The following is a 114,241-nucleotide window of genomic DNA, read 5'->3' on the forward strand; positions in this document are numbered from 1 at the left end:
GGCGGGTGGGTGCGTCCCGCCGCGCGGCCCCCCGGGGCCGGCCGGGGGCGGCCGCGCGGAAGCCGGGCGCAGCAGCCCACCCCCATCCCTTCCCGCGCGCACCAGGAGTACATGTGACGCCCATCCCCGCCCCGGCGATCTGGCGTTTCGCCGACCACGACACCGTCCGCGACGGCGGCGGGCGCCTCTGGTACCGGGGCCTGCGGCACACGCGGCGGTGGGCCGTCCCCGGCGACGACGCCCCGGCCGGGGGCGATCTGGACGACGAGGCCGTGCGCGGCCTGCTGGCCGCCGACCCCCGCGCCGTCTTCGCACCCGCCTGGCTGGACGCGTACACGCCCCTGCCCGGCCGCGAGTTGACCGGTCCCGGCGCGCTGCGCCTGCTGGACATCCGCCCGGCCACCGGCGCCACCCTCCACCGCTGCGCCCTCGGCCGCACCGGCGCCTTCCTCGGCAGCGCCACCGGCAGCCCCCGGCCTCCCGCCCAGGGCCTCCGCCCGGCCGACGTGCGCGCTTCTCTCCAGGGCACCGCGGAGCGCCACCGTGCCGCCCGCATCACCCTGGACCGCGTCCACGGCCGCATCCACGCCCGCTACGCCATCGCCCACACCCTCCACACCCACACCTATGTCCTCACCACCTCCTGACCACGGCCGCCCCGGAGCCCGGGGCGGCCGGCCACCTCATCCGAAGGAGCACTCCCGTTCACCTGAGTTTCGCCGCCCTGGCCCTCTACCTGTCGGCGCACGCGACCGGCACGCTCGTCACCCCGTACGAGGTCCAGGAGATCCGCGCGCGGGCCGTCGGGCGGTACGGCTTCGACGGCCTGCGCGCCGAGGCGCTCAAACAGGGCGCGTTCCTCTCCGCCACCGATCCCGATGCGCACTGCGACCGCTTCGCGTGGGCCGGGGCGGCCGCCGCGTTCGTCGAAGAGCCCTACCACCACCCCTGACCCGGCCCGGCCACCCCCCATTGACTCTTAAGGCTTGCCTTATGACGCACACTTCTGTATAGTCTTAAGAGTCAACAGGGGGTGGCCGCCCCCTCACCGCCGACCGGCGCACCGCCGGAGACACTCCGACCGCAAGGAGCACCCGATGGCCCGCACCAAGCCCCACGGCCCGATCGACATCAACGAGCTCGTGGAGAAGCTGGACTCGGCGCGCAACTCCCTCGCCCACGAGGCCAACAAGGACTACTACCTGCGCCACCACGACGAGCGCAGCGGGATCGACAGCGCCTTCGACGACCTCGTCGACTGGGTCCGCGCGCACCAGAGCGCGGGCGAGCTGGCCGAGCTGGTCAAGCCCGTCTCCGACCCGGACCTCCAGCCCGGTGACCTCGTCCTCCTCGACGGCGCCCCCGCCACGGTCCGGGAGATCAGCATCCACAAGGCCCACACCCACCACCAGGACTCCAGGCTCCCTCAGCACCAGCCCGCCATGGAGATCGTCACCGGCAGGGGCAGCCAGTGGTACGCCCTCGCGCCGGTGATCCCCCGGGCCACCTGACCCGACCCCGGCCCCGCCCGCACCCGCACCCGCACCCGCACCCGCACCCGCACCGGAGGTTACCCATGGACAACATGAGCTTCGCCGCCCTCGCCCTCCACCTCTCGGCGCACGAGACCGGCGATCTCGTCACTCCGTACGAGGTGCAGGAGATCCGCGCCCGGGCCGTCGAGCGGTACGGCTTCGAGGGCCTGCGCGCCGAAGCCGTCAAGCGCGCGTTCTTCTCGTGCGTCGAGCCGGATGTCTACTCCGCCCGGCGCGACTGGGCACGGGCGGCCGCCGACTTCGTCGAGAAGTCGTAGAGCGGGGCCGTACGGACCCGGGCGCGGCACGGCCCCGGGTGCTGGCCGGGTGGCGCAGCACCCGGGCGGGGCGGCGGCTCCCGGCCCGCGACCGCGCCCGCCGGGGCCCCTCATCCCGGCCGTCTGCAAGCCATAAGAGACAGTGGAGCCATGGACACCCCTACCCCCGGCATCGACCTGACCCGGCGCACCGAGCCGCTCAGCCTCAGCGACATCAGCCGCGCCTTCGGGCTCAGCCGCAGCGCCGCCCAGAAGTGGCACAAGCCCCCCGCCCAGGCCGCCACCGGCAACAGGCCCCCCGCCCACCGGCCCGCCCTGCACGCCGTCGCCGAAGCCATCGGCGTCCCGCTCGGCCCGGACGTCCTCGACAGCACCCGGCCCCGGTATCCGGCGGACGTCGTCATCGCCCTGGGCAAGGCCCTCGGATACCTCGACCTCCGGGGCCGTCTCATCCAGGAGAACCAGGACAAGGGCAGGGGACGCTGGCTCCCCACGGACCCCACCATCGACCCCGCCACCCGGCACAACCGCTACTACACCAACCACGTGGCCGCCGCGCTCGGCGTCACCAACGAAGCCGTCGAGATGGGCCTGACCCGCGAGCAGCCCGGCTACCCCAGGCCCGACGGCACCGATGAGATGGGGCGCAGCTTCTGGTGGTCGCTCCCCGCGAAACCCGCCGCCGAGGAGGCCCGCCCCGACCCCCGGGCGCTGCTCGCCGGGATCCGGGCCTGGCTCGCCGGCAGGGACGACGTCGCCCGCGCCTGGGCCGTCCCCGGCACCACCGCCGTGGGCATCGAACTCACCGACGGCACCGCGCACACCCTCACCCTGGGCCCCGGAACCTGAAACCGGGCCCGCCGGCGAAACGGACCTCCCCCCGACGCCGTGCAGGGCAGCCGGGCAGCGCGCCGCGGCTGAAGCCCGCCGTGCGCGCCGTACGGCGCGCACGGCGGACGTCCCTCCCCGGGCCGCGTCAGGCGTCCGCGGCCCCGCCGGGCGCGCTCATGGCCTCCAGCCGGCGCACCAGCACGACCGCCGTCGCCAGGGATTCGTCCAGGTCCGCCACCGCCGCCGGATCACCGAGGTCGTCCCCGGCATGCAGGGCCGCGAGTTCCTCCAGGCCGCCGGCGGCCTCCCGCGCCGCGGCCACCACGGGTCCGGGGCCCTCGTACACACGCCCGTCGCCGAGGCGGACGAGTTCCCCGGTCCTCTCCTCCACATCCACCAGCAGCCCGGCCCGCCAGGAGAGTTGCCGCAGGCGTACGCGCGGGTCCGGATCGGTGCAGCCGGTGACGGCGTCGGCGCTCATGCCGGGCACTGTAGTACCGCCCCGGGAGCGGGTCCGGGCCGGACCCGCTTCCGGCGGGGACGGAGGAACGGGCCACGGCACACGGCCGGCGCCGGCGGGCCACGGAGCCCGGGAGCGCCGTACGGCAAGGGCGACCGGCCATACCGGACGCCGGCCCCGCCGGCCCGGGGGCGGGTTGCGGACGTTCCGCCCCGGGCGCCCCGGGCCGGGGCTACGATACGAAGGCACCACGGGCAACCGCGCCGCGCCCGGTCCACCACCACCTCGACGCCCACACCGTCGCCAGGGGACCAAGACGTCCGAGACTCGCGCGAACAGCTCCGTCATGCCCTCCTCCGAGGCGGCCGGCGCGTGTGGGGCACCAGGCCGGACAAGGACAGGACGACATGACCAACCCCCGCAACCGGGAACACGACCGCGCCGTACGCGCCTACCAGCGGGCACACCCCGGCACCACCCTGGAGCAGGCCCGGCGCGCCGTCGCCGACCGCTCCGGCCGGCAGTCCTCCCTCCCGGACCGGATGCCCGGCGCTCCCCTGCCCCGCCCCGCCGAGCGGCTCGCCGACTACGTCCAGCGCGTCGCCACGGCCGCCGGCGTCCAGCGGCACCGCGCGATGGAACTCCTCGGCCTCGAACCCGGAACCTCCGCCAGCCAGCGCCTGGACCACCTCGCCGACGGCCTGGACGACCACACCGTCCGGGCCCTCACCGCGGCCACCGGCATGACCCCCGCACAGGCCCACGCCCTCACCGCCCCGCACACCGCCGCCGACCGGATCCCGGACCTCGAAACCATGGCGCGGCAGATGGCAGTGACCAGGCGCATCGGGCGCGGGGGCGCGGGCAAGACCCGTACGGACGCGCGTGACCTCACCCGGCTCCTCGACGAGGCGTACGGATCACGAGTCCTTCCCGTCGACCTGCCCGTCCACGAACTCCTCCCGCCCCCCTACCGCCCGATCATCGTCGATCTGGACTGGCCCTTCGACGCCCCCAGGCCCGTCGACCCCGAGGTCTACGACGAAGTCGCCAAAGCCCTCGGCATCGGACAGGACACCGGCACCGACACGCCGCAGCCCGAGTAGCGGCCCGCGCGGCCCGCGGGCGGGGGCGGCGGCGGTTCAGCCGGCTGCGGTCTCCTCCGCGCGGGCGGCGGCGCACTGCTCCACGGCGGGCGCCGCGTGCTCGGCCACCACCTGCTCCAGCACCTCGCAGAGCGCGCGGGCCCGCTGGCTGCGCGGGCTGCCGAAGTCCTCCCGCCGGGCGGTCAGCAACATCAGCCACTGCGGACCGGTCACCCGCATCCGGGCGGCCGCCCGTACCGCGCTCAGCAGGCGCCGGTTCCCGGAGTTCTTCAGCGTCCCCTGCACCGGCGTCACCAGCTGGTGCGCGAGTACCCGCAGCCGCTGGCGCAGATGCAGCGGGACCTCCTCCCACGACGGGTCGTCCGCCCCGGGCTCCGGTCGGGCGGTCCGGACAGCTGCCGCTCGCCGGCGGTGGCGCAGGAGCCGGCACGGGTGTGGGAGGCCAGGTTGGCCGGCGTGCCGACGTACGCACACCCCGCACAGCGCACCCAGCCCGCCTCCCCGACCGCCGCCTGGACCACCGACCGCTCCGGGCCGAACCCCAGCGACACCAGCCGCCGAGGCAGCTTCATCCCCTCCAGCGCCCGCAGCGCCGCGGCCGCCGTGATGTCGTGCCCCCGCACGAACCACCGGCCGATCTCCGCCTCCCCGCCGCACCCGCAGAAACAGTCCCCCGTCGGCACCAGCCGAACTTTCCTCGTATCCGTCACGCCCCGGGACCCTACGGGCTCCGCCAGGCCCAGGTCAGGCGATCCACACCCTTGACCACAACCGGCCGGAAGCGACCACCAGACGAGCGCGACCGAACGGCACGTACCCGGTGCACGCCAGGCTGGCGTGATAGGTGGGCGCGTTGAAACAGTGCACTGTTCGAACGCGCTATGGCTGCTTGACCAGCTAGTTAGCTGCCTTGATGAGCTGCAACAGCGCGCAGTGGCAGCGGGCCGTGTTGACGCGCCCGGAGTCCGGGACCATCTGCGCGCCAAGGTGTCCCGCCGCTCCATCGAGCCATGCCCTCACGGCATGACAGGGGCTCGCACAGTGAGGAAGAACCCCGCGGTCGGCGCGGCAAGCCGGGCGGTCCGGCCAGCCCCAGCCCCGCAGCACCAGGACGATCGAGCCGCTCCGGCAGCCCGGCGGCGGCGCCCGGCTCCAGGCCCTCGTCACCGGCGGCGGGCCCGGCCGTCCCCACCGCCCGGCGGCGCGGCTACCCCTCGTAGACGTGACGCAGGACGACGGTGCGGCGCACTCCGGCCTCCAGCAGGGCCTGGCCCCGGTGCTGGCCGTTGATGTAGCCGCCCTCGCTGTCGGGCTGAATCGCATCCGCGACGCTGAACAGGCCGGCCAGCGCCTCGGTCTCCCAGCCGGTGGCGCCCGCCGCGGCCGCGTGGGCCACGGCGGACTCCTGCATGTCCTCGGCCTCCACCCCCTGCGCGCGGGCCCGCCTCAGGACGTCGAGCGCCATCACGCTGACCGCCCGCCAGCCACCGCCGTGGTACCAGCAGCACGACCAGGCGGCCCGGCGCGGCCGCATCTGCCGGGCCCAGCGGCGCCACCACCGCACCCCCGCCGGCATACAGCCGGGCTCGCGGAACGGCTCCGGCCGCCCGAGGCGGACCACCGCGAACTCCTCGAACACCATCCGCGGTTCCACCTCGGCAGGGCGCGGCACGTGGCCGGCGCCGCGGCCGGCGGCGACCTCGGCGCCGACCAGGTCCTCCAGTTCCTCGTGCGTGAGCGCCGTCCAGCACGGGCCGTACGGACGGTGGCCGTCCGCGCCGGTGAACACCACCCGCCGGTAGCGGGTTTCCTGTCGTGATCCTTCCGGCCACAGCTGCCGCTCCACCCACACCGGCGGCGCCTCCTCCTGCGGGCAGTGCCGCTCCCACACCGCGCCCGCGTACCGCTCCGCCCCGTTCATCAGCCCCGTCCCCTCGCTCGCGGCCTGGATGGCCACCGCGACCGGGCGCGCACCGGGCGCGGTGAACAGCTGCAGCCGGAACGTCCCCGGCAGGCCCGGGGCGGTGAACACGGGCTCGTCCACGACGAGCCGGCGCACAGCCCGCAGCGCGTGCAGCCTGTCCCGGCCGGCAGGGAGGTCATCGGGGCACGGCACCGGCCCGGGGGCCGGCACAGCGGGGAAGTCATTGCTCATCCCCCGATACATCCCCCGACCCGGACGGCGTCCGGGCGAGGTCAGCGGCGGGCAGCATGCCCCGGCCCGGCCGGCGACGACGCCCGGGCCGGACGAGCTGGGGCGCGGCGGCGGGCACGGCAGAACGTCCCCCCGGCCGCGGCCGGGCGCGGCGCCCCGACGGTGCGGCCATCGCCACCGCGCTACGCCGTCCGGATGGCGAAGCGGTCATCAGATGCCGTACAGGCGTGGATGAACTGCGGCGGGGGCGCCAGCCGTTCAACGGGGCCGTGCTCCCCGGAATCTATTACCGTGCGATTTCCAGATCCGCCCATGGACAGCCGCCCGCCCCCCTGGGAAATTGAGATGGAAAGCCGCCCGGCACTGGCCGGGTTTCCGGTTTCGATCACGCGAAATTCCATCACTGGAGGGATGTCGTGAAGATCCGCAAACGTTTCGGTGTAGGGGTGATCTCCGCCGTTCTCCTCGGTGGTTCCCCGCTCTTCGCTCCCGCGTCCCATGCGGACGACGTCGCGCCCATGTCGTGCTACGGCAGCGCGACCACCTACTCCAAGCCCGCGCCGGACGAGTACCTTCCGGCGGGTCGGACGTTCACGGCCACCAGCAACTGTTCCGGCATCAACATCAGGCCCCGGTCGGACCGTTACATCAAGGTGTGCGTCGAAAGGAACGGCGCCCCGGTTTGCGCATCCGATTTCACGTACGTCCCGGCGAACACATGGAAGGAACTCAGGGCGAATGTCGCTGATGGCACGCAGTTCTCCTTCCTGTTCCGCTCAAGTGCGCTTTCCAATGGGTCCTGGGCTGCCTGACACTGACGTCCGGCCGGGTCCTTCCTGTCTTCCGGCAGGAGATCAGGCCGACAGGGCGTAACCCCCGGCCCGGAGAGCGTCGGTGGCGGACCCGCGCTCCCCAGCCGGCTCCGTGGACGGCGGCGACCGGTACGCCGACCAGGTCCCGCAGCGTCTCGTGGGTGACCGCCGGGAACCCCGGGCCCCGGACCGGTACCGGCCCGCCGGCACGAACCGCGCACTCAAGACCCACGGGGCCCGGCCTTCCGCCGGGCGTGATCCTCACACGGACCCACACCAGCGGACGTTCCCCGCCCGGGCAGTACCGCTCCCCCACGGCGCCGGCCAGCAGTCCGGCAGCCGGCCCCACACCGACGCTCTCGCCGGGACCGGCCGCTGCCCCCGGACCGCCCAGGACACCGGCAGCGCTCCGGACGCGGTGAACAGCCCCGGACGGCACCGCCGCGGTGAACACGTGCCCGTCACCACGAGCCGGCGCCGCACAGCCAGCAGGCGCAGCCCGTCCCGGCCGGGCGGGCCGGGCCGGATGCCGGGCCGACAGGCAGGTCACCGGTCATCCCCCCGATCACCACCGACCTGGCCGTCGACGGCGGCGCCCGGGCGCCGTCCACCTCGCCCGGCCTCCACCGCCCGGGCGCCCCGGGGCGGGCGGGTGAGCAGGCGCGCGGCCAGGAACAGGACGCCGGGCTCCCGGGGCGGGCGGCGTCGCCGCCGGCCCCGGGACGGGAAGGCGGGGGGGCGCAGCCGCACGACGGCGCCGGTCAGGCCGCCCGGCGGCGACCTCCTGGGAGCGGTTCGCCGCGCAGCAGCCGGAGCCGCCGGGTGAGGAGCCGCGATCCTCGGCCAGCGCCGCGAGCGCCGCGTCGGCCCGCTGCATGAGCAGGTCCGGCAGACGCGACGCACGCCGTGCATCCGCCTGCGCGTAGCAGCCGGCCTGAGCCAGCAGGCCCCTGGCCAGCCACGGCGCCACAACCCTCCACAACGACGTCCCGTCCCGGTCAAGGACTTCCTCGTCGACGCCGTCCGGTACGACGTTGTGCAGATTCCCGGGATCGTCGTCGATCAGCCACTCCAGGAACTCGTGGCGGTACCACCAGCGGGCCAGATCCCTGTCCCTGCCAGGTTCCCTCTCCAACCTGCGGTCAGCAGCGGTCATCCGAGTCATGCGCCGAGCCTGGGAGCACCGCCCTGTGGACAGCAGCCCCGGGGCGGCCACACCCCGTCCCCGAGCCCGGCGTCCGCAACGGCACAGGCCGACACCGGCGGTACCACGGCCGGCGTCGTACGTCCCGCCTCCCCGGGCGCCGCATGTCCTCTGACACGGAAGCTGGATCCCTTGCAGGACGGAAGCAGGACCCGGAGCGGCATGGTGTGCCGAGCCACGACAGTGGTCACCTGGCCTCGATACCTGTCACTGCACAGGGCGCAGAGCAAAGGGCGGCGAACCGCGAAGATGAACACATGTCTGCCGTGCCCTTCGAACCTCGTCCGCTGAACGCCTCCGAGCATGCCGTGCTGGAACACATCCTCTCGGCCGGCTTCGTCGGCGCCGCGGCGCTGCGCGGCCAGCTGGACCGGACCGAGGTGGTAGCCACCTGGGGAGCCGGGTCGGCGAGCGTCGATCTCCGGGTGCGCGGGCTGGTACGGCATCCCGCCCCGGCGTCCGTACCCCTGCCGGTCGACGCCCTCGTCCACGACCGCGCCGGCGAGTACATCGGCGAGCTGCTGGTGTGGGCCGAGGGCGGCACGACCCTGTCGGCACTGGAGTACGCCTGGGTCACCGACGAGATGCCGGGCTCCCTGCCGTCCGTCGACCAGATCCAGCGCACGGCCCAATGACCAGCCCGCAAAGGCCGGGACGACCGGCCGGACTGAGACAGCTACCGATGCTGCCCGCAGTGCCGACGTACCGCCCACAGCACGGGTTGGTGACAAGCAGCCCGTCCCACTGGTGACAACGACCACGGCCCACGTCCCGGTGGACACCAGGTCGTACCCACCCGTCAGTGACACCTACCGCGTCCCGGCACACATAGGCCCGGGCGGCGGCCCGGGCCGGAGACCGACGGCGGGCCGACGAGGCGGGCGGGCCGGGCCTACGCGGCTCCCCCGGCGGCGGGCGCCCCGGGAGGCGTCCGTACCACCCCAGGGGCTCCTCGCGGACACAGCACAGGACAGCGGGCCCGGCCCGGCACCACCCCCGGCCGCGCACAGCCCCCGCACACCGGGAGACGTCCGGGCCGGCGGAGTGCAGCATCTGTCCGGGCGCGAGACCGGCGGGCAAGTCACCAGTCATCCCCCGATCACTCCCGACCCGCCCGGCGCCCGGGCCGCTCGCACCCTCGACTCCCACCAACCAGCCCCGGTCTTCTCCCCACGGCTGCGACCGGTTTCAGGTCGCCTTGCCGGCCAGCAGACCACTCAGCACTCCGGCCCCGTACGACACCCCCGGCATGAGAGCACGCACCAGGTGCCGCATCGACGCGTCCGCCGGGTAACGGAGCCGGCCGACGGACAGCTGCAGATCGAGCGGAGCCCCGGGCGGCAGAACACGGAAGCCGCCGGCCTCGTAGTAGGGGGCGAGGTACGGCTTATGGGTGTGGATGCCGCCGAGCACCGCCTCATAGCCCTGCCGGGTGTACGAGCGGACCAGGTGGTCGACGAGCCGGTGGCCCAGCCCTTGGCCGCGGGCACTGCCGGCCACGGACACCGCCTCCAGCTCGACCAGCGCCCGGGCCAGCCTCAGGCACAGCGGCCGGCCCAGGCCGGTTTCCATCAGCCACTGCACCGGCGGCATCGCGTGGGCCAGGCCGACGATCTCTCCCGTCGCGTGTTCCTCGGCGAGCAGCAGGGTCGCAGTGCCGTACTGCGGCGGCAGCCGCCAGCCCGTCCGCATCCGGTCGATGATCTCCTCCGGCATCGCCGGATCCATGAAGTCCACCGGCTCCAGCAGAGCGCGCACCGCCCCGGGATCGTCGCCGGGAGCGGCCGGGCGGATCACGTACCGCCCGTGCACCTGCGGTGCTCCGGTGCCCGCCGGCCGGGGCCGCTGCGGCGCGTTACGGCGCTCTGCCCGGCGCCGGGAAGCTCGTCCCATACCCCTCATCCTCCCCCAACCCCGGCCGGGACAACCAGTGATGACCATCCCCTGCGGCCTGACGGGCAGCGGACCAGGGCGCGGGCGCAGCCGCATCCACCGGCGGCCGACGCGACCGCCACGACCCCAGCCGTTCAGCAGTCACCGCCGCACGGCGGGGGCACGCGGCCGCCAGCACCCGGTGACCGGCACACCACACGGCCGGGGCCACGGCGTCTCGCCCTGCTCCCCGGCTTCCCGGGTCGGGGAGGCGGGGGCGCGGGCAGCCGGTTCCCCGCCGACAGGCCCCCCGGAGGCCCTCGGTCCGTACTACCGCAGGGGCTCCTCGCGGACACAGCGCGGGACAGCGGGCCCGGCCCGGCGCGCCCCGGCCACGCACGGCCCCGGCGCACCGGCCGGGGGCGAGGGCCGGAGGCGGACAACACACACACCCGGATCCGAACAGGTGTGGGGCAGGCACACGTCGAGCGCGCACCGGGAGACGTCCGGGCCGGCAGGGGGACACCACGGCAGCACAGCAGCATGCCCCGGGGCATACCGCGGGCCGCGGCCAGGACGCGAACCGAGGACCCGCGGACCTCCAGCAGCACGACGAGAACACCGGCCGGGAACCCGGCGCCGCCAGCGCGCAATTCGTCCCGGCCGCCGACACCCGGGCCGGTCAGCCGGCCGCCGGCGGCACCCGGCCCAGGTCCACCTCGCCGGCTTCGAGCAGGGCCCGGCGCAGCCGCGCGGTCCCGGCCGGCCGGACGGGCGCGGGCAGGACCTCGGCGGCCCGGAGCAAGGCCCGGGCATGGCGCCGTACGTCGCCGTCGCCGTACGCGCCTGCGGGGGCGGGGCGGGTGAGCAGGTACGCGGCCAGGAACAGGGCATCGGGGCTGCCCGGGTGGGCGGCGGCACGTCCCGGCCCCGGATCCACGGCGCGGCGTCGGACAACATCGGACAGCCAGTCCGCGGGGCTGGGAGGCGCGGACCGCCGAATTCGGCCGAACAACGCCGAACATCCCCGACCAACCCCACGACCAGCAGCAAGACGCGGCACGCCGGCCGGGAGCTGCGGCCGGCGCGCGGAGCAGGGCGGGGGCCGGACCCGGAACGGCACGGGCCCGGGCGGCGGACCGGCAGGCACAGCGGACGAGACCGGCGCCCGGCCCGAGACAGCGGACGATGCCGGGCAGTGTGCCCGGCGGCCCGGGCCTACGCGGCTCCCCCGGCGGCGGCCGCGTACGCGGTGGCGTACGACAGCTCCCCCGGGTTGTCGACCCACGCCAGGACACGGCGCGAGCGCTCGCGCCAGCCCGGTCCGGCGCTCTCCCGGGCGCCCCACCGGCTGCGGCCCTCCGCGCAAACCGTGCACTTCAGCCGGCCGCTGATCTCCCACACCTCCGGGTCGGCGGTGAAACAGGTCGGGCAGCACCCCTCGGACCAGGCCGGAGGGTGGCACGGCTCGGTCGCCCAGGCCGTGATGATGATGTGGCCGCCGTACGCGCACTCGATGCCGTAGAGGGTGTTGCGGTCACAGCGGGGGCAGTACTCGCCGACCGGGGTCTCCGCCGGGGCTCCGGCGTCCCCGGACTTCGCCGACGGGACGTCACCGGCGCCCTCGGCGGGCCGTGGACGGGGCGGCGGCGGGGGCGTTGCGGGTGGAGTCGCACGAGGTGGCCCGGCTCCGCCGCGGCTTGACCCGGTCAGCCCCCGACCCTGCCCGCCCTGCGACGCTGGCGTCTTCCCCGGCGGCCGGGCTGGTCCCGCCGCCACCACGAGGAAGCGTACCGACGGCCCTGCAGCGAAGCCGGCAGATGGCCGCCGGTCAGGTCACCGAGGCCGGCGCACGGTACGGCCCAGCGCGGTGGATGCCGCGAGTCCCCCCGCAGGCTGGCCGTCACCCGGCCGGGTCCGGGCCGCCTTGCGCTTCTCGTGGGTCCGGTCGAGGTACTTCCGGCCGTACGGCAGGGCCGGCGGCGCGTTCAGGTACTCCGCCCACTCACAGCCCGCTGGGTGCGGGCAGGAGTCGATGTGGGTGTTGCAGTACACACACAGGAAGCCCCTGACCAGACCGGTCGCGTGATCATGGTCGATCGACACACCGGGCGAGCGGCCACAGCCGTGACAGCCCGGACCGATCAGAGGCGTCAGGTAGTTGCGGATCCTCCCCTTCCACTGCTTCGGGTCGGCATACGAACCCCAGTCGCCGTAATAGGCGTTGACCGGGCAGCGCATCCGCGGCGCTATGAGCTCTGGCCGCGACTCCTCGCCGGTCAGCTCCACCTCCCACACTCCTACGCCCTCCAGATACTTCCACGCGTCCGGGTCCCCCACCGCCCCTCGCAGGTCGATCCGGAAGTTCACACCGTCGGTGAAGGCGTGGTACTCCCGCCGGTGCGCGATCGCCGACCCCTGAGGCGCTGGGGCGGGTGCGCCGGAGCGGCCCCAGTCCCGGTGGCCCGTGCACAGCATCCGGTCGCCGAGCCGCAGGTGCCACCGCCCGTCGTCGCCCTCCCAGGCCACAGCGTCCACACCGCGGGCGGGCCACGTCACCGAGCAACTCGCCCCTATCCGCCCACGCGCCTCGTTGAGACCGGCTTCGATCTCCCTGATCTCGGCCCCGGAGGGAGAACGCCCCACCAGCGCGGCACGACGGTGCCCGGGAAAATCCTGAAGAGTGATCAGTTCCTGTTCCATAACCGCAGCCTGGAACCGGATACCTGTGGACAGCGGACAGCCTCACACCCACCACCTCACCACCAGGCGCCGTCCGATACCGGTGCTGGCGGGCCTCCCGGGCCCTGGGCACCGCAGCGCCCTCCGTCACCGGCAGGAGGCGCAGCAGCCGGAGCCGAACCGGGCGTCGTCTTCTCGTCCGGCACGGCTGCCGGAGCGCCACTGGCCGGCCTCGCGTCTCGCACCCGTTCCCTCAGTCGGCCAGGCGCGCCGGAGCCCGCCGGGCGGATCGACCGTTCACCGGGTCAGTCGCTGCACACCGGACACAGGTCGGGCACGCCTTCCCCAGGCTGCTTGCCGCACCCCACGATGCCCTCGTCCTCTCCTTGGCGCCGGACCGCCGGGCCACGGAACCCCGCCCCCTCCGCGGCCCCGCCCGGGCGGAATCGGCCTACGCGGAGCCGCCCGGGACGGTCCGGCCGGTCCGGCCGTGACCTCACGGCCGGACCGTCGTTGAGCGTGCGCAGCCCTGCCCGCCCGCACCGCCGGAGTCACCCGTGCCAGCTTTCACAGCCCCGCCCGCGAACACACGGCCCGGCCTCACGCCCACCGGGGACCGCCGCCCGAGCGAACGGACCGTAGTGGACGGCGCCCGACGCCGGCCCCGGGACCCCGGTGCGCAGCGGCAGACGGCAGTATGGCGGCCCGGGGAGCCTGTACGCGGCGGCGGCCGACCACCCGGCCCACCCCCGCGACCGCGTCGCGCTCGCGCGCGGGCCGGACACCTGGTCCCGAACCGGGACCCTCACGCACCGCGCCCGCACCACCCACCGCGGCCGGACCGGAGTGCGCTCCCCCCTTCGGCGTCCTCGCCGGCGCCGGACAGGGCTGCCGCGGCAGCGGGGAGCACCGGGCCGACTGAGAAAAGAACCAGGGAAAGAGGAACGCGGTGCCCACGACGTTCACAACCATGACCCCCGGCGATCCGGCGAGCGAGGCGTACTCCCGGCTCATGCACGGCGCCGCCCTGGCCGACGCGGACCGGCTCGCACGAGAGGACGAGCAGCGCCGCCAGGAGAAGTTCTCGCCGGTCTGGGAGCGGCTGCTGCACAACGCCGGGGTGACGGCGTGGCTGGCCCCGGGGCAGGACCTGAGTTGGAGTGGCGGGACACCGCGGCGGTCCGTCCGCGCGAGGGGCGGCCGTACCTCGGATCTGGTCCGGCTCATCCCGTGGGTGCTGAGGGAGAAGGTCGCAGGGGACGTGGTCTACGAGGACGCGGCCCGGCATGAGGACCAGGTCACCCGCGGGCACGGCCTGGAACCGGGCGACGCCGCCAGCATCCGCTTCCGGAGCACGAACCCGGCCACCACCGACGGGCAGCCGCTACCGCCGGGCGGTGAGCGGGAGGCGGAACGGTTCCTGGAGCTGCAGGCGATACTGGCCGTCTACACCGCCGCGCCGTACTTCATGCCCGCCTGCGAGGCATTCGACGCCGTCACCGGCCTGCCGCCCGAGCCCGGGGCGTCGCTGCGGCTGACAGCCGAGGCCGTCCTGGTCTTCCACGACGGCGTCCCGCTGCCGGCCGTTATCGCCGACGACGAGGCCCTCCACGCGCACGCCGCCGGCCGCTTCGGCGCCGGCCACGACACGCTCTTCGAGGGCCACCCCCTCATCATGGGCGGCGTGCTGCTGGCCCACCCGGACGACGACACCGGCACCGCGCTGCTGCTCAACCCGGCCCTGGGCTGGCTGATCATCGCCAACCGCATGCACGACGGGCGGTACGCGTGGGCGATGCACGCGGTCCACCGGCTCGACACCAACCCGGGCCCCGCCGCTCGCGTCCTGCGCAACTACGCCGCCCTGAACGCACTGGAGAACTGGGACACACCCCCGCCGGTCCCCGGCCGGGCCCGCACCAGCGGCAAGAGCAGGAAGACGAAGTCCCAGGCCCCGGCTGCGCAGCGGCGCCAGCAGCAGCTGGAACAGGCCGCCCGAACCCCGCAGGCCCGCGCCGGCGCGCTCCTCGGCGTCCGCGTGCTCTCCTTCACCGCCCCGCCCCACCAGGCCGCTACCCCTCCCCTACGGGACGGCAACGCGGGCAGGGCGCCCGCGCAGTACCGCGACTGGCGGCGCGCGCACTGGACCCGCAACACGAGAGTGCACCTCCTCGACGAACAGGGCCGTCCGTCCGGACCCGTCTACGGCCCCGACGCCGTCGAAGGCGTGACATTCACCCGGCGCCGGACCCGGGTGAAAGGCGCCTGGATCAACGAACACCTCCCCCGCGGCCCGGCCGAGAGACGGTGTACGCGGTGGACCCGCAGCTGACCCGGACCACCACAGAGGTCTCCGCCCGCAACTGCCCCTGACCGCCCCCGGCCGGTGCCGGCGCCCGGCTGTTCACGCCCAGCTGCCCGGCACACCGGCCGGCCTCCCCCGCGGACTCGCAGGGCTGGCCGTCTTCACCACGGCTGCCAGCAGCCCGGGCGGACAGGGAGCAGCGGTACGCAACCGGCGCGACCGACAGCAGCGGGAGACGAGCGGCGGCGCATCCCGCCGCCGGCGCCGTGCGGCCCGGTCCCGGCCAGCGGTTCAGCCAGCACTCGTCTCCCCGGGCGCTGCGGGCGCGTGCTGCTGGCCTAGGGCCAGCGGCGGGTGCCCGGCGAGGATCTGCATGAGCACCCGGCAGAACGCGTCGGCCCGCGCGCTGCGCGGACTCCCCAATGCCTCCCGCTCGGTGGTCAGCAGCAGCAGCCAGTGTGCGCCGGTCATCCGCATCCGTACGGCGGCCCGTACCGCCGACAGCACACGGCGCTGCTCCCTCGCCTTCAACGGCCCAGCCACCGGCGTCACCAGATGGTGCGCGGCGCCCCGCAGCGCCTGGCGCAGGTGCAGCGGCACTCCCTCCCACGATGGATCGTCCTCCCCGGGCAGCAGCAGCCCCCGGGCGGCCCCCGCCTCCGCCCTCACCGGCGGTACGGACCCAGCCGCCGGGGACCCCGCTTCCCCGGGCGGTAGTCCCCGCGCGGCCGCGGGTTGCGGCATCACGGCGCCGGCGCCCTCGCCGCCCCGGGCCGAGGGGGACTTCCCCGCGGTACAGGAGCCGGTACGGGTATGGGCGGCCAGTCCTGCCGGCGTCCCGGCGTACACGCACCCCCCACAGCGCACCCAGCCCGCTTCGTTGACCGCATGGTCGACCACCGAACGCTCCGGCCCGAACCCCGCCTCGACCAGCCGCTGCGGCAGGCTCAGCCCTCCCTCGACGGCGCGCAGCGCACCGGCGGCCGTGATGTCGTGCCCGAGCACGAACCACCGGCCGATCCCCGCCTCCCCGCCACAACCGCAGAAACAGTCGCCCGTCGGCACCAGCCGCTTTTCCCTCGTCACCGTCACAGTCCCAGGACCCTACTGCCCCCGCAAACAGCCGGTCAGCACAGCCACGCCCCCGGACCGGAACCGGCCGAAAGTGACCGGACTACCGGCAGGTGTGACCCGCCGGGCATCGTTTGCCCGCTGGTTCCGCGCGTGGTGCGAGCGCGCCGGAGCAGCGCGCGGGCGGTGAAAGCTGGCAGGGCGTGCAGGACGTACACGGAGAACCCGGACACAGGTTGCCGCGAGGGAACAGCGCGCTATGGCAGCGTGCGCGGCACGCACGGCGGTGGGCCGTCCCTGGCCGCAAACACGGTCGGGGACGGGCTGAACGACGACGTGGTGCGCGGCCTGCTGGCCGCCGACCCTCGCGCCGCCTTCCCACCCGCCCGGCCCGGCGCCGCGAAGCCGAATGGAACGGTGCCGGGTCCCGGGCGGGGACGTACGACAGCGTGAGCGCGGCGGCCTCCGGCCGGGCCCGCGTACGGCGGTGCCGGGACTGCGACGGAACCGGCAGACGGCCGGCGGACACGGGCATTCAGGCGCGGGCGGCACTGACCTCTCCGACCTCGGCCAGTGCCCGGCACAGCCCTTCCGTCCGGCCGGGCCGCCGCCCAGACTCCGGCGGGACGGGGCGCGACGCGGCGTGACGTAGCGGCGGTTGCCGCGGCTGACCCGGACCGGTCATGCGGCGGAGCGATCGAGCGGGAGTCCGCGTGTCACAGAGCAACCGGCCGGTGGGTGTTGTCTGACTGGTCCAGCAGGATCGGCGACGGCGCCGGGCCAGGAGCGTCGAGGGCCCGGTGGGAACGGGAATCGACCAAGATTCCTCGCTCCCGATGCATCGAGCATTGTCTCCGTGCGCTCACCCGGGCAGGAGCGCCATGTCCAGATCCTCCCGGCACGCCGGAGGGTATTGACTGATGCGCGCGGGCGCCGGGAGGCGGGCCGCCGTCTGCCTTCAGTAGCGGTGGGCGTCCTTGGCGTCGGCCATCTGCACGACCATGCACGCCTTGCCGTCTACCTTCACCCCTTCCTGCACACCGACCACCACCCATTCGGCGCCACGCGGCATGAGGCGCTCACGCTCGGCGTTATCGAAAATCGACACTTCTGCGAGAGCAGCGCCCCGCCGGGTGACCGACTCGAAGACCACGCCGTAGTCTGCCCAGCCGGAGTCCGAAGTGTCGTCGGTGAATTCTGCTGCCACACGCGGACAATGAGTCACCGACATGTAGGAGTCGTCCCGGTAGCGGGAGCCTACCGCGAAGTTCTCCCGCACCCACGATGCCACCCGGCGTTCCCTGCGAACCTCCATGGGAGGTGTGAAGCCGCGGAAGACGTGGTGCTGGGTGTCGGAGACGCCTGCGGAGGCGATGGCGGAGTCCAAGTGGCCTGTTACCTCACGCATGGGCGTGGGGATTCCGCCGGCGCCTTCGTCAAGGCTTCTGCCCTCGTAGAGATGCTTGTTGATCGCGTGGTAGGACATGCCCGTGTAGGACTTCACCCACTTGCGCTGCTCCAGGGTGAGGCCGGCTGCCCACTCTTGTGATTCGGGGACAAGCCGGTCGGCCTGCTCTCCGTGCAGAACGTTCCGGTTCGGATTGTCGGTAAACCCGTGCCGCTCCCAGGGCTTCGCGGGACGGCAGGACCTCGCGGCGCGGATAATCTGCTCGGCGTGGTCAGCGGGTACGCGGTCGTAGATGACCTGGCCGTTCTCGACCCGGTACGGCCAGGGTGAGTCGGCCAGCGCTTGGTAGCGATCACGGTCGAGGCGGTGGAAGACGACCCTCGCGTGCGGAGCATCGTCGCCTGTTCCCGGGTAGACGGTGGCCGCCCCGCCGAAGTCCTTGTCGTTCCACGCAGCGGTCCGTCCTCCGTCCTCTCGGGGCGGCATGACCCGGGCGCGCCCGCCGATGCCGGCAGCGCCGGCGAGGGCGCGGGCCGTGCGGTCCTCCTCCGGCGGGGGTACGGGAACGGGCGCGTGCAGAAGAGTGTCGTCGGACGCGTCCGGGTACCGGTCTTTCGGGCGCTTGCCCCGCAGCAGGGAGCGGGTCGCCCTCGCGCACCGCTTGGCGTTGTCCGCGAACATCGCGGCCTTGCCGTCGTCGCCGGCCTCGATGGCCTCCTTGGTCCGGGCGGCCCATTCCTGGGCGTTACTGAAGGCGTTCTGGGCCGGGTGCCCTTCCCCGGCAGCGGCTACGGTTTCGCCGAGTTGCTTAGACGCGGCTCTCTTGGCCGACCGCATGGCCGGGTGGGAGGACGTACACCGCCTACCGCCCCTGGACTTGGACCTGCACACCTTGCTGGCTCCTCTCCCGCCGCTGCTCGCACGCGCGAGCAAGCCCCGAGCCTGGAGCGGGCAGCCTGTGGACAGCGGCCAGGGGAACGTCGGAGGGGCGGGGCGCCCCCCGGCGGGGGCGCCCCCCCCCCCCGCCCGGGGGGGGGGGGGGGGCGCCCCGGGGGGGGGGCCCCCCGCCCCTCCGACGGGAGAGAGGAGATCAGCCGAGGTAGTCGGCGACCCTCTCGGCGAACTGCTCCTCGTTGAGGACCGTGATGCCCAGCTCGTTCGCCTTGGCCAGCTTGGAGCCGGCGTTCGCTCCCGCGACGAGGATCGTGGTCTTCTTCGACACGCTGCCCGAGGAGGTCCCACCCGCGTTCTCGATGAGTTCTCTCATGGCGTTGCGGTTGGTGAACTTGGCCAGTGCTTCGCGCATGCCGCCGGTGACGACGACGATCTGTCCGGTGAGCGGTCCGGTGGCGGCGTCTTCGGTGACGGGCTCTCTCATGTTGACCCCGGCGGCGGCCAGCTTGTCGATGACCTCGCCCATCGCGGCGATGTGGGCCGCGATCTTGGGGGCGTTGGCTGCGGGGAGCTTCGGGACGGCGGCCAGTGCGTCGACATCGGCTGCGCGGATCGCGTCCATCGTGCGGAAGTGCCGGGCGATCTCGCGGGAGAGGGTCCGGCCGGTGCGCACGATGCCCAGCGCGCAGAAGACGCGGTTGAGGGGCTTCTCCTTGGCCGCGGCTATCTGCTCCAGCAGGGTGTCCGCGCGCTTCACGCTGCGGGCCGCCGCCACCAGCTGCTCGCGGGTGAGGGTGAACAGGTCCGCGACATCGCTGACCGCACCGTTCTCGACGAGGGCTTCCAGGAAGGTGACGCCCAGGCCGTCGATGTCGAGCTGGTCCCGGCTGACGGCGTACGTGAGGGCGGCCAGCAGGCCGCAGCCGCCTCCGGTGCCGTTGGCACACTCCCAGCGCTTGCCGGACTTGTCGATGTCCCCACCGCACTTGGGGCAGGTATCGGGGAGGATGATCGGCGTCGCGTCGGCACCGCGCAGGTTCACGACCGGGGCTTCGATGCGCGGGATGACGTCCCCGGCCTTCCACACCATCACGATGTCGTTGAGCATCATGCCGCTCTGGGCGATGAACGACGGGTTGTGCAGAGTGGCGTATCGCACGGTGCTGCCGTCCACCTCGACAGGCTCCAGCACGGCCCTCGGAGCGATGACGCCCGTGCGCCCGACGTTCCACTCCACGCCGATCAGCTTGGTCTGGGCCTCGGACGCGGGCAGCTTGTAGGCGATGGCCCAGTGCGGGTGCCGGGTGGCGAAACCGGCCGTCTGCTGCTCGTCGAACCTGTTGGCCTTGATGACCACACCGTCGATACCGAAGGGCAGCTCGGCGCGCAGGGCGTTGATCTCCTCGACGCGGGAGTGGGCTTCGGCCAGCGTCTCGTACACCCGCAGTCCCGCCTCGGTCGCGGCCGTGGTCTGAATGCCGAGCGCATCGACCTGGGCCATCACGGCCTCATGCGTCTCGCCTCGCAGGATGTCGACCCCGTCGAAGGTGACCGCTCCGTAGGCGAAGAACGTCGTCTCGATGGTGTAGTCGCGGGACTTCGCCCCGCGCAGGGTTCCCGCCGTCCCGTTGCGCGCGTTGGAGAACACCTTCGAGCCGTGCTCCCGGCGCTGCTCATTGGCGGCCTCGAACTGTGCCCGGGTCAGCAGGGCTTCACCGCGGACCTCGACGGTCGTGTCGACGGACAGCCGCTCGGGCAGGCCGACGATGCTGCCGATGGCGTGGGAGAGGTCCTCGCCGTGGATGCCGTCTCCGCGGCCGACGAGCTGGACCAGGCGGCCGTTGCGGTAACGGGCGGCGATCGCTGCGCCGTCGAGCTTGGGCTCGACGGCGTAGCCGCCGTGCACCGGGCCGGTGAGGCGGCGTGCCAGGGAGGCGCCCCACTTCGTCAGCCCTTCGGCATCGAAGACGTTGTCGAGGGACAGCATCGGGACGGTGTGGGCGACGTCGCCGGTCGGGGCTGCGCCCCCGCCGACCTTTCCGACCGGGGAGTCGGATCGGATGTGCTCGGGGTGGTGGTCTTCGTAGTCCTGGAGCTGGCGGATCAGCGCGTCGTAGGAGGGGTCGTCGAGGGCGCTGGTTCCGTCGGTGTAGTAGGCCGCGTTGGCGGACAGGGCGGCCTCCACCGCGGCGTTGTAGTCATCGGTGCTGGTCAGGGGTGCGGTGGGTGCGGTTGTCATGAGGTGATCCTTGCGTAGGGGTCTGACATTGCTGGCGAAGCCGGGCCAGGCGCGGACGGTGAGCGGAGTGTTCTGTGGGCGCTCGTCCCTGCTGGCGGGCGGTGGTCCGGCGTGGCGGGTGGAGGGGGTCCCGTAGAGCGTTTGGGTGGGTCTCCGGGGCGGGCAGGGCGGGCTACGCCGTGCGGAGGGCGGCGATGAGGGCTGTGCTCAGCGCGGTGGGGATCTCGGAGACTGCGGCGATGTCGATGCGGTGGGCACCGGGGAGTACGGCGGAGTTCGGGTCGAGGCAGAACCAGAGGACGTGGGCGCCTGCTTCGGTCAGGCGGTGGACTGCACGGGCACCGGTCTGCCGCTCGGCTGGCTCCCAGTGGCCGTCGGACACGATGACCAGGAGCCGGGCTCCGGGTCGGGTGGCCAGGCCCAGAGCGCCGTCGAGTGCGCGGGCTGCCTCCGTGAAGCGGTGCCGTCCGTCGTTGGCCTGGAACTCTGTGACCTTGGCGGGGGCCTGGCCCGGGCGGACGATGGGGGTGACGTCCGAGCCGAACGCGACCGTGGCCGATGTGCCGGCCACGGTGCGGGTGGCGTGCGCGAACGTCCACGCGGTCGAGGCGATCATCCTTGTGTAGGCGTCCATGGAACCGGATACGTCCACCGCGACGCCCACGAAGACCGGAGGGTTGTCGTGGGGCTTGCGCACCATCGTGCGGAAGGGACGTGCGGTGATGGGTAGTCCCATGGAGCGCTGGGCGGCTCCGAGCATCGCGTCGCGGCCGGAGAGCTGTCCCGGCGGGAGTGTGGAGGGTACGCGCAGGCGGGTCGGTTCGCGGAACTGGGCCTTGCGCAGTGCCTCGCCGAGCCGGCGGGCGGCGGCGCGCTCGGGCGCGGTGGGGGCGCGGCGGCCGCTGATCGGGCTCCGGGGCGGGATGCCCGCTGCCGATGGAGCGGGGGCGAACACGCGAAGGGCGGACTTCTGAGCGTCGTCGCGTGCTGTCGACTCGGCCTTGCGGTGTGCGGCCCGGCGCGCGGACGCCCGCTCGTTGCGGTGCTCCTTCTCCGGGTCGATGAGTGCCCCGGTCGAGATCTGGGCGGCTGTGGAGGCTGCTTCGACGACGGCGGTCACGAGGATGGCGAGCGTGTCGGAGGTGTTCGGGTCGTGCGGGGGCCGGTTGTCGGTATCGGCCGGGTCTCCGGCTGCGCAACCGGTTCCGGGGAGGTCCTGGTCCTCGTCGGCTCCGATCACTTCGACCCAGCGGCGGGCGATGTCCAGCAGTGCGTCCTGATCGCCGTCGGTGAGTTCCAGTGTCTCCTGGAGCAGGTTGGTGAGTGCTGCGAGATCGGAGGTGCCGAGGACGTTCTCCGCGGCCTCCCGGACCGGTTCGGCCTCTTCTCGGGTGAGGACGCCGGCCGCGACTCGTCCGAGGATCAGGGCTGTCGCTGTGGCGGCCTGCCAGCGGTTCCCGACCGGGGTGTGGTTGGACTGGACGGGCATCAGGATGTGGCGTGCCATGGCTCGCAGGAAGACCCGGTCACGGGGGCGTTCCTGGATGTGTCGTGCTTCGATGCGTGGTTCTTCCAGGAGGACGGCCGCCTTCATGAGGGCGCGTCCCGTCGTGTTGGGCCAGGTGTTCCAGCGAGTGCTGCGCGCGTGGCCAGCTTCGTGCGCGGTCATACCGATGATGACCGGGTGGTGGCGGCGGCCGGAGATGGTGAGCGGGTCGACGTCGTCGGGGTGGGTGTCGTCGTCGAGTGCGATCGATCCGTTGACGGTGACCCGGATCATCTGGGGGTTGAACCATGCGGCTTCGGCGGTCTCGGAGCGGTCCCAGACCATGTCCAGCAGGACGTCGTTGCGGTCGGACATCTCGTTGATGATGCTGCCGAGACGGCGTGCCAGGGCTTTGCGCGCGGCGGTGAGGTCGGTGTCGATGTCCTGCGGGGCGGACTGGTTGTCCGCGGTGGTGATCACTGGCGGACCTGCGGGACGCGGGCGCCGAGCGACAGTGCTGTGACGTTTGCGAACTTCGTGTCGAGTGCTTCGGTGACGTCGGCGCGGTCGGGTGCCGGGCACTTGCGCAGGAGGCTGGCGACGGCGAAGGCGGTGCCGTAGCGGGCGGCGGTGGTCGTGAAAGCCAGGGCGTCGCGCATCTGCGGGATCCATCCCTCGTACGTGGGTGGATCGAGGATCTTGCGGTCCTCCAGGTTGTTCACGACGGTGATCAGCTCCTCCGGCACGCCGAGGTCGGCCGCCAGATCCCAGTCGGTCGTCACTTCGAAGTGGTGGTGGAAGCGGCTCAGCAGCGCGTCGCTCATGTGCGCGCCGGGGACGTCAGGGTTGTATGCGCCGATGATGAACCATCCGGGGCCGATCTTGATCGGGGGGACGGCGGGGTTCATCGGAATGCGGAGTTCCCCGCGGCCGTCCATGAGGGGGTAGAGCACGCTCAGGACGCGGGGGTCGATGAGGGCCACTTCGTCGACCAGGAGCGGGACGTCGTTGAGGACGCTGCGCATCAGGGGGCCGGGAAGCCATTCGAACGTGCTGGTGGTGGGGTTCTGGACGAACGTGCCGAGGAGGTCCGCCTCGGTGGTGTCGGCTGTGCCGACGATCGTTTCGAGGCCGGGACTCATAGGTGAGGCATCCATCGCGAACGCCGCTTCGGCCATGGCGGTCTTGCCGGTTCCCGGGGGGCCGACCATGAGGGTGTGTTCACGGTGGGATCGGGCGTCGCGCAGGAACGCGAGGTCTTCCAGTCCACCCAGGAGGCGGGGGTGGTACGTCTCGCCGTTGGGCCTGGTCTGGGTACCGATCGGGGGCAGCAGCGGAGCGGCCGCACGGGGGGCGGAGGCGGTGCGGCGGCGCGGCGGGGTGGTAGTGCGCTTCAGCTCAGCGTAGAGGTTCTGCTTCATCTGTTCGGCGAGCGCGGCCAAGGGGCTCCTGACGTCGGGGCAGAGGCGTGGGCTGTGGTGGCGTCCGGCTACGCGACGGGTACGGCGTTGGGGAGGGACGTGCCGTCCATGTCGGACTGCTGTCCGAAGAGGAGGGCGATGCGGTGGGCGTTCTCCTTGCGGCTGCTTGGGCTCGCGTAGTCGGCAGGCACGGAGAAGACGGTGAAGTCGCGGCTCAGCTCGTACTTGCGCTGTTTGGTGCGGGTCTTGCCGACGGCCTCGGCAATGGCTGCCTCAGCGGTTGCCGTGGGCTTCACGTCGACGACTCCCAGGCTGCCGCGACCCCCGTAGAAGTAGATGACACCGGGGTCCGGGCTGAGGAAGACGATGATTCTGTAGAACTTGTCACTGTTGCCTTCGTCGCTGTGCATTTCCCAGCCGTAGGCACGGGTATCGACAGAGTCAGCCAATCGGATCTCCTCGTGGGGCATGGGCCCATGCAATTGCACGGGTGGGGTTCCTGCGTAGCTCGACGCAGCACGGCCGCCGAGGGGGGATCCCTTCAAGAACAGATCCTAGTTTACCAAATTAGGAGCCTTATGTCAATTCTTATGTGTCCATCTGGCGTCATGCGCTCCTCTGCGGGATGCACTCGGCCTCGTCGGCGTGGATAGGCGCTGGCGTGCTCTAGCTGAGGTCGCGCGCCTCGCGGCGCGCGTCCACGCACCCCCGAGATCATGCGAGTGCTGTTGTCGCGCAGGCCGCTCGCAGAGGAGGTCCCGGCACCAGCAGCGGCTCGCCGGGGTCGCGGTGGACGGCCTCGGCACGGACTCAAGCGGCACGCCACGCAGTGTGCCGGGAATGGCATCCCACGGGGCCAAACAGCCTGCGGCCCGCCTTGGCCATCTCGCCGGCACCGTTCACCACGGCGCTTCCACAGCCATGAGACATCGGCGCTCAACGACTGGCTCGCACGCCGAGGGTCAGGCCGTTCGACGACGACGGAGCTCGAAGACCGACGCCCAGCCCGGGTGATGTTCGATCAGCTTTCGCGCATACAAAGAGGTGAAGTTGTTGTTGAGACCGGAGATCCCGTGCGGCAGCTGCCAGCGGAGCGCCTCAAAGAGAGCCTTGACACCGATACGTGAGGCACCTGTGGCGAGACGTTCGCTCACCAGTCTCTCCAGAGTGGAGTACACCCAGGGATTCTCCTGGTCGAAGGCCACGAACTGCTCGGTGATCGTCAGGCGCGTGTCCGTCGAGGTACGCACCGGCGTCACCAGGCTGGTGTCGGACAGAAGTTCCAGCTGCTGTGAGTCGGCTATCTGAGTGAGCATCGGGTTCCTCTCCGGGATCCGTGGTGTATAGGCTGCGGACGACGGTCGCGGAAAGGGCACGGCCGTCGTGCGGCCCGGCCTCTCCCGCCTTCGTGGTTCTCTGCGATCGCCCATGATCGGATTCTGCTTTCGCCGGCCTGTGGACAGAGGCGGCCGTCAGCCAAACGCTTCCGCAGTGCCTTGCGGCGGTCTCATGCCATGGCGGCGAGCGGCACACCGAAACGGCTGGCCCATACGACGACAGAGTTCGGCATTGCCCGCGCGAGCCTCGGTGGAAAACCAGGTCAAGGGGCCCTTCACCTGGCGGCGACAGCGGCGAACCCCCGGAAGCCGAGGGGTGACACGTCCGGTCACGAACGAGATCTAACAGCCGAAACGCCTTCCGGGCATGGCGGCGACCACGCCGGACAGCAGCACAAGTCGGTTTGCGGAAGCAGACAGCGAGCTGCGGGATTTCACCGCCTCGACTACGCGCGACCACATCCGCGAAGGAGGCACAAGCCCCGCCTTCGACACTTAAGATTATACACGCATTGGCGTGGCGCGGCACGATCATCTGCTGGGTGCCGGGAGTCGCCCGGTGCTTGAGTGTTCCGCCCGAAACTTCAGCGGCTCACCGTTTCTCGGGCCGGAGCGGCGTACGGCGCGCGCAGCCCTATCCCCGTGGGTGCCTCTGGCACCGAAGGGCCGGACGAGATGACGATGCTGCGGGCCGGCCCTCCCGGAACCGGGAGAAGTTCCGTCCGCGGTGCCCGAGCAGCCCTATGGCCGCTGGACCTCCTGCGCTGGGTGATCCCGCCTCAAAGCGTGATGCCGCCGCACGCGAGGGGGAGCGGCCTCTTCCTGCACAGCGGTCGGCGGCGGGCTCTCGCGCTGCCCGCGGGCATGGCGGTGTGCTGCTCTTCGTGTGGCTGAACTTCGGCCGGAAGAGCTGGAGGGCCGGGCTGTTGCAGGGGATCGTGGTCCATGGGGACGCCGAGCCGGCGGCCCTGCTCCAGCGGCGATCACACGGGCGGCTCAGCTACTGCTGTTCGGCCTGGGCGGCCTCTTCCGCAGCGGTGGCCGTCGGCCTCTTGCCCGCCTGCACCTGCTGCAGACGCTTCAGCGTCGCGGAGAGCATGTCGTGGGCGTCGGTGACGTCACCGCTGGCGTCCTCGATCTTCACCTCGATGTTGACCGTTCCGGAGCGGGCATAGGCGTACGCGCTGCCGCTCTTCCTGTTGAGGAGGAAGGCGGTCTCGTCGCCGGCCTTCGCTTTCAACTCGTGTGCGGTGAGGCCATCGCGGTGTGTCCATGCGGAGTAGGCACTCTTCGCGTTCGCCGCAGTGTCGAACTGGCAGATGTTCAGGTCCATCATCCGGGAGCTCGTGGACCCCTGGTAGTGGTAATCGGTGTCGCCGCCCCTCGTCCAGCCGGCCGGCTTCTCACCTTCTGTGTGGGTGCAGTCGTCGGCCGTCCCGGGGAGACCCTTGTCTCGGTTGCCGAGGTCGTAACCTGCAGGCGCCTCGCCGCCTTCCGGGATGGCCTGCGTGATCTCCCCTTGCGTGAACTGCTTCGTGAGGGCCAGTTCCGTGGCGTCCTTCGCCGCCTTGCCGTTCCCGTCGTCGGATGATGAGCAGGAGGTCAGCGCCAGGGCCGTCACGAGAGCTGCGGGGAGGGCGAAACGGCTGCGTGTCATGGGCACACCTTAACGTCCTGGGGACCATGTTCGTGGGGGTATGTCGAGGCAGGTGATTGCCCGTTGCTGGCTCGGGCGCGGGCGGCCTGTGCGTCTGATCTCCTCGGGCGAGTGTCCGGAGTCGGCACACCGGAAGGAGGGGGCAGCGCGGTGCTGCTGTGCCTCCGGTGCTGTGAGCTCACAGGTGTGGCTACCCGAGTGAAGTGGCGATGTCGGACGCCGTCATCAGCCGTACGTGGGCTGTGTCGAGGCCGGCCGGGTGCAGGGCGAACACTTCGCTGTTGCCCGGGAGTGTGATGTCGCCGCGCAGCAGGAAGGTGAGCGTGGCCTGGGTGATGTCCAGGTCCGGAGCGTCGTCGGTTGCCGGGGTGCCGAGGCGGCTGGCGAAGGCGGTGGTCGTCTCGCCGGTGCGCCGTCGGTAGGTGCTGTGGGATCCGTCGGTGTGGCGCACGATCACGGCGTCGGCCCGGGCTGCGGCCTGCCAGGTGGCGAGCTCGCCGAGTCCGACGCGTGCGCCGGAGGTGAAGAGGTTGGTCAGGCCCTGGCCGAGGGTGGCGAGGTCGTCAGCGTAGCGGTGCACCGCGTGGTGGGTCCCGGTGACTCCTTGGGCGACGTCGAGCCACCGCATGGTTCGGGCCGCTACGTCGATGACCATCGGGACGCTCGCCCTGGCCTGGCCGGTGAGGTCGAAGCGCTGCTCGACCTGTCGGGCGTCGAAGACCTCTCCGGTGGTTCCCGGCTCATCGCGGAGCATGAGTCCGGCGAAGGCTTCGCCGAGGTCGTCGAAGGCGACGTTGTTGAAGGAGTAGACGCTGGCCACGAGGTAGCGGACGCCCGCGGCAGCCAGCTGTTCCAGATCGAGGTCGACGAACTCGCTTGCGCCCTGCGGGGCGGGGGCGCTCGTCAGGTCGCCCGAGTGCACGGCGGCGGCGCGGGCGAAGCGAAGGTTGGTGTAGTCGCAGGTTCCGACGTGCTGCCAGTTGGCGTTGTACAGGGCGGTGGACAGGTCGAGGTCGGTGCGGCCGGAGGTGTCGCTCTCCATCCAGTGCAGGAAGAGGCGGATCGTCCGTCCGGCGGGAACCGGCAGTTCGCTGCCACGGGGCAGCGTGACCAGAGCGCGGGAGGCGGTGCGCTCCGCGAACGGGGCGATCACTCCGTCGAGTGCGGCGTCAACGACGGCGAGTTCGACGTGTTCCAGCTTGCCCGCCCGGTTGAGGATTTCTCCGGTCAGGATGGCCTCGGCGCGCTCGACGACGTTGGCGGTCAGTGGGGCCCGCTGGTCGGCGACGATGTGGGCCTTCGCGTTGCCTCCCTTCGGGAAGAACACGCGCTCGGTGCCCTTGCGGGTACGGCTCCGGATCTCGCCGAGCGCGGAGAGCAGGACGGCCGGGGCCACGCGGGGCGCGGCTTGTACGAGCGCGCTGAACACCATGTCGGCGTCGTCGGCCGTGCGCAGCAGGTGGTCCAGCCGGCGCAGCAGTTCACCCGGGCGCTGCGCGAGCAGCGTGAGGGCCCGCAGGATGTCGGAGCGGGTAAGGGCCCCCTCTACTTCCGCCGCCCACGAGGTGATGAGGACCTTGGAGCCGGCTGCCGTCGCGGCCGGGATGCCGCTCGCGGTGTTGCTCAGCCGCGTGGAGAGGGTGTCTCCGGTGAGGCGGAAACCGCGGAGGGCGGCGAAGGCGAGGGCAGCCTTCGGGAAGCGGTTCGTGTGTTCGAAGGGGTGCAGGCGCTCCGCGGCCTGCTTCCACGGCTTGCTGTGCCGGCGCATGTCCTCGGCGACGAGCGAGGTGTCGAGGTTGTCGAGGATCGAGAGCAGCGCGCGGCGCAGGGGCCGGGGAACGGCGGTGAACGGGATGGCGATCAGTCCGGCGTCGCCTCCGGAGCGGACGGCCAGCAGGCGCAGGACGTCGGTCGCCGTGTTGATCCTTGCCGCGGCTGCCGGGAGTGTCACGTCGTACGCGGTCGGGTCGGCGAGGAGCCAGGACAGGGTGCGCGCCTTCGTCTCGCGGCCGGGGATCGTTTCGGGGAGCCAGGAGAGGTCTCTGCGGTTTCGGGCCTCCAGGAGGAGGCTGAGATGGTCCGTGTCCTGTGGGCTCAGCGCTGTCGGGCGGGAGAGCAGGGTGGTCAGTTCGTGTCCGGCGTCGGCGGTGCGGGCGGTGTGATCGCCGCCGTGGGAGAGGACGCGGAGGCGGTGCGGCAGCCCTCGGTCGGTGCCGGATGCGCGCCGGGGCCGCTGAGGACGGAGGAACGGGTCGTTGGCGTCGATGCTGCGGTGGCAGATCGGGCAGGCCGAGATGTCCGATCCGTCGAAGCACGCGTGGCATATGAGGTGCGCGCACGGGGAGATCGCGTGCACGGTGCTGTCGCTGCCGCACAGGACACACGGTTGTTCCGGCGCCTGGAGGAGGACCGCCAGGACCCGGTCGGTGTAGAAGGCCAGCGTGTCGCAGGGCGTGCTCTGCGGAAAGTTGCGGAACAGCGGGACGTGTGGCCGGTCGGCTCCCAGTGCGTGGTCGATGTCCGCCAGCAGGGCGCGGCCCTGGGCGGTGAGTGTCGTCACGTCGAGCGCGGCCATGGCCTGGCGGAGCTCTGCCGACATCAGGTAGCCGCGGTCCAGGAGATCCGCATCGAGAAGGGCCACACCCGCGAGGGTGTCCACCGTGGGCTGACCGGCATGGGTGGGGAGGTACACGGTGCCGCGACGCGCCAGGAGGGCCGCTGCGATGCTGCGGTGACTAGACGTGGTCGTCGGGGTAGTCGTGGTCGTCATGGCCGTTCCTCTCCTGCCCGGTGTTGGCCGGGGGCCGCGGCGTAGTCGCCGACCGGTTCGGCCGGGGACTACGCGGGTTCTTATGGTGCCGTGGGGGTCAGGTTCGAGGGGCCCCGTCCGGGTGGCAGAGGGGCGCGGCGGGATTGTCTGGTGGAGCGCGGTGCGCTTGCGACCTTCGGGTGCGGGGCGGGAAGTGAGCGCGCTGAATCCATATCCAAGGGGTGAGAAGGAAGCACGCTGGGGAGCCGCCCCGCAGCCCGACACTACAAGCTGCGTTTCGCGAATCGCACGGATTTTCGGCTCGCTGCCTGATCTCCGGTGTTCTGGCATCAGGCTTTGCAAGGAGTTGGCGGTGCACCGCCGCGTCCAACAACAGCAATCAATTTACTTACCATCAGGCATTTTGTCAATTTTTATGTGTCGCATGGGTTGGCGATCCGTTCTCGATGCAGGAGACATGGCCCCACCCGGAAGGGTCCTTGGTGATCGGCTCGCCCTTTCTGTACGGCCTTCCGCAGCGGCACTCTCCGCCGAACCTCGCCCTGACGTTCCGGCTGCCGCGCCGGGTGCGGGCATGGTCCGGACGGTTCTGCCGTGGCTCGTCGGCCGTCTGCGGTAGCTGGGCAGTTGGCGGAGCGGACCCGAGGGACGTTCCTGCTGAACGCTGCGTTCGGGCCGCCCGGCTCGCGGCTTGGTCGGCGACCGCGTTGTAGGGATCTCCGTCGATCTGGTGGGCTCGCACGTGGACAAATTCGACGACGCGGCGGGTCAGTAGCCGGTCGATCTGAATCACCAGGTCCCGGTTGGCGACGGGTGTGCCTGCGGCGGTCTTCCAGCCTCTGCGGCGCCAGCCGGCAAGCCAGGTGGTGGCGGCTTTCATGGCGTATTGCGAGTCCATGCGCACTTCGAGCGGCACGGCCGGGTCGGTGGCTTCCAGAAGCTTGAGCAGGGCCGTGAGCTCGGCCACGTTGTTGGTGGCCGTTCCCAGCGGCCCGGCCTCCCAGCGTGCGACGGATCCATCGGCCGCTGAAGCCACCCAGGCCCAGGCCGCAGGCCCGGGGTTGCCCTTGGACGCGCCGTCGCAGGCGGCAATGATCTTTCTGGTCATATCTGCTTTCCTCCTCGGCCGATCAGTTCAACCAGGTGCTGCGGCTGTCCACGCGATACGGCGTGAGTACAGACGGACTCTGGTGAAGGTGGACGTCGATCCGGGGCTCCGGAAGGTGAATCTCGCCAGCCGGCCGTCGCAGCCTCAGGCCGCGCCACGCGACTGTCGCTGCTGCGGACCAGGCGAAGACCGCGATTCCGGCGGCGGCCGCACGACCCGTTTCGGGGGTTCCCATCCACACCATGGCCACGGAGGCGGCGCCCCACAGGCCCCAGATGGCGCGTCCGGAGCCGCGTCGGCAGGCGGCGAGCAGGAAGGCGGCGCAGCCCGAGAACTGCCAGGCCCTGTAGGCGGTTTCGCCAGAGATCGGGAGAGCGGCCGCTTGGCCGTCGAGGTACGTTCGCACGGGCTCGGTGAGGACGGCGAGCAGGCCCGTGCGGTCCGGGGTTGCCGTTGCTGCTTCGACCCACGCGAGAAGCAGCGTCATCGTGACGTACAGCGCCGCGAACGGCGCGATCACGACGACGGCCGTCCGCATGAGAGCGATTGCCGAGGGCGCGGACTCGTAGAGGGTGTCCACGATGTCGTCCCAGCGGCTTCGGAGCCGACTGTCGGCCCACCAGCCGCGGACTCGACTCCAGCGGCTGTTCGGGGCGTCGGGGCGTTCGGATGATGCTGTCGGCGGGGATGCGGAGTTCATCGGGCTCCTTCTGCTGTGGGGCTGGTTCCGGGAGCCTAGGAAGTCGGCCCTGTGGACAGAGCCGGGCACGGGGACACCCCGGCTTCCGTACAGCGGGTGTGACGCCGCAGCACCGGCGGAGATGAACGATCACGGGATGCCTTCGGCGGCGCGGCTGAGTGGCCATGACGGCGGTCCGGTTCGGCAACCAGGCTGGCTGCACCTGCCATTACGAAGCGTCACAGTCCTCCGGCCGGGCAGTCCGGCGCACCTCCGTTCGCCGGCTACGGCGCGCTGTCCCCTCAGGGTGGTTCCGTCGGCGGAGGGCCCAATGCCGCCGAGGCCCCCTCGGCTCGGTTCCGTGGCGCTGTCCGGTTCGGGCCCGGACGGAGCAGTGACGCCGGGGCGATCCTGGCCAGAAAAGAGCTCCTCGGCCCTGCATCGGGATCCGTCGCGGTAGTGCGGGACGGGCCGGGACTCTCCTCGCCTCCGTGCCACGCCAGCTCTCTCACGGCCACCAGCGCGATCAACTCGGACTGCCTCGGAACGCCCGTCATCCCCGCCGGCGGGCTGGCCTGGTCAGGGGCCACCCCACTCAGCGACACTTAGCTTTTGATTCTAGGTTCCCTGGTTGATAAATTAGCGTTCCGTCAGTTGAGCATGCTCCTCAGGCAGGCCCGACTGACCGCCGAGCGTCGGGTACGGGACCGGGGCGCACCGGGTGCATGACCGAGTGCCAGCTGACGATCAGTCTCCTGGACGCGTCCGCGCACCGGCCCGCACCTTGCGCGACACTCTCCAGGGCGACGCGCACGAGTGGATGAACTTCCCTCGGGTCGAACTGCTGCCCCTCGTCGAACAGGCCCGGGACCTTCTCGGTGTAACCACGGCCTCCGCACGAGCTCCTCTGCCCGGCGGATTCGCCGGGCGACTCTCCGCGCACCAGGAGGGTGACGAAGCCGTGGCGGCACTCCGCCGTGCCCACGAGCGGCTCTCCGGCGCGGTCACCGCATTGCTGGCGCTGTCGAGGCCGCTGCGTGCTGCCGCGATGGCGGTCGAAGCGGCGCTCTCGGAGCTGGCCGACCGTAGCCCTGGCCGGTCGGCCGCGCACTGCTGGGCAACGGCGACGTAGCTCGGTTCGGTAATCCGTTCCGTACGTGACCTCGGCGGCGGGGGCAGGTGACCGCGGCCGACGTGTGCGGCCGCCATGGTCTCATGCTTGACCTGGCACTTGAACTGCGGACGCGGCCGATGACGGCAGCTGGACTGCTGCCTGCCTCGACGCACCCTTCCGCTCGTCGGAAGGAGCTGTCGCGTCGCTAGTCCGCGAGCACGGCGCAGAGCTCCCGGCCACCCCGCGGCCCCTCGCGGTCGACTTCGCGCAGGGCAGTTCGGCGCCTGCGGCGGCTCGGGGCGCGACACCGGCTGTGCTGTGCAGTGGTGTTGCTCCTGCTGTTGTGTCAGGTGAGCCGGAAGTCCTCGGGTGCCCAGTCGAAGTCGTCCCAGTGGAACCCAGCGTATCCCCCACCGGCATTGAAGTACCTGGCGATCGCCTCGCCGATGATCTGTTGCGCTCCGGCGTCCGAGTCGGACCGCGTGAGAGCGGCCACTTCGTTGGCCGACAGCCGCAGCGGAACGTAGCCGGATCGGACGGCGCTGGAGCCGCGGATGTCGAACGTCGTGGCCCGGCTGACCTCCGCGTTGGCCCCAGCTTGGGCCTTCTCGATCTGGCGTGCCCTGCGTTCCCGTCCGCGCTCCGTGGTCTGGACCTCGGCCGCTTCCGCGCGGAGCCGCTCGGCGTGGTCACCCTGTGGGGTGCGGGTGCCCTGCAGCCACCGGCCCACGGTCCTCGGGGTGACCCCGTATGCGGCAGCTATGGCCTGTCGGTTGCCTCCGTACTTCCGCTCCAGAACGTGGGCGGTCTGGGTGGTGGTGCGCACGGGAGTTCTTCCGCGGAACAGACATTCCCGGAACCGGGCGATCGTGCCCTTCTTCGATTCGTCGGCGGTCATGACGGCGTCTCCTCCGGGTCCTCCTGGCCGTCCTCGCCCACGGCCTGCCCGTCGGTGGCAAAGTCGTGTGCGAGGCGGGAGGGATGGTCTCCGGCGTCCATCGCAGCGATGACTGCTTCCATGGGGATGCTCGACTCGTGCTTGGACGACCCGGGCGCGATGCCGAGCCTGAGCGTTCCGGGGACGGGTTTCCCGGTCTCCGCGAAGGCGAGCAGCTCATGCGGGGTGGGTTCGGTGGCCGCGTAGAAGCAGGCGTCGACGTTGACCGCGAACGGGGCTCGGCCGGTCAGCTTGCAGGTCTTGCGCATGCGCCGGTGTGCCGCGATGCGGGCGGCGGCGATGATGTGGAAGCGCAGTTCTGGCCGGTAGTGCCACGTGGCGGCGACTTTCTGCAGCCACACCTCGTCGTCTTCGATGGACCTGCGGGCGCTGTCGGTCCATTTGCCGATGCCACCCTTGTAGATCTCCTTGTAGAGAGTGGCGAGCAGCAGGGCGTCCGTCGCGTCCGGGTCACCGGTGGTCTTCTTGTGGGCGGCGTAGGCGTCGAGGAAGTCCTGCGAGTCCTGTCCGTCGATGAGTCCGAGCTCGGCGTAGGTCCGCTTGTAGCCGCCGCGCAGGCGTCCGGTCCACTCCTTGAGGAGGGGCACGGTGTGCGTGGACAGGTAGGCGTCGGTGATCCCGGCGGGGTCGTACTTGTACTCAGTGACCATGTAGGCGACGGTGGGTGTCGCGTACCAGCTGGGGCCCTGGGGCGTTTGGCCGTGGAAGGTTGCCGGGTGCGGCAGGAGTTCGTCGACGGCGACCTGGCTGAAATCGCACCACCACAGGCCGGCGGTCTTGGGGTCCCAACGCGGTTCGGTGTGGTATTCGAGCGGGCCGACGGGCAGGCTCAGGGTTCCCGTCACGGACAGGTAGGAGGCGCAGGTGTCGACGACAACCGCGTACGGCATCGCCTTCTCGTCCTCTGTCAGGGGGCGGGCCCAGAACTTGAAGTCCTCCTCCTGGCACACCGCCTCGTTCTTCTCGACGAGGGCACGGGTGAGGGGGTGACGGGCACCTGCGGCCGGGGCGATGGTGATATCGCCCGAGGGCAGAGAACCGTCGCGCGGCTGCGGCTCCCATTCGCCGGTGTCCTCGTTCTGGATCCACTGCTTCCGTGGGCGCACCGCGTCGAGGAGCAGCATGCCCGTTGTTGCCGGGGTGGAGCCGGGCGCAACGCCGAGGTCGGAGACGAAGGTGCGGATGCGGCGTGCGAGCGTCGCTGCGTCGGGCTGTCCGGAGAGGGAAGCGAGTCGGGCTGCTTGTTCGTTGGTGGCCTTCTGCTTATCCGAGCCCTGGCCCAGCCATGGTGTGATGACGATGCGGACCGAGGTCTTCGGTCCGCCCGGTGCTCCCTTGCGGCGGAAGACGTGTATGGTCGGGCCGATTTCGTCCGAGAGCTCCATGCCGGCACTGGCCGCGACGGTGGCGAGCTTCTTGTGGAGCTGGGCGCGGGCTTTGTCCGTGCTGGGAAGGGCTGCGGGCAGTCCGAGCGCCTTCAGGGTGGCTGCGGAGAGGCAGATGCTGCCGTCCCCGTTGCGGCCAGCGTCGTGGATGCGGTTGACCCGTACGGGCAGGCCGGTGCCCAGCCAGGCGAACCAGTCGGTCAGCTTCTTGCCCGCAGGGGGCGGGAACTGGGCGATGTCCAGCTTCCAGCCGTCCGGTCCCATGTCCAGGGCGACGGCCGGCCAACGGCTCGGCGCCGGGGCTGCTGTCTCTGCAGGGACGGCCGTTCTCATTCGCGATGGGGTGGTCGCGCGGTGGGGAGCTGCCGGGCGGTCGCGGTACGGGGCTTCGGGCCGGGGAGCGGCCTCGTGGCGCGGAACCTGCGGGGCCGGGGCCGTCGAGGGTGCGGGCTCTGCGGGTGTTGCGGCCTCACGCTGGTCGCGGAGGTTCTGCTGGCGTTGGATCTCCGCAGCGCGTGACTGCACGGTGCACTTCCTGGGGCAGCGCTTCCAGAACGATGTCCACTGGCCGGCCTGCTCTTCGTGTACGAAGTTGTAGCCGGGCCGGGTGGTGCCCGCGCATCCCCCGCAGCCTCCCAGGCGTACTGCCGTCATCGTTTCGCCTTTCCTTCCTGCTCAGTTCAACTCGGCTGCGGGAGGTCAGTCACGGGGGGCTCCGAAGATCTGCTGGAACGGGTTGAGCTCACGCCGGGCGACTTGTGCCGCGGCGGTCCGCCGGGCCTGGTCGTCGGGGGCGATGGTGCGCAGCTCGGTCTCCGCTGTCTGCATGAGGTCCGCCGTGATCGAGGCGGACTCGTTCGCTGTGGTGCCAGGGATCTCGTCTGCCAGGCGTTGTAGGAGTGCGCGTACGGAGGCGGTCGCGCTCTGCTCGTGCGCAGCGATCCTCATGATCATGGTGAGGAAGTCCGCCCGCGCTGAGAGGGGCGTTCGCAGGCGCTGTTCGAGGGGCCATTCGCTCAGTGCGTAGAGACCGCGCAGGGGGGTGAAGGTGTCCGCGCCCAGTGCCGGGCAGATGTAGCTGGCGGACTCCGTGTTGGTGGCGTGCCGTCGCTCCTCGTCGCGCCGGACGCTCGCCAGGCGTGACCACGGAAGGTCGTTGCCGGTGAAGGCCAGGCTGACGGCGCGGATGACCTTCGGCGCTGCGGGTGCGCCGATCAGTCTCAGGGTCTGCCGCATCTCCTCCTTGCCCCCGCGTGGTGGCAGGGCGGGGGTGGCGGGCGCCGGCTGTCCGATTCGGGCGTACCAGGCGCTCTCCGCGAGGCGAAGCTGATCGCAGGCGTCCTGGATGTCCCGCTCGCTCCGCTCGGCGAGCGCGGTACGTGCGGCTCGGCGGAGTTGCTCCATTTCCCGCTCAAGCGTGTCGAGTGCTTCGTCCATGGCGTCCCCTTTCGCGGCCGCGCCATGATACCAATCTTCACCATGCTTTTCCCAAACTCTGGCACGCTGTCCGGAGACCCCTGACAGTTGCCGCCAGCGGCCTGGAAACACTGCTGGGGCGGTCTCAGCGACCGCCCCTGCAGAGCGAAACCGGCCGTTTGCTACGGCCGAACCGTCACGGACTACTTGCCCTTGGCGGCCTCCTTGAGCCTGGATCCCGCGGAGACCTTCACCCCGTAGCCGGCCGGGATCTGGAGGGGCTCACCGGTCTGCGGGTTGCGGGCCGTACGGGCGGCGCGGTGGGTGCGCTCGAAGGACACGAAGCCCGGGATGATGATCTTCTCGTCGCCCTTCGCCACAATGTCGCCGACGGTCCCGGCGAGGGCGGACAGAACAGCGTCGGCGTCCTTGCGGGTCACGCTGGCGCGGTCGGCGAGCGCGGCCACCAGTTCACTGCGATTCATGAGATAACTCCTAAGCCTTGTCGGGCATCTTGAGAATGGATGATGCCGTCAGCGCGCGTCGGCGCCCGCACCTAACGGCAGCGGGGCCTGCCCTGCGAGGGGGGGGCTGACCGGATCACCGGCTACGGCGGCTGCGAGTGTGCCACGCGTCGCGGGCGAGCCACACCGTGATGGTGAGCGTCACCGCCACACAGGCGCCGAAGACGACCGCATGGCCCGCACTAGCCGCGACGGATGCGGCCACGAATGCGATTGCACCGGCCGCGACGAGGCCGGAAGCCCCCGCCGTACCGCGCTCCCCTGCTCGCTTCACAACGCTCACACCCCTCGAACTGGTTCCGGCGAGCCGGGGGGATCCCATGCGGCCCCACGGCGCACGGATGGGGCCCCAGGCCCTCGGGGCGTCACCCTGTGCGGCTGACAGTTAAGACTGTACCAGTATTCTGCTTTTTTGTAAAACTATACGTGCAATGCGAGCACCTGGGGCGGCATCGGTGCGCCACGCACTCCCACCTCATCCACCTCACCGGAAGAACGCAAAGATGCGCAGCTCATGTCACTTAAGAGGAGTCACTCACGCCTTGGCGCCAGCGGCATCCACAGAGTTTTCCGGCCGCCAGGAGTTGACTTCGAACCCACTTTGACGTAATATTTTAGGTGTCACCAAAGTCTTCGTCCCCGGCTGCCGGATCTCACAGGAGGTCCGTGCATGGTCTGTCACAAGACGCTCTTCCGGCACGCCCGCAGCAGGGATTCCCCCGCTGCCGCGCAGGGTCCGGCCCGCTTGTACACCACCGGGCTGGTCTCCCGCCCAGAGGTACAAAGCCTTCGACCACAGGGAGGCGTAGGGCCCGGAGCTTCTCCAGGTGCTCCGGCGGCTGTGGTCTCCAGCCGTCCACCTGCCCGGCCACCCTCCTCCGGCTGCCCGGCCCCGGCTCACCCCACCTGGGCCGGGCAGCACCCTTGAGTCAGATGGCTCGAAAGCCATGAGCGGGGAGAGACCTCTCAGATCAGGCGCCATCGAGCGTCCCGATCATGACGACGGGCACAAGCCCGGGTTCGGCGGCGGGTATGCGACAAGCCGATGCACACCGCCAGGTCCGGCACAGCGAACGCACCGATTCCGCCCGTCCCAAGCTCCGTGCGCAGTCACCTGTATCGGCACGCCGGCCTGTCCCTGAGCCCGCGGCCGACAGAACTCCGTACCCCCACGATCCCATCAGAGGAGAAGCCGACCGCCCCTTCCCACACACGTGCTGACCCTGCCATCACGGCCATACGCATCACACTGGAACTGGCCGGACACGACCTCACCGAAATCCTGCTGTCGCGAGTCGCCCAGGAGCACGGTTCCCCATACCTCACCGTGCGCTACAACCCGGACGACTCAGAGGACTTCCGGCGCAAGGAGAAAGTGACCGCCGCCTACGCCCGAGCTCTGCAGGACGCGGGCTGGCACGGGGCACTGGACATGGGGGCCCTGGTCCTCATCCCCGGCGTCCCGCCGCAGGACACCGCTGCGGACAGTTTCGTCGCGGCCTGGAGCATCGGCGTCGAGTACGCCATCGAAGCCCAGGGCGCTGCTGACCAGGCCCGCGAACGACAGCTCGACGCTGGCATCACCGAGGCCCTCTGGGAAGTGACCGACGCCGCAGGACGCATCAAGCAGGTACTCACTCAGGACCCGGACCTGTCCTGATCTGCCGCCGGGCCCGCTCCGGCGCGCGAACCCCAATCCTGCTCGAACCCCTCGCGGGCGCGGTCACGCAGGCCCTCGTGCACCTTGCCAGCATGTCAGCGCGCCGCACCCGACTTCATCTCCGAAGGGAGAGGCATGGCCCCGGATTCTCCCAGCTCACCGGCCGAGTTGCCCCTGCGCGGTTTCGGCACCCTGCACGTCCAGGCGGATGTCCTCGACCACGGACGGACCAGGTACACCTTCCGTACCCGGCACGCCCGGGGAACGCTGGTGATCGTTCCCGAGACGCCCCACGGCGGCGCCGTCGTTCCGAGAACGGTGCGTGTCCAGTTCGGCGATGGCGTGGACAATGTTGGCTGGTATACCGCCCGGACGGATGAGCCGGTCATACGCAATGTGCGCATCCACGGGTTCACCGATTCCATCAACCCTCGCACGGTTTCCCGGCGCGACTACTTCCTGACCTCCCAGGCCGTCGTCCTGCGCGACAATGGGGTCACCCGCCGGATCCCCGACGGTGCCCGGACCCTGACCGAAGCGATCGTCGTCGCGGTGGTCCGCGAGTGGAACCGGCGCAGCGACCGCGCCGAGCTGGTCCGTGCCGCTGCTTGTCACGCGGCCCCCGAGCAGGTCAGGCACGAGCAGAGCGTCATCGACAAGGCCGAGGCCGAGCTGCGGGCTGTGCGCAGCGAGCGGGCTGCCGTCCGGCTTCTCATCAGGCAGGTGGCCGGCCTGGTCCGGCGCCGCCGACCGGACGTCCTGGCGGCGTCGGCCGCCGCCGTGCGCCTTCCCTTCGTCGGCCAGGAGGGTATTCCGATGGGCGTTCTGACTGTCCGGGAGAAGGAGGTCAACGTCCTGCCGGGCCGGGTGGTCTACGAAGTCGAGGGGGGCAGGGTCCGAGGTATGTTCACCGTGGGTCCCGACATCTACGGTCATTCACAGGCCGTGCCGCGGGGCGTCTACATCTCCTACAGTCGGCCGACGGACGCGTCCTGGTTCCGGGACTGCACCGGGGAGCCGTCCGTCAACGGCGTCCGCCTCAGTGGGGGGTGGAGTCACGGAGGTCGGTCCGGCGATATCACCCCCGTCTCGCCTGAGCGTCTTCCCGCTCAAGTCCGTCTCGGCCCGCGGAGGTCGATAACAGCGCCGGAGGCCACTGCCCGCCGGGCCTCAGCGGTACTGCGTGCCCTCGCCCTGCACTACCTGTCCCGGCCGGACGAAGAGGCCCTGCGCGTCGCTGCGGGAAAGCATCGTGCCGGAATGACTCGCGCGGCCGCACGCGAGAAGCTCAGCCGTCTCCGGAAGCACGAGTCCGCGCTCACGTCCAGGCTGCGTCGGCACCGGGGCCGCAAGCAGCAGTACCTCGACCTGTTCCAAGGGGGCGGTGCGCGCCGGCCCGTACCGGTGGTCGAGCGGCGCCCGCCTCACCGCGCACTGAGCCAGGCGGCCTGACCACCCTCGCCGGTCGGCCGGGGGAAAGGGGCCCGGCGCCTAGGAACAGCTGCGAACCGGAAGGAGCCCCGGGCCGTCGATCTCGTGAGAGGAGGGGGCCCGGGGGCTCACCGCGCTGCCCTGGGCAGCGCGAGGGCAGTGGCTGCTACCCGGGCCTGCCGGATGACTCTGTCGGCGCTCCCGTGGCTGCCGTCGGCTGCTCCCGCCGGTGGGGTACCCGTCGAGGATGGCGGTGCTCATCGTTCGCTCCCCGTGTGCGGAACGTCGGTTTCGACGTTCGAGGGCTTGGAGAGGCCCGTCGAGCGGTCGTCCGGGCCGGCCGGATTCGGCTGCGGAATGGCCGGTCCGGGGCGACGGTGGGTGCTGGCACGAAGCCAAGGTGCAGCGGAGGAAGAGAGCGTGCGCAGACCGCAGGGCTGTGCGGGCGGGTCATGCGGCGGGGCGCAGTTGCTGATCGGCGAGAAGGGCGGCTTGGCGGACGCGGATTCGGGTCCAGCCGGGCTCCTTGGGCAGGGATCGCAGATGGCGGCGCAGCTCGGTGGCCTGGATGATGGTGACGCTGGCGCTGACTAGTCCGCCCGGGGGTATGGCGGCATAGTGGACGGCGATGATGGGACGCACCGGGTGGCCGAGTACTTCTGCGGCGCGCTGTGCCTCCCAGATCACGGTCTCGACGGCACGCTGCTGCGAGTAGCGCCCGTACCAGAGTTCTCCGCGGGCATCGATGCGCACCTTGGAGGTCTTCGACTTCCAGGTCTTCGTGTCAACATATACAACACCACAGCACCCAATGACCAGCTGATCAAGATTTGCCCTTGAATGGGGTATTTGACGGTCATGGAGTACGGCCCACCGGCCGAGTCCGCACCAGACGAGCGGGGCGAGGATGCGTCGGGTGCGCCGCTCGCCGGCGGCGCCGGTGGCCCAGGAGCTCACCTTGCTGCGGTAGACACGGCGGAGGGTCAGGGCCGTGACGACGGCGAACAGTGCGGACGCCACATACCAGTTCGTGGCAGCCGCCATGATGTAGGCGACGCCGGCCGTCGGGATCAAGGAGGCAGGGAGCGCCCAGGCGGCGGTGCGGTGCTGGGAGTGCCGTTCGTCGGCGCGGATGGCGTCGGCCATGGCCTGGGCGCTCGCACCGGCGCCACTTCGGCGCTTGAAGAGTTTCCTGGGCATCGTGGATCTCCTTCGGATTCGGTCGACGAGCTGTGGTCGTGATGCTGCGGAGCCGGGCCTGTGGACAGCGGCCACGGCCGGACCGGCCATCGCTGCTGGCCTCCGTGTCAGGTGGAGGAAGTGGTGCGCGGGGCCGGGTAGGCGGTGCAGGCAAGGCGTGTCCGGTGCCTGCCGATGCTTCGGGCGAACCGGTGGTTGCCGGGGTGGTGGACTGTCGTGGCGCCGATCGCTTCAAGCGCTCGGGCGAGCCAGCGTGTGCCATCCTCCCCGGGCTGGCGGGGCGGTGCCCCGAGGTTCGTCAATCGTCTCGCCGCCCCTCTGTGGCCCACCTCGTCGCGCCGGATCTTCGCCGCGGCCCTGTCGGAGAGCACGGTGGCGTCCGGCAGGACGGTGAGCCGGCGTGGGCGGGTGCGTCCCAGGTAGAGGAAGTCCTGGGCGACGTAGACATGGCCGATGTGTCCGGGGCTGATCAGCTCGGGCCCGTCGGGAGTCTGGCGCGTACGGGGTTGCGGATCGGAGTGGGCGACGACCCCGCGTATGCCCTGGAGGGCGGCTGCCTTGAACGCCCTGGAGCAGAGCCAGGATTCGGCGTTGGACTCGGCCCGGTCGAGCAGTACGAGCCTGTTGAGCTCAAGGGTCTCCGTGTACCTGCCGGTTCCTTCGAAGATGTCGAGGACGGCGCCGTTCATCGGAATGCCGAGTGACAGCACACCCAGGAGCCGTCCGCCTTCGGGCTCGTCGGGGCCGGCCGGCTCGTCGATACGCTGCAGTCCGTAAGCGAACCGGACTGCCGGCCTTATCTTCACGATGATCTTTCAAGCAGCCACGTCAGGCACGTACCGGCCGACGTGGCTCAGTCATCGGTATCCATGGGGTGTTCAGGATTACAGGCACATACGTCACGTCCTTCCGTGCTGAGCGGGCGGAGGTGACTAGGGACCGGGTCGCGTGGGTCGTCGTCGGAGCGGACGACTACGCCCTGCACCACGAGGGGTCGCTCTTCCTCGTCGGACTGCGCAACGCCGGCCGGGCGTACAACACCGAGCGCACGTACGCGGGCCGTACGGCCTTGTACCTCTCGTACTGTGCTCACCAGCGGCTCGACTGGGCGGCGGTGACGGTCTGGCAGCTGTCGCGGTTCCTGCACTGGCTGGTCGAGGAACCGCTGGCGTCGCGGAGCCGGCGGGGTGGCGCGCCGGAACGGTTCCGCGGGGACAACACCGCGAACGCGATCGTCGGCACGGTCTGCGAGTTCCTGGCCTTCGGCGTCCGGATGGGCTGGGTGGCCAAGGAGTTGCTGGGGCAGCTGACGGAGCCCAAGTACCTGCGCTACCTGCCTCCGGGCTTCGACCCGGGCGAGGACGGCCAGCACCGGACGGTCCGGGCCCGGCTGATCAAGCTGGCCTCGCTGGACGCGGGGATCGAGTGGCTGACCATCGAGCAGATCGCGCGCCTGGTGGAGGTCGCCCGGCACGCGCGGGACCGCTTCCTGGTGCTGCTGTTGTGGAGCACGGGGATGCGGATCGGTGAGGCGCTGGGCCTTCGCCGCGAGGACATGCACCTGCTCCCCGACTCCCAGGCGTTCGGCTGCCAGGTGAAGGGCCCGCACGTTCACGTGCGGCGGCGGCTGAACAGCAACGGCGCCTGGGCGAAGTCGCGGCGGCCGCAGGTCATACCAGTGACCACCGAGCTGGTCGCGGGCTACGCCGACTACCTCTACGAGCGGGCCGCGGTGCCGGAGGCCGAGTTCACCGAGCAGGTCCTGGTGAACCTCTTCCGGGCCCCGCTGGGCCGGGCGATGACCTACTCCAACGCCAAGGACCTCTTCGACCGCCTCGCCCGCGCGGCTGACCTGATCGCCCGCCCACACATGGTCCGGCACGGCGCGGCGACGCACTGGATCCGCGGCGGCACCGACCGCTCCGTCGTCTCCGACCTGCTGGGACACCTGTCGGACTCGTCGATGAGCGTGTACGTCCATGCCTCCGACGAGGACAAGCGGGCCGCCGTCGAGCGGGCGGACGCCCGGCGTCTGGAGATCGCGCGATGAGCCTGCAGACCGTGGCCTCCCCGGCGGCTGATCCGGCCGTGGTGCCGCTTCCCTTCGACCGCCCGCGGTGGCAGGCGTGGCTGGACGAGAACATCGACCCGTTGTGGCGGCCCGACGAATGGGTCGGTGAGCACTGGCTGTTCACCGGCGACCCGGACGAGTCGACGACGGCGATCTGGCGCTGCAACAGTGCCGGCTGCCACGTCGCGGTCCGCGCGAGCCGGCACCTGTGCCGGTCCTGCTACGAGCAGTTCGTGGAGAGCGGGCTCAGCCGGGAGGAGTTCGCGACGGTGGGCCGCCGGGCGACGGTCCGGGCGTTGCCCGGGTCGCGGCCGCCGTGCTCGGCGGAGCGCGAGGGGGTCCGCTGCGCGCTGGAGGCGGCGAGCCGTGGCAGCTGCATGCCGCACTACGTGAAATGGCGGTACCAGTACAAGAGCGGGCATACCCAGCTGGACCTCGCCGACTGGCTCGCGACCGTGGCCCATCCCCTTCCGCCCGGCCGCCCGTGCCTGGTGGGAGCCTGCGACGGCACGGCGCACGGCCGCCGGACGGAGCTGTGCACCTACCACCGCGAGCGCTGGCGCCTGCACCGCAAGGCGCTCGGCATGAAGGGCCCGACCGGCGAGGACCTGGCCGTCTGGGCGGCGGTGCAGAGTCCGCACCTGAACGGCTTCCAGTTCACCCTGCTGCCGCTGAACCCGCTGCTGCGCCGCGAGGTCCTCTACGCCCTGGTCCAGCGCGATACCCAGCGGCCGACGCTCAGCCCCGTCGCGGTGCGGCTCCTGGTCCCCGGCCTGGAAGGCGTCGACAGCATCGCCGCCCTGCCGCCCAAGCAGCTCGCCGACCTCGGGTACATCGACCGCAACTGCGAGGCCCACTGGAACGACGTGCTGCGCCTGGTGCGCGCGGCCTTCGACCGGTTCCGGGGGATCGATCCGCTCGACAAACCGGTGTGGGAGCTCGCCGACCTGGGTCTGCGCTCGCGCACCCGGTCCGGGGTCCGTACGGTCCCGCGGCAGTTGGACACCTCGGTGATCCGGCAGGACTGGCTGCGCCGGCTGCTGGCGGACTGGGTGAAGGAGACCACCCCCGAGAACACCGACTTCCGGCCCAGGTGGCCTTGGCAGTGAACTTTCCTGCCGCGTCCAGTCGGTGGGTGAGAGCGGAGAGCTGGGCGGGGGTCAGGACGGCCAGACGTCCAGCCGTGGTGATGCGCCACGGAGTGGGCGACTCGTACGTGAACGCATCCTCGTCGTCGAGGCGGTAGCCGTCGGTGTTCTCGCGGTAGATGCATCCGGCGTTGAACATCGAGCGCAGCAGTTTGGTGGAGACGTTGGTCGGCAGATGCCCGTTGGGGTGGCTGCCCGCGGTCTTGAGGTGGGTGCGCTCGGACGGGGTGAGTACGGTCGGCTCGGCGGATGGCATGGGGGCCTCCAGGACGGACGTGCCGCAGGGGCGGCGGACGGCTGGGCCTCGCTCGGGGTGGGGTCCTGATCGGGGGCTTGGAGGTCGTGGAGGACTCCGCTTTGTCGAGGCGGGTCAAGCGCTCGGGGGCCGCCGGGGTGGCCGGCGGCCCCCGGAAGCGCTATGCGGCCCGGACGGGGACCAGGAGCACCGGGATTCCCAGGGCGAGGAGGCCGGTCAACTGTTCGGGGGCGAGCGTCGCGGCGGGGTTGGTCCGCACCGGGGCCGCGGCGTGCGAGAGGGGGTCCGGCTGCGGCGGCAGGTCGGCGAGCTTGCGCAGTTCGGCGCGGATCAGCCGTCGGGTTTCGGTACCGCCCGGGACCTTCACCCCGGCGCACTGAGCGGCGTGCGCCATCTCCGTGTCGGTGAGCGCAACGACGTCCGCCTCGGTCAGGTTTCCGCCGTGCTCGCGGAAGAGCTCCATCGCGGTGATGAACGACTTGCGGCGACGGTTGAAGTCCTCGCAGACGGGCTTGGGCGTTCCCGGGGGGAAGACTTCGCGGGCGGTGGGCATCGTGATCATAGGACTCCCGGTGAAGTGAGGTACAGCGGACACATAGGGGAAGAGAGCGGGGCGGACGACTTTGACCTGCGACGGAGGGTCAGGCGTGATGATCACCCCACTCTCTAAGTGTATGTTGCCACAACATACACGTCAAGGTTCGGGCTCCGGTCGCGCACGAACGGGCGCGGTGTCAGGACGCCCCGGACCCAAATGAATCTCGCGCGCGACGGGATCGCGGCGGGGGCCGGGGTCTCCACCTCGCGGGGTGTATGTGTCCGGCCCATACACTGTCGGGATGGCTCTGTTCCGCTCCTCCTACCGCATCGCGGCCGACGTCCTGCTCGATTCCACCGAAGCCGCCGGCGACGACCGGCTGTCCCTTCCCAGCCTCGCGACGTTCCTGCTCCGCGGGTACGTCGACGGCACCATCGCCGTGAAACGGACCGCGCAAGAAGTGGGCGCCGGGCATCCACGCACGGGCAAGGACCTTGCGCTCGACCGGGACCTGCTCACGCAAGCCGACGCCAAGCGCGCCTCGGAAGAAGTGGCGCAGAGCCTCGCCCATCTGCTGGAGATCCTCTTCCGTGCGTACGCGCGGGGACAGATCTCCCTCTCGGCCTCGGGCCGCGCGGGCGGGCGGGAGTCCGCTCCGCCTTCTGGCAGTTGACCGGCCACGCGGCCGGAGCCGGGCGCGCTGGTCGCTCGCCCGGCTCCGCAGGGGACTGCGGCGGGTCAGTCGGCCCGCGGCCGCCGGGAAGCCGGCCCGACCCGCTTCTCGCGGCGCTCCCGCTTCTGCTCGTTGGCCGCTCGCTGGAGCGCGCGGAAGGTGCTGGCGCCCTGCCTCCTTTTCAGATGGACGATGTTGTTCGCAGGGATGCCCAGAGTTTCGGGGCCGTAGGCTCCGCGCAGGTCGGACGGAGCCTGTGATGTGTAGCCGGCCTCGGCCAGCGATTCCTCGTCCGGGAACACATCGACGTGGTTGTGGCCGGGGGCTATGAGCTCGTCCTGTGTTCCGCCGTAGGAGTAGCGCCAGTGGAAGTTGGCCGGCGGACTGGGGCGCACTCGCTCTTCGAAAAGTTGCACCTCCTTGGTGTACGAGTAGAAGACAACTCCCGGTGTGCTCCGCATGATCCGAAGCCACGCGTCCAGGTATCCCTCCCCGAAATAGTCCCCACTGTCATGTACACGTACGTGAGCCGGAGATCCTGCCGGGTGGTACCGGGAGTGCTTGAGCTCTTCGGTCATCTGCTCCTCCCATGCCTCCGGCTCGTCGAGGATGTACTGCAGGTTGCTCTGGTGCGAGCGCAGCACGGTCGAGAATCGGAATGTCCCGGAGCGGGCGTAGCAGAGGTCTTTGCAGATGCCGGCGGACGGGCACGTGTTGTACGTACGTCCGTCGGGGAGCCGCCCGGCGAAGGCCGGCAAACTCCACTTCCATATGCGCTGGGTTGCGCAGCTTGAGCGCATCTCGCGCAGGAGGAACCGGGGTCGTGTCGGTGTGTCCGGAGCAGCTGAGATCTCCGTGCCTGCTTGCGATGTGTCGTTCACAGATGTCCTCCGGTCATCGGATCGTCATGGCTGGGGGCAGGTTGCCCGCCCGCTGGACGGAAGCGTCCGCCGCGCGGGCCGGCCGCTGTGTTCTGGTCCGAGGGGCTCTCCCTGTGTGAGTGGGACGGGGTGGTGGACTCCGGGCCGGTCGGCCGGGGGTGACGGGCCCGTTTCGCGTGGCAGGTGGCGGGCGGGCGCGTTCGGGGCAGTTGGGCGTTGCTGTCCTCGGCCTCGGGTGCAGGTGGTCTTCGGGCATGGCGGCTTCGTCTAGCCGGTGGTCAAGGTCGCCTCGCGGCGTACCTCTTGCAGTGCCTGGCCCTGGTTCCAGGCGAAGGTCCGGGCGTCGTACTCGGCCTTGTCCCGGTACCGGAACTGCTTGGTCCACTGCCCGCCGTGGTGGCGGTAGTGGTAGGTGATGTCCGGCAGGAGCTCGCCGGCGGTGTTGCCGGTGACCGACATGACGTACACGTAGTCCTCCCCCTTGGTCAGCCCACCGTGCCCTGCGTAGGCGCGGGCGATGGCCGTCCGGGTGAGGAGCATGGTGTGGCCCATGGGCGGCTTGCCGCTCTGGGGAGAGGGCCAGTACGTCCACACGTCGCCGGGGTCGTGGAGCCCCACCGGGGTGGCGCAGTCCCACAGAGCGAGGTCGCCGTTCCTCATCAGGTCGGCGGACATTCCCGCGACCCAGCCGAGGCCGGACTCCACCGCGCGCTGGTGGCGGGCCGCGAGGGAGTGGGGCGGCAGAATGTCGTCGTCGTCCGCGTAGCAGACGTAGGGCGCGCTCACGTAGTTGAGTGAGGTGTTGCGGGCCGGAGCGGCTCCCGGGTCGGGCCGGGCGCAGATCCTCACCCGCGGGTCCGCGGCGATCGCGGGCGGGATCGTGCGGAGGTCGGCGTGTCGTCCGTTGGGGGCGAGGATCCACTCCCAGTCGGTTTCCTGGGCGAGGAGGCTGTCGTAGAGCTCGCCGAGGTATCTGCGGCGCTTCGGGCGCAGCGCGGTGGGGGTGATAACGGCGATCTGCGGCTGGTTGGGCATGTCGGCCTTCCGGGGTGTCAGGGGTGGTGGGTGGCGCGGCCCGGGCGTTCGCCCCATGGGCCCAGGAGTGCGCTGGGTCTCAGTGCGATCAGGCGGAGGCCGGCTGGTGGGCGGGCCGCGAAGGCGGCCAGTGCGGTGTCCGGGTCGTGGTGGGCTGCGCGGCGGAGAGTGTCCACGGCTTCGTCGTCGGCGTCGTCCGGTCCGCTCCAGCGCAGGGCCAGGAGTTCACGGCCCTGAGGGTGCCGTTCGGGCGGGGTGCTGGTGGACGGCTGGTGCCAGACGGGCCGGGCGTCGATGACGACGACCGGGAAGATCGCGCCGAGGCCGTAGTGCGCTGCCTGCGGGGTGGGGTTCACGGGTGCCTGGTTCCTTCTTCCGGCAGGGGGGTGGGTTGTTCGGCATCGGGGTCGCGGCCGGGAGTGCGCAGGTTGAAGCGGGTGATGGCGAAGCGGAACAGGGCGTAGTAGAGGGCGCCGTAGGCCATCCCGATGGGGAGCAGCAGCAGGGGGCGGGTGGCGAGGGGGAAGTTGAAGACGTAGTCGACGGTGCCGGCGGAGAAGAGGAAGCCCGCGTGGATGTCGAGGGCGTTGACCAGGGCGAGACTCACGCCGGTCAGCACGGCGTGTGCCAGGTAGAGCACGGGGGCCGTGTAGGCGAAGGCGAGCTCGATCGGTTCGGTGATGCCGGTGAGGGCGGACATCGCGGCGGCGGGCAGCATGACGGCCGCGACACGGGGGCGTTGCGAGGGCAGGGCGCTGCGCCAGATGGCCAGGGCGGCTGCGGGCAGGGCGAACATCGCGATGGGGAAGAAGCCGGTCATGAAGATTCCGGCGTCGGGGTCGTGTTCGGTGAAGAAGCACGGAACGTCGCCCTTGACGCCGTTGCCGCAGTCTCCGGTGATGTACCAGACGATGGCCGACGGTACGTGGTGGAGGCCCAGGGGCAGGAGGATCCGGTTGAGGAATCCGAACGCGCCCCCTCCGGCTACGGCGTGGTCGGCTACGGCGGCGGCGGCCGAGCTCAGTGCCCGGTCGACGGTCGGGTAGGCCAGGCCGAGGATTGTTCCGGCGAAGAGCGCGGCCAGGGCGATGACCGCGTAGACGACGAGCAGCGGCAGAGGTCGTCTGCGGCGGTCCATCGCCTTCCAGATGGCCATGGCCAGCAGGGCGCCGAGGATGCCGAGGAGGGCTCCGTAGGGCCAGCGTGCGGGTGCGATGTCCGGCTGGCCGGCCGGGAGCGGGTTCAGGGTGAGGACCGCGCGGGACATGATCAGGTAGGCGATGGCGCAGCCCAGTACGCGGCCGGCGACGTCGGTGGACCTGCTGAGGCCGAGGGCTATGCCGAGTGCGAAGAGCAGGGGCAGGTTGTCGAGTACGGCCGATCCCGCTCCGGAGATGACCGCGGCGGGTTCGCGGAGGCCGGGGTGGCGGCCGAGCAGGTCGTCCTGTCCCAGCCGCAGGAGCAGGCCGGCGGTGGGCATGGCGGCGATCGGGAGGGCCAGGCCCTGCCCGAGGTGCCGGAGGCGGGCGACGTACGGCCGGTGGCGCTTCGGTTCCTTGTGGTTGTCCTGCGGCGGGGGCGGGGCCGGGGGGAGAAGGGAGGTGAGGGGGGTCATCGGAGCTCCGGGCCGTGGGGCGGCCGTGGCGCGGTGAGCGCCCGGCCGCCTGGTGCGGATGCCACGGTGCGCGGCCTCCGTTTCGGATGTTCGGGGATGCTGCGGAGGGGATCAGTTGAGGTTCATGGGGATGTCGATGTAGTAGGCGCTGATCCATCCGGATTTGCCGGAGTTGGCGCCGCTGCGGACCTTGATGTGGGCCCAGGTGCTGCTCTTGGCGTAGCAGTGCACCGTGATCTTCGTTCTGGGCTGCAGGAGTCCGAGGGAGGTGTGACTGATGCCCGGGCCCTTGCGGAGGTTCACGGTGGTGTAGGCCCAGCCGTTGTAGTCGGGGACGTTCTTGGTGCAGGAGCCGGTGCCGGCTGCGGAGGCGGGTGAGGCGAGGGCGGTGACTCCGCCGAGGGTCAGGGCGGTTGCGGCGGTGGCGGTGATGGCCTTGCGGATCAGAGGTCGCACGGTTCGGTCCTTCTGTGGTGGTGGGTCACGGCGCTGTCGGGGTGTGGTCGGGGCCCGGCGGCGGGCCGCGGGCCGGGAAGGCGGTCGGCATCAGAAGTCCTTGTGCGGAGGGCCGGGTGTCCTTCTGGTGATCGCGGCCAGGGGCCAGCACAGCGTCGCGCCGAGGACTCCGGCGGCCAGGGTGGTGGCCGCCGCGAGGTAGGGGCCGCCGTGGGTGAGTGACCAGGACGCGAGTACCGGGGCGATGACGACGGCGCCGGCGAGGGTGGTGCCCCAGATGCCGGCGTACAGGCCGTAGGCGCCGGGGGGTGAGATGCGGGTGAGGATGTCGCCGGCCGCGACGAAGGCGATGATTTCTCCCGGGACGGCGAGCGCGGCGGGGAGGCTGAAGCCGATGACGGTCGTGGCGAGTGCGGCGGCTCCCATGCTGGTGCCGAGGATGAGGGCGCTCGCGGCGAGCAGGCCGGTCATGGGCTTGCCGCGGTGGGCTCGTTGGCTGAGCCAGCGGTTCAGGAGCGGGGATAGAAGAAGGACGGCGACGGCGTTGGCGGTCTGGGTCCAGCCGTAGTCGGCGGCGGAGAGGCCGGCCCGGGACATCAGCATGCGCAGGCTGGAGAAGAGGCTGGCCGCGGCGGTGAGGGTGGCGAGGCTCGCCAGCAGCAGGAGGCCGAGGCGTGCGTCCTTCAGGGCTGCGGCTGGCCGGGGCCGGGTGAGCTGGTCCGGCTGGGCGGTGGTGCGGTCGCTGAGGGTGAAGCAGACGAGGGTGCCGAAGATCGCGCAGGCGGCCGCGTTCGCCCACAGGAGGGCGGGCATTCCGGCGCGGTCCGCGAGCAGTCCCCCGCTGGTGCCGGCCGCGGCGGCGGCGACGTTGATGGCGAAGTTCCGCGTCGCGTTGAGCGAGGCTCTGCTCCTGTCGTCCCCGAAGTGTTCGGCGATGGCCGCGGACAGGACCGGGCGGGGGGCGTCGTAGGTCACGCCGGCCACGAAGGCACCGGCTGCCACGGCAGTCGTGGCCTGGGCCTGGGCCAGGAGGGGAAGCGCGAGTGCGGCCAGGGCCATGGCGCCGGCCAGTGCGGCGCGTCGGCCGATCCGGTCGGCGAGCCAGCCCCAGAGGAGCGAACCGGCAAGCCATTCCGCTCCGAAGGTCGCGAGGAGCCGGCCCACGGTCTGGGTGGACAACTGGAGGGCTTCCAGGTGGTACGGCAGGAAGGGGTAGCAGAATCCTGCTGCGCGCACGGCGCAGGTGCCGGCCATGAGAGTGCGGATCTCCGCGGGCCAGGGTCGGGGGTGGTGGCCTGCCGGGTGTCCGGTGGGCGCGATGGTCGTGGTCACATCTCTCCAGCAGGCAGCAGGGGTCCGGGCCGCGTGGGGGCGCCGCCATCTGGCGGCGCCCCCGCTGTGCCGGCCGGTCCGCGGTCGCTCCGGAGGGGGAGGAACAACGGCGGACCGGCCGCGGGTCCGGCCGGAGGAAGGGGGGTCCTCCGGCCGGTGGCTCAAGGGACCGGCCGGACTCTGCGGCGGGCCACGGCGGGCGAGGTCGCGTTGACGGGTCCGTGTGCGGAGCTGTTGTTGTGCGTCACGTCGTCCTCCCCGGGTAGTGGTCTGCTCGTGGTGTGTGCTTCTGCGGGCAGGCGCCGGTGTATGGCTGCCCGACGGCTGAAGCACACGTCAGAGACGCTACGAGTGAGGGCCTGTGGATAACTTCCGGCCCGGGCGCACTGAGTGTCCGGCCATGACCACCAGCCGCCCGAAAGGAGTCGCATTGACCTGTGTTGCGCGGGAATGCCGAAGGGCGGCCGCGTCGCGCGGCCGCCCTTCGGTTCGGTCTGTCTCAGCGCAGCCGGGTGTCGTCGTGGAGGGATACCCGGCCGAGTTCGATCGTGCCGTCGGTGAGCTTCCACCACGTCATCCGGGGTGCGGCCGGGCTGTTGGTCTTGATGTTGCACCGCCACGCCGTGGCTCCGTCGCTGCGGACGAGCTGAGGAGCTCCGCCAGCCGCGTGGGTCTTGTGCGGACGCACCTGGCGCCCCAGCACTTCTGCGGCCCGCCCGGTGAGGACGTCGGTGACGATGTCGATGATGTCCCGGCGCTGGGCGGCCGGGGCGTCAGGGAGGGACTCGTGCCAGTCAGGGCCGAACCGGTGGGGCTTCAAAGGCCAGTTGTCCCGCTCGGCCTCGCTGTAGCGCCAGAGCCAGACCTGCTCAATCTCGTAGCGGTTCTGCCGGTCGGGGTCGGCGTACACGGGCGGCGGCAGGAGCGGTGAGACACCGTCGTTGGCAAGCCTGAGCGCGCGGACCCTCCCCTGGAGTTCGCGCTTCTCCCGGCGGGCGGCGGCCAGCTTCCTCTTGGCGTCGTCGAGCTTGGCCAGAAGCTGCTGGTTCTCCTCGCCGACCGGTAGTGCGAGGAGCGGCCCGGTGCGGGGCTGGACGGTCCATACGGAGGTCACGCTGTGGACCCGGCCCACGATATGCCGCAGAGCATCGGAGCTGCGTTCGGGAGAGACGTAGATCAAGGGGTGACGCTCGGCGGGGTCGCCCTCGCTCGCGTCAGCCAGGAAGATGCGGACGTACCCGCCATAGGTGCGCCACTTCTCGGGGATGGCCGCGTCCAGGGCCCAGGAGGCCGACTGGTCGGCGAGCAGGGCGACATCAGCTCGGCCGAGGAGACGCTCGGAGAGCTCGGTGAGGTTGACCAGCGGCTTGTCACCGTGGCGCTGCGACGTCGTGACGAGGATCAGCGGAAGAATCCGCGACGGGTCGAAGATCTCGGCCACGAGGTCGGGAACCCTCTCGGCAACCACGCAGCGCACACCGTCGCGACGCGCCTTGGCCACAGCGGAAGTATGACCGCTCGACTCCGGGAGGCAGGGTCGCTGATGTGAGCGGGTGGTGGAACGGGGCATGGGCTCTCCTTGCCATCCAAAGGCTAATGACACTTAAGATATTACAAGACGCGTGGGATCTTGGTCAACCCCCTTCAGATCGCCGCACCTCGGCCATGTATTTGACAACACGTCAAGTCGTTGCTTGGTAGGGGATGCTGGAGACAGTGGATGCCGTCAGAGCCTGCGCCGAGGCAAGGAGATGACGGCTGGGAGCTCCCGGTAGGCGGGATCTTCCGGCCCTCACGGACGGACCGGCAAGGGCGAGGAACTCCCCGCCTGGAGGGGGTACGGGCGTGGCCCCGCTGGACTTCGCGCGCGCTATGCGGCAGGCCCGGTCCTGCCTCCGTCGTGAGCCCGTGGGCCCTGAGGGGCACACCGGTGGCGTGACTGGGAGTCGTCGACAACGTGCCGGAGGACTTCCGCCCGTACGACCGAGCCCGCCTTCTGCGACGAGCAGGGCGTGCCCACCATGGCCCGCGGCCTGTGGCTCCTGGCGGGGGTGAACTGGCACACCAACACCACCGCCTTCCGAACACAACGGCGGCGATCCGAACCGTTCGGACACCCTCTTCGAGCCTCTCGCCGACCACTCACCGAGGGCCTGGGCTGCTCGCTGCGTCGAGAGGCCGTCGGCATTGAGGCCGTCCGCACCGTCCTGCCCCGGCGCCCGGTGACGCCGGAGACCGTCGCCGCGCTCAACCCCGATACCAGTCCCGCCGGCCTGGCCAGGGACATCGCGGAGATCGGCTACCCGCTCACTGAAGACCACCGCCCCGCACCATGCAGGCCACTGGCCGTCCCGGGGCCGCCGTGATCCCCTTCACCCGGAGGAGGGATGGAACCCACAGGACCACGGGGCCGGTGAACCTCTGCCACCACCCCCTGTCGGGCACCGGCCTCAGCGGGCGCGAGGATGTTGCCGGAGGGTCGGCAGCACGCCACGACGATATGGCAGCGGGGACCGCGTGCTCCAGGCGGCCCTGCTCCGGAGCGACCGGTCACACCGCCTGGGTGTGACCGCCCTGCGGGCGCAGTGGGTGTTGGCCTGGTGGTTCAGAGGGTGGCTGACCAGCGTCCGCGGGTGAGGGTGGTTGTGCCGTCGGGGGTGATGGTGACGGTGGCGCCGTGTACGGGCAGTTCGCCCGTGCGGTTGAGGCGGTCGCGGATGGATTCCAGGGCGTCCCACAGGCGCCGGGTCCCGCCCTGGTGCACGAGTGGCGAGGCGTTGCGGTCGGGTGCTGACGCGCGAGCCCAGGAGCCGTCGGGGTGCGCCATCAGCATGGTGCGCGGTCCCTCGGGGGACCTCCGGAAGCGGTGCTCGATCCCCGGGGCCTCCAGCTCCAGCATCGAGCGGATGTCCCAGGTGTTCTGGACGTCCAGGACCGGATACCGGCTGGTGGTCACGGTCTCGCCGTCATCGTCCGCCGCCGCCCACACCTCGGGCCCCGGGGAGACGGTGTCGTAGTCGTCGCTCTGGCGGGTTCGCATGAAGGATGCCCGGTCACCGGTGATGTACCCCTGGGCGCCGCCGTCCTCGGACTTGTCGGCCACGAGAAGGAGGCCCGTGTCGGCGACGGTGGTGACCAGCCGCCCGCCCGGGCGCAGCGCGGTGAGCCAGCTTGCGGGGATGGGGCGTACGGAGACGGTGGAGATGATGCGGTCGTACTGGCCGGGGAGGGGGCCGGTGATGTCGCGGGTTTCGGTGCGGGGGTTCAGGCCGATGGTGTCGAGGCGTTCGGTGGCGGCCTGGACGAGGTAGGGGTCGATGTCGATGCTGGTGACGAGTTGTGGGTCGCCGAGGCGGCGGCAGAGGAGGGCGGTGCCGTATCCGGTGCCGGTGGTCACCAGGGTGCGGCTGGTCTCGCCGAGCATGGCGTGCCGGTACAGGATCACGAGGAGGGCGGGCAGAGTCGAGGACGATGTCGGCCACAGTCCGGACGGCAGCGGGGTGCCGGAGGCGGCGTGGTCGGCGTGCCGGGCGCCCATGCGGGTCACCAGCGTGGTGTCCTCGTAGACGGTCTTCATCCACGCCTCGGGGTCGGCGGCGCCGTCACGGGTCTCCCGGCCGTCGGTGCCCCGTTCCCACCAGCGCGGGACGAACACGTGCCGGGGTGTGGAGGCCAGGGGGTCCCACCAGCGTGACTCCCGGCGGTGTAGTACGGCGTCGGCCATGCGGCGCGCGTACGGCTTCCAGTCCACGTCCATGCTGTGTGCTCCTTCTTCTTCCGGCGCTGTGCGCCCGGGTCATTCCTCTTCGTCGTCCGCCTTGCCTTTGCCCGGTCCGCACGTGTCCCTGTTCGGTAAGCAGTCGGGAGGACACGGCTCACCCTCGGCCCGGTAGGGGACGCTGGCGGTCACCTCGGCCCAGCGGTCGCTGGTCAGGACCGATGCCAGGGTCGCGTTCTTGACGCTGCCGCCCGGGAGGAACCGAGCCAGGACGCACGGGACGGTGGTTCCGTCCGGGAGGATCGCCGCCTTCCCGTGGCCACAGCGTCCGCACAGGGCGGAAGTCGTCGGCAGCTGGCCGGCGACCGCGTTGCCGATGGGACGGACCCGGTCGACGTGCACGTCGTGGACGCCCAGGTCCTCCAACTCGGCGCGGGCCTCTTCGACACGCTGACCACCGCCCAGGTCAACGATGCCGGCCGCGATCGTGATGCCGCGGCGTACGGCCTCGGCGATGTTCGCCCGGGTCGCCGTGTGGGATCCGGGCCGGCCGGTGATCCGGTCGTGCTCGGCCGGATCGTCGCTGTAGTACGAGGTCGCGAGGTCGACCCGCGGACCCGCAGCAGGTTGGTGTAGACGCGGACGCGCAGGCCGGCTTCCAGCGCGTGCTCGACGAGCCCGGTGAAGTCCGGAGAGAGGCTGGGTTCGCCGCCGATGGTCTGCACGGTCGTCGCGCCCAGCTCGGCGGCCTCGGTGATGACCCGGCGCCAGTCGCCCGTGCCCATCGTGCCGTGCCCGCAGTGAGGCCCGGCCTGGGCGTAGCAGTGGGACGGGCAGGTCAGCTGGCAGCGGTTGGTCAGCTCGATCGCGAGGAAGCGCAAGGAAGCGGCAGCGGGAGCCTCCGGGGCGATCGTCATGGAGGAAAGGGTAGACAGCCGGGCAGTCAACCCGCATGGCTTTCGCGAAGTTGGCCCATGAGCGCGGGGCTGGGTCCGTGCCGGAGCGCGACACCGGCGGGCCGCCCGTCGGTGTGTCGGCTGACCCGGGGTCGGCCCCTCGCTCACTCCGGTCGCAGAGCCCGCTTCGCCTGCTACATCCCAGTCGCCAGACAGTCGTAGATCTCCAGGGCCGCTTGGCTGTCCGGCTCGTCGAGGTCCCGGTAGTACGTGATCACAGGCTCCAGGCGCTGCTCGCGACGCGCCTGCGCCCGCGCCACTTTCCACGCCGAGAGGTAGGCCAGCGCGCCAGCGGTCAGCACGGCAACCACTGGAATGACAATCTTCTACAGAACATTCACACCACAGTGTGGCACCCCAACGGTGTGCCAGGAGCCGGGTTGTGAGAACTATCGGCATACGTCGCCGGGTACAGCGAGCCCGCATAGTCACGTGTCGTCGGGCCCGGGCCGTGCCGAAGCTCGGTTCAGCACGTCGGATCGCTCCGGCCTGGCCGCGTGACTACAGAGTGCTACCTATCCCTTCGCCGCAGCTTCGGGAGTACCGGGCCTGGGGGTGCGCTCGGTCGGCGGGCAGTTCTGGCGGCGGGCCGTGGCGGCGCTCCCGTGTGGTGCGCGTCTTGCGCTGCTGCGTAGGGGAGTTCGGATTGTCCTGGACGCACAGCCATGGCGCGCTTGTTCCTTCATTTCTCGTCGACGGCTCGCCGAGGGCGCGTGCATGGGTGCCGGACGGGGAGCGTGAGTACACCTGGCCGACCGGCTGAGTACGGGAGCTGATGCCGGGGCGGGCCGGCCGCGCTGGGATGGGGTCATGACCACGAGCGCACCTGGAACCTCCGACAGCATCAGCACACCGGCCGAGGGCCGGTGGACGGCCGACCGGATCCGCTTGTGGTCCTTCGTCTGCGCCGCGCTGTTCGCCCCGGCCGCCGGTGTCGCCTGGTTCGTCGACGGGTTCCTCTCGTTGATGGGCGAGGGCGGCTCCCGGTGCCTGACCTACGGCGAGCAGTGCCCTGCCTCGGTCCCCGACATCCTCTGGCGGGCGCCGCTCGCCGTCGCCGCCATCGCCTTCCTCGCCGTGCTCTTCCTGCCCGAACGGCTCCGGCACGCCGATACGCTGCGGCGGGCGGCGTTCGCCGTACAGGGCCTCGCCGAGGCGGGCGCCCTGCTGATGATCACGCTGCCCGGCTGAGCCCTCGCAGGCCGGGCTAGGCGGACAAACTCGCCCATGAGGACGAAGGGCGGCGGACCGCCCCGCGGTAGCCCACTCCCCGGCCCCGGTGTCCGGACACGCCTGCCCGCCCGGGGCGGGATCATCGGGCCCGAGCGGTCTGGCCGACGGCGCCCGCCCTGCTCCTCGCTCCCCCGCCCCGGGCGACATCGTGACCACCCGGCTCACCGACCTGATCCCCGCCTTCCGATGTTCAGGACGAGGGAATGCGGTGGGGGTCCCAGTATCGCTCGGGAAAGTCGATCTCGTGCTGCTCCTGGTCGGAGCACAGCTCAATCCCGTCGACCACCTCGTTCTCGGGGTAGACGCGCTCATCATCCTTGGTTTCGCTCATCGCACGGCCTTCCGGTTCTCGGAGGGCCGCTTCAGGCCGACGATCAGCTCACGGACGGCGTCCGGGCCCTGCTTGACGAGGGCGCGGTCGACGGTGGCGCCCGCGACGCGCAGGGTTCGGGTGACGAGGACGGCGTCCGTGCGGGTGTAGAACATGTCACGCGAGCACTGGGTCCCGTCGTCCACCACGGCCGGAATACCGTGCTCGGCCAGCCACTCCACGATCCACTCCAGGGTCTTCGCCGGACGGATCGTCTGCACGACGACCGCGATGTGCGGGAGCGCCAGCGCCTTCTTCAGGAGATCGGCCATGCCCGGCATGAATCCGCCGGTGATCTGGCCGTCGTCCCAGGCCCGCCGCTGGTGCAGGACGAAATCGAAGTCGAACCGCACGATGACGACATCGGGGGTCGGGCCGGTCGGCTCGGGCAGGAGGGTCGGGTCGTGCTCGTCGGCGGCGATCTGGAGCTGGTGCGCGAGGCGGCGCAGATCGGCCGGCGCGGCTCCGGCCGGGAGGGTGAGTTGTCCGTCCTGGACTGTGCTGCCGGGCGGGAGGGCGAGCATGTTGGTCTCCTCGGTGGGTGTTGGGGGTTCAGCAGGGACGTCGTCACCGGTCCCGCAGTCGAGGTAGGCGTCGTCCGCTGGGTCTTAGCTGGTGTGCCGGGGCTCCTCAGGCACGGTCAAGGGCTGGCGTCCCTACATCTTCTACCCCCGGCCCCCACCCCCACCGACGCCTGCATCGCCTACGCCGATTACCGCCTTATCTGGGCTTAGCGCGAGAAGGAGCAGGCTGTCCGTGCGGCCAGCACGTGTGCGGGCAGGGTGCCGCGGCTCCAGATCTTCACATATCCGAGGTGCTCGGCGACGCGGTACTCGTCGAGGCCCTCGAATCCCGCGTCCGTGACATCTCTGAGGCCCGGCGCAGCCTGAGCCGCTGGCGGAGGGTGGTTCTGCTGGTCGCGCGTTCCTCGTCTCGTGCTGTGGTGGGTCGTGTGACTCATCCTCGTTGACCATTCTGCTGTCCAACGGGCACGGGCGGTTGGGTGCCTGGGGCCCGGTGTCCCTTTGGCGGTGTTCAGGCTTAGGTGTCCGGCTGCGGGCGGGATCCCGTCGCATGTCCGTCTCCGTGTGCCGGAGTGGTCCGTTGCGGGATGGGAGTACTGGTCAGGAGCCCTCGCTGGTTTGCGATGTGGACGGCGTGGCTGCGCGGCAGGGGGTGGTATACGTCTTCGCCTCCGGTCTCTGGTGTCCCTCGGGAGGCGGTAGCCGATCCGGATCGCGGTGGTGCCGGGCCGTCGGCGACGATTCGAAGGGGTGTCCCGTCGGAGTCGGTATGCAGGACGAGGACCTGGTGGAGCGTCCGTGGGACCGGGTACCGGGATCCTTCGCCCTTTGGAGCCTGGGCGGTTCGGTGTGCTGGTCAGGTGGTTGGGGAGCTGAGCACCTTGCTGTCGCGGAGACTTTGGAGAGCATGCCAGTACTGGGGCGGTGGTTCGTGTGGTGAGGGTGCCGATGGGGGCGTCGGTGCCGGAGCGGTTCGGATTGCGGCCCGGGCGGCGTGGTATCCAGCGCACCTGTCTTCTTCCGTGCGGACCGGCGCGGGTTCGGTGCGTGGTAGCGGGGTTCGGATGCCTGCGAGGGCCTGGTGGTAGCCGTCGTCACGGGTTCGGACCGTTCGGACCGGTGCGGGGTTGTCGTGGCGGACGGGCTCGGAGTGCAGCGCGGCGCGGGCCTTGCGGTACTCATCGGTCGCGTATCTGCGCGGAGGGCCGGTAGGTTCGGGTGGCGGGGCTGCTGCGGGGGCGGTGCCAGGTTCTGTCGCGTGGTGGGGGCGGGAGCCAGCGGCCAGGATCCGGATCTCGCGGACCGTCCCCTCGCCGACTTCGGTGTTGGCCTGGCGGATGAGTTGGGCGGTGATCAGCTGACCCTGGAGGCGCCAGGCGGGTGATTCGGGCAGGAGGTCGAGGCGGCGGGTGGTGTCGTCGAAGGCCACGGCCCGCAGGCGTTCGGCGATCTCGGGCGTGGCGATGGCCGGCCAGCGGTCGATGACGGTGCCGCCTGCTGCCGGGGCCTCCCAGCCGCGTTCGGCCATGAGCCGTTCGATGACGCCGGACAGGCCCATCGGGTCGCGTCCGTCGCCGCGGAGGGTGGTCCGGCGGTGTGAGGGTTTGCGTTGGGCCCGGCCGTGTTCGCCGCGCTGGGCGGCAGCCTTCTTGGCCGCGAGCAGCGCGATGCGGGCGAGGTCTGCGCCGCGGGGCTCGTCGTGTTCGGTGTGGCTCATGCCAGCCCTCTGTGCAGGATCAGCCGACCGGTCCCGGTGAGGCGCAGGAGCTGGTCGACGAGGTGGTTGCTGAAAAGGCGGCGCGCGTAGGGCTCGCCGCAGGTGGCGATGGTGGACCGGATGAGAAGCGGGTCCTTCTGTGCGGCTGCGCGCAGGTCGATGACCTGGTCGCGGGTCAGCTGCTGGAGGTCGACGAGGCCGTCGCCGCCTGTTTGGTACGCGGGGTGGTCGTCTTCGGGCACCGGGGTGCGGGTGGTGAGGTGGGAGAAGACGTCGTCGACCTGGCGGGCGACGGCGCGGCTGGTGGGCTGGTGCCACTGGTCGTCCCACTCGGTGTGGCGGGCCTGCTCGGCGTGACGGGAATCCTGCCACCAGGTGAGGATCGCGGCCCGGTGTTCGGGGGTGCTGTACAGCTCGGTGGCGCCGCGGAGACGGGAGGCGAGGAAGCCCGAGGGCCGGTGCACGCGCTGTGCGGCGGCCTCCTGGCCGACTACGGCGATGACTTCGGCCGCGGTCCAGCCGGCGTCGGCGACGTGTCGCACGATCCAGGCGATGCGCTGGGTGTTTGCCCGGGCGAGCCACGGGACTTGAGTGATGAGTTCGTGGGCGAGCTGGTACCGGCGGCCGACGGCGTTGAGCGAGCGCCTCTTCCGGGCGGTCGGGGACTTTTTCGGGGCGGATGCAGGGGGCTTCCCGCTGGCGAGTTTGCTCTCAGAGGGAGGCGTAGAAGTACCGGTGGGAGAAGACGTTGAGCAACCCACCTGCATTGGGGTGCAAGAGGGGGTGGCGGGGCGGGACGCGGAGTGCCTGGCCGGGCGGCGCCGGATAGCGCGGCTGGCTTTCTTCGCGAGACGTTTCATCAGGGGCAGACCGGCCGGGTCGATGCCGCGGAGCGAGCGGATGTATTGCTCGGAGGGGCCGGTGCGTGCCCGGACGTCCTCGTCGAACGCCGGGGGGATTGTGAGGCAGTACTCGCTCGCCCGGCCGCCCTCGCCGGGTACGCGGGTGCCCTTCGAGCGGTAGGTGAGCAGACCAGAGCCGCGCAGGAGCTCCAGGTGGTACTGGATGGTGCGCTCGGACAGGCGTGTGATCCGCGTCAGGTAGCCGACGCCTGGCCGGCAGGGGTTGAGTCTGGAGAGTTCCTGGGCGATGACGAGGGTCGTCTCGTTGATGCTCTGCGGGCCATGCGGGCGGGGGGCGGTGTAGTCGGCGTGCTCGTGCGCCCAGTGGACGGCCTGCATCCAGGAGTAGCCGTCGGTGGCGATGCGTCCCTTGGTCGCGGTGATCCACTGGTCGCTCTGGGGCACGTGCGAGGACGCGGGCTGATCCGGCTGACGGCCGGGTGAAGCGGGCGTAGGCACAGGGGTTCCCTGGGTGTTGTGGAGGCGCGACAGGGGGACCCGTGGGTGACGGGTCTGAGGGGAGGGAACGGCCAGTTGCTGCGCCGGGGTTTCAGTCGAGCGGGAACGTCATCTGCTCGGGCTGAGCCTCGGTGTGGGGTTCGCGGCAGTGGGTGTGGCCAGGGGCCGTTCCGGGGCGGCCGGCCGGGGAGCGGACCGTGATGCGGGCCGGAGTGCGGCCCGCCAGGCGGGGAGCCATGGGGCTTTTGGCGTCTTCGGCGACGATGCCGGCCAGGCGGCGTACGTTCTTGCTGCTGAGTTTGGTCATGATGCGGACGCGGTACTGCGAGAGCCCTTGCGTGAGGAGCTCCATGGCGATGAGCTCGGCCTTCGCTCTGTCGACGTTGTAGACGGGCCAGAGACGTGCCGGCTGGATGGTGACTTTCCCGGAGTCGGCTTCGTCCTCTGGGACTTCGTCAGGCATCAGGTGCCGCCCTGTGAGGAGGTGAGGTCGGCCTCGACGATGACCCGCTTGGAGGATCCGTTGGCGGGCCAGCACGTCACGATCGTCAACTTGGCCTTGGTGGGGGTCGCGTCGGGCTTCCCGGGGACCTGGGCGAGGACGCTGACGTCGTGGGGTTCGACGGTGTGCACACGGGTGACGGTGTAGGTGTAGGTGATCCGGTTGGCGGTGGTGACCGAGATGGCTGATCCGGGCTTGATCTTGTCGACACCGCGAAAGGCGGGGTCGGCCACACCGCTGCGGTGGCCGGCGAGGGCGTAGTTTCCGATGGCGCCGGGCTCCTCCGTGTCGCGGAAGTGGCCTATTCCTGCGCGTAGCTGCTTGTCGGTGACGCCGTCGTAGATGGGCTGTGCCCAGTCGCTGCCCAGAGCGGGTATCCGCAGGACCTCGTTCACGGTGCCGCCCGGTCCGGGAGCGGTGTCTCCGCCGACGGCGTGGTTGCCCTGGGCGGCGGGGTTGCTGCTGGCCCAGGTGCTCAGTGCACGGTCGGCGGTGGTGGCGGCGGTGCCCGTCTCGTCGGGTTCGGAGGGAACGCCTTCGGTCGGTGCGGCCAAGGCCAGGGGGTCGCTCGGGGTTTCCTGCGGCGCGGAGGGTTCCGCGGTTGCGGCGGGCTGGGCGGCAGGGGGGCCTGGAGTTGTCGCGGTCGCGGCGGGCTGGGCGGGCCGGGTGGGCGGGGTGCCGGTGGCGTCGTCCCCGCCTACGGCGAGGGTTGCCGTCACGGCTGCAGCGGTCAGGACTGCGCCAGCGGCGAGCAGGGTGCGCAGGCGGATGCGTGGCGTGGTCCGCGGTGCGGAGGTGTTCACCCCGGGGGCTTCGTCGGTGCCGTGGTTGTCGGGTGTGTGCGTCATGGTGCGTGCATCCAGCGGAAGAGGACGGCCAGGAGGGGCGGGGCCGGGCAGGGGTGCTGCGCCCGGCCCCGCGGTGGGTCCGTCATGTGCGGACAACCGGTGGGACGATGGAGGTCAGAGCCCGGTCTTCGGCAGGACGGGAATCGTGACGGGCCGGGGCTTCGGCTTCTCGGGCTCGGGGATCTTCACGTCCTTGACCGCGATGTCGGCGGTCTTGTCGGCTCCGACGGTGACCGTCTGGTCGGGTGCCAGCTGGTAGCCCTCGACCGCCTTCACCTCGTGGACCGTGTAGGAGCCGGGGGCGAGGTCCTTGACCTGCCACACGCCAGCGGCGTCGGTCTTGCCGGCCGCGGCGGTCTTCCCCTGGCCGTCCTTGATCTCGAAGGCGACGCCGGCCAGCGTCTTGCCGGTGTCAACGGCCGTCTTGACGATCTTGATGCCGCCCTTGAGGGGGTCGACCTGGAACTGGACCTGGTGGTGGGCGCTGGTGGTCCCGCCGGTGAGCACCATGCGCTGCGCCTTGGCGTTGCTCGGCGTGATGGCACGCAGGGCGTTGCCGGGGAGGGACTCGGCGGTGGCCTTGAGGGTGGCGGTGCCCGCCTTGGCCGGGGTGATCGTCGTGGTGGCGATGCCCTCGGCGTTGGTCGTGGCGGTCGTCTCGCTGGTGCCGGCTCCGGTCAGGCCGAGGTCGAGCTTCACACCGGGGACCTTGTGGCCTGCGGCGGAGGTGACGTCGAGGGTGACGGTGGTCTTCGCTCCGGGCTTCGGAGTGCCCTCGGACGGTTTGATGTTGACCTTGTACGGGCCGGCGAACTTCGCCGCCTCGGCCATGTACTCCGTGGCCTGCTTCTTCGCGGACGGGGCGACGCCCGGGTAGCTCAGGCGTTGGAGGGCGCGCTCGCCGTTGGGCAGGGCGTAGGTGGTGCCAGCTTCAAGGTAGCTGTAGACGACCGCGTCGACGGCGGCGGCCTGTGCGTCGTCGGTGGTGTTGCCATACTTGGAGAGCACGTAGGCGGCGCGGGCGATGTCCTGTGCGGACGCTTCCTTGCCTGTGGCCTTCGAGGTCCAGGACGTGTACTCCTTGACCGGGCCGTAGCGGCCGGCGGCCTCGGGGCCGTCGAGTTCGGGGTCGGCGCAGTACGCCACACCGGTGACACCGGGCAGGGCCTGGCCGGGCGGGCCGTACGCACCGATGTGCGAGCGGTCCGGCTTGCCCGTACTGTCCGGGATCAGGTAGCCGGGCCCCCACTTGTCTGCCGCGTTCGCGCCCGGCGCCAGCAGGATGCCTGTGCCCAGCGCCATCGCCGTTGCGGCAACGATCGGATGCCGGAGTCGTTGAACGACCTGCGTGCGGGCGGAAAATGATGTAGAAATCACGCTGTCTCCTTTGCGGGGATCAGCCGGACCCGGCCTATGGGTTTCTCAGGCCGACAGTTGGCCGGGTCCGGCGACCGCGTGGACGTTCAGTCCGCGGTCGGGATCGGTGTGGCTGGCGAACGGTCACCTATAAGGGGCGGAGTGTGTGCGGCACGGCACCTGCGACACGAGCCCTCGCCAGTGCCTCCACGGCTTCAGCCCCGACCGCATGCACTCCCCCGCGGCTGCCTGCCGCACCCGCCTGGACGGCGGGGTGAACAGCACGGACAGACATGCCCCTTCGTTCACGGTGCGCTCCAGGTGGGTTTAGTGCGACACTCATCCGAATCTCTCCGATCCGGCTGGTCTCGCTGGGGGTGGACACGGCAGGCTCAAGGCCGCGTTGCGATCGTTGTGGGACCTGCTCCCGCAGGAGCAGGTGATTTAATGGCAAACAATCGGGCAGCCTGGGGCAATGCACCCCCGTCCACCCTGATCACTAGAAGGAAGTTATCTACGATCAGCGATTTGATCAAGTCGCTAAAGTAGCCTCGCCCGTCCCCGCAGCCCTCTGGAGTCCCGTTATGCCTCGCTTCTTCGACGGCTCACGGTTTCGCTCGGTGCGCCGGGTGGCGAACATGACGCAGCTGCAGGTGGGGGACCTGCTCGGCGTAGCCGAGTCCGTCATCGCCCGGTACGAGAGCGGAAAGACCACTCCCCCGCCCGAGAGGCTTCCCAGGCTGGCCGCAGCGGTGGGCCACAGGCTGGACGACCTCTTCCCCCGGGCAGAACTGCCGACCCTCGCGGATCTGCGCAGCGACGCCGGCTACGCCCAGAAAGACACCGCGGCGATCACCAGGACCAGCTCAGCGATGCCCGTACGCGCGGCCGAGAGCGGCAGGCGCCCTCTGGCCGACGGGTACGTCGCACTGCTGGCCGAGGCGTACGGCGTGAGCCGTGAAGAACTGCTGGCAGCCCAGGAGCGCAGTTTCGGCAACTACGTGCCGGCCGTCCGCGGGATCGCCGAGCCGGAGCCGGAGTTGGAGCAGCCTGCGGGGCCGACGACAATCGCCGAGAAGATCGTGTACCTGCTGGAGACCTACGGCAGCGACCGGCCCACGGACGCGGACATCGCCGTCGCCGGCAACACGAGGACGGGGACTTCCGTTCTCACCAGCGAGCTGGTTTCCTCGTTGCGGACCGGGAAGCAGACCGAAGCATCCGATGAGGTCCTGAACGCAATCGCGCTCGCGCTCGATGCCACCGCTCTGATCTTCAGCACCGACAGCCCTGACGTTGCCCGAGTCGTCGCCGGCATCAGGGCCGCGCGGGCGGGCTTCACGGTGATGGCGGCCCGGGGTGGCGAGAACGGCGGAGTGCCGCCGGAGCTGATGGACTTCGCGGCCTCCGTGTTCCAGCAGATCCTCGACAGGGACGGCCGCTGACACGGCCGTCCCCGTTCGGCCTAGGGCTGGACAGTCCGTTCAAGGACCTCCGGCTCCGTGCCCGAAAGGGCCTTCAGCGTGGCTTCCCACATCGGCCGAGCCGCCGGAGGAATCTGGTCCGGGCCGATGTCCTCCGGTGCGCTGAACTGGTGCTGCTCGATCTCGCTCTCCTGCACGCGGATCGCGGCCTTCTGCTCGTCCGTCAGCCATCCCGCGTCGAAGACGTAGTAGACGTGCTCGCCGGCCGGTGTGAGGAGTTTGGCGTCCACCAGCAGCCGCCCGACGTTCAGATGGAGCCCGAGCTCCTCGTGTATCTCCCGCTGGCAGGCATCTGACGGGGTCTCCCCCGGTTCGATCCGGCCGCCGGGCAGGTTCCAGCCTTCCTTGTAGGTCGGCTTCACGATGAGAATGCGGCCCTGAGCGTCGGTGATGACAGCGCCGGCGGATGCCATCGGACGGGCATGCTCGGTGTTCGATTCCACGGTCTTCTCTCTGAATGGTGCGGTCACGCCGTTACGGCGGATGGGTCGGCGAGGAGGGAGTACGCGTCCCGGGTACTGGTCCTGCTGTACGCGGCGGCGACAGCGCGCAGGTGCGGTATCTCGTCGGACAGGTCGGTGCCCGGGTGGAAGGGGAACGGTGCTGGCAGCCCGGGGGTGGCACCGAGCGTGGAGCGGGCGGCGCGGATCCAGTACGCCTCGGCCCTGATCTCGGTGTCCTCGCCGAGGTTCTCGTCGTGCTCGGCCCGCAGCAGGGCCCGCTCGGCGAGTTCCTCAGGGGCGTGGCGCCGCAGTTCGTGGATCACGTCGCGGATCTCGGTGACGAAGCGGTGCAGGTGTTGGGAGAGGGACTCACCGTGTCCGGTGATGTCGCGGAGCCTGCGGAGCGGGGCGCCGATGCGTGTGTCGCCCAGGATCCGGCTCGGCCGGTGGCGGACGTGGTCGGGGGCGGTGAGCGCCAGGTCGCGCCAGAGGGTGTGGAGGTCGGAGAGGCTGCGGGCGGTGTGGTAGCGGGCGTTGGCCGCGTAGGCCGCGGGGGCTATCGCACCGATTCCGTACAGGAGGAAGCCGGCGTAGAGCATGCTGTCGGACACCGTCTCCTGCAGTGCGGCGGTGGCTTCGGAGACCGGGGTGATGGTGATCAGGACGACGTAGGCGGTGCGCAGGAGGGCGTAGCCGACGAGCAGGACCATGCCGGCGGACATCATCGTGAGGCCGATCCGCAGGGGTCGCATGGGGGCGTGGCGGCGGGCGCCGCCCCACTGGACGGCGCACACGGCTGCGGCCGATGCGGTGTAGAGGTAGAAGAGGCCCATGTAGACGGCGAGGCCGGGCTCGCCGGCGTGCCGTGCCATGAGGTGGTCGGACGCTCCGGGGTCCGGGGTGCTGAGGCCGGTGAAGAAGACCGCGGTCATAAGGGCGACGGTGCCGAGGGAGGCTCGTGTCGCGATCCGGTGGACCGTGGCGGCGACGCGGATGTTGCGGGATACCTCGGAGGCGGTGTCCGCGTCGCGGTAGACGGCGGTGACGTATCGCAGGAGTACGCAGATGCCGATGATGGCCAGGGTGTGCTTGACGAGGTAGGCCAGATCGGTCACACCGAACGAGTTGACGAGCTCGCGGCCGGGCTGGGTGCGTGAGAGCCAGGATGCGGCCAGGGCGGCGAACGCGCCCCAGAGACTTCGCTCGCGGACGTCACCGCGGAGTGCGGATCTGCTCCTGAGGAGGGCCTGGACGAGCAGGAGGGCGACGACGGCATAGGCGATCGTGTCAGACATGGTCAGTAGTCCGCTGGTAGTCGGGGCCGCCGAAGGGATAGAGCAGATCGGCGGCGAGCTGTCGGGCAGTGGGGTCGGCGATGGATTCGGAGGCGTAGGCCCTCTCGTGAATGAGGGCTGCGGCGGCCTCGGTCCGGCGTTCACGGTCGGTGTCGTACCGGCGCCGAGCGGAGATCTGCCCCTCGCTGATGAGCCGGTCGACCAGAGGTCCGGAGAGTCCGGACATCAGCTCGTCCAGGTGGTCGCCCGTGACACCGTCCGCGTCGTCCGCCCACAGGTGAACGAGCTCGTGGAGGATGATCTGGCGTTCGTGGAATCGGGACGCGCTTTTGACGTGCAGGATCAGGTCGAGCGGCTCTGTCTGGTGTTTGATCCACAGCCCGCATACGCCGCTGGCGCTCAGGAGCCGGTCGGGGATCGGTATCAGGTGGATGCGCCGCCCGCGGGCCTCTTCGATGTTCGCGATGAGGCCGTCGAGCCGGAACGGCAGCGGCAAGGGCATGGAGTCGACGATCTGATGCGATTCGATCTGCCGTGACCTGCGCGTCCTCCTGCTCTTGGCGTGATCGCGTATCCGGCGCAGAGCCTGGTGCCTGGCACTGTGCAGTGCCCCGTACGGCGCGAGGATCGTCCGCGCGAACGATCCGTCGGCTACGGGTCGCGGATGCTCCTCAGACGGCATCGACGTCACAGCCGCTCCTCGGACGGCGCTGATGGCCGCGAAAAGTCAAAGAGGGCAGTTAGCCGTGTATGTCGGAATACGGCATGCATAATGCCGGGCACGCAAGCCGGTATCGCCGGATCGCCTTCCCGTGCCGTCTCCAGCATCCCTCTCCCTCTCGCAGTGGATGGCCAACCCCCTCGTGGAACGGTCGAGTTGAGAGCCGGGGTACAGCTGTACGACGCATTCGGGCCACTCGACGTTCTTCGCAATTGGCATCACACGGGCGAAGTGACCCGTCGTCATGCCGCTCCTGCGACCCACCGGATCTTGCAATGTGAGAGCATCCGCCGTCAACCGCAGTTGTGATCGCATAAATCATGGAGACCCCGCAGTGATGAACCTGCAGATCAGCGGCTAGTCTCCAGACGTCCCGGCGTGATCACGCCACTCATCCTCAGCCAGGAGTCTCCGTGAACGAGGGATACGACAGGCTTGCCGCAGCCATACGGCGGGCCGAGACATTGATTCCTAAAACTGGCCTTGACAGAAGTGCCGTATTTGACATTTCGGATCTGGCATTCCATTCCGGTCTCGAAGAGAGCACCGTGCGGCGCCTGCTGGCCGGCAAGCGGGTCCCCCCCATCACCGACTTCAACGCCGAGGTGGTCCGCCGCATCCGCTTCGCCCATGCGACCCGGCTGAAGACGGAGACCACCGAGCACGGCCAGCAGGTCCGGCGGCTGTACACGCTCCCCGAGATTGCGGCGGCGGCCGGAATGACGCCGCAATGGCTCCATAAACTACTTAAAGCACCGAAAGCTCCCAATCTTGAGCATTCGAAGGCTCTCGCCGTGCTCTTCGAGGTGCGCATCGAATTCTTCACGGATCCGCCCGCCCTGGCGCTGGCCCTCGTACTGGAGGAAAGGGTCCTGCCGGATCTGGAGTCCTACCAGGTCGATCCCGTGGAGACTCTGAGCAGGCAGTTCGGTCTTACGGCCATCGCCGCGCGAGGCATCGACTCCACCGACGGGCCGGACGCCAGCCGTGCCCTCCTGGGCCTGATCCATCGTCTCTCCCAGGAACGCCGCCCCAAGTAGCCGTCAGCGCATACAGCAGCCAGACGCCTCGAACCCCAAGGCGTGCAAGCACCTCGGTACTGAACGAACGGATCCACAGTGAGAGCGACGAAGGAGCGCCGCATGGCGGCGCTCGCCGACGACCTGATGCGCCAGCTTGAGCCGCCTGTCTCGGCGGACCCCGAGCAGCTGATGCGTGACCTGGTCAAACCTCTGTCCAAGGACCGCGAACGAGAGGTCCAGGTCGTCTTCGAGCACTTCCCGCCCAACACCGCGAGCGGCCTGTGGCTCAGGTATCAGGACCAGGACCTGATCGTGGTGGAGAAGAACACCACCGCCCTGCACAAGGCCGTGATCCTCGGTCATGAGATCTGGCATCTGAACGTCGGGGCGTGCAAGGGCCACCCTGCTCACGGCGGAATCGAAGCCGCAGCCCGCTCCTTCGACGGCACCCTGGATCTCGCAAGCACCGTGCGCATGGTGATGGCCGCGCGGACCGACTTCGCCCTGGAGGAGGAGAAGGACGCCGAGTCCTTCGGCCTCCGACTGGGCAGCAGACTCCGCCCCTACCTGGAGGGCGGTCCGGACCAGATGCCGGTCGGCGGAGTCATCAGCCGGCTCCAGGCCAGCCTCGGCAGGCCCACGATATGAACGGGACCGACTACTACATCCCCTCGCTGGTCCTCGGCATAGCCCTGCTGGCCAAAGCCCCGACCCTGTGGCGCGGGCGCCGTGACCCCATGCTGAGCAGCGTGCTGGCCCTGCTCTGCATGGCTACTGCCAGCTTCGCCCTCGCCGCGCCACCGACCATCCGTGTGGTCAACGAGACAACCGGCGTCCCGAACGTATCCGCCCCTCTCGTCTACTCCACGCTCTGCGCTGTCTCGTGCGCAACTCTGATTCTCATCATCCACTGGCGCGGCGGGCCGGCGGAGGCTCTCCGGCGGCGGACGCGCGCCTGGATGATCTTCTACGGCTGCCTCGCCGTGAGCCTGTTCGTGCTGTTCGCACTGGGCGACGCGCCTGTTGAGCGCCTGCAGGACCTGGACACCTACTACGCCACGACGCCGTTCATCCGCGAGATGATCGTCGCCTACCTCGGCGGCTACACCATCGCCAGCATGGTGATCACCGTGATGTGCTGGCTCTGGGCCCGGGAGGTGCGCCTGCCCTGGCTCCGGCGGGGCTTGTATGTCCTCGTCACGGGCTTCGTCCTCAGCTTCAGCTTCGCCGCGACCAAGCTCATCGCGGTCGGTGCCCGGTGGGCCGGCCATGACCTCGACTTCCTCAGTACGAGCGTCGCGCCCCCGCTCGCGGGCGCCGGAGCCGTCACCACTACCGCCGGATTCCTCATTCCGCTGCTGGCACCGCGCCTCGCCCCCCGCTGGGCATCACGCCGCGCCCACCACAAGCTCGCTCCGCTCGCCAAGGCCCTCAACAGGACGTTCAAGGGCACGGCCGTCCCCATGACCCCTCCACGGTGGCGGGACATCGAGATGCGGGCGACCCTGCGCGAGTCCCAGATCACCGACCACCTCCTCCAGCTCGCCCCCTACCTCGATATCGAACACCGCGAGGCCGTCTACCAGGAGGCCAGGGGCCAGGGCCGCAACGACAGTGACGCCTCGGTCATCGCGGCCGCCGTGATGGTGCGGGCCGCGCTCGCCGCCCGCGACGCGGGACACACCCCCACAGACCCGGCCGACACGCCCACCCTGCCCACCGCGCTGGACGGTGCGGCACATCGGCTTCCGGACGTGAGCCAGCACTTCGCCCGCCTCGGCGGCACAGCACCCCTCCCCTCCGTCACGGCAGAACCGCAAGAAAGCGCCCCCCGATGAACCTCACCCCCTCCGCACGCCCCGCCGGCCCGCACGCCGTCATCATCGGGGGCGGCCTTGCGGGCATGCTCGCCGCCGCCGCTCTCGCCCCGGCCGCCGCCCGCGTCACCGTCATCGAGCGGGACGCACTCCCGACGGAGCCCGCCCCCCGCCGCGGCCTGCCCCAGGCCCGGCACGCACACCTGCTCTGGTCCGGCGGCGCCCGCGCCATCGAATCCCTGCTCCCAGGCGTCCAGGGGGCGTGGCTGGCCGCAGGCGCCCGCCGCATCTCGCTGCCCACCGGCGTGGTGGCCTACACGGCGGAAGGCTGGATGCGGCGCTTCCGCGAGGCCCAGTACCTGATCGCCTGCAGCCGCGACCTGCTGGACGCGGTCGTCAGGAGCCGAGTCCTGCAACTGGACAACGTCGAGCTGCGGCACGCCCAGGTCACCCACCTCACCGGTACAGCCACCCGCATCACCGGCGTGACCACCCGGTGCGCCGACGGAACAGAGGAAACCATCCGCGCCGACTTCGTCGTCGATGCTTCCGGGCGCGGCTCGCGCTCAAGCCGCTGGCTGACCGATTTCGGCGTGCCCCCCATCACCGAGACCACCATCGACTCCGGTCTCACCTACGCCACCCGCCTCTACCACGCCCCGCCCGGAGCCGACGAGTTCCCCCTCATCAACATCCAGTCCAACCCGGCCGACGGAATCCCTGGGCAGACCGCCACCATCATGCCCATCGAGGGACAGCGCTGGCTGGTGACCCTCTCCGGCACGCGCGGCGGAGAACCGACCGACGACCCCGACCGCTTCGTCGCGTTCGCACGGTCCGTACGGCATCCGCTCGTCGCCGAGCTGATCGAGCACGCCAAGCCGCTGGACAGCACGGGGACCATCACGATCTCCCGCTCCGGCGTCAACAAGAGGCGGTACTACGAGCGGATGAAGTGGACTCCCGAGGGCTACCTGATCCTCGGAGACGCCGTCGCGACCTACAACCCCGTCTTCGGACACGGAATGACCGTCGCCGCTGTCGGCGCGAAGGCCCTGGCCGACGCTGTACGCCACAAGGGCATCACCGCCCCCGGACTGAGCGCCGAGGTCCAGCGCACGATAGCCCGATCCGTTTCGACCGCCTGGGACCTCGCTACCGGACAGGACATCCGCTACCCGGGATGCATCGGGCCCAAGCCCCCCGCCGCCGCCCGCCTCCTCACCGGCTACGTCAGCCGGCTCACCCGCACCGCGGCCAGCTCCCGACGCGTCGCCGCCGCCCTGATGGAACCGATGACCCTGTCCGGGCCCGCACACGCGCTCGTGCGACCGTCCGTCCTGCTAGCAGTCGCCCGAGGCCCCATCCGTCCGCCTCTGACCACACCGCCCCTCACTCCATCAGAACGAGCTCTCGCACCCAAACCCCGGACACACCAGCGCTGACAGTGAAGCAGCTCTCACCGGGCAGATAGGAGGCTCGCCTGTTCAGGTGAGAGGTGTGGCCGCAGGGATTCTCCGGCGACTCTGCGATGTGCCACACCGCGGCGCTGGTGGACGAGGCTGGTGGCGATGGCGTGGATCCGCCCGCTCCCCGGGGGGGGGCCGGCGCAGCGGGGTAACCGGGTCCGGAGAGGGAGCAGTCAGCCCGTCGCGTTCGAAAGCGGGTGCAGCAACATGGCCGGAAGGTAGGGGGAATCGACCCGGATCTGCCATCCCCGCCGCCGGGCGTGGCAGGCCAGGGCGAGGATGTCGGGGCTGATCGCGCCTTCGCCGAAGTCGTTGCGGTCGCCGACCTCGAAGTACGCGCGGTGTTCCTCCAGAGCGTCGGCGAGCGCGAGGCTGAAGGACTCCTCGTCGCCGTCCACGAGCTGGGACAGCAGGATCGCGGGAGGCATCAGGTACCCCCAGCTCGCCGCCTGTTCGTGAGCGGCCAGGGCCTCGTCCATCACGGGCCGCGGGTCGTCGTCGTGGAGGTAACTCAGCAGCGCACGGCGGTAGGCGGCGAACGCGGAACCGTCGCCCCGCGCGAGGATTCTGATACCGCCAAGGACCACCGGGGCGAGATCCTCCCGGACGCCGCTGGTCAGAGTCCAGTTGACCGCCGTCTGCCAGGCGGCCGCCCCGAATTCCCCACTGCCGCCGAACGCCGCCACCGTCAGTTCCCGTCCGTCGACCACCACCTCCACCTCGCTGCCCGGCTCGGCCAGCAGAGTGCGGAAGAACGCGCCGGCGGCCTGGGAACCCCGCAGCACCGCCCGGCGCCGCTGCTCCTCGTCTCCGCAGCCGAGCACATCGACGAGGTACGGGTCGGTCAGCGCGTACCCGATATCGCGGCCGGTGCGCTGCTTGCCGTCCTCGGCGGCGAGATTCTCCTCGTAGTCCTTCTCGCTGGTGGCCAGGTACCCGGGGTCCAGGGGCTCCTGGGGGTCACCGGGGCGGTCGACGGTGACCCGACCGCCGCCGCCGAGGGCCGCGACGGCGTCGGGCCGGCGACCGGTTCCGTACGGCCCGACCCGGGGCCCCGTGGCGTCGAACCCGCGGACGAGAGACCTGGGCAGGTAGTGGGTGGTCAGCGGCAGTGACCAGTCCCGGTCGCGGTGGGCCAGCGCGGTCAGCGCCAGCGGGACCAGGGGAAGCAGCGCGCGCAGCGGCGAACCCTCGTCCATGCGGTCGGCCTCCGTCAGCAGGAGCCGTGTCACCTTGTCCTGGAAGCCGTCCCGGTCACCGGCGGCCAGGTCCTTCAGGGCCGCGAGGCCCACTGCGTACGGTTGGGCAGCCTCCGCCTCCGGCACCCGGGCGAGCCCGGCCTCCAGAGCAGCGAGACGCTGCTGCCCGGATGGCGGCCACGGCCCGTCGTCCTCCAGATCACCCAGGACGTAGGCCATCAGACCGTGCATCAGCTCGGCGCCCGGATCACCGTCCCGACCCCGCCTCAGCCCCTCCCGGGCGAAGCCGAATGCCTCGCTGTGCTGCTCGGCACTGTCCGTCAGGACCGCGAGGCACACCGCGTCCAGGAACTGGGAGAGGGTGACGTCCTCCTGGTCCTCCTCGTCGCCTTCGGGCCGGTAGGTGACGCCGTAGTTGGAGTAGTTGATGAAGACGCTGAACTGCTCGTGCGGCCAGTACTCGGCGTATCGCACGGCCCCGGTGGCGGCCTCGGCCGCCGCCTGCAGAACGGCTTCGGCCTCCGGCGACGCCAGGGCGGGATCCCGGGCGGACAGGGCGGCGAGGTAGTCGAGGAACTCGTCGGCGATCAGCGACCAGGTGGCGGTGCCCATCCGGCCGGCCTTGGAGCTGGAGATCACCAGCCGCGTGAGCCGGTTCGACGCGTCTTCCAGAGCCGCCGCGACGGCCGCCTCCGCCACAGGGTGCCGCTTGATGAGCACGGTAGTCCTCCCACAGAAGAATCGTTTCGGTGGACATCACGCTACTTCCCCGCTCTGACACCGCGTTCCCGCAGTCCACCGCGCGGGAGTGTCAGCGGCAGCCGATAGGTTCGCCCGATGAGTTCCTCCCTGAGCGTCTACCGGCTCGACACCACCGCTGCACGTGCCCTGATCGGATCCCGTGACGACCAGCTGCTGGAGCTGATACACACCCGCTTCGCGGACGACCTGGCCCGCGCCGACGACGAACACGCCTACGAGATCGAACAGGGCGCACCCACCGCAGAGCAGGCACTGCGCGCGGTCATCCACAGCGGCCCCTTCAGCGAGAACCAGAACCACACCTTCCAGTACGGCTACGCCTACAAGCGGCTGTGCTCCCTCACCGGGGTGTTCCTGCCCAACGACTGCTTCACCCCGCACCGCGGCGACTGGCTCGCGGTCGTCGACCAAGGACTCGAAACGCTGGGCATCACCGCCGTCTCCGTGGAAGCCTTCAGCCAGAAATCCCCGCCCCACCCCCTGCCGTACACCTGGACCCCGGGCTGCGCCGAGTGGACACCCGCCTCCATCACCCAGGCCCTGGAACAGTTCGACGCCACGAAGCGGGCGGCCGACGGGTCGGGGCAGGCCCCGCCGCTGGAGTCCGAGGTCGTCGACGCCGTCCAGCAGTGCATCGGCTGGATGCGGCAGGCCCACGCGTCCGGACAGGGTGTTATCGGTTTCCGCTCCTGACCTCACACCAGACCAAAGACCAGGGGTCACTGGGGCCGCGTGACCATAGGAACGCGACCCCAGTGACCAGGGTCAGGCCCGCCGGGTGAACTCCAGCAGACGGTCGGCCAGTCGCTGATCGGGCCGCCGGGCGATGAGGGACGGCCCCGCCGCGAGCCGGGCCACCTCCATCTCCAGCCGCGCGGTGGGACCCGTACTGGTGTCGGACCCGTGACGCCGCACATACGACGCCAGCGCCTCAAGCCGCGCCAGGTAGTCGATGATGTCCACACCGGCGTCGTCGACGGCCCGGGTGAACTCAACGCGCCAGTGCGCCGCCTCCCGCACCTCACCGAGCGCCCCGTGATGCAGATGCAGACAATAGGCCGACAGCGCGTGCCCCGCGCCCGCGGCCAGTCCCCACCAGAACTCGGCCGACAGCGGATGCCCGGTCAGGCTCAGGAGACAGGCGAACACCGCGGCCCCCTGGACATCGAGCTGCTCCTCCCGCACCGGCGCGGCCGGATGCTCGGCCGCCAGCCGGCGCAGGTGTTCCGCCGCCCCGGCGGAGTTGATGCTCCACCGGCACACCACGGCCAGGCGCTGGGCGGCCGTGGCCGCGCGCTCGATGTGCGGCGACGGGCGGGCGCCGGACGCGTCGGCCGCCAGGCGGCGCAGCGCCTCGCCGATGTCGACCCCGCTCGCCGGGGCGGTGGGGACGAGGGCCCCATCGAGGAGCTCGTCGATGCTCAATCGGTCCGTCATGATTCCTCCTGTTCCGGGCCGCCGGGGCGCTGCACGGGCAGGCCGAGCTGGGCGGCGAGCCGGTCCTTGCCCCGCCGGATGTGGTAGGTGACGGTGACCTGGCTCAGACCCATGTAGCGGGCGACGAGCGCGGTCTTGTAGCCGAGGAGGTAGCGCAGCACGATCGCCGTGTACTGCTGCGGGGGCAGCTCCAGCAGCGCCGCGTACAGGCCGCTGGATCCCTCGGCCAGTTCCAGGTCCCGGCGGACGGAGTCGAGATTTCTGGTGATCGGGCCGTTCAGGACGAAGGCCGGGTCCCGGTCCAGCTGGTCGAGGCGGCGCCGGACGTGGCGATGGAGCACCGCGAGGGTGCGCTGCTCCACGTCGCTGCCCTGGAGCAGATCGTCCCAGCCGGTCAGAATCTCCAGGAAGGCGTGGTGCACGACGTGTTCGGCTGCCGGACGGCTGCCGAGATGAAGTTCGGCGAAGGCGTGGAAGAAGCCTTCGTTGATCAGGTAGAAGGCTTGGAAATCCAAAGGGAGGGGCGGGAGCTGGTCCACCGGCCGGCCCTTCGCGGGAAGGGCCGGGCCGTCGTCGGGAAGGCCGTCGCTCACATCGACCCCGTTTCAGCACGCATGTACGGTCTCGATTCCAGAAAAAGGGGACAAGCACCAGGGCGTCATCGCCGGTGCGGGACCCGTGCCGGGCCCTGTCCTCACTCAAGCGATTTCCGGAGTGAATCCCTCATCCACCCATCAGAAAAAACCACCGACCGCTCCCGACAGGTCACATTCCGTACGGCCCGGGGTGGGGGTTCCGGTTCCACCGACCCTGCCGAGCAGGGCTGATCCCCCACACAACCGTCGCCCAGCTCGCTTTTGGCCCGTCGAGTGCCCTGCATCACAGACCAGTGCGCGCCTGGACGCACGCCCCGCACTCCGGCGCACCAACCCGGTCCATGCGCCCCTGTGGTTGAGGGAGACCGGTGCCCCGTGCGTTCGCAAAGGGACGAGGTCTCCCTGCCCTCTGCCCCGAAGCCCGCAGGCGGCCGGGCTATTGGACGACCTCGAACTCTGCTGAGGGGTGTCGGCGGCCGTTGACCTGGAGGGCGACGCTGTAGACGCCAGGCGTGATCGTGGTGCTGGCGGTGGAGCGGAGCCGGTGCTGCTTGGCCAGGGTGAGGGGCTGGTCCGGTTGGGCGGTGGTCCGGGTGAGGAAGTAGATCTTCTCGCGGGTGGTGCCGCGCCGGGTGGTGGTGGAGATGACGTAGGTGATGTGGAGGGGGACGGTCGTGCTGGTGGTGAGGGTGGCGGAGAAGGCGAGGGTGTCGCCGTCGGTCAGGGTGGCGTGGTCCAGGTGGACGGGGGAGAGGCGGACTGGGATGTCGGTGGGGTAGCCGAGGAACTCGTACGCCGCCGGCCAGCCCTTCTTCAGCCGGGTCCGCAGGGCTTCCCGGGCGATGAAGGCGAGCGCCTTGTCCTCGGCCCGGCCGGTTGCCTTCCAGCGCTGGAGGGTGGCCAGGACGAGGTCCGGGTCAGTGTCGGAGAGGTCGTGGAGGTGGTTGGCGACCGAGCGCTGGACGTAGGGGTGGGGGTCGGCGTGGAGCTGGTCGAGGACGGGGAGCGCGGCGTCGGCGGGCAGGGGGATGCGGGGGGCCCAGGGGAGGGTGGGGCGCGTCGACTCGCTGGCGAGGCGCCGGACGCGGTGGTCGGGGTCCCGGGCCCAGGTGCCGATCGCGGTCATGGTCCGGTCGGGGAAGTCGGTGAGGAAGTGACGGACGGCGACCTCGGCGGTGAAGTAGCCGGTGAGGCGGCGCAGGGCGTCGAGGGCGGGTTCCAGGAGGTCTTCGGTGCGGTGGTAGCGGGCGACGTAGTCGGAGTGCGGGCTGTAGAGGTGGGTGCCGAAGTCGCTGGTGATGCCGGCGGCTTCGGGGCTGGGCGGCAGGGAGCGGAGCAGGAGTTCGAGCGCTGGGGGGCCGTTGACCGGGAGGTGGTGGTGCAGCGCCCGGCTGGTGGCCGCGATGCGGTCTTTGAGCTCCAGGCGGGGGATGTGTTGCAGGACCTCGGCGGTGAACGCCGCGGGGTCGAATCCGGCTGCGACGGCGTGGACTTCGCGGGCGATGCGGCGGATGCGCTCGGGGTTGATGGCCTGCTCTTTGAGGGGAGCCTTCGCGGTCATGCCGACACCCTAGTGACGGCCGGCCGCCGCCTTGGGGCGATCCGGGGGCGTGCCGTCCGGGCGGGCCGTGTCAGTGGATGGTGGCGCGGTAGAGGAGGCGGTGGTGGCGGGTGCTGTCGCAGGGGGAGGCGGTGTGGAGGGTGGCGAGGTTGTCCCAGACGACGAGGTCGCCCTGGGTCCAGCGGTGGCGGTAGAGGTAGGGCGTGCTGGTGGTGTGCTGGAGGAGTTGGTCGTGGAGGGCGCGGCCTTCGTCGTCGGGCAGGCCGGTGATGCGGCGGATGACCATGGGGCCGAGGAGCAGGGTGCGGGCGCCGGTGACGGGGTGGGGCGGGGCGAGGGGGTGTTCGGCTTCGGGCAGGGTGGTGAGGGTGCCGGCCGCGGCGGACGAGCGGCCGTGGGCGGCCTGGCTCTGCCGGGCGCCGAGCTGGGTGATGGAGTGCACGGCGGACAAGCCGTCGATGCGGTCCTTGAGGTTCTGGGGGAGGTCGGTGTAGGCGCGGGTGGCGTCGGCGAAGCGGGTCTCGCCGCCGCGGCCGGGGGCGATGACCGAATACAGCAGCGTCGCCCGGGTCAGCCGCGGCTTGAAGGAGTTGTCGGCGTGCCATTCCTCCTCGTCGTCGCCGTCGTAGATCCCGACGGGCGCCCCGTGCTCGGTGATGTTGCTGATCACGGTGATCCCGGGAAACCCGGGGACGGCGTAGCGGCGGTCGACGTCGGTGTCGAGCGTGCCGAACAGGCCGGCGGCGGCGAGAAGGTCGGCGTGGTTGAGGTGCTGGCCGGGGAGGATGAGCAGCCGGTGGCGGGTCAGGGCGGCCCGCAGGTCGTCGGCGATCTCACGGATGGCGGGGGTGGTGAGGTCGTGGTCGGCGCGGGCGCCGAAGCCGCCGGGGTGCGGGTGGAGGGTGAGGTTCATCAGCAGGGGTCCTCCTGAACGGTCAGAACTGGGGTGACTGGCGGAAGCGGCGGATGTCCCGCGTGCCGGAGGCGGCCAGGCACAGACGTTCGACGCCGATGCCCAGGCCCACGCTCACGGCCGGGACGCGGCCAGCGTCGACCGCTTCCCGGGCCAGGCGCTGCTCGTCGTCGTACAGGTCGGCGGCGCGGGCGCGTTCAGTGAAGGCGGCGGTGTCGGGTTCGTCCTCGTAGCCGTGGACGACTTCGATGCCGTCGACGAGGAGTTCGAACCGGTTGAGGACGGCGGTGGTGCCGGGGGTGCGGCGGGCGCACGGTTCGTCGCCGCCGAGCGGGTAGTCGGTGAGGAAGACCGCGGCGCCGGCGCTGAGGGGTTCCAGTTCCTGTTCCACGTAGCGGCCGAGGACGTCCTTGACGGGGGTGTCCGGGGAGAGGCTCAGGTGGCGGGCCAGGCGGGCGGGTAGGTCACCGAGGGGCTCGGTGCGCAGGTCGGTCCCGAAATGGTCGCGGATGCGGTCGGCGACGGAGATCCGCACCGGGGTGTGGGGCAGGTGCGGGGCGACGAGCTCCTCGGCCAGGGCGAAGAGGTTCTCGAAGGTCTCGTTCGCGGCGTAGAGGTCGAGCATCGTGAACTCGGGGGCGTGGAGGTCGTCCGGCGGTTCGGGGCGGAAGCACGGGCCGATCTCGAAGACCCGGGGGTGGTGTTCGAGGTTGACGCGCAGCGCCGGCCCGATCATCGCCCGCAGGAACCGTCCGCCGCCGAGCTGGGCGGGGGCGCGGCGGCCGGGGCCGAGGTCGGCATTCCGGGCGACGGGGGTGACCACTTCCACGAAGCTCTGGGCGCGCAGGACATCACGCAGGTGGAACAGGACGCTTGACTTCAGGGCGACCGGGTCGGCCATACCGGCGTTCCTTCCGGGTTGGGTGTCCGGGGCGGGTGCCCGGCAGGGGCCACAAGCTAGCCGCCGCCGGTGGGGGCGGAGAACCCCGCCGCCGTCCGCCCGGAAGGGCCCCGGGGCCGCCCGGAGCCGGTGACGCTCCCCTATGAGGGTGTGTTTCCACAGGTCAGACGGTGTACGTGTGCAACGGTCGTGCAACACGGCCGTGCATCCGGCGCAACACGGCGGAGCGTTGCGGCACCTCGCCGGACAGTCCTAGCGTGATGGCTCAAGCGCTCGGCGTGACCGCGAACTCCCGCCCGAAGGCCGCGTGTTGAACGGCCTTGATGCGGCGGTCCGCTCACGCCCATGGCGCGCCCCCGGGATCCGGCACCGCCGGTGCTACTGGGGTCCGATCACCCATCCATCCGCGGGGATGCCCCCGTGACGAAGGGAGAGCTCACCATGACCGCTCCGATCCCGACCACCGGAATCCAGCCGGACGCCGCCGGGCTGAAGACGGGGATGCGCCCGGACGCCGGACTGAAGGCCGGGATGCGCCCGGACGCCGGCCTCAAGACCGGGATGCGCCCGGACGCCTCCGCACTGAAGACGGGCATGCGGCCCGACGCCGCCGCCTGACCTCCGCACCCCTCGCATGACCCCGCTCCGGCACATCCGCCCTCTGTGCGGGTGTGCCGGAGCGGCCACCCCGCGGGGGCTTGTTCCTTATGACCGCTACGCCTGGAGGAACTGATGGGCAGTCCCGTCCCGCGCCCGCCGCGCCGTACGGCCGCGCGTGGCAGGACACGTCCGGGCACCGGCGCCTCGGGGCCCGTCCGCAGGGCCCTCGGACGCCCGCTGCTCGCCGAGCTCGAACAGCTCTGCGGCCGCCCGTCCGCTGGCCCGGCCGACATGTGTCTCGACCTCGCCGCGATCACGGCCGCCGCCGTCCTCGGACACCTCGCCGGCCACGTCGTGGGGCCGCTGCTCGCCGTCGCCTACATCGGGGTGCGGCAGCGGCATCTGTCGAACCTGGCGCACGAGTGCGTCCATATGAAGTTGATGGTGACGCGGAGGGGGAACCGGGCCGCCGGGGTGCTGCTGACCTTCCTTCTCGGCGAGGGCTTCGCGCCGTACCGCTCCAGCCACACCGTCCACCACGCGCGGCTCGGCTCCGCCGCCGACCCGATGCTCCAGTCCTACCGGTCCGGCGGCCTGCACACGGCCGGTCTCTCCTCGCGGGGGGCGTTCGTCGTGCGGGTCATCGTGCGGGCCGCGCTGTGGCGGCTGCCGTCGACCGCGGTCCGGACCCTGCTGACCCGGGCCCCGGGGGAGCAGCGGCGGTCGGTGGCCGCCCGCGCGGCGGTGTGGGCGCTCGTCGCTACGGCGGCCTGGTATCTCGGCGTTCTGCCGCTGGTGCTGCTGTACTGGCTGGTTCCGCTGGTGTTCGTCCGGCCGCTGGTCACCTGGATCACCGACCTCGGCAACCACGCGGGCCTGATCGACAACGACGATGTGCTGCTGCAGACGCGGGGCTGGTCCTCGCACTGGCTCACCCGGCACCTGCTCGGCGGACACCTCGACGACATGTACCACCCCCTGCACCACTGGTGCCCGCGGATCCCCTGGCGCCGTCTTCCCGAAGCCCGCGCCTTGGCCGCCCGGCATCTGGAGCGCTGGGACGAGGTGCCCTGGTGCTCCGGCTACTTCTTCCGCCGCCGCTCCACCCCCGACCGGCCGTGCGTGATCGAGGACATCATCACCCGCCTGAACGCGCCCGCCCCCGCGACCGGCGCCCCGTCCGCCCGGCACACCGCCTGACTCGCGCCCGGCCCGCACTCCTTTTTCCCCGCCTTCCCCTGGTCCGCCGACCGGCCGGCCCCTGTCAGTCCGTCTGCGGTCGAACACCGCTGCCCCGGTGATGCCCCACTGCCCGGATTCCCGCCGCTGAGGAGGCGGCCCCACCATGACCCAGCCCGTTCCCGTCGTGAACAGCTTCGACGAATGGACCCCCCTGCGCGAGGTCGTCGTCGGACGCGGCGAGCACTACACCGCCCACCACACCGACGCCTCGTTCCGCCTGTTCTTCCTCGACAACATCACCCCCGACCCCGAGCGTCAGGGCGCGCCGGGCGGGGGAGGACTGCTGCCGATCCCGGAGCAGCTGGTCGACGAGCTGAACGAGGACATCACCGCCCTCGTAGAGGCGCTGACCGGCTGCGGAGTGCGTGTGATGCGCCCGGCGGCCCCGGGCAAGGACATTGAGATCCGCTCCCCGCACTGGGACGCCCGGGCCACCCCGCCCCTCAACGTCCGCGACCAGGCCATCGTGCTGGGGAACACCCTGGTGGAGACCGCGCCGCATGTACGGGCCCGCGTCTTCGAGAACGACTACCTCAAGCCGGTGTTCTACCGTTACTACGAGGCGGGCGCGAACTGGCTGTCCATGCCGCGCCCGGCGCTCGCCCACGGCGCCCTGGATGACGCCTACTTCCGCCGCCAGGGTATCGACACCGCCCACGCGACCGACGGCGACGGCGCGGCACGGATCGACGGCCTCGGCCTGGAGATGGTCTTCGACGGCGCGCAGTGCGTACGCCTGGGCCGCGACGTGCTGGTCAACGTCGCCAATCACAACCACGCCCTCGCCTGGCGCTGGCTGAACGACAACTTCCCCCACCTGCGGTTCCACCGCCTCAACGCCATCGCCGACAACCACATCGACAGCGTCGTCGTCCCGCTGCGCCCGGGCCTGCTGCTCCTGCGCTCCCCCCGCTACCTGACGCGGCTGCCCGAGGCCCTGCGGTCCTGGGAGGTGATCTGCCCGCCGCCCATGGACGAGGACGCCTTCCCCGACTACAGCTCCTTCGGCTTCAACCTCGCCAGCCGCTACATCGACATCAACGTCCTGTCCATCGACGAGAACACCGTCGTCGTCAACGCCCTCTACCCCGGGCTCATCACCGTGCTGGAGCAGCGGGGCTTCACCGTCGTCCCCGTACGCCACCGCCACCGCCGTCTCTTCGGCGGCGGGTTCCACTGCTTCACCCTCGACACCGTCCGTACCGGCGGCCCCGAGGACTACCTCACCTGACCCTGCTTTTCACACACCACCCTGCCCGGCGCCCCCGTCCGCCGCGCGGACCCATCCGGGGCAGCATCCGCGGCCCCGGCCGCACCGCGACCGACAGGAGAACCCGTTGACCCGCTACGCCTGGCCTCCGGACGATGAGTTCTGGACCGGCCACTTCCCCGCGCAGACCAAGGATCGGACCGCCCCGTACCTGTTCAAGGGCGTCGTCCCGGCCGCCGCCGCCCGCCCCGGCCACGTCCTGGACGGCTTCGCGGCCCTGCGCTCCGCCCACGCCGCCGGCACGGCCATCAGCGCGAAGGCCCGCGTCTACGTCGGCGAGGAACGCCGCGACGACCTGCTCCCCACGGTGCTGGACGCCCCGGCCTGGGAGGAGGTGGGCGGCTTCACCGCGTGGATGCAGGACCTCACCGGCGCCGACCGGTTCTCCCTGGTCGTCAACAACCTGGAAACCCTCAGCCCTCCGCTCGCCGCCGGACTCGGCCGCTTCCTCGGCGCACTCATCACCGGTTGGGGCCTGCCGCTCGGCGGTGCCGAACAGGTCGCGTTCGCCGGGAACTACTCCGGGACCGCGTTCGGCGTCCACGAGGGCTACGAGGACGCCTTCCTCATCCACCTCGGCCCGAACCCCAAGAACTTCTACACCTGGCCCGCCGAGACGTACACCAAGCTCACCGGCGGGCCCGAGCCCCTCTACGGGGACTACACCTGGCTGCTGGAGCACGGCACCCACTGGCTCCTGGAACCCGGGGACGCCCTGTTCCTGCCCCGCCGCGTCTTCCACGTCGGCACCCAGAACCGGTTCTCCGTCTCGGTCGCCGTCCCCCTCTACACCTACCCGGACGCGGGCATCGTCCGCCAGGCCGTCCTCCCCGACCTGCTCGCCGGACTCCTGACCGGGGAGGGGCCCGACGCCGCCCTCTCCGCCCCCTCCCCGATGGCATCGGTGCCCGGCGGGCCGGGGCCGGCCGCCGGTCGTCTCACCGCCCTCGCCCGCACCGCCCTGGCCACCGCGGCCGACCGGGTGGAGGACGCCGTGCAGGACCATCTCCGCGGGCGGTGGGCGACCGTGCTCAGCAACGGCGGCTGGGAACTCACCGAGCGCGACCTCGCCCGCACCGAAGCCGCGGCCGCCTTCGACCCCCGCCACGCCGTCCCCGGCGCGACGGTCGCCGTCATCGCCCCCTACCGGCTCCACACCGCCGGCGACCACACCTACCTCCGCGGCCACCAGAGCCCCGGCCTGCTCCCCGACGACCTGACGGCCGCCCTCGACGACGGCGCCGAGGTCACCCTGCCCGACGACGAGACGGTCCTGACCGCCGTCCGCGCCCTCGGCGCCACCGGCGGCCTCCGCCTCACCCCCCGCCCCGCCAACCCCAAGGACGGTGCACCGTGAACCTCGGCAACTCCCTCGTCCAGGCATACCTGAAGGCCAACCCCGAAACCCGCAGCGCGGTCAACGCCACCCTGCTCGGCAACTTCACCTCCGGCGACGCCCTGGTCACCGCGCACCTGTCCCCGATGATCGACTGGGTCTACCGGCGGATCGCCGACCAGGTCGGCGCCGCCGGACTCACCGCCGGCCAGGCCCGGATGTACATCGAGGAACTCTCCGTCTTCGCCCGCTACAACGCCCAGTTCCTCAAAGCCGCCGCCACCGGCGTGGAGGGGTTCTGCCCCGAACTCGCCCACGAGCTGCGCCGCAACCACCTGGAGGAAGGCGGCGAACGCGGCAAGGTCCCCGCGCACTACGTCCTGTACTCCAATGCGCTCCTGTCCGACCTCGGACTCCTCGTCAACGGGCACGTCCCCGCGCCCGAGACCGCGCTCCTGGTCGGCCTCCACCAGTGGATGACCGGCTCCCACATGCCCAGCCTGATCGCCGGCGCCTACTACGCCACCGAAGCCGTCGCCATCGCCGAGACCGAGATCCTGCGCGACATCACCAACCGCTACGGGCAGCTGACCATCCAGCGCACCGGCAGCGACCTGAAGAGCCTGCACCACTACTATGAGCTCCACCTCGACGACGGACACGAGGCCGCCCAGGTCGAGGGCCTGAGCGTCGAGGCCGCCCACATCGAAGGACTCGCGCGGTTCATCAAGGAGAGTGAACTCTTCCACATCGACCTCCCCCAGGCCCTCGACGGGTTCCTCCAGATCATGGAAGGGATGACACACTGGTGGGCTGAACTCGCCCACCGCGCCCGGGAGATCACCTGATGAACGCCACACCCGCCGAAGCCCAGGAGCGTACGGGCGGCTGTCTGTGCGGCCGGATCCGCTTCACCGTCATCGGCCCGGCGATCTACCCCCACACCTGCCACTGCCGCCACTGCCAGAAACTCGGCGGCGCCCCGGTGATGTGGTGGGCCGGCTTCGAGCGGGTGACCTGGACCGGCGAGAGTGAGCCGACCTGGTTCGAGACCTTCCCCGGCGAGGCGAAGCGCGGCTTCTGCCCCACCTGCGGTGCCCGCATCGCGGCGATCGACTCCGACATCCCGGAGCTCGGGATCAACGTCACCGCCCTCGATGACACCAGCGGCGCCGACCTCGTGCCCGTCAACGCCTCCTTCCGCGACAACGCGGTCCACTGGCTGCCCCCGGTCCCCGACACCCAGCCCACCACCGCCTCCTGACCCTTTCCGCAAGAACGGCACACCAGGGCCGGCCGCGCCCTTCGCGGGGCCCGGCCGACCCCCGGGGGGCGAGAGGTGCGAACGGGGCAGCGCTCCCTCTTCCTCCCGCCTCTGGAGAGACCCGACCGTGCCCGTCTTCCACGCCACCAGCGAGTACGGGACCCTGCGGCGCGTCGCCATGCGCCACGCCGCAGGCTTCACCCGCACCCTTCACGGACCCGGCGTCCACCCCGTCCTCGCCCGGCAGATGGCCACCAGCACCTGGGCCCCCTACGACCCCGCCGTCGTCCGCGCGCAGCAGGACGCCCTGATCGCCTTGCTGCGCTCCCGGGGCGTCGAGGTGGTCCTCCTGGACCCGGCTCCCGGGTGCTCGGCCCAGCACTATCCCCGCGACCTCGCCGTCGTCATCGACGACGTCCTCGTCCTGGCCCGGCTCAACTCCGCACACCGCCGGTCGGAGACCGACGCGTTCGCCCCGCTCGCCGCCACCGCGCCGAAACTCGCCCGCCTGACGGCCGGCACGATCGAGGGCGGCGACGTCCTGCTCCACGACGGCCTCGTCCTGGTCGGCCTCGGCGAGGAAACCTCCCCTACCGGGGTGGCCGCGCTGCGGTCCGCGCTCACCCGGTTCGGCGTCGACCGCGAGGTCGTCCCCGTACGGTTCGCCACGGCGGGCATCGTCCACCTGGACGACCACTTCACCATCGTCGCCCCGAACACCGCCCTCATCCACCGCCCGGTCTTCACCCCGGGACGGATCCGCTGGTTCGCCGAGCGCTTCGACCTGATCGACGTCACGAACGCTGAAGCCCGCGCCGTCCAGGTCAACGTCCTGGCCATCGCGCCGGGCACGGTCGTCGTCGCAGAAGGCTCCGACCGCATCGCCGCCGAACTCAACGCCCGCGGCATCGAGGTCCTCACCGTCGACTACTCCGAAGTCACGAAGATCCCCGGCTCTCTGCGCTGCACCACCCTCCCGCTCCACCGCACCTGACCCCACCCCACGCCATGCCGGCGTCCGGCCCGCCGCCCCGGGCCGGCCCCGGCACGCCCCTGTGCCCGCCTCCGCGCCGGGCCGCCGCCCGTTCTCTTTCCCGTGTGGAGGAACCGTTCCCGTGGAGCCCATACCGCCGTCGATCGGCACCGTGCCGCCGCTGCCCGCGCACACCCTGCTGCTGTTCCTGCTCCAGACCGGCGTCCTGCTCGGCCTCGCGCTCGTCCTCGGCCGTCTCGCCCGCCGGGCCCGGCTGCCGGGCGTCGTGGGGGAGCTCACCGCGGGCGTCCTCCTCGGGCCCACCGTCCTCGCCGCCCTCGCCCCCGGCCTCTCCGCCCGGCTCTTCCCGCCCGACCCCGTGCAGATGCACCTGCTGGACGCCGTCGGACAGCTCGGCGTCCTCCTCCTCGTCGGCTTCACCGGCATGCACCTCGACCTCACCCTCGCCCGCCGCAACGCCAAGGCCACAGCGGCCGTGAGCGCCGCCGCGCTGCTCTTCCCCCTCGCGCTCGGCTACGCCCTCGGACGGGTCCTGCCCGCCGGACTGCGGCCCCCCGGCGCCGACCCCACGCTCTTCGCCGCGTTCCTCGGCGTCGCCCTGTGCGTCAGCTCGATCCCCGTCATCGCCCGGGTCCTGGGGGACATGGACCTCCTGCACCGGCCCGCCGGACAGATGATCCTCGTCGTCGCCACCGTCGACGACGCCGTGGGCTGGCTCCTCGTCTCGATCGTGACCGCGCTCGCCATCACCGGCCCCGGCCCCGGCGAGATCGCCACCCCCCTGGTGCACCTCGCCATCCTCATCCTGGCCGCCCTCACCGCCGGCCGCTGGACCGTACGGTGGGTCATGCGGTGGGCCGCCCGCGCCGGCACCGGGGCCCCGGCGGTTACCGCCGTCGTCGTCCTCGTCGTCCTCGCCTCGGCGGGCGCCCAGGCCCTCGGCTTCGAAGCCGTCCTCGGCGCGTTCCTGTGCGGGGTCCTCATCCGCACCACCAGCTCCGAACCGGTTGTCCAGGCCCGGCGGCTCGAACCCCTCGACACGACCGTGCTGGCGTTCCTTGCCCCGCTGTTCTTCGCCCTCGCCGGGCTGCGGATCGACCTCACCGCCCTCGCCCGCCCCACCACCGTGCTGTGGGCGGGGGCCGCGCTGGCCGTCGCCGTCGCCGGCAAGTTCCTCGGCGCGTTCACCGGCGGCGCCCTCGCCGGACTCGGCCGCTGGGAATCCCTCGCCGTCGGCGCCGGGATCAACGCCCGCGGCGTCGTCCAGATCGTCGTCGCCGTCGTCGGCGTCCGCGCCGGACTCCTCACTACCGAGCTCTACAGCATCATCGTCCTCATCGCCATCACCACCCCCCTGATGGCGCCCCCCATCCTCAAGGCCGCGATGAAGCGTATTCCCCCGGGAGCCTGGGAGCAGACCGCGCCCCGCCCGGGCTGCGCCAGGTCCGGCCGGACCGCCGTCATGCCCCCGCACACAGGCTGACGGCCGGCAGGATGCCGCCCGTCCGCGACGCCCCGGGCGGGACATCGCGGACGGGTCAGGAACACCACCCCGCTCCGCAGGACGGGAGGGCACCGGTATGGGATCAGGACACCACGCTCAGGTGGGTCGGCCAGCCGAAGCCCTTCCGGTCGAAGAGCCGGAACATCTTCTTGATGTGCTCAGGGTGCAGCTTCACGCACCCCCAGGACTTGTAGTCGCCGTCGCCGTCCCAGCGGCGGTTTGTCCCCCTGGGGCCCTGGGTTCCGTTGCGGTTCATCTCGGAGTGGATGAACATCTCCTTGCGCGTCGTCGTGCCCGCCGAGCAGGGCATGTCCGCGAGGTAGATGGCGTAGCCCTTGATCAGCTGCCCGTTGTAGGTCCGGTCCTTGAGTCGGATCTTCCAGTTGCCGTTCGGGAGCCAGCCGCGTTCGCGCGTGCAGTCGTTGGTGCTCCCCAGCCCCGATCCGGCCCGGTACTCGGCCCACAGTGCTGTGCCTTTGTAGACCCGCAGCCGCGAGTCGGAAGGGTTCTGCGGGTTCTTGTCGAAGACCAGGCGGGTGGCCCCGGACGCCTGCGGCGCTGCGGAGGGGCTCTGGGCGGTGGCGGCCGGTGCCAGGGCGAGAGTGGCCGCGACGAGCCCGGCGATCAGGGCACCGCGCGGCTGACCAATGGTGGTGATCATGGGACTTCCTCATTCCTCGCGCGGCCCGGCGCTTCCGGGTCGCGCATGTGCCATGGGGTGGTCGTGTATGCGGGATTCGCCCCAGGGGCGGCCCCGTGCCGGTACGGCGCCAGCGCCGGGCCCGCCCCTGGGGCGCGGTCAGGCGACGGCGAGGCGCGCCTGGGCCGACTTCGTTCCCCATTGATGCGGACCTTGGCGCACTTCAGGGATCAGTGGGCGGAGGCGCCGTCGATCACGGGGGACGCGGAGGAGGGACAGGTGGCGGCGTGCGCCGGACCGGCGGTGCCGACGGTGAGCCCGGAGGCGAGGACGGCGGCCGACAGGGCGGAGACGATGGTCGTACGGGCGCAGGACATGATGGCCCCTCTCGGGCAGGGTGCTGATGGAGGATCGCGGACCGGGTAAGGAATCCGGAGCGGTGCCCGCCGACGGGCGGGAGGTCCGGGAGTGCCGGTCGCTGACATCAGAATGCCCGGGTGAAGGGCTGGGCGAAGAGGTTTGCGGCCCCTTGCCCAGGCGCATGGATGCGCCCTGCATGGCGGGGCTCCGGCCTGCGGCTATGCCCTGATGCACCAGGGTTCCACTGCCTGGTTGGCATACCCGGCGGACCATGCCGTGCGGCACGGTGCTCCCTTTACCCGGGTGCGGAGGGCAGTGGGCTGCCGCCTTGCTGATAGGCCGGTGCCTTGACCGGAGGGCGCTGGTTCCTCAGGAGAGCGAGCCAGGTGTGCACGTCCACCAGGCCGGTGACGGGCAGGCGCTGAGAGCGCTGGAAGTGCTTCACGTCCTCCGCCGTCGCCGCGGTGAACCGCCCCGACACCGGCGTGCCACCCTGGCCGGTGTTGTGCAGGAGTTCCTGTGCAGCCCGGACCTCGAACGGTTTGGACCCGGGCCCCACCACTTTCACCAGCTCCGGCCAGGTCTGATCGCCCACCTTGCCGTCAGGCGGGAGATCCCGGCTGCGCTGGAAGTCCATGACCGCATCCTGGGTGTCCCGCCCGAAGAAGCCGTCGACCCGCACGTCGTAGCCGTGCGCGTTCAGCAGATGCTGCAGGGCCCGGCCCGGGGTGAACTGATCCTGCCCGCCGATCCGCATCAGCGGCCACTGGGACGACGCCCCGGTCTCCGAAGCGGCGGGCCCCTCACCCCCGCCGGCGACGGTGGTGCGGTCCCGGTCCGTGAGCTGTCCCTGGACAGCCATTCCGGCGGCGAAGGACACCACTACCGCCATCACCACCAGGGCAGGACGTAACCGCAGCAAACGGGACCTGCCGCTCGCACGACGGTCGTCGACAGGATCCGCCGAATCGGCGGACTGCACTGGGCTGGTGCCGGTGACGGCCTGATGACGGGTGTTGTCCCGCAGCGCGGCCCGGCACAGCTCCCGTGCCCGGTCGAGGTCGGCCCCGGGCGCGCGCAACTGGGTGTGCAGCGCTTCCACCACCCGCACGGGCGCGACCGCGGGGTGGTTCGGGTTCAGGTAGCGCGACAGCGTCGTCTGATCGACGCCCAGCCGGCCGGCCAGCGCCTGTTGTGTCGGACGGGTACGACCGGGCGGGTCCCCCGCCTCCTCCCACCAGCGGCGCAGCATCCGTGCGAGCTGTACTCCCGCACTGCGCTCGCGTTCTCCGTCGCCAGGATCCTGGCCCATGCGCGTACCTCCCTGTCCCCCATCGGAACTCCAGGCCCCGCAAGCCGCTGCATATATGGCATAACAGCAGGTCAGAGCAGCGCATACGCGCGGCCGTCGATGCATGGGGCCTGGAGGCGCCGATCGTAGTGATCCTGACCGCCCGCTTCCACGCGACGTGTCGGCGGCCGCCCCGGTGCCTGGTCCCGCTCCGGAATCCCGTGACCTGCTGCCGCGCTCGTGCTCCGGCCCAGGGTGAGCCGATACGGAGCTGGGGCCTGGGCGTCACAGTTCACCCGGACGAGTGCAGCACGCGGCGACGCAGAAGAGGGTGCCCGCGGTCTCCGAGACCGGACGAGGCCAGAAGGTGACCAAGGGACCGGGCCCGGCATCACCTGTAGCGCCCGCAATAGGCGTGAACTCGGTTCGCCATACGGATGGTTGAGGACGCTTGCTCCGTGCAACACTCGGCCTATGGAGCGAGAGAGGATCTCACCCACGTCCCGGACGTGGCTGCCTCAGCTCCTTGCTGCCTGCTCGGGACTGACCCTGGTTGCGTTGAACGGGTGGGTCGCCTCGGCTTCCGCAGCTGTTCCGATGCTCACGCGTGGATTCGCCTCGCCGAATCGCCCCGAATCCATCTGCCGAGTGGGCAGACCTGGTCTTCTGGCCCTCAGACCGTGATGGCGTCTCTCCCCGCCTTCCCTTGGTGGAGCGGGCCTTCGTGCGTGGGAGCGCCTTGAGGAGCAGGGCCCCCTCCACCTTCTTCGTGGGTGAGAGGACAGAATGACCATGGCCGTCCGAAGCAACAGCAGTCGACCGACGCAGGACGCGCCGCCGGCTGGGGGCAGTTACGCCGCTGATGCTCCATCGACACACGACGGCGGACAGGCGTCCCAGTCCGACCGATCGGCAACGAATCAGAAGGTTGCAGGAAACGCCGCCCGTGAAGGGATTGGGGGCGTAGCCAAGGGCATCGGCGTCGGGATGGGCATGTGGGTATGGAGCCAAGCCAAGCGCGGCCGATTCAGCCGGCCGCCCGTGCCCGCCGCCCCGGCCCACCGGCGCTAGAAGTCGGCGAGGGGCTCATTCGCAGCCAGCTGTGCGAGGCGGGCGGCCAGCCGCGGGCTCGCCAGCCCCTGAGCGGCAGCTGCGGCGCGGCGCGTCAGATCGGCGTGCTCAGCCGTGTCCCCTCTCAGACGGGCCAGCGCGGCGCCGGTGATCAGCAGTTCCACGCTGTCGCGCCTCCGGTCCCCGGGCAGGTCGAGGGCTTCCTTCAGCGCCTGTGTCCCGGGCCCGGCGAGCCCGGCGACCGTGCACGCCCACGCCGCCTGCGTCTCCAGTTCAGGCCGGTCGAACCAGGCGATCCACCGCGGCTCCGCGACTGCTCCGGCACGGCGGAAGCAGTCCCGGGCCCGGCCGACCGCCGCCAGGGTCTGCTCCGCGTCGCCGTTGAACGCCCACGCCCGCGCCTCGGTGACCGCCGCATAGGCCCGCACCAGCGGCGCGGTCCCCTCGGAGGCGAGGACGGCGCTGCGCGCGTGGGTGAGGACATCGCGGCGCTCCCCCTGGGCGGCGGCGAGACGGGCCTGGTGGATGTGGACCCGGGCGATGCGGGCCCGGTCGCCCACCGCCTGGGCCAGGCGCATCGCCTGGAGGTCGTAGCGCTGGGCCAGGCCGGGGAGCCGGTCGTCGTACGCCATGCTCGCCATCGCCAGCACCGCGTCCGCCACGCTCCCGTACAGCCGCCGCCCCGCCCGCGCCGAGAACTGCCCGTGCAGCAGGGGGGTGGCGTGGGTGCTGAGGAACGCGGCGAAGGGACTGCGGAACCGGCCCCCGCCGTGCTGCGCGTCGAGCCGGCCGTAGAGGTCGGTGTGGTCCTCCAGCAGGTCGATGTCCGCGGCCTGGACCCGGTACCCGCCGTGTCCGGCGATCTGTGCGTCGGGCGGCATGACGAGCGCTTCGCGCGAGGCGGGCGCGAACACTGCGGGCGAGAAGGTGGACTTGACCAGGCTGCGCCGCTTCAGGGCGTCGAGCTCCCAGAGCTTCGACAGCATCCGCACGGCGTGGGCGAGGTCGCGGTACTCCAGCGACACGGCGGCGATGTCCGCGGTGGCCGCCGGCCAGCCCAGGCTCTGAGGGGTCACCGGGCGGCGCAGCGCCGACGAGAGCACGTGGCAGGCGGCCCCGGCGAGTTCGGCGCTGGGGACGGTCTCGGCGCTGCGCCAGCGGGACACGGTGCTCGGGCTGACCGTGTGCGGCAGTCCCAGGGCGTCGCAGCGTTCCCGGACCCTGCGGGCGAAGCCGCGGACCGACCAGCCGAGGTCCTCCAGTAACTTGCCCAGCTCCTCGCTGGAGCCGCCGGACCGCGCGCCGGAGCCAGAACGCGTCATCACACCACCATCCGTCGTTGTGCCGGGACTACCGCCGGCACCGGCCCCCGCCGTGCCGGTGTGGCCTGTGGCAGGACGGAACGCGTGCGGGCCGCCCGCCGCCGCGGGGCTGTGGAACCCGTGCGGGGGAGGGGGCCCGGCGGGCGGGCATCGGCGGAGGAGGACCCGATTGTGAGATCAACGGCACGGATTCGTACATGAGTTGGAGGGGGTCCCGGTGGGGGTCCCGTTCGCGGGACCGCTGCGCGCGGGCCTCCCCGGGTGGTTGGATGGACGGTGTGACCGAGCTCACCGGACAGCGTCTGGCCCGTGCCCGCCAAGCCCGGGGGATGACCCGCGTCGACCTGGCGCAAGCGGTCCGCGCGGCGGCCTGGCGCCGTGGTCTGCGCTCCGGCGCGGACAAGCACCGGGTCCGCAAGTGGGAGGTCGACGGGGTCGTCCCCGACGCGGACTCCCAGAGCTACATCGCCGAGGCCCTCCAGATCCCCCAGGAGGCCGTGGACGCCAGTTCGTGGCCCCACTGGCTGCCCCCCGTGGCGATCCCGCTGGGCCCCTTCAGCACCGTTCCCGCGCTCCGAGAGGCTCTGACCGTGGACCGACGCGCCCTCCTCCTCACCGTGCCCGCCGCCGCCCTCACCGCACTCGCGGCCGACTGGGCCCACGCCGACGCCCACCCCCTCGCCCCCGCCCGGGACGGACAGCCCGTCGGCAGCGAACTCGTCGACGTCCTCGAACACACCGCTGGCCGCTTCACCGCCCTCGTCACCGAGCAGCGCCAGCACACCGCGCCCCTCCTCGACGCGCACCTGACCACCGTGAGCGACCTCGTCGCCCACGGCCGCTACACCCGCCCCCTCGGACTGCGCCTGCACACCCTGGCCGCCGGCCTCGCCCAGAGCATCGGCTGGCACCGCTTCGACCTCGGCCGCCACCAGGCCGCCACCGCCTACTGGACCGCCGCCCTCCACAGCGCCCACGCCGCGGACGACCGCGACCTCGGCGCCGCCGTCCTCGGCGACCTCGCCTACGGCGCCGCCTGGCGCGGCGACCACACCACCGCCGGCGCGATCCTCCACCACGCCCTCGCCCGGGCCGACCACCCCGCCGCCCAAGCGCTGCTCCACCTGCGCCGGGGCCGGGCGCTCGCCGCGCAGGGGGAGAAGAAGGAAACCCTCCGTCACCTCGCCGCGGCCGAGCACCAGCTCGGCGCCGCCGCATCCCGGGAACGCCCCGCGTTCTGCACCTGGCTCTCCACCGCAGACCTCGCCATCGACAGCGGGCAGGCACTCGGGGACCTCGGCGACCCCGGGGCCCACCGCCTCATCAGGGAAGGACAGGACCTGCTGCCGGCCGCCCGCGCGAAAACCCGCGGCGTCTTCCTCGCCTATCAAGCGGCATCGCACCTCGACCGGCGCGAACCCGAACGCGCGGCCGCAGCCGCCCGGGAATCCCTCACCGTCGCGCGGACCATCGGAGCGCCCCGCTGCGTGCGGCTCGTCGAAGACCTCGTCCCCCGCTTCACCCTCTACCCTCACGCCGAGGGCGTCCCCGAGCTCCTCACCCTCGCCCGGGCCGCCTGAACGACAGCCCCGGAGGATGAACCCGCACCGGCACGGCCCCGTGCCCGCCGACACCCGCGCCCGGACACTCACCACCGCCCGCCCCCTCCCGCTCGCTCCCCGGCCGGCCACCGGCCCCGGATCCCCCAGACAACCCCCCGCCCGGACCCACGGGGAGGCACACGAGGGGGCACACGTTTCCGACCCCCGAACGCCCGCCGCCCAGACCCCAGGGAGGGCGGGCCGCACACACAGCAGCGCCGCCGCCCGCAGGACGGGGTACCAGTGACCGGCGCGCCCCGTACAGCGAGAGGTCCCAACCGGCTTCTGGAACAGCTCCTCGACACCGCAGCGATCAGCCGCAAAGCCCTGGCCGGGCGCGTCAACACCCTCAGCGCCCAGGCCGGAACCCCCAGGTCGTACACCCACACCCACGTCACGCACTGGATCCGGGGCAAGCACCCGCGCCCGCCCGCGCCCACGCTCATAGCGGCCGTCCTCGCCGAGCACCTCGGCCGACCGGTCAGCCCGGAAGAGATCGGCATGGGCGCGCCGGACCCCGACGGCGCCGCACTGGGGCTTGAATTCCCCCGGGACCCCGACGACGCCCTCGCCTACGCCGCCCGCTACTGGAGCTCCGTGGAACGCCGCACTCTCCTCGCCACCCCCTTCGCCATCAGCGCCTACACCAGCCCCACCGTCCGCTGGCTCGCCACCCCCGCCGACCCCGCCTCCGGGCGGCACAGCGGGGGCCGCCGCGTCGGCCGCGCGGACGTGGAACAGCTGTGGACAGCCGCCGACCGGGCCCGCCAGGCCGACGCCCGCTACGGCGGCGGGAACCCGTCCACCGCCGTCCTCGGCTGCCTGAAACGCGCGATGCCGCTGCTCCACGGCACCTACACCGCCGAGACGGGCCGCGACCTGTTCGCCGCCACCGCCGAGCTGGCCCGCATCGCCGGCTGGAGCGCGGTGGACAGGGGCGAACACGCGACCGGACAGCGCCACCTCATCCAGGCCCTGCGCCTCGCGCGGGCCGGCGGCGACGTCGACGCCGGATCGTACGTCCTGTCCACCATGGCGCTGCAGAGCTTCCTGCGAGGACACCTCACCGACGCCGCCGACATGGCCGACGCCGCCTACGAACGCGCCCGTCACGGCGGCGCCCCCAGAGTTCTCGCCTTCGCCAAGATGGCATCCGCGCACGCGCACGGCCGCGCCGGGGACGCCCGCGCGGCCTCCGCCGCCATCGCCACGGCCGAGAACCTCCTCGACACGATCCACCCCCACACCCGCGACCCCTCCTGGCTCGCCTATCTCGACGCGAACCGGATCGCCTCGGACGCCTCGGAGATCTTCCGCGACCTGGGCCAACCCCGCGCCGCACTGCGCTGGAGCCGCCGGGCGGCGCCGATGCCCGCCCGCACCCGCACCCGCTCCGTCGGACTGCGCACCGCCGTCGAGGCCACCGCACACCTCCAGCTCCGCGACCTCGACCACGGTCTCGCCAGTGCGGACAGAGCCCTGACGATCCTGTCCGGCGTCCGCTCCGCCCGCGCCCGCGACTACCTCCGCGACGTCACCGGAGCCCTGCGCCCCTGGACCCGCGAACCACAAGTCGCCGACTTCCTCCACCGCGCCGGCGGCGCCCTCGCACGGACCTGACCCCATCCCGTACTGCGCCACGGTCATCCGGGCGTGACACGCCATCGTGAACCGGCCTTCCCGCAGACGGTGTCTCTCACAAGCGGACCTCCTGGCGGGTGCCCCCGGGGCGGACTCGCCCCGGGAACTCAGAAGATCGGGGACGGGTCAGACCGTGAGGTGACGGGCGCCGTCTCCGCAGGGCCAGGGCACCGAGCGCGGCACCAGCGTGTCCGCCAGGACGGTGCCCTCCCACAGCTTCACGCCCCGCTTGTCCTGCGGGGCGCTCACCACGCGAAGCCAGCGGTCGGCGGCCCGGCGGGACAGGGTGCGGCCCTGCCACCGCCACACCTCCCGGCCCCGTACGGTCACGCCGAGGGTCCGGGCGGCCAGGGCGTGGGCGCGCCGCATCCGCACCCGGTCCGCGTGCTCCCCCGGTGCGGTGAACACTGCCACCGCACTGCCCGGGGTCTCCGCCGGGGTGCTCATGACCGCGCTCCGGGAACGGGCGGCCGGATGCCCGGGGCCGACGGGCCGGTACCGGACCGTTCCCCGGCGGTCGCCAGCTCCGCACCGGAGTACGGGCCATCGGCCGGGGAGCTGGTGGTCCGGGGCGGGGTGCGGAGGGGATAGTGGTGGGCCGGGGGATGGTCGATGGGCAGGTCGGGGCGCCACAGGCTCAGGCACTGGGCGCTGGGGGTGAACAGGCCGTCCGGGAGGGCGTCGAGGGGGTGCCAGCGCCAGGTGCCGACCTTCTCGCCGGGCTGGTCGGCCGGGATTCCGGACCAGGTGGTGACGAGGGCGGCCACTGTCGCGCGGGGGACGCCGGCGGACACCGCGCTCCCGGCGAGACTTGCCGACTCGCCGCACAGGTAGGCGCTGAATCCGCGCCCGGGGGGCGGTGCGGCGGTGGCCTGGTGTGTCACCGGTGGGCTTCTTCCGCGAAGGTACCCACCAGGAGCGGGATTCGGGGTTCCGGAATCACGCTTCCTCCGCCCCGGCCGGCACTCCCTGATATCCGGACGCCTGAAGGGCGAACATCTGCGCGTACTCGCCCCGCTTCTTCATCAGCTCGGCATGTGAGCCCGACTCCACGATCTTCCCGCCGTCGAAGACGTAGATCCTGTCGCAGTCGACGATGGAGGCGAGCCGGTGGGAGATGAGGACGGTGATCTGCCCGGGCCGCCGGGTGCCGTGGAGCACGGCCTGGTACACCGCGTGCTCGGCACGGGGGTCCATGCTGGCGGTCGGTTCGTCGAGGAGGAGTACTGGGGCCTGTTTGTAGAGGCCGCGGGCGACCGCGATCTTGGCCCACTGGCCGGCGGAGAGTTCCTGGCCGCCCGCGAACCGTTTGGACAGCAGCGCCTTCCAGGTGCCGGGGAGAGCGGCGATGACGGTGTCGGCGCCGGACGCGGTCGCTGCGGCGTGGGCTTGCTCAGGCTCGGCGGTGGTGATCGTGCCCCGGGAGACGGTGATGTTCGCCAGTGCGGTGAAGGGCAGGTGGATCGGGTCCTGGAGGACCATGGCAACCTGCTGGTGGAGGGAGACCGGGTCCAGTTCGCGCGCGTCCGTCCCGTTCCAGGTCACGGTGCCGGCTGTCGGGTCGTACAGCCCGGCGATGAGTTTTGCGCAGGTCGACTTGCCGGAGCCGTTGGCGCCGACGAACGCGATCGTCTCCCCGGCCCGGAGGGTGAGGTTGATGCCGTCGAGGGCGGGGGTGTCCTTGCCGGGGTAGGCGAAGGTGACCTTGTCGAGCCGGATCTCCTCCACTTCCTGCGGGGCGGGGAGGCCGCCGGTGCGGGGCAGCCGGGTGCGGCAGTGGGCCTGCACGGCCTGGAGGTCGGTGACCCAGAGCGCGTTCTCGAAGACGAGGTGGGAGAGGTTGACGAAGGTGGTCAGGGACTGGCGGCCGGACTGGATGGCGAGGACGGCCCCGGCGCCGACCGCGAGGGGGATCCAGCCGTCCAGCAGCATCAGGCACAGGGCCGTATAGGTGAGTCCGGCGCCCAGCCCGCCGAAGGCGCGCCCGGCGAGGGTGACGCGGGCCGCGCTGACCCCGAGCCGGGTGTCCTCGGCGGCGATCTTCTCCGCGATCCGCCGGTGCTCGGCCAGCAGCGCGTCCTGGGCAGTGGTCGAGCGCAGCTCGGCTGCGGAGTCCTGGTCGAGCAGCAGCCAGGTGAACACCCGCAATCGGCGCTGCATCGCGTTCCACCGCATGTAGGAGTGGAAGCGGTCCCGGGCGGAGCGCACGGCGGCGGCGCCGACGGGGAGGACGGACAGCGGGAGCATGAGGATCAGCAGCGGGTGGAGCACGGCCAGGACGCCCGCGGTGGCGACGATGTCGAGTGCGGCGGCGGCGACCGCGACGACGTTCCCGACGATCTGCCGCGCGTAGAACAGACCCCGGTCGGAGGCGCGGTGGACGGCGTCGTGCCACTCGGGGTCCTCGACGGCCTCCAGCCGCACCCGCCCGGCCAGCGCGTAGAACTCCGACTCCAGCGCGATACGGATCTTCGGCGTGAGCCGCGCCTCGGTGGCGGCGACCCCGGCCTCCAGCAGCGCCCGCAGCGACAGCAGGGCGACGACGAGGACCAGCTGGGGGACCGCGGCGCGGATCCGGTCGGGCGTAGGGCCCGAGCCGAACAGTTCGCGCAGGACACCGACCGAGGCGACGAGCCCGAACGCGGCCATCGCCGCCGACGCGAGCTGGAGAACGACCACCAGCACGGTGGCGCGGCGGTCGGCCCGCCACGCCAGAGCGCCGACCTGCCGCACGATCCGCGGCAGCCGGCCGAGGATCTTGCCGACGCTCGCCTTCGCGGCCGCCCCGTCGTGGATCGCCCAGAACGCCGTCGTCATCCCGTCCGTGATGTCGCCGTCGTCGTCCGGGCCGGCGGGTACCCGTGCCGGAGGGAGAGGCAGGGCGGGTGCCGGCCGAGGAGGCGGGACACACCCTGGTCCGGCGGCCTGGTCCGCCGTGCTGTGCGCCTCGGTCATCGCCGGCTCCCTTCCGGCCGGGGGCACAGTCCGCCCCGGCGTTCGGGCGATGGGGATGTGCTGGTCTTCAGCGCCACAGGCGTGCTCTCCTCGTCTGTCGGCCGGGCCCCGGGATGCGGGGCGGCCGTCGGTACGGTTGCCCGCAGACCGGGCAGTGGGTGGGGCGGAGTGCTGGGGGTGTCCGGGTCAACGACCGGGCCCCCGCTTTCGAACGCACTCTTTGAGCCGGGCCGGGAACCGCATGGACAAGCGAATTCCCGGGGTTGCAGTGGCCACCGACCCGTGCCCGGCACGGGTCGGCGCCGGGCTGCGCGGTGGCCGAAACGCCGGGGCCGATGCCGGTGTGACGGACGGGTTTCCCGCACGCCGCGTGGCCGGCCGGGTGAGCACGGGAACGGGTCGCCGGGCGGTGAACCCGGGGCGGCCTCCAGGCGGGGAAGAGGCGTTGGAGGATGTGGTCCCGGACGGCCCCGGGGGTCGTCGTCGGGGGCGTGGGGAGCCCGCACGGCGCCGGGGCGGCGGGTCAGCCACGGCGCCCTCCCGGCTGGCGGTGGACGGACCAGACCATGCCGATGGCTTCGAGCCGCGCGATCTGCCCTTCGGTGAGGATCCCTTTGGCGTATTGCCGGCGCTGTTCGCTGATCCAGGTCCCGAGGCCGAGGTCGTCGGGAGCCGGGGTCCGGTAGCTCTGGGGCACCAGGAGGTTGCCGTGCTCCTGGTAGTAGACGGTGGCCGCCCGCAGATGGGTGTTCCACCGGTACGCCTTGAGGTCCCAGACCATGCCGATGGCTTCGAGCTGCGCGATCTGTTCTGCGGTGAGAGTCCCTTTGGCGTATTGCTGGCGCTGTTCGCTGATCCAGGTCCCGAGGCCGAGATGGTCGGGAGCTGGGGTGCGGTAGCTCTGGGGCACCAGGAGGTTGCCGTGCTCCTGGTAGTAGACGGTGGCCGCGTCCAGGTACCGCTGCCGCAGGTGGGCGTTGACGTCCCACACCATGCCCAGGTCGTCGAGTTCCCGCCTCTGCTCGGCGGTCAGGGCGTCGCGGCGGGTGCGGAGGTTGTTGAACCAGGCGCCCAGGCGGATCGGGGGGTCGTCGTCGGTGACGTACTTCGCGGGGACCAGGAGGTGACCGTGCCGCTCCCGGAACGCGCGCGCGGCCGCCATGTTGCGCTGCCAGGCTTCGTCCGCGTGCCGTTTCCATCGCATGCCGAGCGCGGTCAGATCGGCCTTCTGCTCGCAGGTGACGGGGGTTTCGCCCAGACGGACGCGCGAGAGGTAGTCGCCGAGCGGTTCCCCGTCCGGGGTCCGGTAGGCGGTGGGGACCCGCAGGTGACCGTGCTCGCGGTGGAACTCCCGTGCGGCGGCGAGGTAGCGCACCTCGGCGGCCCGGTGCCGGTCCCAGACCATGCCCAGCGCGTCCAGGCGCCGGTAGCGGTCGGGTGGCAGCTTTCCCCGGGCGGCGAGGTCACGCTGGCGGACGATCCAGTCCCCCAACCGCAGCCCCGACGGTGTGATGACCGAGACCTGCAGACCGCTCAGGTCACCGTGCCGCTCCGTCCACTCCTTGGCCGCGCCGTAGTACTCCTCCCACGCGGCACTGGCGTGGCGCACCATCTGGACGCCGATCGCGGCGGCGAACGACGCCGGGACGGGGGCGCCACTGAAGTGGAGCCACGCGGGCAGCTCGTCCGCCGTGCCGGGGCCGCTGCCGCGGCCGAGGAGTATCCGCCGCTGGTCGAAGTAGGCGGCGAGCTCGTCGTCATGGTCCCGCAGCGCCTGAGCGACCCGCCACACGGTCTTGTAGGCGCAGGACTCCAGAGCGGTCGCGGCATCCTGGCCGGGCTCCAGCAGCACCGGGATGATGACCGATGCCGTCTTGTCCGGTGTCCCGTCCAGCCGCATGGCCCGCCCCAGCGCCTGCACGGTGTCGATCGCGCTGTCCCGTCCGTCGACGAAGGCCACCGCCTCCACCGCCGGGGTGTCCACGCCCTCGCCGAGCACCCGCGCGTTGGAGATCACCACCCGCTGGGGCCCGTCCGGGCGCAGCAGCTCCAGGATCTGCCGCCGCTGCCGCCCGGACTGCTTCCCGTGCACGCAGTCCGTCACCAGCTCCACCCCGGCCCCGGGGTGGAGGAGGGCGGCGACGGCAGGCAGGGTCCTGGCGAACCATCGGGCGTCGCGGACCCGGTGGTGGTAGGTGAGCAGCCGCCGGATACCGAACTCGTCCATCGCCCGCAGGACGGCGATCTGCCTGGCCAGCATCGGCGCCGAGACCGCGGTGCGGCCCACCCTGAACACCTCCGGATCCCGCTCCCCGGCCAGGGCCAGGCGCCGCACCTCGGCGTCGGTGACGACCGCCACGATCACCCGGTAACCCGCCAGCAGTCCCAAGGCACGGGCCCGCGCGTACGGCAGCCGGTAGGACACCCGGCCGAAGATCTTCTCGTCGTCCATGCTGATGACGGCACCGTCCTCGCCACCCTCGCCCGTGGTGATCCGGGGCGTGGCGGTCAGATACAGACGCCGCTCCACCGGCACCAGCACCTGGTCGTGCACCATCGACCACTTCCTGCCCTGCACACCGGCCGACCGGTGCGCCTCGTCGACCACCGCGAAGCGCCACGGCCGGGCGCCGTGGTCACGGTGCGCGGCCACCAGCACGGGAACGCTCTGGTAGGTGACGGCCGCGGTCACACGCCCCGGCCCGGACAGGACACCGGCCAGTTCCGCCGGATCGGTGGTGACCGTCACCTCCAGCGCCGTCAGATCCGCCCGCGTGTCCCGGTCCATCACCTCCCGGTCCGAACACACCGCCACCACCCGGCCCAGCCCCTCCCGCCCGGACGCGCCCTGCCACGCCCCCAGCGTCTGCGCGAGCAGATCCAGCGTCGGCACCACGATCAGCACCGGTTCCGACGGGGCCAGCACCCCCGCGGCCTCGAACGCCACCCGCGTCTTGCCGCTCCCGCACGCCATCACCACCAGGGTGCGCACCGTCTCCCGCAGCGCGCAGCACACCGCCTCGACCGCTTCCTCCTGGTGTGCCCACAGCGGCGTAGTGGTGTTCACGGGCGGGTTCCGTCCTCGGACGACGCGGACGGGGTGCTGGTGCCCGTGGCCTGGTCGAGGCGGGGCCGGGGGACGGCGGTGGAGCGTGCCGGGTGGTGGCCCGACTTCTCTGACTTCCCGGGCGCCTTCGTGCCGACGCGCACGATGGCTTCCCGGAGGGCGATCGTGCATCCGATGAGGAGGCCGGCCCCGATGCTCCACAGGCCGATGAGGGCGGCGGTGTTGTAGAGGGCGTGGGCGGCGAGGAGGGGGACGATGCGGCGGTGGCGGGCGAAGAGGCAGACCGCCACGGTGGCGAGGATGAGCTGGGCGAGGGCGGGAGTGCCGAGGTAGAGGTGGCCGGCGACGCGGACGACGACCGGGATCACAGCCCATTCCCATACCGGTCGGCCCGCAGCCCGCAGAAGGGTGATCACGCAGGCGGTGACGACGAGTTCCTCCGCCACCACCCCCCACGGGATGCTGAACAGCAGATCCGTGGTGCCGTCGTAGCCGAGCGCGGCCTCCTGGCCCTGCCGGGGGACGGGTCCGGGGCCGTGCGTGCGCAGGAAGGCGGTCACGGCCCCGGTGACGGCCAGCGCGGCCAGGTACGCGAGCCAGGTGTCACCGGCCGATCCGCCCTCGGGGCGGCGGGTGAGACCGACACGGCCCGGGCCGATGCCGCGCGCGGTCAGCAGTTCACCGGCCAGCCAGGCGAGCAGGACCGCCGACGCGAGCCGCAACGGGGTCACCGCCCCGCCGTTGACAGAGGTCACGCTCTGCGTGACGTCGGCGGCGGCCACCGCCGCGGCGAGCACGAGCCGGCCGAGCCGGGCCGGGGCGCGGTGGCCGCAGGTGCGGGTCGCGATCAGGGCGAGGAGCCAGATCCCGGCCCCCACCGGCGCTCCGGTGTGGACCAGGGTGTTGCCGTATGCCGTCCACCGGGAGGACGGTTCGGCGCCGAGAAGGCGGGCTAAGGCGAGGCCGGAGCTCCACAGCATGGGGGTGGCGGCGACGGCGAGCAGCCGCACCACATCACCGTAGGCGTGTGCGGCAGACAGGGTGTCATGCCCGGGGGCGTGACCGTTCGGGTTCCACATGGGCGGGCTGGTGTTCTTTCCGGTCGGTCGGGCGGATGACAGTGGAACGGCGGGCTCCGGACTCCCGGCGCGCGGTTCCGGGGTGGTCACGGCCGCGGGTCGGGGGCGGCGAGGCGGGTCGCGATGCGCTGGGCGTCCCGGCGGCTGACCGGGGTGTAGAGCGTCAGGGCCTGTTCGAGGAGTTCACGGGCCGGTGCGGGGCGGTGAGCGTCCTGGTGGGTGAGTGCGAGGAGTTCCAGGCTGCGGGCGTGCCAGCGGACCACGCCCAGGGCGGTGAACTCGTCGACCGCCCGCTCGCCGGCCTGGACGGCGGCCGGGTCGTCACCGGCGGCGGCGTACGCGCGCCCCAGCCACGCCAGGGCCCGCCCGGCGTCCACCCGGTCGCCGATCTCCCGGAGCGCCGCCCGGGCGGAGGTCAGCCGGCCGACCGCCTCCCTGGCAGCCCCGGCGTCGAGATCCACTTGCGCGAGGGCGGTGTCGCTCAGGGCCACCGCGCGCCGGAAGGTCCGCGCCCCGGCCTCGTCGCCGGACGCAGCCGCATTACCGGCGAGGGCGGCGCGCAGCGCCCGTGCCTCCTGAAGCGGCGGGCGGGCCGCGCGGGGGTCGTCGGCGGCAAGACGGGTGGCGCCGAGGTCGTGCAGGGCCTGGGCTTCGCCGCGCTGGTCGCCGTCTTCGCGGGCGAGCGCGAGGACGTCGTCGAACGCGGTGATCGCCTCCGCGTGCCGGGCGTCGCCGCGCAGCCCGATGCCGAGGGTGTTGAGGAGTTCGCGTTCGGCGAGCCGGTGCCCGTCCGCGCGGGCGGCTTCGCGTCCGAGCGTGTGGGCCTCGATCCACAAGGCGTAGTCGTGGACGAGCCGGAGATGGGGCCACAGGGCGTGGACGAGCTGCCAGCAGGTCGCGTGCAGCCCCAGGCCGTGGGCGGCGCGGACGGCCGGCAGGAAGTTGTCGCGGTGGCCGTTCAGCCAGGCTCCGGCCCCGTCCGTGCCGGTGAACGGTACCGGTGCCTGGGGCGGGTGGGCGTAGGTCCGCGGCAGGTGGCGGTGGGTGGGGGTGAGGAGGCGTTCGGCGGCGGTCAGCACACTGAGGTACCAGTCCAGCGCCCGGCGGACCGCCTCCTCCCGCTCCCCGGCGGTGCCGCTCTCCTCGGCGGCCCGGCGGGCGTGCGCGCGGGCGGCCGTGTGCAGAACGAACACCTCGCCCCGCTGCGGGTCCCCTCCGCCGTGGTGGAGCAGACCCGCGCGGGCCAGCGTGTCCAGGTGCTGGCGCGCCTCGTCCGGGGTGAGGTCGCAGGCCGCGGCGGTCAGTTCCGTGTCGGTGTCGTGGCTGAACAGCAGTCCGAGGGTGCGGTAGACGCGGGCGGCCGGCGCGGGAAGGCTCTGGTGGGCGTGGTCGAGGAACGTGTTCACGGCGGCTCCGAAACGGTCGTCGCGGTCGGACGGGGCGGTGTGTGCGGTGGCGGACAGCGCGGCCGCCGTCTCGGTCACCGACTGGTCGGGCCGGGCGGCGAGGGCGGCCCCGGCGATGCCGAGGGCGAGCGGCAGCCCGGCGGACAGGCCGACGATGGCCCGCACAGCGCCCGGGTCGCCGCCGGTCCGGCCCAGTCCGGCGATCCTGGCCAGCAGCGCTGCGGCGTCGGGCGGCGCGAGCGGGGTGACGGGGTGGAGCAGGGCTCCGTCCCGCGCGAGGTCGGCCGGCAGCCGCGGACTGGTGACCACGACCAGGTGACCCGGGCCGCCCGGCAGCAGAGTACGGACCTGGTCGGCGGTGTGGGCGTGGTCCAGGAGCAGCGCGACCGGCTGCCGGGCGGTCGCCGACCGCCACCACGCGGCCCGCTCCCGGATACCGGAGGGCAGTTCGCCGGGGTGAAGGGAGCGCAGCAGATACCCGAGCAGCTCGCCCGTGCCGGCGGGGTGGCCGTCGGGGCCGGTGAGGTCGGCGTAGAGCTGCCCGCCCGGGAACTCCTCCCGCAGTTCCTCCAGGAGCCGGGCGGCCAGGGTGCTGGCGCCGACGCCGGGCACGCCGTGAAGGACGACGATCCGCACCCCCGCCACTCCAGTCTGCCGGGCGAAGACGGTCAGGGCCTCCAGGTCGGCGGTGCGGTCGGTGAACGTACCGGGTGGCGGAGGCACCTGCCGGGGAACCGGCGGCCCGGCCGCAACCGGCGCATGGAAGTGGACACTCCCGATGTGCCCGGCCTGCACGACCGGACCATGCACCACGCCCCCCACACGATTGTCACTGCGCCCCGGGGCCGGCAGCGCGCTCATGCCCGCCCCGGCGGGGGGAGGGAACACCACCGGGCCGACCGCCGTGCCGGCGGCTCCCCGCATAACGGCCGGGCCCGGGCAGAACCGGGCTCCGGGGACCAGGCAGCCGCCGCGGTCCCGTCTGAGGGTGCCCTCGGTCAGGAGATCGGCGATGACGAGCCGGGCCTGCGACAGGGACACGCCCAGGTGTTCGGCGAGATATCCGAGCCGCAGCGGGCCGGGAGGATAAGTGCCGTCGGCGACGCCGGCACGGACACGGTCGGCGAGAACCGCGACAGGGATGTACGGGGGCCGGGAGTCACGGATGGCCCGCAGCAGATCGCGCAGCGCGAACCGCTCCACCGTCAGATGCGTCAGGGGCGGCTCACCGGGGTCGACGGCCGGAACCGTGGCGGCGATCAGGGCGTCCCAGCGGGCACGATCCGCAAGGGAACGGGCCGCCTCGGCACGCCGCCGGTGAGCGGTGGGCAGCCAGCGCCGGATGTGCTCGCGCACCGTCCCGAGATGGCGGGCGGCGACGACCGGTGACCGGGCGGCGTGCTGCCCGCCCAGGGACCGCAGCAGCCGCAGCGCCCGCTCCGGGCAGCCGGGATCGTCCCCGTCCCCGCCAGAGATGTCGGACACGGGGCGAGCGGGCTGGGTGGAGTGCACAGTTCTCCCAGGAAAGGACTGACAAGAGGGCGGTTCGCCGGGCATTCGTGGGAAGGAGCAGAGCAGGGGCCGTGAGGACTCCGGCCAGCCCCTCGCACGGACCGTGGACGCCAAGTCCTCGGACAAGCGACCGCCCCCGGGGACGGCCCTCCGCTACCGCGGAGGGACTGCGTCAGCCCGTGGCCCCGGAGCGTCGGCGCCCTCACGTCCCGCCTCCGGGCCGGGCAGCTGGCACACCAACAGGCCAAAGCGGCGGGCGGCCCGCAACACCATCGAGCCGCGCCCCTGCCCCCGGGTGACGCGATGGCCCCGTGAGGGGCACCTCGGCTATGACGTCCCACAGGATCTCCCTGCGGGTGTGCCACTCGGCCACAAGGGTAAGTGCCGTGACGGGTATCGTGACCGGGTCGCCCGGCAGATCCGCCAGCAGCGCCTTCAGGACAGTGCGGTCGGCGAGATGCGCGCGTTCCCCGGCATAGGCGTGGGACAGATGCGGATACGACACCTCCGGAATCAGCGGCCACCTCCCGCCCACCACCGCACGCTGCGCCTCCGAGGCGATCCTCCACAGCCGCTGGTGCGGCGCGCCGGGGTGCCCGGTGCTCTCGATGGCGACGGTGCCGATGGCTGGGCGGGACAGCACCAGGTCGAACGCGCCGATGTCCGCCGTGCGGTCAGTGACTTCGGCGATGAGCCGGGCGATCTCGGCGGGGGTCGCGCTGTCCTCGGGGCCGGCGTGCAGGACGGTGATGTGCATCCACTCCGGCCGCACAGGGTGGAGGCCGGGATGGTGGGCGAGATCACGGTACGGCTCGTACAGGTGCCGGCGGGCGAAGTCCGTGTCGGGGATGACCAGCCAGTGCAGGTCCCTGCGCCCGGCCGGCCAGGCGTGCGTGCGGCTCTCGACCCGTGCGAAGAAGTCGTCCACGTACTTTCCTCTCTCGAAACGTCCCTGGTCCCCGACGGTGACGTGCGACAGATGTGGATAGAGGTCCGGTCGACACGCAGGAAGACGGGACAACCCGGCGCCGGTACGATGCACGCTGACCCGCACCCCGCCCCGCCCGGCCCGAGGCTGGTGCTGGTGCTGGTGAGGACCTGGGTGAGGAACTCCCCCAGCGCGGGACCAAGGTCCCCGGCGCGCTCCGGCGGGCCGGCCCGGGTGCAGACGTCGTACGCGGACCGGGGTGAGTTCGGGGACAGGGTGAGGGCGGGCGGGAGGTCCGGGCGAGAACGCCGCTGGTCCGTGCTGTCCTGGCCGTGGTCGGGTGGCCCTGCTCAGGGTGACGGTCAGCGGCCCCGCCTCCTCCTCTTCGGCGGGGCCGGGGAGTTGCAGGGGGTCCCAGTGCCAGGCGTCCATGGCCTGAAGGAGTGTGCGGACGGCGGTGGCGCGGTCGGCCGGCACGGGCCAGGTGCCGGCGGTGAGCGGGATGGTCACGGGGTCTCTCACGGGAGTCGGGATGCCAGGGGGTGGTGCCGGCGTCACCTGCTGTGACGGGGGCAGGTCACCCGGGTTTGCGCGTCCCCTGGCGGGGACGGCGCGGGATCCCGGCGCGGACCAGGACGCGGTGGACGGCGCTGAGGGGGCGGCCCGTACGCGCGGCGGTGACCCGGATGGTGGCGCCGTCCTGGGTGTAGGCGGTGATCACTTTGGCGGCGAACACCTTCGCCTCGTCGGCGAAAGGCCGCAGCCGGCGCACGAGGTTCGCGTCCACCAGGACGAGGCGGACCTCGTTGTAGGTGCGGCCGGTGTCCCTCGCGATGGCCCGCATGCTCTTGCGGCCTTTGCTGTAGGCGGTGATCACGGTGGCGGCGAACACCTTCGCCTCGTCGCCGGACAGGCGCCGGCGCCGCCGGCGGCGCAGTACTCCCGCATCGGACAGAACCCGGTGGACGGTGCGGGAGGAGCGGCCGGTGTCCTTCGCGATGGCATGGATGCTCCAGCCGTGCTCGGCATAGTTCGTGATCACCGTGGTGGTGAAGACCTTGGCCTCGGCCGGGGAAAGGAGCTGCCGGCGCACGACGCCCGCACGGTCCAGGACGTCATGCACGTCGCGATAGGTGTGGCCGGTGTCTTTGGCGATGACCCGGATGCTCTTACCGTCCTCGGTGTAGGCGGTGATCACGGTAGCGGCGAACGCTGCCGCTTCGTCGGCGGACGGAGGGCGGCGTGGGGCACGCACGGAGCGGGCGCCGGCCAGAACCCTCTGGACAGCACCGTACGAGCGGCCGGTGTCCCTGGCGATGACCCGGATGCTCTTACCGTCCTCGGTGTAGGCGGTGATGACGGCGGCGGCGAACACCTCCGCCTCGGCGGCGGACAGCGGTCCGCTCCGGAAACGCCGTTCCTCAGGCGGTTCGGTGAAGTTCATCGGGCCGGGTCCTTGGGGTACTGGAGCGGGCAGACGGGAAAAACAGGGGCACAGGGTCGCGTGGGCCCCCGGCGTGGGCCGACCACGACCCACCACCGGCGCCTGTGTCTGCAGGCGGACGAAGCAGCGGGCGGGTCACGGGACGGCGACCACCCGGGCGGTGACGCGGTCGCCACCGGCGGCCGCGCCGGCGAGGGCGCGGCCGCGGGGCACGGGATGTCATCGTGGGACGGGGTGCTCTCCGGGAACGGCCGGTCAGGCCGGCACGTCGGTGGCGGCGTTTGCGGGGGTGCGCAGGGGCGCGAGCTGGGACAGGCGCAGACCCGCTGGGAAGCGGGGGTCGGCCGCGTCGCAGGTGACCAGGTCGGTCAGGACGGCGACGGCGGTGAGATGGGCCCGGTTGCGCCCACCGCACGCTTCCTGGAGCCGGGTCAGTGCCGCTTCCACCTGGCCGGTAGGAAGACCGGTGACGTCGGAGATGTCCGCGGCGGTTGCGCCGCGCAGGGCCGCGAGCAGGACCGGCTCGTCCTCGGGGTGGACCTGCGGCACGGTGCCGGGCATCGGTACATGTTCGGCGGTGACCAGACCGTGCAGCACTCCGACACCGGACGCGTGGACGTGGCTCTGGACGGCGAATGCGTTCCCCAGCTGCCGGATGAGGGGGCCCAGCTCGTGGGGCGTGACGTCGAGATGGTCCTTGACCTCCTCGTGCGTGGCCCCGGCGGCCGTCACTCGCAGCAGCTCCAGTACGGCCGGGGCGAGTTCGGGGACATCCGGCAGCACAACATCGCTGACGGGCGAGGAAGAGGAAGGAGAAGTAGCGGATGAGGTGGTGGCAGACATAAGGAACTCCTGAATCGGTCGGCTGGCACGCAGGCCAGGGATGGAGGGGAGCACAAGGTGGGATCAGGGGGTTCGGGACGGCCCGGTCGCGGGCCCGGGGGTCAGGGCGGTCCGGTGCCGGTGAGATGCGGGACAACAGCGGTGAACGCGGCCAGCAGGATGTCCCGGACGGCCGGCCAGCACACACACCCGCCCCGACCGGGCCCGGTTCCGGTGTCGGTGCCGGGAAGCGCGGTGCCGGGGAGCGCATACAGGACGAGCAGGACGCCGAACGCCGCCGCGAGACCTGTCAGCGCCCAGGTACGGGACGGGTTTCTCACGGGCCCGCTCCCGCCTCCGGCCCCCGGCCCGGCCCGGGGTCCGGGTCGAAGGTCGGGCGGGTGGTGACCGGGGCGAACGCGTAGGTGCGCAATGGTCCGGGGATGCGGACCGGATCACCGGCGGGGGCGAGCGCGCGGGCCTGGCCGGCGAGCGCCCCGAGCAGGGATACAGCCTGCTCCAAGGCCAGTTCAGTTCCGGGGCAGAGGCCGGGCGGCCGCAGTGCGAGCGGATCGTGGGGGTGGGGGCGGTGGATGTTGAAGGCGTCTGCGTCCGGTCCCCAGACGTTGCGGTCGCGTCCCGCCGCCCCGTACAGCAGCCACACCACCTGTCCGGCCGGGATCCGCACCCCCGGCAGCCGGGTGGGCATGGTGGTGGTGAACGCCTCATGGGTGAGGGGTGGTTCGCGGCGCAGTGCCTCGGCGAGGGCGGCCCGGGCCAGGCGGGCGGGCGCGGCCCGCAGCGCCGCCCACTGGATGGGGTGGTGGGCGAGCTGCCAGATGGTCTCGGTGAGCCCCGCGATCGTGGTGTCGAGATGCTCCAGGGCGCAGAGCACATCAGGGGGCGGGCCCTGGTCCGCTCCCGTGGGCCTACCTGGTGCGCCGGGATCTGTTCCCGTGAGGGGTGAACCGCTGGTGGGCGCAGGGGTGGTGTGCAGGGCGGACGTCAGGGCCGCGGCTGCGGGGCGGCCCGGGGGCAGCCGCGGTGCGGCGCCTGCGGGGAGGCCGGCGAGGGCCATGACCGTGCCCGCGGCGAACTGCCGCGCGCATGCTGCGGCGTCGAGGACACCGGCGTGGGTGTTCTCCTCCAGCACCTGCCGGGCACGCCCGCCGGCCCCCGGCCCGATACCCGGCCCGGTGGTCGTGCCGGTCTCCGGGTGGGGTGTGCGGTGCCGGTCCCGGTGTGGTCGGGGGTCGTGGCCGGGGCCGGTGACGGCCTGCCGGGTCAGGGTGCCCAGACGGTGGGCGGTGTGGATGGCGCGGTGTCCGGTCACCGCCCACACCTCGTGGTGCTCCAGGTAGATGACGGGGCCGGTGGCGCGCAACGCCTCGTAGAGGGGGTAGGGGTCGGCCAGGGCCCGCACATCGAGCAGGTTGGCGCTGGAGGAGGGGGTCACGGTGTCCTCGTGCGGGAGCGGTTCGGGACGGAGGGCCGGGCAGCCCGGGGGCAGGGCAGGAGGGGTGCGGCGGGCGGGTGTCGGTCCGGTCGGGCGGAGAGCTGCGGCGGTGTGCGCGGGGTGTGCACGGTGCCGGTCCGTGTTCTGCCTCTGGTTTCAGGAGCGGGTGCGTCTGCGCCGGTCCCGGGATGAGCCGGCGAGGCGCTGGGACGGGGCGGGTGTGGTTGCCGAGGGGCGTCCGGGATGTCCTCGGGGGCGCAGGACGCCGGCGTCGGCGAGGACGGCGTGGACGGAGCCGTAGGAGCGTCCGGTCCGGCCGGCGATGGCGCGGATCGACCGGGTCCGGTAGGCGGCCAGCACGGTGGCGGCGAACGCCTCCCGCTCCGCGGGCCGGAGGAGGCCGCGTGGGAAGACGGGCAGGGTGTCGGTGGTCGGGGGCATGAGGGTGCCTTCAGGACGTGAAAAGAAAGGGGGCCGGGTGGGGGCGGGGCGTCGCTGCCCACGGTTGGGGGCGGGTGCGGGGTGGTTCACGGGGAAGGGTCCTTCGCGGGCGGAGGGTCGGGCGGGACGGCGGCGAGGGCGTCGTCGGCGGTCGCATGCAGGGCGAAGACACGGTCGAGGCCGGTGAGTCGCAGCACCGTGCGCACGGGATCCGTGGGGGCGACCATGCGCATCTCCCGCTGCCCGGGCCGGGTGCGGACCTTCTTGAACGCGCCGACGAGGACGCCGATCGCGGTGGAGTCGACGTAGGTCACGGCGCTGAGGTCGCAGACCACGTCCCGCTCCGTACGGGCGGCCGCCTCGGCGAGCCGGTCACGAAGGGCCGGGGCGGTGTAGACGTCGATCTCCCCCGCGACGGTGACCACGGTGCTCCCGCAGCGCGTTTCGCTGGTGATCGTGATGCTGTCCAGCACGGTCACCCCCGCACCGCCCGTTCCGGCGCCCCAGCCCCAGCGCGGGGCCGAAGGCCATCCGCCGGAACCGCGGTCACGGTCTGTGCGCCGGCCTGCTGCTCCGGCCGGACCCGGGACCGCACAGCGGCGTCCGTGCCCCGGCCGGTACGGTCGCGGGGCGTCGGCGCGGTCACGACGCGGGTCCGGCTTCGGAAAGAACCCGGTGTGTGTGGCCGAGGGCGATGAAGTGCGCGGGGTTCCGCGCCCCGGCACGGCTCATCAGAGCGTCGAGCCGTGAGGAGACCACCGTTGGCGACAGGCCCAGGGCCGTGGCGGCAGCGGTCTTGGTGGGAGCGGTGGCGAACGTCTGCCACAGGTGCCGCTCCTCGTTGGTGAACTCCACCGGCGGGCCAGTGTATTCGGGTGCGGGGAGGTGGCCCGCGATGATGGCGGCGTGCAAGGTGGCCGCCGCCCGGGAGGTCAGGAGCTTGTTCGCGGCGCTGGTCAGGTAGCCGGCGACGGTGCTCACGGCCACGCTCAGCGCCGCGGCGGCCTCCCGCTGGGTGCGGCCTTCGGCGAGATGGCCGAGCACGGTGATCTCCCCGCGGGTGAGGCTGGTGGTGTGCAGGCCGTCCTCATGGCGGCTGCGGGCGTTCACCGGATCTTCCGTCCGAGGCCGCCCAGGACGTGGATGTCGGAGACGGGGTACGCCGCCTCGACGTCGTCGTCCGGGCACCACCGGTTGACGGGCACCAGCCCGGGATCGGCGAGCTCCAGAGCGTCGAAGAACTCCCGGATCATGTTCTCCGGGCGGATCCGGGCCCCGACTCCGGCCCTGCGGAGCACCGCCTCGGCCCGCCGCATCGCCCCGGGGGCGTACGTGTCGGTCATGTGGCTGATGACCACGGCGCTCCCGTCGGCCAGGCCGTGGGTGAGCCGTTGGACGCTGCTTCGCGCGGTCTGGTCGTCCACGACGTAGTGCAGGACGGCGGCGAGCAGCAGTCCGACGGGGCGGGCGGGGTCGAGGTGGGAGGGGATCAGGTCCAGGACCGCGCCGGGCTCGGCCACGTCGCCCAGGACGGCCGCGGTCGCGTCCTCGCGCTCACCGCGCATCAGGGCGTCGGCCTGTGCCAGGACCATCGGGTCGTTGTCCACGTACAGGGTCCGCGCGGTGCCGGGGTGGACGGACTCGGCGATCCGCTGGGTGTTCAGCCCGTTCTCCGGGGGCAGTCCGCACCCGATGTCGAGGAACTGGGTGATGCCCTGCCCGGCCAGGCGGCGGACCGTCCGTTCGACGAACCGACGGTTCGCGCGGGCGATCAGAGCCGGGTCGAGACCGAGTCCGGTCATCTGGAGGGCGACGTCCCGGTCGCTCTCGTAGAGGCGGGCGGAGGTGGCGGCCGGGCTCTGCGACGCCGGCCGCGGGGCGTCATCGGGCGTGGCGGCGGGGTCGCTGCCGGAGATCTGGTGCATGCGCGGATTCCACAGAGGGCTCGGAGGGAGAGGCGGCGTTCCCCGGGGGCCGGGGGCGCGGCGCGGGCGGGCGGTCACAGATGGGTTTCGGGTCGCAGGAGGTACAGCCCGGCGCCCGCCGCGTGCAGCTGCTCCAGGGCCCGGCCGTACCAGTCGGGGTGGGGGCTGATGGTCACCTGGCTGACGGCGGCGATGCCGTGGGCGCGGCCGGGCCCGCACGCTTGGACGGCGCGCGCCCAGCCGGGCCGGAAGGCGGGGTCGCTGTCGCCGCTGTCGTCCGTGTGCCGTCCGGTGATCTCCCACGAGGAGAGGGCGGCGAGGTGGTCGAGTTCGGCGAAGTGGGGGGCGGGATCGCGGCCGGGCCGGGTCAGGACGTACAGCTCGATCCGCAGCACGTGGGTGGTGGTCGCCCGGTTCAGCTCGGCCCGCCGCCGGGACAGCTCGGCCACCGCGATCCGGTGGCTTTGCGCCGGGCCGTATGCCGGGCGGGTGAGGAGGGAGGCGTTCACGGGCTGTCCGCGGTGGTGGTGAGGCCGAGGTGGCGCAGGACGCTTTCGTGGATGGCGCTGTCGAACAGGCCGGAGAGGTCGGCGTGGTCGACCCAGGCCAGCGCGGTGATCTCCTCGGGGGAGGCGATACGGGCCGGGCCGCTGCCCGGGGCGGGCGTGCAGGCGATGTAGGACAGGTGGATCCCGGTGTCGGGGTGGATCCGCTCGCCCAGAGGGATGCCCGCGGCTGCGGTGACGCCGGTCTCCTCCAGCGCCTCGCGGACGGCGGCTTCTTCGGGACTCTCACCGGCTTCGATCCGCCCGGCGGGGAACTGCCAGGTCAGGCCCTTCTCCGGGTGCCGGCGGCGGACGACCAGGGCCCGGTGGCCGTCGCTGATCACCGCGACCGCCACACCCCGGGCGGCACCGGAACCGGCAGGGGCAGGGGGCGCCGGTGTCGTGGGTGTGGTCATCGGGTCCTTCTGGGGAACGGTCTCTGCGAGGGCACAAAGGGCTGCCCGGAGCGCGGCCGGGTCGGTCAGGGCGGGGCCGGCGTCGGGATGGTGGATCCACCGCAGGTGTCCGGTCTGGGGGTGGTCGGGGTGCGCGGGGAGGGTGAGCCAGGGGCCGCTGACGCGGCGGCCGGGCTCCGGCCAGTCGTGTGATCCCGGGGTGGGGACCAGAATGTAGAGGTCGGTGCCCTCGGCCCAGATCGCACCCGCCCGTGCGTTGAGGCGAACGAGTTCGGTGAGCAGCGGGTCGGCGAGCGCGGCGGGCAGATGGACGGCGTCCGTGTGCTGTCCGGTGCGGACCTGGGCCGGGGTGGTGCTGTCCCAGGCGGCGCCGAGAAGCCGGGGGCCGGAGTCCGGGAACAGGTCCGGTAGGGAGACCAGGGCCGGTGGGGTGGTGGTCACGGCTGTCTCCCGCGGCCGGCGGCCGGATGCCCGGCGGCGAAAGCGGACAGGGACAGGGCGGGGAACCGGCCATGGGTCAGGCGGCAGTGGGCGCTGTCGGTCAGCAGCGCGGCTGCGGCGAGCTGGGCGCGGCCGCGCGCGGTGACGTCGTCACCGTGGCGCGGCGCGCTGATCCGGCTGGCGACCGTGACCGGTGAGACGCGGAGTTCCCGGGCGATCTCCGGGGCGGGCACTGAGGCGGCGGCCTGCCGCGGCAGGCGCGGGGCCGCAGGATCGAGGCGGGGCCGGGGTGGGAGCTCATGGACGGTCGGGGGGCAGAGTGCGGGAAAGGACACGGAGGGCTCCAGGAGCCGGTGAGGAAAAGATCAAGGGGTGGTGGGCGCGGGGCGCCCGGTGGGGGCCCGGCGGCGCGCACTTCCCCGGGAAGTGCGGTCCCGTACGGGGGTGGACGGGGTCGCCG

At 71.7% G+C, this 114,241-nt stretch carries 106 protein-coding genes; 33 read left to right on the top strand and 73 right to left on the bottom strand.

The features are described 5' to 3' along the window. Positions 1-113: 113 nt before the first annotated feature. The 4 genes from SYYSPA8_RS27325 (at position 114) to SYYSPA8_RS27340 (ending at position 2,662) form a co-directional block, all read left to right on the top strand. The gene (locus SYYSPA8_RS27325) at positions 114-647 is read left to right on the top strand and encodes a hypothetical protein (RefSeq protein ID WP_323450009.1); all 534 of its coding nucleotides are present in this window, start codon (positions 114-116) and stop codon (positions 645-647) included. Between the two features lie 450 nt (positions 648-1,097). Continuing rightward, the gene (locus tag SYYSPA8_RS27330) at positions 1,098-1,511 is read left to right on the top strand and encodes a hypothetical protein (RefSeq protein ID WP_323450010.1); all 414 of its coding nucleotides are present in this window, start codon (positions 1,098-1,100) and stop codon (positions 1,509-1,511) included. A gap of 65 nt (positions 1,512-1,576) precedes the next feature. Then, a complete protein-coding gene (locus SYYSPA8_RS27335) occupies positions 1,577-1,813 on the top strand; it encodes a hypothetical protein (RefSeq protein WP_323450011.1) in 237 nt (78 codons plus the stop codon). A 150-nt stretch (positions 1,814-1,963) separates the two neighbouring features. Further along, positions 1,964-2,662, top strand: coding sequence for a hypothetical protein (locus SYYSPA8_RS27340; RefSeq protein WP_323450012.1), 699 nt, complete (start codon positions 1,964-1,966; stop codon positions 2,660-2,662). Positions 2,663-2,789: 127 nt separating this feature from the next. Here SYYSPA8_RS27340 and SYYSPA8_RS27345 read toward each other — a convergent pair whose 3' ends face one another. Continuing rightward, positions 2,790-3,125, bottom strand: a complete 336-nt coding sequence (locus tag SYYSPA8_RS27345) for a hypothetical protein (RefSeq protein ID WP_323450013.1) — start codon at positions 3,123-3,125, stop codon at positions 2,790-2,792. A 386-nt stretch (positions 3,126-3,511) separates the two neighbouring features. Here SYYSPA8_RS27345 and SYYSPA8_RS27350 point away from each other — a divergent pair, with 386 nt between their 5' ends. After that, positions 3,512-4,210 (top strand): hypothetical protein, encoded by a 699-nt coding sequence (locus SYYSPA8_RS27350; RefSeq protein ID WP_323450014.1) that lies wholly within the window; start codon positions 3,512-3,514, stop codon positions 4,208-4,210. 36 nt (positions 4,211-4,246) lie between these two features. Here SYYSPA8_RS27350 and SYYSPA8_RS27355 read toward each other — a convergent pair whose 3' ends face one another. The 3 genes from SYYSPA8_RS27355 to SYYSPA8_RS27365 all read right to left on the bottom strand — a co-directional run bounded on the left by SYYSPA8_RS27355 (position 4,247) and on the right by SYYSPA8_RS27365 (position 6,365). Further along, the gene (locus SYYSPA8_RS27355; RefSeq protein WP_323450015.1) at positions 4,247-4,495 is read right to left on the bottom strand and encodes a hypothetical protein; all 249 of its coding nucleotides are present in this window, start codon (positions 4,493-4,495) and stop codon (positions 4,247-4,249) included. Positions 4,496-4,500: 5 nt separating this feature from the next. Continuing rightward, positions 4,501-4,920, bottom strand: a complete 420-nt coding sequence (locus SYYSPA8_RS27360; RefSeq protein WP_323450016.1) for a hypothetical protein — start codon at positions 4,918-4,920, stop codon at positions 4,501-4,503. A gap of 497 nt (positions 4,921-5,417) precedes the next feature. Continuing rightward, positions 5,418-6,365: a hypothetical protein gene (locus SYYSPA8_RS27365; protein ID WP_323450017.1), complete on the bottom strand. Its 948-nt coding sequence runs from the start codon at positions 6,363-6,365 to the stop codon at positions 5,418-5,420. 416 nt (positions 6,366-6,781) lie between these two features. Between SYYSPA8_RS27365 and SYYSPA8_RS27370 the strand changes: the two genes are divergently transcribed. Continuing rightward, positions 6,782-7,177: a hypothetical protein gene (locus SYYSPA8_RS27370; RefSeq protein ID WP_323450018.1), complete on the top strand. Its 396-nt coding sequence runs from the start codon at positions 6,782-6,784 to the stop codon at positions 7,175-7,177. A 1,461-nt stretch (positions 7,178-8,638) separates the two neighbouring features. Continuing rightward, the gene (locus SYYSPA8_RS27375; RefSeq protein WP_323450019.1) at positions 8,639-9,016 is read left to right on the top strand and encodes a hypothetical protein; all 378 of its coding nucleotides are present in this window, start codon (positions 8,639-8,641) and stop codon (positions 9,014-9,016) included. Between the two features lie 553 nt (positions 9,017-9,569). On the opposite strand, the gene SYYSPA8_RS27380 is transcribed toward SYYSPA8_RS27375, so the two are convergent. Both SYYSPA8_RS27380 and SYYSPA8_RS27385 read right to left on the bottom strand, forming a co-directional pair. After that, positions 9,570-10,274 (bottom strand): GNAT family N-acetyltransferase, encoded by a 705-nt coding sequence (locus tag SYYSPA8_RS27380; protein ID WP_323450020.1) that lies wholly within the window; start codon positions 10,272-10,274, stop codon positions 9,570-9,572. A 661-nt stretch (positions 10,275-10,935) separates the two neighbouring features. Further along, positions 10,936-11,193: a hypothetical protein gene (locus SYYSPA8_RS27385; protein WP_323450021.1), complete on the bottom strand. Its 258-nt coding sequence runs from the start codon at positions 11,191-11,193 to the stop codon at positions 10,936-10,938. A gap of 258 nt (positions 11,194-11,451) precedes the next feature. On the opposite strand from SYYSPA8_RS27385, the gene SYYSPA8_RS27390 reads away from it, so the two are divergent. Beyond that, complete coding sequence (locus tag SYYSPA8_RS27390) at positions 11,452-11,778, top strand: hypothetical protein (protein WP_323450022.1); 327 nt, start codon at positions 11,452-11,454, stop codon at positions 11,776-11,778. A 311-nt stretch (positions 11,779-12,089) separates the two neighbouring features. On the opposite strand, the gene SYYSPA8_RS27395 is transcribed toward SYYSPA8_RS27390, so the two are convergent. Next, positions 12,090-12,956, bottom strand: a complete 867-nt coding sequence (locus tag SYYSPA8_RS27395; RefSeq protein ID WP_323450023.1) for an endonuclease domain-containing protein — start codon at positions 12,954-12,956, stop codon at positions 12,090-12,092. 928 nt (positions 12,957-13,884) lie between these two features. Between SYYSPA8_RS27395 and SYYSPA8_RS27400 the strand changes: the two genes are divergently transcribed. Further along, a complete protein-coding gene (locus SYYSPA8_RS27400) occupies positions 13,885-15,267 on the top strand; it encodes a hypothetical protein (RefSeq protein WP_323450024.1) in 1,383 nt (460 codons plus the stop codon). Positions 15,268-15,531: 264 nt separating this feature from the next. Here SYYSPA8_RS27400 and SYYSPA8_RS27405 read toward each other — a convergent pair whose 3' ends face one another. From SYYSPA8_RS27405 to SYYSPA8_RS27455, 11 genes are all read right to left on the bottom strand, one after another. Next, positions 15,532-16,326: a hypothetical protein gene (locus tag SYYSPA8_RS27405; RefSeq protein WP_323450025.1), complete on the bottom strand. Its 795-nt coding sequence runs from the start codon at positions 16,324-16,326 to the stop codon at positions 15,532-15,534. Positions 16,327-17,269: 943 nt separating this feature from the next. Beyond that, positions 17,270-18,556, bottom strand: a complete 1,287-nt coding sequence (locus SYYSPA8_RS27410) for an ADP-ribosyltransferase (RefSeq protein WP_323450026.1) — start codon at positions 18,554-18,556, stop codon at positions 17,270-17,272. Positions 18,557-18,809: 253 nt separating this feature from the next. Then, on the bottom strand, positions 18,810-20,852 hold the full coding sequence (gene ligA / locus SYYSPA8_RS27415; protein WP_323450027.1) for an NAD-dependent DNA ligase LigA: 2,043 nt from the start codon (positions 20,850-20,852) through the stop codon (positions 18,810-18,812). A 172-nt stretch (positions 20,853-21,024) separates the two neighbouring features. After that, positions 21,025-22,818, bottom strand: coding sequence for a VWA domain-containing protein (locus tag SYYSPA8_RS27420; protein ID WP_323450028.1), 1,794 nt, complete (start codon positions 22,816-22,818; stop codon positions 21,025-21,027). Further along, positions 22,815-23,780 (bottom strand): AAA family ATPase, encoded by a 966-nt coding sequence (locus SYYSPA8_RS27425; RefSeq protein ID WP_323450029.1) that lies wholly within the window; start codon positions 23,778-23,780, stop codon positions 22,815-22,817. Before SYYSPA8_RS27425 ends, SYYSPA8_RS27420 begins: the two co-directional genes overlap by 4 nt. 47 nt (positions 23,781-23,827) lie before the next feature. Continuing rightward, complete coding sequence (locus tag SYYSPA8_RS27430) at positions 23,828-24,208, bottom strand: hypothetical protein (RefSeq protein ID WP_323450030.1); 381 nt, start codon at positions 24,206-24,208, stop codon at positions 23,828-23,830. A gap of 513 nt (positions 24,209-24,721) precedes the next feature. Beyond that, positions 24,722-25,075 (bottom strand): hypothetical protein, encoded by a 354-nt coding sequence (locus SYYSPA8_RS27435; protein WP_323450031.1) that lies wholly within the window; start codon positions 25,073-25,075, stop codon positions 24,722-24,724. Between the two features lie 1,021 nt (positions 25,076-26,096). Then, complete coding sequence (locus tag SYYSPA8_RS27440; protein ID WP_323450032.1) at positions 26,097-26,753, bottom strand: hypothetical protein; 657 nt, start codon at positions 26,751-26,753, stop codon at positions 26,097-26,099. A 190-nt stretch (positions 26,754-26,943) separates the two neighbouring features. Further along, a complete protein-coding gene (locus SYYSPA8_RS27445; protein ID WP_323450033.1) occupies positions 26,944-29,523 on the bottom strand; it encodes an MXAN_6230/SCO0854 family RING domain-containing protein in 2,580 nt (859 codons plus the stop codon). 406 nt (positions 29,524-29,929) lie between these two features. Continuing rightward, the gene (locus SYYSPA8_RS27450) at positions 29,930-30,631 is read right to left on the bottom strand and encodes a ribonuclease H family protein (protein ID WP_323450034.1); all 702 of its coding nucleotides are present in this window, start codon (positions 30,629-30,631) and stop codon (positions 29,930-29,932) included. Between the two features lie 22 nt (positions 30,632-30,653). Then, on the bottom strand, positions 30,654-31,211 hold the full coding sequence (locus SYYSPA8_RS27455) for a hypothetical protein (protein WP_323450035.1): 558 nt from the start codon (positions 31,209-31,211) through the stop codon (positions 30,654-30,656). Between the two features lie 832 nt (positions 31,212-32,043). Between SYYSPA8_RS27455 and SYYSPA8_RS27460 the strand changes: the two genes are divergently transcribed. Next, a complete protein-coding gene (locus SYYSPA8_RS27460) occupies positions 32,044-32,442 on the top strand; it encodes a hypothetical protein (RefSeq protein ID WP_323450036.1) in 399 nt (132 codons plus the stop codon). Between the two features lie 328 nt (positions 32,443-32,770). Here the strand turns inward: SYYSPA8_RS27460 and SYYSPA8_RS27465 are convergent, their stop codons facing one another. The 5 genes from SYYSPA8_RS27465 to SYYSPA8_RS27485 form a co-directional block, all read right to left on the bottom strand. Next, the gene (locus SYYSPA8_RS27465; RefSeq protein ID WP_323450037.1) at positions 32,771-33,322 is read right to left on the bottom strand and encodes a homeobox domain-containing protein; all 552 of its coding nucleotides are present in this window, start codon (positions 33,320-33,322) and stop codon (positions 32,771-32,773) included. After that, positions 33,319-35,031 carry a hypothetical protein gene (locus SYYSPA8_RS27470; protein ID WP_323450038.1) on the bottom strand — a complete coding sequence of 571 codons (1,713 nt, stop codon included), beginning with the start codon at positions 35,029-35,031 and terminating at the stop codon, positions 33,319-33,321. The genes SYYSPA8_RS27465 and SYYSPA8_RS27470 overlap by 4 nt, the downstream gene beginning before the upstream one ends. 435 nt (positions 35,032-35,466) lie before the next feature. Beyond that, complete coding sequence (locus SYYSPA8_RS27475) at positions 35,467-36,204, bottom strand: hypothetical protein (RefSeq protein WP_323450039.1); 738 nt, start codon at positions 36,202-36,204, stop codon at positions 35,467-35,469. A gap of 182 nt (positions 36,205-36,386) precedes the next feature. After that, the gene (locus tag SYYSPA8_RS27480; RefSeq protein WP_323450040.1) at positions 36,387-36,668 is read right to left on the bottom strand and encodes an HU family DNA-binding protein; all 282 of its coding nucleotides are present in this window, start codon (positions 36,666-36,668) and stop codon (positions 36,387-36,389) included. 115 nt (positions 36,669-36,783) lie between these two features. Continuing rightward, positions 36,784-36,912 (bottom strand): hypothetical protein, encoded by a 129-nt coding sequence (locus SYYSPA8_RS27485; protein ID WP_323450041.1) that lies wholly within the window; start codon positions 36,910-36,912, stop codon positions 36,784-36,786. An 897-nt stretch (positions 36,913-37,809) separates the two neighbouring features. Between SYYSPA8_RS27485 and SYYSPA8_RS27490 the strand changes: the two genes are divergently transcribed. Both SYYSPA8_RS27490 and SYYSPA8_RS27495 read left to right on the top strand, forming a co-directional pair. Further along, entirely contained in the window at positions 37,810-38,367 is a 558-nt protein-coding gene (locus SYYSPA8_RS27490; protein ID WP_323450042.1) for a hypothetical protein, read from the top strand. A 270-nt stretch (positions 38,368-38,637) separates the two neighbouring features. Further along, the gene (locus tag SYYSPA8_RS27495; protein ID WP_323450043.1) at positions 38,638-39,819 is read left to right on the top strand and encodes a hypothetical protein; all 1,182 of its coding nucleotides are present in this window, start codon (positions 38,638-38,640) and stop codon (positions 39,817-39,819) included. 429 nt (positions 39,820-40,248) lie between these two features. Here the strand turns inward: SYYSPA8_RS27495 and SYYSPA8_RS27500 are convergent, their stop codons facing one another. Together SYYSPA8_RS27500 and SYYSPA8_RS27505 are read right to left on the bottom strand one after the other, a co-directional pair. After that, on the bottom strand, positions 40,249-40,998 hold the full coding sequence (locus tag SYYSPA8_RS27500; RefSeq protein WP_323450044.1) for a nuclease-related domain-containing protein: 750 nt from the start codon (positions 40,996-40,998) through the stop codon (positions 40,249-40,251). 107 nt (positions 40,999-41,105) lie between these two features. Continuing rightward, positions 41,106-41,804, bottom strand: a complete 699-nt coding sequence (locus SYYSPA8_RS27505) for a Mom family adenine methylcarbamoylation protein (protein WP_456115172.1) — start codon at positions 41,802-41,804, stop codon at positions 41,106-41,108. 122 nt (positions 41,805-41,926) lie between these two features. Between SYYSPA8_RS27505 and SYYSPA8_RS27510 the strand changes: the two genes are divergently transcribed. Together SYYSPA8_RS27510 and SYYSPA8_RS27515 are read left to right on the top strand one after the other, a co-directional pair. After that, entirely contained in the window at positions 41,927-43,048 is a 1,122-nt protein-coding gene (locus SYYSPA8_RS27510) for a tyrosine-type recombinase/integrase (protein ID WP_323450046.1), read from the top strand. Continuing rightward, positions 43,045-44,178, top strand: coding sequence for a hypothetical protein (locus SYYSPA8_RS27515; protein ID WP_323450047.1), 1,134 nt, complete (start codon positions 43,045-43,047; stop codon positions 44,176-44,178). Before SYYSPA8_RS27510 ends, SYYSPA8_RS27515 begins: the two co-directional genes overlap by 4 nt. A 455-nt stretch (positions 44,179-44,633) precedes the next feature. Here the strand turns inward: SYYSPA8_RS27515 and SYYSPA8_RS27520 are convergent, their stop codons facing one another. After that, on the bottom strand, positions 44,634-45,035 hold the full coding sequence (locus tag SYYSPA8_RS27520) for a hypothetical protein (protein WP_323450048.1): 402 nt from the start codon (positions 45,033-45,035) through the stop codon (positions 44,634-44,636). A gap of 277 nt (positions 45,036-45,312) precedes the next feature. Between SYYSPA8_RS27520 and SYYSPA8_RS27525 the strand changes: the two genes are divergently transcribed. Next, positions 45,313-45,684 (top strand): hypothetical protein, encoded by a 372-nt coding sequence (locus SYYSPA8_RS27525; RefSeq protein ID WP_323450049.1) that lies wholly within the window; start codon positions 45,313-45,315, stop codon positions 45,682-45,684. Between the two features lie 65 nt (positions 45,685-45,749). On the opposite strand, the gene SYYSPA8_RS27530 is transcribed toward SYYSPA8_RS27525, so the two are convergent. The 8 genes from SYYSPA8_RS27530 to SYYSPA8_RS27565 all read right to left on the bottom strand — a co-directional run bounded on the left by SYYSPA8_RS27530 (position 45,750) and on the right by SYYSPA8_RS27565 (position 54,760). After that, positions 45,750-46,565 carry a GP88 family protein gene (locus SYYSPA8_RS27530; RefSeq protein ID WP_407706105.1) on the bottom strand — a complete coding sequence of 272 codons (816 nt, stop codon included), beginning with the start codon at positions 46,563-46,565 and terminating at the stop codon, positions 45,750-45,752. A gap of 267 nt (positions 46,566-46,832) precedes the next feature. Next, entirely contained in the window at positions 46,833-47,600 is a 768-nt protein-coding gene (locus tag SYYSPA8_RS27535; protein ID WP_323450050.1) for a glycosyltransferase family 2 protein, read from the bottom strand. A 17-nt stretch (positions 47,601-47,617) separates the two neighbouring features. Further along, the gene (locus tag SYYSPA8_RS27540; RefSeq protein WP_323450051.1) at positions 47,618-47,956 is read right to left on the bottom strand and encodes a hypothetical protein; all 339 of its coding nucleotides are present in this window, start codon (positions 47,954-47,956) and stop codon (positions 47,618-47,620) included. Then, a complete protein-coding gene (locus SYYSPA8_RS27545) occupies positions 47,953-49,215 on the bottom strand; it encodes a PTS transporter subunit EIIC (RefSeq protein ID WP_323450052.1) in 1,263 nt (420 codons plus the stop codon). The genes SYYSPA8_RS27540 and SYYSPA8_RS27545 overlap by 4 nt, the downstream gene beginning before the upstream one ends. 111 nt (positions 49,216-49,326) lie before the next feature. Continuing rightward, entirely contained in the window at positions 49,327-49,671 is a 345-nt protein-coding gene (locus SYYSPA8_RS27550) for an SH3 domain-containing protein (RefSeq protein WP_323450053.1), read from the bottom strand. 90 nt (positions 49,672-49,761) lie between these two features. After that, positions 49,762-51,003, bottom strand: coding sequence for an MFS transporter (locus SYYSPA8_RS27555; protein WP_323450054.1), 1,242 nt, complete (start codon positions 51,001-51,003; stop codon positions 49,762-49,764). Positions 51,004-51,502: 499 nt separating this feature from the next. Next, a complete protein-coding gene (locus SYYSPA8_RS27560) occupies positions 51,503-52,504 on the bottom strand; it encodes a hypothetical protein (RefSeq protein ID WP_323450055.1) in 1,002 nt (333 codons plus the stop codon). Between the two features lie 1,104 nt (positions 52,505-53,608). Then, entirely contained in the window at positions 53,609-54,760 is a 1,152-nt protein-coding gene (locus SYYSPA8_RS27565; protein WP_323450056.1) for a methyltransferase domain-containing protein, read from the bottom strand. A 276-nt stretch (positions 54,761-55,036) separates the two neighbouring features. On the opposite strand from SYYSPA8_RS27565, the gene SYYSPA8_RS27570 reads away from it, so the two are divergent. Then, complete coding sequence (locus tag SYYSPA8_RS27570; protein WP_323450057.1) at positions 55,037-55,357, top strand: hypothetical protein; 321 nt, start codon at positions 55,037-55,039, stop codon at positions 55,355-55,357. A 454-nt stretch (positions 55,358-55,811) separates the two neighbouring features. Here SYYSPA8_RS27570 and SYYSPA8_RS27575 read toward each other — a convergent pair whose 3' ends face one another. Continuing rightward, a complete protein-coding gene (locus SYYSPA8_RS27575; RefSeq protein WP_323450058.1) occupies positions 55,812-55,988 on the bottom strand; it encodes a hypothetical protein in 177 nt (58 codons plus the stop codon). Positions 55,989-56,487: 499 nt separating this feature from the next. On the opposite strand from SYYSPA8_RS27575, the gene SYYSPA8_RS27580 reads away from it, so the two are divergent. After that, complete coding sequence (locus SYYSPA8_RS27580; protein ID WP_323450059.1) at positions 56,488-56,868, top strand: hypothetical protein; 381 nt, start codon at positions 56,488-56,490, stop codon at positions 56,866-56,868. A 232-nt stretch (positions 56,869-57,100) separates the two neighbouring features. On the opposite strand, the gene SYYSPA8_RS27585 is transcribed toward SYYSPA8_RS27580, so the two are convergent. From SYYSPA8_RS27585 to SYYSPA8_RS27615, 7 genes are all read right to left on the bottom strand, one after another. Next, on the bottom strand, positions 57,101-57,241 hold the full coding sequence (locus tag SYYSPA8_RS27585; RefSeq protein ID WP_323450060.1) for a hypothetical protein: 141 nt from the start codon (positions 57,239-57,241) through the stop codon (positions 57,101-57,103). Then, positions 57,238-57,804, bottom strand: a complete 567-nt coding sequence (locus tag SYYSPA8_RS27590; RefSeq protein ID WP_323450061.1) for a hypothetical protein — start codon at positions 57,802-57,804, stop codon at positions 57,238-57,240. Before SYYSPA8_RS27590 ends, SYYSPA8_RS27585 begins: the two co-directional genes overlap by 4 nt. Before the next feature lie 856 nt (positions 57,805-58,660). Next, entirely contained in the window at positions 58,661-59,521 is an 861-nt protein-coding gene (locus SYYSPA8_RS27595) for a DciA family protein (protein WP_323450062.1), read from the bottom strand. Continuing rightward, positions 59,518-60,828: a helix-turn-helix domain-containing protein gene (locus SYYSPA8_RS27600; protein ID WP_323450063.1), complete on the bottom strand. Its 1,311-nt coding sequence runs from the start codon at positions 60,826-60,828 to the stop codon at positions 59,518-59,520. The genes SYYSPA8_RS27595 and SYYSPA8_RS27600 overlap by 4 nt, the downstream gene beginning before the upstream one ends. 145 nt (positions 60,829-60,973) lie before the next feature. Then, positions 60,974-61,345 carry a hypothetical protein gene (locus tag SYYSPA8_RS27605; RefSeq protein WP_323450064.1) on the bottom strand — a complete coding sequence of 124 codons (372 nt, stop codon included), beginning with the start codon at positions 61,343-61,345 and terminating at the stop codon, positions 60,974-60,976. After that, positions 61,345-62,232, bottom strand: coding sequence for a sortase (locus SYYSPA8_RS27610; protein WP_323450065.1), 888 nt, complete (start codon positions 62,230-62,232; stop codon positions 61,345-61,347). The genes SYYSPA8_RS27605 and SYYSPA8_RS27610 overlap by 1 nt, the downstream gene beginning before the upstream one ends. 114 nt (positions 62,233-62,346) lie before the next feature. Continuing rightward, positions 62,347-63,534: an MSCRAMM family protein gene (locus SYYSPA8_RS27615; RefSeq protein ID WP_323450066.1), complete on the bottom strand. Its 1,188-nt coding sequence runs from the start codon at positions 63,532-63,534 to the stop codon at positions 62,347-62,349. A 638-nt stretch (positions 63,535-64,172) separates the two neighbouring features. On the opposite strand from SYYSPA8_RS27615, the gene SYYSPA8_RS27620 reads away from it, so the two are divergent. After that, the gene (locus SYYSPA8_RS27620; RefSeq protein ID WP_323450067.1) at positions 64,173-65,033 is read left to right on the top strand and encodes a helix-turn-helix transcriptional regulator; all 861 of its coding nucleotides are present in this window, start codon (positions 64,173-64,175) and stop codon (positions 65,031-65,033) included. Between the two features lie 20 nt (positions 65,034-65,053). On the opposite strand, the gene SYYSPA8_RS27625 is transcribed toward SYYSPA8_RS27620, so the two are convergent. From SYYSPA8_RS27625 to SYYSPA8_RS27635, 3 genes are read right to left on the bottom strand one after another with little or no spacing between them, the layout of a single operon-like run. Beyond that, complete coding sequence (locus SYYSPA8_RS27625; RefSeq protein WP_323450068.1) at positions 65,054-65,515, bottom strand: NUDIX hydrolase; 462 nt, start codon at positions 65,513-65,515, stop codon at positions 65,054-65,056. Positions 65,516-65,538: 23 nt separating this feature from the next. After that, entirely contained in the window at positions 65,539-66,810 is a 1,272-nt protein-coding gene (locus SYYSPA8_RS27630; protein WP_323450069.1) for an MAB_1171c family putative transporter, read from the bottom strand. Continuing rightward, entirely contained in the window at positions 66,803-67,501 is a 699-nt protein-coding gene (locus SYYSPA8_RS27635; protein WP_323450070.1) for a hypothetical protein, read from the bottom strand. Before SYYSPA8_RS27635 ends, SYYSPA8_RS27630 begins: the two co-directional genes overlap by 8 nt. A gap of 443 nt (positions 67,502-67,944) precedes the next feature. On the opposite strand from SYYSPA8_RS27635, the gene SYYSPA8_RS27640 reads away from it, so the two are divergent. The 4 genes from SYYSPA8_RS27640 to SYYSPA8_RS27655 all read left to right on the top strand — a co-directional run bounded on the left by SYYSPA8_RS27640 (position 67,945) and on the right by SYYSPA8_RS27655 (position 71,815). Beyond that, a complete protein-coding gene (locus SYYSPA8_RS27640) occupies positions 67,945-68,571 on the top strand; it encodes a hypothetical protein (RefSeq protein ID WP_323450071.1) in 627 nt (208 codons plus the stop codon). A 78-nt stretch (positions 68,572-68,649) separates the two neighbouring features. Next, the gene (locus SYYSPA8_RS27645; protein WP_323450072.1) at positions 68,650-69,201 is read left to right on the top strand and encodes a toxin-antitoxin system, toxin component; all 552 of its coding nucleotides are present in this window, start codon (positions 68,650-68,652) and stop codon (positions 69,199-69,201) included. Next, positions 69,198-70,391 (top strand): MAB_1171c family putative transporter, encoded by a 1,194-nt coding sequence (locus tag SYYSPA8_RS27650; RefSeq protein ID WP_323450073.1) that lies wholly within the window; start codon positions 69,198-69,200, stop codon positions 70,389-70,391. Before SYYSPA8_RS27645 ends, SYYSPA8_RS27650 begins: the two co-directional genes overlap by 4 nt. Further along, positions 70,388-71,815, top strand: a complete 1,428-nt coding sequence (locus tag SYYSPA8_RS27655; RefSeq protein WP_323450074.1) for an NAD(P)/FAD-dependent oxidoreductase — start codon at positions 70,388-70,390, stop codon at positions 71,813-71,815. Before SYYSPA8_RS27650 ends, SYYSPA8_RS27655 begins: the two co-directional genes overlap by 4 nt. 197 nt (positions 71,816-72,012) lie before the next feature. Here the strand turns inward: SYYSPA8_RS27655 and SYYSPA8_RS27660 are convergent, their stop codons facing one another. Next, a complete protein-coding gene (locus tag SYYSPA8_RS27660; RefSeq protein WP_323450075.1) occupies positions 72,013-73,758 on the bottom strand; it encodes an immunity 49 family protein in 1,746 nt (581 codons plus the stop codon). A 117-nt stretch (positions 73,759-73,875) separates the two neighbouring features. Here SYYSPA8_RS27660 and SYYSPA8_RS27665 point away from each other — a divergent pair, with 117 nt between their 5' ends. Beyond that, a complete protein-coding gene (locus tag SYYSPA8_RS27665) occupies positions 73,876-74,493 on the top strand; it encodes a DUF7691 family protein (RefSeq protein ID WP_323450076.1) in 618 nt (205 codons plus the stop codon). A 72-nt stretch (positions 74,494-74,565) separates the two neighbouring features. Here the strand turns inward: SYYSPA8_RS27665 and SYYSPA8_RS27670 are convergent, their stop codons facing one another. The 5 genes from SYYSPA8_RS27670 to SYYSPA8_RS27690 form a co-directional block, all read right to left on the bottom strand. Continuing rightward, positions 74,566-75,237 (bottom strand): hypothetical protein, encoded by a 672-nt coding sequence (locus SYYSPA8_RS27670; RefSeq protein WP_323450077.1) that lies wholly within the window; start codon positions 75,235-75,237, stop codon positions 74,566-74,568. Further along, on the bottom strand, positions 75,234-75,830 hold the full coding sequence (locus SYYSPA8_RS27675) for a sigma-70 family RNA polymerase sigma factor (protein ID WP_323450078.1): 597 nt from the start codon (positions 75,828-75,830) through the stop codon (positions 75,234-75,236). Before SYYSPA8_RS27675 ends, SYYSPA8_RS27670 begins: the two co-directional genes overlap by 4 nt. 439 nt (positions 75,831-76,269) lie before the next feature. Next, entirely contained in the window at positions 76,270-77,394 is a 1,125-nt protein-coding gene (locus SYYSPA8_RS27680) for a DNA alkylation repair protein (RefSeq protein ID WP_323450079.1), read from the bottom strand. A 70-nt stretch (positions 77,395-77,464) separates the two neighbouring features. Next, on the bottom strand, positions 77,465-78,307 hold the full coding sequence (locus SYYSPA8_RS27685) for a TauD/TfdA dioxygenase family protein (RefSeq protein WP_323450080.1): 843 nt from the start codon (positions 78,305-78,307) through the stop codon (positions 77,465-77,467). A 22-nt stretch (positions 78,308-78,329) separates the two neighbouring features. After that, positions 78,330-79,208: an amino acid--tRNA ligase-related protein gene (locus SYYSPA8_RS27690; RefSeq protein WP_323450081.1), complete on the bottom strand. Its 879-nt coding sequence runs from the start codon at positions 79,206-79,208 to the stop codon at positions 78,330-78,332. A gap of 441 nt (positions 79,209-79,649) precedes the next feature. Between SYYSPA8_RS27690 and SYYSPA8_RS27695 the strand changes: the two genes are divergently transcribed. The 8 genes from SYYSPA8_RS27695 (at position 79,650) to SYYSPA8_RS27730 (ending at position 87,397) form a co-directional block, all read left to right on the top strand. Next, the gene (locus SYYSPA8_RS27695; RefSeq protein WP_323450082.1) at positions 79,650-79,826 is read left to right on the top strand and encodes a hypothetical protein; all 177 of its coding nucleotides are present in this window, start codon (positions 79,650-79,652) and stop codon (positions 79,824-79,826) included. 114 nt (positions 79,827-79,940) lie between these two features. After that, positions 79,941-81,008: a fatty acid desaturase family protein gene (locus SYYSPA8_RS27700; protein ID WP_323450083.1), complete on the top strand. Its 1,068-nt coding sequence runs from the start codon at positions 79,941-79,943 to the stop codon at positions 81,006-81,008. A 145-nt stretch (positions 81,009-81,153) separates the two neighbouring features. Beyond that, positions 81,154-82,281 carry an inosamine-phosphate amidinotransferase 1 gene (locus SYYSPA8_RS27705; protein WP_323450084.1) on the top strand — a complete coding sequence of 376 codons (1,128 nt, stop codon included), beginning with the start codon at positions 81,154-81,156 and terminating at the stop codon, positions 82,279-82,281. A 106-nt stretch (positions 82,282-82,387) separates the two neighbouring features. Continuing rightward, positions 82,388-83,677 (top strand): hypothetical protein, encoded by a 1,290-nt coding sequence (locus SYYSPA8_RS27710; RefSeq protein ID WP_323450085.1) that lies wholly within the window; start codon positions 82,388-82,390, stop codon positions 83,675-83,677. Then, entirely contained in the window at positions 83,674-84,504 is an 831-nt protein-coding gene (locus SYYSPA8_RS27715; RefSeq protein WP_323450086.1) for a DUF3865 domain-containing protein, read from the top strand. The genes SYYSPA8_RS27710 and SYYSPA8_RS27715 overlap by 4 nt, the downstream gene beginning before the upstream one ends. Further along, positions 84,504-84,920, top strand: a complete 417-nt coding sequence (locus tag SYYSPA8_RS27720; protein WP_323450087.1) for a GFA family protein — start codon at positions 84,504-84,506, stop codon at positions 84,918-84,920. The genes SYYSPA8_RS27715 and SYYSPA8_RS27720 overlap by 1 nt, the downstream gene beginning before the upstream one ends. 127 nt (positions 84,921-85,047) lie before the next feature. Further along, the gene (locus SYYSPA8_RS27725) at positions 85,048-85,914 is read left to right on the top strand and encodes a dimethylarginine dimethylaminohydrolase family protein (RefSeq protein WP_323450088.1); all 867 of its coding nucleotides are present in this window, start codon (positions 85,048-85,050) and stop codon (positions 85,912-85,914) included. A 121-nt stretch (positions 85,915-86,035) separates the two neighbouring features. Then, positions 86,036-87,397, top strand: a complete 1,362-nt coding sequence (locus SYYSPA8_RS27730; protein ID WP_323450089.1) for a cation:proton antiporter — start codon at positions 86,036-86,038, stop codon at positions 87,395-87,397. A gap of 103 nt (positions 87,398-87,500) precedes the next feature. Here SYYSPA8_RS27730 and SYYSPA8_RS27735 read toward each other — a convergent pair whose 3' ends face one another. The 4 genes from SYYSPA8_RS27735 to SYYSPA8_RS27750 all read right to left on the bottom strand — a co-directional run bounded on the left by SYYSPA8_RS27735 (position 87,501) and on the right by SYYSPA8_RS27750 (position 92,102). Next, positions 87,501-88,079, bottom strand: coding sequence for a hypothetical protein (locus SYYSPA8_RS27735; protein ID WP_323450090.1), 579 nt, complete (start codon positions 88,077-88,079; stop codon positions 87,501-87,503). 209 nt (positions 88,080-88,288) lie between these two features. Then, positions 88,289-88,435, bottom strand: a complete 147-nt coding sequence (locus tag SYYSPA8_RS27740) for a hypothetical protein (protein WP_323450091.1) — start codon at positions 88,433-88,435, stop codon at positions 88,289-88,291. 278 nt (positions 88,436-88,713) lie between these two features. Continuing rightward, complete coding sequence (locus SYYSPA8_RS27745; protein ID WP_323450092.1) at positions 88,714-89,730, bottom strand: peptidoglycan-binding protein; 1,017 nt, start codon at positions 89,728-89,730, stop codon at positions 88,714-88,716. Positions 89,731-90,776: 1,046 nt separating this feature from the next. Next, positions 90,777-92,102, bottom strand: coding sequence for a transcriptional regulator (locus SYYSPA8_RS27750; protein ID WP_323450093.1), 1,326 nt, complete (start codon positions 92,100-92,102; stop codon positions 90,777-90,779). A 278-nt stretch (positions 92,103-92,380) separates the two neighbouring features. Here SYYSPA8_RS27750 and SYYSPA8_RS27755 point away from each other — a divergent pair, with 278 nt between their 5' ends. After that, a complete protein-coding gene (locus tag SYYSPA8_RS27755; RefSeq protein ID WP_323450094.1) occupies positions 92,381-93,682 on the top strand; it encodes a helix-turn-helix domain-containing protein in 1,302 nt (433 codons plus the stop codon). 264 nt (positions 93,683-93,946) lie between these two features. Beyond that, the gene (locus SYYSPA8_RS27760; RefSeq protein ID WP_323450095.1) at positions 93,947-95,323 is read left to right on the top strand and encodes a sporulation protein; all 1,377 of its coding nucleotides are present in this window, start codon (positions 93,947-93,949) and stop codon (positions 95,321-95,323) included. A 147-nt stretch (positions 95,324-95,470) separates the two neighbouring features. Here SYYSPA8_RS27760 and SYYSPA8_RS27765 read toward each other — a convergent pair whose 3' ends face one another. The 18 genes from SYYSPA8_RS27765 to SYYSPA8_RS27850 form a co-directional block, all read right to left on the bottom strand. Then, positions 95,471-95,791, bottom strand: a complete 321-nt coding sequence (locus tag SYYSPA8_RS27765; protein WP_323450096.1) for a hypothetical protein — start codon at positions 95,789-95,791, stop codon at positions 95,471-95,473. After that, positions 95,788-96,228 carry an NUDIX hydrolase gene (locus SYYSPA8_RS38425; RefSeq protein ID WP_407706106.1) on the bottom strand — a complete coding sequence of 147 codons (441 nt, stop codon included), beginning with the start codon at positions 96,226-96,228 and terminating at the stop codon, positions 95,788-95,790. Before SYYSPA8_RS38425 ends, SYYSPA8_RS27765 begins: the two co-directional genes overlap by 4 nt. Before the next feature lie 55 nt (positions 96,229-96,283). Beyond that, positions 96,284-98,161 (bottom strand): ABC transporter ATP-binding protein, encoded by a 1,878-nt coding sequence (locus SYYSPA8_RS27775; protein WP_323450097.1) that lies wholly within the window; start codon positions 98,159-98,161, stop codon positions 96,284-96,286. A gap of 661 nt (positions 98,162-98,822) precedes the next feature. Next, on the bottom strand, positions 98,823-101,366 hold the full coding sequence (locus tag SYYSPA8_RS27780; RefSeq protein WP_323450098.1) for a DEAD/DEAH box helicase: 2,544 nt from the start codon (positions 101,364-101,366) through the stop codon (positions 98,823-98,825). Continuing rightward, entirely contained in the window at positions 101,363-102,445 is a 1,083-nt protein-coding gene (locus SYYSPA8_RS27785; RefSeq protein ID WP_323450099.1) for a CPBP family intramembrane glutamic endopeptidase, read from the bottom strand. Before SYYSPA8_RS27785 ends, SYYSPA8_RS27780 begins: the two co-directional genes overlap by 4 nt. 86 nt (positions 102,446-102,531) lie before the next feature. Then, positions 102,532-105,336: a tetratricopeptide repeat protein gene (locus SYYSPA8_RS27790; RefSeq protein WP_323450100.1), complete on the bottom strand. Its 2,805-nt coding sequence runs from the start codon at positions 105,334-105,336 to the stop codon at positions 102,532-102,534. 229 nt (positions 105,337-105,565) lie between these two features. Further along, positions 105,566-106,291 (bottom strand): 2'-5' RNA ligase family protein, encoded by a 726-nt coding sequence (locus tag SYYSPA8_RS27795; protein ID WP_323450101.1) that lies wholly within the window; start codon positions 106,289-106,291, stop codon positions 105,566-105,568. A 577-nt stretch (positions 106,292-106,868) separates the two neighbouring features. Further along, on the bottom strand, positions 106,869-107,735 hold the full coding sequence (locus SYYSPA8_RS27800; protein WP_323450102.1) for a helix-turn-helix domain-containing protein: 867 nt from the start codon (positions 107,733-107,735) through the stop codon (positions 106,869-106,871). A gap of 255 nt (positions 107,736-107,990) precedes the next feature. After that, the gene (locus SYYSPA8_RS27805) at positions 107,991-108,578 is read right to left on the bottom strand and encodes a hypothetical protein (protein ID WP_323450103.1); all 588 of its coding nucleotides are present in this window, start codon (positions 108,576-108,578) and stop codon (positions 107,991-107,993) included. Positions 108,579-108,679: 101 nt separating this feature from the next. Next, positions 108,680-108,898, bottom strand: coding sequence for a hypothetical protein (locus tag SYYSPA8_RS27810; protein WP_323450104.1), 219 nt, complete (start codon positions 108,896-108,898; stop codon positions 108,680-108,682). After that, positions 108,895-110,013 carry a cytochrome P450 gene (locus SYYSPA8_RS27815; RefSeq protein WP_323450105.1) on the bottom strand — a complete coding sequence of 373 codons (1,119 nt, stop codon included), beginning with the start codon at positions 110,011-110,013 and terminating at the stop codon, positions 108,895-108,897. The genes SYYSPA8_RS27810 and SYYSPA8_RS27815 overlap by 4 nt, the downstream gene beginning before the upstream one ends. Positions 110,014-110,169: 156 nt before the next feature. Next, positions 110,170-110,454: a helix-turn-helix domain-containing protein gene (locus tag SYYSPA8_RS27820; RefSeq protein WP_323450106.1), complete on the bottom strand. Its 285-nt coding sequence runs from the start codon at positions 110,452-110,454 to the stop codon at positions 110,170-110,172. 86 nt (positions 110,455-110,540) lie between these two features. Next, positions 110,541-110,933 (bottom strand): STAS domain-containing protein, encoded by a 393-nt coding sequence (locus SYYSPA8_RS27825; RefSeq protein WP_323450107.1) that lies wholly within the window; start codon positions 110,931-110,933, stop codon positions 110,541-110,543. 163 nt (positions 110,934-111,096) lie between these two features. Next, complete coding sequence (locus SYYSPA8_RS27830) at positions 111,097-111,564, bottom strand: LuxR C-terminal-related transcriptional regulator (RefSeq protein WP_323450108.1); 468 nt, start codon at positions 111,562-111,564, stop codon at positions 111,097-111,099. After that, positions 111,561-112,379, bottom strand: coding sequence for an SAM-dependent methyltransferase (locus SYYSPA8_RS27835; protein WP_323450109.1), 819 nt, complete (start codon positions 112,377-112,379; stop codon positions 111,561-111,563). The genes SYYSPA8_RS27830 and SYYSPA8_RS27835 overlap by 4 nt, the downstream gene beginning before the upstream one ends. Positions 112,380-112,453: 74 nt before the next feature. Beyond that, positions 112,454-112,888, bottom strand: a complete 435-nt coding sequence (locus tag SYYSPA8_RS27840) for a hypothetical protein (RefSeq protein WP_323450110.1) — start codon at positions 112,886-112,888, stop codon at positions 112,454-112,456. Beyond that, a complete protein-coding gene (locus SYYSPA8_RS27845) occupies positions 112,885-113,781 on the bottom strand; it encodes an NUDIX hydrolase (protein WP_323450111.1) in 897 nt (298 codons plus the stop codon). Before SYYSPA8_RS27845 ends, SYYSPA8_RS27840 begins: the two co-directional genes overlap by 4 nt. Continuing rightward, positions 113,778-114,014, bottom strand: coding sequence for a hypothetical protein (locus SYYSPA8_RS27850; RefSeq protein ID WP_323450112.1), 237 nt, complete (start codon positions 114,012-114,014; stop codon positions 113,778-113,780). The genes SYYSPA8_RS27845 and SYYSPA8_RS27850 overlap by 4 nt, the downstream gene beginning before the upstream one ends. Positions 114,015-114,241: the final 227 nt, after the last annotated feature.

Origin of the sequence: Streptomyces yaizuensis (assembly GCF_034961445.1) — a bacterium.
Lineage (GTDB): Bacteria > Actinomycetota > Actinomycetes > Streptomycetales > Streptomycetaceae > Streptomyces > Streptomyces yaizuensis.

Coding starts and splice junctions, on each gene's coding strand:
- SYYSPA8_RS27805 (WP_323450103.1), bottom strand. CDS start 108,578: ATGTCTGCCACCACCTCATCCGCTACTTCTCCTTCCTCTTCCTCGCCC.
- SYYSPA8_RS27595 (WP_323450062.1), bottom strand. CDS start 59,521: ATGAGCCACACCGAACACGACGAGCCCCGCGGCGCAGACCTCGCCCGC.
- SYYSPA8_RS27720 (WP_323450087.1), top strand. CDS start 84,504: ATGAACGCCACACCCGCCGAAGCCCAGGAGCGTACGGGCGGCTGTCTG.
- SYYSPA8_RS27685 (WP_323450080.1), bottom strand. CDS start 78,307: ATGAACCTCACCCTCCACCCGCACCCCGGCGGCTTCGGCGCCCGCGCC.
- SYYSPA8_RS27610 (WP_323450065.1), bottom strand. CDS start 62,232: ATGACGCACACACCCGACAACCACGGCACCGACGAAGCCCCCGGGGTG.
- SYYSPA8_RS27620 (WP_323450067.1), top strand. CDS start 64,173: ATGCCTCGCTTCTTCGACGGCTCACGGTTTCGCTCGGTGCGCCGGGTG.
- SYYSPA8_RS27515 (WP_323450047.1), top strand. CDS start 43,045: ATGAGCCTGCAGACCGTGGCCTCCCCGGCGGCTGATCCGGCCGTGGTG.
- SYYSPA8_RS27410 (WP_323450026.1), bottom strand. CDS start 18,556: ATGCGGTCGGCCAAGAGAGCCGCGTCTAAGCAACTCGGCGAAACCGTA.
- SYYSPA8_RS27375 (WP_323450019.1), top strand. CDS start 8,639: ATGTCTGCCGTGCCCTTCGAACCTCGTCCGCTGAACGCCTCCGAGCAT.
- SYYSPA8_RS27340 (WP_323450012.1), top strand. CDS start 1,964: ATGGACACCCCTACCCCCGGCATCGACCTGACCCGGCGCACCGAGCCG.
- SYYSPA8_RS27500 (WP_323450044.1), bottom strand. CDS start 40,998: ATGCCCAGGAAACTCTTCAAGCGCCGAAGTGGCGCCGGTGCGAGCGCC.
- SYYSPA8_RS27525 (WP_323450049.1), top strand. CDS start 45,313: ATGGCTCTGTTCCGCTCCTCCTACCGCATCGCGGCCGACGTCCTGCTC.
- SYYSPA8_RS27835 (WP_323450109.1), bottom strand. CDS start 112,379: ATGCACCAGATCTCCGGCAGCGACCCCGCCGCCACGCCCGATGACGCC.
- SYYSPA8_RS27450 (WP_323450034.1), bottom strand. CDS start 30,631: ATGACCAGAAAGATCATTGCCGCCTGCGACGGCGCGTCCAAGGGCAAC.
- SYYSPA8_RS27740 (WP_323450091.1), bottom strand. CDS start 88,435: ATGTCCTGCGCCCGTACGACCATCGTCTCCGCCCTGTCGGCCGCCGTC.
- SYYSPA8_RS27700 (WP_323450083.1), top strand. CDS start 79,941: ATGGGCAGTCCCGTCCCGCGCCCGCCGCGCCGTACGGCCGCGCGTGGC.
- SYYSPA8_RS27800 (WP_323450102.1), bottom strand. CDS start 107,735: ATGAACTTCACCGAACCGCCTGAGGAACGGCGTTTCCGGAGCGGACCG.
- SYYSPA8_RS27480 (WP_323450040.1), bottom strand. CDS start 36,668: ATGAATCGCAGTGAACTGGTGGCCGCGCTCGCCGACCGCGCCAGCGTG.
- SYYSPA8_RS27745 (WP_323450092.1), bottom strand. CDS start 89,730: ATGGGCCAGGATCCTGGCGACGGAGAACGCGAGCGCAGTGCGGGAGTA.
- SYYSPA8_RS27535 (WP_323450050.1), bottom strand. CDS start 47,600: ATGCCCAACCAGCCGCAGATCGCCGTTATCACCCCCACCGCGCTGCGC.
- SYYSPA8_RS27475 (WP_323450039.1), bottom strand. CDS start 36,204: ATGGACGAAGCACTCGACACGCTTGAGCGGGAAATGGAGCAACTCCGC.
- SYYSPA8_RS27330 (WP_323450010.1), top strand. CDS start 1,098: ATGGCCCGCACCAAGCCCCACGGCCCGATCGACATCAACGAGCTCGTG.
- SYYSPA8_RS27750 (WP_323450093.1), bottom strand. CDS start 92,102: ATGACGCGTTCTGGCTCCGGCGCGCGGTCCGGCGGCTCCAGCGAGGAG.
- SYYSPA8_RS27545 (WP_323450052.1), bottom strand. CDS start 49,215: ATGACCCCCCTCACCTCCCTTCTCCCCCCGGCCCCGCCCCCGCCGCAG.
- SYYSPA8_RS27665 (WP_323450076.1), top strand. CDS start 73,876: ATGAGTTCCTCCCTGAGCGTCTACCGGCTCGACACCACCGCTGCACGT.
- SYYSPA8_RS27585 (WP_323450060.1), bottom strand. CDS start 57,241: ATGAGCGAAACCAAGGATGATGAGCGCGTCTACCCCGAGAACGAGGTG.
- SYYSPA8_RS27435 (WP_323450031.1), bottom strand. CDS start 25,075: ATGCTCACTCAGATAGCCGACTCACAGCAGCTGGAACTTCTGTCCGAC.
- SYYSPA8_RS27465 (WP_323450037.1), bottom strand. CDS start 33,322: ATGACCGCCGACGAATCGAAGAAGGGCACGATCGCCCGGTTCCGGGAA.
- SYYSPA8_RS27335 (WP_323450011.1), top strand. CDS start 1,577: ATGGACAACATGAGCTTCGCCGCCCTCGCCCTCCACCTCTCGGCGCAC.
- SYYSPA8_RS27345 (WP_323450013.1), bottom strand. CDS start 3,125: ATGAGCGCCGACGCCGTCACCGGCTGCACCGATCCGGACCCGCGCGTA.
- SYYSPA8_RS27605 (WP_323450064.1), bottom strand. CDS start 61,345: ATGCCTGACGAAGTCCCAGAGGACGAAGCCGACTCCGGGAAAGTCACC.
- SYYSPA8_RS27440 (WP_323450032.1), bottom strand. CDS start 26,753: ATGACACGCAGCCGTTTCGCCCTCCCCGCAGCTCTCGTGACGGCCCTG.
- SYYSPA8_RS27395 (WP_323450023.1), bottom strand. CDS start 12,956: ATGGAACAGGAACTGATCACTCTTCAGGATTTTCCCGGGCACCGTCGT.
- SYYSPA8_RS27350 (WP_323450014.1), top strand. CDS start 3,512: ATGACCAACCCCCGCAACCGGGAACACGACCGCGCCGTACGCGCCTAC.
- SYYSPA8_RS27655 (WP_323450074.1), top strand. CDS start 70,388: ATGAACCTCACCCCCTCCGCACGCCCCGCCGGCCCGCACGCCGTCATC.
- SYYSPA8_RS27590 (WP_323450061.1), bottom strand. CDS start 57,804: ATGCTCGCCCTCCCGCCCGGCAGCACAGTCCAGGACGGACAACTCACC.
- SYYSPA8_RS27520 (WP_323450048.1), bottom strand. CDS start 45,035: ATGATCACGATGCCCACCGCCCGCGAAGTCTTCCCCCCGGGAACGCCC.
- SYYSPA8_RS27820 (WP_323450106.1), bottom strand. CDS start 110,454: ATGCCCCCGACCACCGACACCCTGCCCGTCTTCCCACGCGGCCTCCTC.
- SYYSPA8_RS27680 (WP_323450079.1), bottom strand. CDS start 77,394: ATGACCGCGAAGGCTCCCCTCAAAGAGCAGGCCATCAACCCCGAGCGC.
- SYYSPA8_RS27445 (WP_323450033.1), bottom strand. CDS start 29,523: ATGACGACCACGACTACCCCGACGACCACGTCTAGTCACCGCAGCATC.
- ligA (WP_323450027.1), bottom strand. CDS start 20,852: ATGACAACCGCACCCACCGCACCCCTGACCAGCACCGATGACTACAAC.
- SYYSPA8_RS27735 (WP_323450090.1), bottom strand. CDS start 88,079: ATGATCACCACCATTGGTCAGCCGCGCGGTGCCCTGATCGCCGGGCTC.
- SYYSPA8_RS27615 (WP_323450066.1), bottom strand. CDS start 63,534: ATGGCGCTGGGCACAGGCATCCTGCTGGCGCCGGGCGCGAACGCGGCA.
- SYYSPA8_RS27650 (WP_323450073.1), top strand. CDS start 69,198: ATGAACGGGACCGACTACTACATCCCCTCGCTGGTCCTCGGCATAGCC.
- SYYSPA8_RS27695 (WP_323450082.1), top strand. CDS start 79,650: ATGACCGCTCCGATCCCGACCACCGGAATCCAGCCGGACGCCGCCGGG.
- SYYSPA8_RS27630 (WP_323450069.1), bottom strand. CDS start 66,810: ATGTCTGACACGATCGCCTATGCCGTCGTCGCCCTCCTGCTCGTCCAG.
- SYYSPA8_RS27470 (WP_323450038.1), bottom strand. CDS start 35,031: ATGGGACCGGACGGCTGGAAGCTGGACATCGCCCAGTTCCCGCCCCCT.
- SYYSPA8_RS27365 (WP_323450017.1), bottom strand. CDS start 6,365: ATGAGCAATGACTTCCCCGCTGTGCCGGCCCCCGGGCCGGTGCCGTGC.
- SYYSPA8_RS27775 (WP_323450097.1), bottom strand. CDS start 98,161: ATGACGACGGCGTTCTGGGCGATCCACGACGGGGCGGCCGCGAAGGCG.
- SYYSPA8_RS27690 (WP_323450081.1), bottom strand. CDS start 79,208: ATGGCCGACCCGGTCGCCCTGAAGTCAAGCGTCCTGTTCCACCTGCGT.
- SYYSPA8_RS27580 (WP_323450059.1), top strand. CDS start 56,488: ATGACCACGAGCGCACCTGGAACCTCCGACAGCATCAGCACACCGGCC.
- SYYSPA8_RS27380 (WP_323450020.1), bottom strand. CDS start 10,274: ATGGGACGAGCTTCCCGGCGCCGGGCAGAGCGCCGTAACGCGCCGCAG.
- SYYSPA8_RS27765 (WP_323450096.1), bottom strand. CDS start 95,791: ATGAGCACCCCGGCGGAGACCCCGGGCAGTGCGGTGGCAGTGTTCACC.
- SYYSPA8_RS27565 (WP_323450056.1), bottom strand. CDS start 54,760: ATGGACGTGGACTGGAAGCCGTACGCGCGCCGCATGGCCGACGCCGTA.
- SYYSPA8_RS27705 (WP_323450084.1), top strand. CDS start 81,154: ATGACCCAGCCCGTTCCCGTCGTGAACAGCTTCGACGAATGGACCCCC.
- SYYSPA8_RS27670 (WP_323450077.1), bottom strand. CDS start 75,237: ATGACGGACCGATTGAGCATCGACGAGCTCCTCGATGGGGCCCTCGTC.
- SYYSPA8_RS27785 (WP_323450099.1), bottom strand. CDS start 102,445: ATGTGGAACCCGAACGGTCACGCCCCCGGGCATGACACCCTGTCTGCC.